The organism is Streptomyces sp. NPDC000229 (genome assembly GCF_040300825.1).
Lineage (GTDB): Bacteria > Actinomycetota > Actinomycetes > Streptomycetales > Streptomycetaceae > Streptomyces.
On the sequence record NZ_JBEPEL010000001.1, the window covers coordinates 1 to 115,343 of the forward strand.

The window sequence follows — 115,343 nt, forward strand, 5'->3', positions numbered from 1 at the left end:
GGAGCGGCCTCCGGCACCTCAGCGGCCTGCGGCTCCTCGGCGACCTGGGGCGCACCCGCCGGGGCGGTCGCCTTACGCGTCGCGCGGCGGCGCGTACGCGCCGGAGCGGGCTCGGGCGCGTCGTTCGGCGCCTCGGCGAGGGAGGCGACGTCGGCCACCTCGGCGGCGGGCGTCTCGACGACGACCTCGCCGACCGGTGCGTCCCCGGCGCTCCCGGTGACCGGCGGACCCGCCGGCCTCGACGCGGCCCGGCGACGGCGGCGCGGCGGCAGCGTGTCGCTCGGAGAGTTGTTCTCTTCGTTGTGGTTACCGGCGGTGGTGCCGGTTTCGTTCGGCTCGAGCATGCGGGCGGTTCTCCCGTCACGCTCCCGGGCGCCGCGTCTGGCGCGGCGCCGCACGGGAGCTGTTATGTCTGGCCCGCCGGTTCCGTACGCGTTGTGCGTACGGCCTGGCGAAAGTCTCCTGTGGGTGTACGCGGCCCGACCCAGGTGGCTCCCGAGTGCCAGGGCTGCGCTACAACGACCGCCCTACGCGGAACCCGCACCTGTCGGCTCCGGGGCGGCGGCGAGTCCGGCGGCCTTGGGTGGGGCGGCCGTGACTGCCTCGCGGTCGGGCGCGAGCGGGTCGGTCACCGTGCCGGACTCCTCGTCGAAGAGCCCCTGCGCCAGCCTGGTCACCGCTGCGGGGACCGGCGGCGCCAGGTCGGCCACAGCTCGGAGACCGGACAGGACGTCGTCGGGTCGCACGGCAGGTGTCACGTGCCGAACAACCAGCCGCAGTATCGCACAGAGGCCCTGCCCGGGCCTATCAGACGGCACAGAGCCGGCCTCCAGGCCTGCCACGGCGGCCCGTGCGTCGAAGGTGCGCATCCCGTTCTTGGTCTTGCGCTGTACCTCGACGGCGTCGGCGGCGAGGAAGGCGGCGACGGCGCGCTCGGCGTCCGCCACGTCCACGCCCTCCAGGCGCAGTTCCCAGACGGAGGCGGTCAGCCGGTCGGCGAGACCCGAGGTGCGGGCCTCGACGGCGTCGGTGATGTCGAGCCCGTCCGGCAGCGACTCGTCGAGCAACTCGCGCAGTTTCCGGGGGTCACGCGGCTCGGTGAGCGCGATCTCCAGGTACTCGGCCTCGGAGCCCGTGCCGGTGGGGGCGGCATTGGCGTACGAGACCTTGGGGTGGGGTGTGAAGCCGGCCGAGTACGCCATGGGCACCTCGGCGCGGCGCAGCGCACGCTCGAACGCGCGCTGGAAGTCGCGGTGGCTGGTGAACCGGAGGCGGCCGCGCTTGGTGTAGCGCAGGCGGATGCGCTGCACTGCCGGTGCGGGCGGCGGGCCTTCGGGCTGTCGCTTGCCCAGTGGTTCTTCTCCTCGGTGCGGGGCGGGCGCGGTGGCGCTCCGCCCACGAAAATTCGGGCGGCTCCCGGGGGGCCCGCCCGGCTCACCCCCGCTGTCGCGGGGAGATCTCGGGTGCGGGCGCCACGCCAGGTGCGGTCTTTGTACTACCCAGACTACGCGCCGGGACGCCGGCCGGTTCCCCAGCCCGCCCCACCGCCGGTCCGCCGACCAGCGCCCGCCACGCGTCCCGGCGGGCCCGGCGGACCGTTTCGGCGGCCGAGGCCAGCGCCGCCCGGGTGGCGCGCCCCGCCTCGACGGCGGCCGTGCGGACCGGGCGCCAGAGGTGCTCGCGCAGGGCGTGACCGACCGGGGTGCACACGTTCCGGTAGCACCACGCCACCGGCCGGCCCACCAGGTTCCGTCCGAGCCACTTCAGCGCGCGCCCCACGGTCCGGGAGACGTACCCGGCGACACGCCACGCCACCACGATCGCGTCCCGGACCTCCCGCCCGGCGACCACGAGCGCCCGCCCCACGGGGGTGAGCACCCACCGGTAGAGCCACAGGGCCGGCGGGACGAGCACCCACCGGCACAGCCACACCAGCGGGACGACGATCCCGTACCGCACGACGGGCACGACGACGTACCGCCACAGCGCCACCCACGGCCACACGAACAGCGCCCTGGCCAGCCAGGCGGCGCCGTGCCCGAGCGGCGTCAGCAGGTACCGGTACAGCCACCGCGCCGGGGCCACCACCAAGGTCTCCACCAGCCACACCAGCGCGTGCCCGAGCGGTGTGAGCACCCACCGGTACAGCCACCCGGCCGGCTTCACGATGCCGTACGTCACCAGGGCCCCGATCAGCCACGCGAGCGCCCTGCCGAGGGGGGCCAGGACGTGCTCGTACAGCCGGATCAGCGGGGTGACGAACAGCACGTACAGCACCCGGCCGAGCGGGCGCAGCACCATCCGGTCGAGCGTCCGGCCGCACACGGCGAGGACGTCCCACACCATCCGTACGGGGACGACGACGAGCAGCACCACGATCCGCACCGGGATCCTGATCGCCGCCGTCAGGCATCCCTCGGGCTCACGCTCACGCTTGTCCACGTCCATGCCCGACATGACGCGAGCGGCCCGGCCTGGGGTTTCTTCCCCGGCCGGGCCGTTGCGCGGACGTTACAGGGGCACTTCACGACGGTTGGCGGCAGCGGCTTCCCGTCCGGCGGCGCACGGGACGCAGCCGGGCGCCGACCCGGCCCGGTCGACGGCCGCCGGAGTCAGTCCCCGGCCGGCCCCCGGAAGTCCACCGAGGTGACGAGGGCGTAGTCGAAGTGGATCGGGTCCCCCTCCTCGTCCATCGGGTACTCGAAGCTGCTCTCGTTCGACAGGACCACCTTGAGGTCGGGAAGGGTGTCCACGCCGTCGTCGTTCTGCTGGACCGTGTGGCCCCGCTTCTCCAGGCGCTCCAGCAGCTCTTCGCTGGGGGTCCGGAAGACGTCGAGCCCGTCGAGGAGGACCGTCACATCCGTGTCCTCGACGCGGAACCGGTACACATGGATGTCGGTCAACGCGCCCTTGGTGAAGCCGAGATTGAACCCCGTCCGGGACTCCCCGTGCTCGCAGAGCACCTGTCCGGGCGTGTCGCCGTAGTCCGGGTCGGACGGGGCGAAGCCCAGTTCGCGTGCGGCCCCGACCGCCTCGTCGGCCGACATGCCCAGCCTGAGCGTGGCAACTCCCACCTCCGGCAACAGCTCCAGAATCATCGCCAACCCTGCCTTTTCCCAAGGAACTTGTGCGTGATGTCGTCGATGTCCATCCTGGTGGCCCAGGCACGGCACCGGTGGCAGCGCCCACACGGCCACGCCCCGTACGACTGGATCATCGCCGGCTGCCCGGCAGGAGCACAGGGTCCGCTCAACTGCCGGCTCCGGGGAGCAAGGGTGTTCAGGAGACGGACGAGGCGCGGACGGGCGGCTACAGCGAGAGGCGTCCGGACTGCGACTGTCCGGACGCCTCTCCTCAGCTGCACCCCTCGACCGCGAGACCATGCCCTGGTCCCGCCGAGGAGTTCGGCGCTGGTGCCGACTACTTCTTGACGGTGAGCGGCAGCAGCTTCTTGCCCGTCGGGCCGATCTGGATGTGAGTGTCCATCTGCGGGCAGACACCGCAGTCGAAGCACGGCGTCCAGCGGCAGTCCTCGACCTCGGTCTCGTCGAGCGCGTCCTGCCAGTCCTCCCAGAGCCAGTCCTTGTCGAGACCGGAGTCCAGGTGGTCCCAGGGCAGGACCTCCTCGTACGTGCGCTCGCGGGTGGTGTACCAGTCGACGTCCACGCCGAACTCGGGCAGCGTCTTCTCCGCGCACGCCATCCAGCGGTCGTAACTGAAGTGCTCGCGCCAGCCGTCGAAGCGCCCGCCGTCCTCGTAGACGGCGCGGATCACGGCGCCCACGCGGCGGTCGCCGCGCGAGAGCAGGCCCTCGACGATGCCGGGCTTGCCGTCGTGGTAGCGGAAGCCGATGGAGCGGCCGTACTTCTTGTCGCCGCGGATCTTGTCGCGGAGCTTCTCCAGGCGGGCGTCGGTCTCCTCGGCGGACAGCTGCGGCGCCCACTGGAAGGGGGTGTGCGGCTTGGGCACGAAGCCGCCGATGGAGACGGTGCAGCGGATGTCGTTCTGGCCGGACACCTTGCGGCCCTCGGCGATGACGTTGGCCGCCATGTCGGCGATCTGGAGCACGTCGTCGTCGGTCTCGGTGGGCAGGCCGCACATGAAGTACAGCTTCACCTGGCGCCAGCCGTTGCCGTACGCCGTGGAGACCGTACGGATCAGGTCCTCCTCGGAGACCATCTTGTTGATGACCTTGCGCATGCGCTCGGAGCCGCCCTCGGGGGCGAAGGTGAGACCGGACCGACGGCCGTTCCTGGTCAGCTCGTTGGCGAGGTCGACGTTGAACGCGTCGACGCGGGTGGAGGGCAGCGACAGGCCGATCTTGTCGTCCTCGTACCGGTCGGCGAGGCCCTTGGCGATGTCGCCGATCTCGGAGTGGTCGGCGGAGGACAGCGACAGCAGGCCGACCTCCTCGAACCCGGTCGCCTTGAGACCCTTCTCGACCATGTCGCCGATGCCGGTGATGCTTCGCTCCCGCACGGGGCGCGTGATCATGCCGGCCTGGCAGAAGCGGCAGCCGCGGGTGCAGCCGCGGAAGATCTCCACGGACATCCGCTCGTGGACGGTCTCGGCGAGCGGGACGAGCGGCTGCTTGGGATAGGGCCACTCGTCGAGGTCCATGACGGTGTGCTTGGACACGCGCCACGGGACGCCCGACTTGTTCGGTACGACGCGGCCGATGCGTCCGTCGGGCAGGTACTCGACGTCGTAGAACGCGGGGATGTACACGGAGCCGGTCTTCGCGAGGCGGAAGAGGACCTCCTCGCGGCCGCCGGGACGGCCCTCCGCCTTCCAGGCACGGATGATCCCGGTCATGTCGAGCACGGCCTGCTCGCCGTCACCGATGATCGCGGCGTCGATGAAGTCGGCGATCGGCTCGGGGTTGAAGGCCGCGTGGCCGCCCGCGAGGACGATCGGGTCGTCGAGCGTGCGGTCCTTCGCCTCCAGCGGGATGCCCGCCAGGTCGAGCGCCGTGAGCATGTTGGTGTAGCCCAGCTCGGTGGAGAAGCTCAGCCCGAAGACGTCGAACGCCTTCACGGGCCGGTGGCTGTCCACGGTGAACTGCGGCACCCCGTGCTCGCGCATCAGCGCTTCGAGGTCGGGCCACACGCTGTACGTACGCTCCGCGAGGACGCCCTCGCGCTCGTTCAGGACCTCGTAGAGGATCATGACGCCCTGGTTGGGGAGCCCGACCTCGTAGGCGTCCGGGTACATGAGCGCCCAGCGCACGTCGCACTCGTCCCAGGGCTTGACGGTGGAGTTCAGCTCACCGCCGACGTACTGAATGGGCTTCTGCACGTGCGGGAGCAGAGCTTCGAGCTGTGGGAAGACCGACTCGGACATCAGAGACCTTCATGAGCTGGCAGGGGGCGACTCTCAAGCGTACCCCGGTGCGTCGGAGGTCAGAGCCGCCGCAGTTTTCCCGGTACCGCCTTCGCCCACACCCGCGGCAGCTCCCTCTCGCGCTCCGCCGCCCGGGCCTCCTCCTGGCCGTACAGCAGGCCCCAGGTGAAGGCGGTCTCGCCCGCCAGGTGGGCCTGGATGGCGAGGTCGCGGAGGGTGTCGCGGGCGACGACGCTGTCCTGGTGGTCGCCGAGGACCTTCTGCACGGCCTTCACCCGCTTGACGAACCGCTTCGCGGGCCTGCCGAGCACGGGCGCGGCGGCCTCGGCGGCGTACCGGGCGCGCTTGGCGGCCTTGCGGGCCTCGTGCAGGGCGACGTCCCGGTCGTGGCCGGCGGGCAGGGCGAGCGCGCGGTCGATGCGGGCGGCGAGCCGCTCGTAGTCCTTGAGGATCGCCCTGGGCAGGACCGCGACGGCGTCCTTTCGGGCGGCGGGCCGGAGCGGGGGGTCGGCGAGCAGGGTGTGGAGGGCGTCCAGGAGGGCGGCGTAGCGCTCACTGTCGAGGACGGCGAGGGTGCGGGCGCGTGATCCGGCGCGGCCGGCACCGGCCCAGGCGCGGAGGCGTCCCCTGACCGGTCCGAGCAGCAGCGTGACGGGCACGGCGTCGATACGGGCGGTGAGCCGTTCGGCGAGGACCTCCTGGTCGCGGTCGACGCCGAGTTCGCGGGCCAGCCACTTCAGTTCCTCGGCGACGGGGCCGGTGGCGGCCGGGTCCAGGATCTTCCGGTAGGTGCGGAAGGCGCTGCGCAGGCGGCGGGTGGCGACGCGCATCCGGTGCACGGAGTCGGGCAGGTCGCGGCGTACGGCGGCGTCGCAGGTGACCAGCGTGTCGGCCTGTTCGCGCAGGTGGGCGAGGACATGGCCGCCGGCGGTGCCGTCCGGCTCGGGGGGCGGCGCCGGCCGCCGGCCGGTGTCCTGGAGCGCCTTGGCGAGTTTGGACGCCGACCGGGCGGGCTTCAGCCCCTTCTTGCGGAGCCGTTTGTGCACGGCGTCGAGGAACGCGGGGTCGCCGCCGTCGGCGAGCTCGATCTCGATCTCGGTCCACTCGGCGGTGGAGCCGTCCCCGCCCGTGAGCCGCTCGGCGCGGACCGTGTCGGTGCTCGCCTCGGCGAGCAGGGCGCCCTTGGCGCCGACGAGGTGGCGCACGTCGCGGCGGGACCGGAGCCGTACCAGCGGAACGAGCGCGGCGCCCCGGGTCCTGGCCCGGACCAGCCCGGCCAGCGAGCGGGGCACGTCGTCCTCCAGCGGGGCGCGGATCTCGTCCCGTACGCCGGGGGCGACCGGCAGTTTCAGGTGCCAGCCGGCGTCGTCGCCCCCGGTGCGGCGGCGCAGGGTGATGGACGCCTCGGCCAGGCGCAGGTCCTCGGTGTCGTAGTAGACGGCGTCCAGCTCGGCGACGCCCTTGTCGACGACGTCACAGACGCCGCGCACTCCGGTGAGGTCCGGCAGTCGGGTGTCGGGGCCGGCTTCGTACTTCCGCTCGATCTCGCGCTTCGTGTCCGCCATCATTCGAATTCAGCTACCCCCGACGGGCCGGTCCATGCGGTCCCTAGGCGGTCAGTGGCCGTTGCACCCTGATCGACTGAAGCAGTCCGATCGCCACCCACACCGCGAACATCGACGATCCTCCGTAGGACACGAACGGCAGCGGGAGACCGGCGACCGGCATGATGCCGAGGGTCATGCCGATGTTCTCGAAGGACTGGAAGGCGAACCAGGCGATGATCCCGGCGGCGACGATCGTGCCGTACAGCTCGGTCGTCTCGCGGGCGATCCGGCAGGCGCGCCAGAGCACCACGCCGAGGAGCGCGATGATCGCGGACCCGCCGATGAAGCCGAGTTCCTCTCCGGCGACGGTGAAGATGAAGTCGGTCTGCTGTTCGGGGACGAACTGTCCGGTGGTCTGGTGGCCGTTGAACAGTCCCGCGCCGTACAGCCCGCCGGAGCCGACGGCGATGCGCGCCTGGTTGGTGTTGTAGCCGGCGCCGGCCGGGTCGAGCTCGGGGTTGGCGAAGGCCGCGAACCGGTTGATCTGGTACTGGTCGAGCAGGCCGAGCGCGGTGACGAGGACCGCGCCGACGATGCCCGCGCCGATCAGCCCGAAGATCCACCGGTTGGACGCGCCGGAGGCGAGCAGCACGCCCAGGACGATGACGACCATGACCATCACGGAGCCGAGGTCGGGCATCAGCATCACGATGGCCATCGGTACGACGGCGAGGACGAGGGACTTGGCGACCGTGCGGTGATCGGGGTGGATCTGGTCGCCCGCGTCGACCTTGGCGGCCAGCAGCACTGCCATGCCCAGGATGATCGTGATCTTCACGAACTCGGAGGGCTGGAGCGAGAACCCGCCGCCGATCACGATCCAGGCGTGCGCACCGTTGATGGTGGCGCCGAGCGGGGTGAGGACGAGCAGCACCAGGACCACGGAGATGCCGTACAGCACCGGCACCGCCCCGCGCAGGGTGCGGTGGCCCAGCCAGATGGTGCCGACCATCAGGGCGAACCCGATGCCGGTGTTGAGGATGTGGCGGAAGAGGAAGGCGTAGGGGTCGCCCTGGGTGAGCTCGGTGCGGTTGCGGGTGGCGGACCACACCAGGAGCGAACCGATGAAGGACAGCGCGATCGCGGAGAACAGCAGCGGCCAGTCGAGCCTGCGCACCATCGAGTCGCGGGCGGTGAGCTTGGACCAGACGCCGCGGTCGGGCGCGTACCGCGAGACGGAGAAGTTGTTGGTTCCGGCCATCGTGGGTCAGTCCCTCCAGACGGGGGGCGGGCCCGCGAGTGGTGGCTCTCCGTCGCCCTGCTCGCTCGGGTCGACCTTCTGGGAGTTCGGGTCGTACGGCTTGACGGGCGGCGCGTCGATGGAGCCGTCGGGCTGGATCTTGGGCAGCGCCGTCTGCGGCCTGGGCAGCAGGGCCCGCTTGAGGTCCTGGTTGCCGGCGTCGTCCAGACCGTAGATGGCGTCGTAGATGTTGCGTACGGCGGGGCCCGAGGCGCCGGAGCCCGTACCACCCTGGGAGATCGTCATGACGATCGTGAAGTCGTCGGTGTAGGTCGCGAACCACGAGGTGGTCTGCTTGCCGTAGACCTGGGCGGTACCGGTCTTCGCCCGCATCGGGATCTTGTCCTGCGGCCAGCCGCCGAACCGCCAGGCGGCGGTTCCGCCGGGTTCGACGACGGAGCGCAGGCCCTTGTCGAGGTCGCTGATGGTCTCGGCGTCGACCGGCAGCCTGCCGTGGGGCCTGGGCTTGATCTCCTCGACCTTCTTGCCGTCGGGACTGATCACGGCCTTGCCGATGGTGGGGTTGTAGAGGGTGCCGCCGTTGCTGATGGCGGCGTAGGCGGTGGCCAACTGGATCGGGGTGATGAGAACGTCGCCCTGGCCGATGGCGAAGTTGATGCTGTCGAAGGCCTTCAGCTGGTTGCCTTCGAGGCAGCTCTCATAGGCGATCTGCTCGACGTAGCTGCCGCCCTTCTTGCCCTGCTTGCACCAGGAGTCCTTGTTGGCCTTCCAGAAGGACTGCTTCCAATGGCGGTCGGGGATGCGGCCCTTGACCTCGTTCGGCAGGTCGATGCCCGTCTCGGAGCCGAAGCCGAAGTCGTGCGCGGTCCGGTAGAACCAGTCGTTGGCGTTCTTCTTCGGCTTGAGGCCGCCGTCGCGCTGCCACTCCTCGTGGCCGAGACGGTAGAAGACGGTGTTGCAGGAGAACTTCAGGGCGTCGCCGAGGGAGATGGGGCCGTGCCCCTTGGACTCGAAGTTCGCGAAGCTCCGCCCGCCGAGGCTGTAGGAGCTGCTGCAGTTGTAGCGGCTGTCGAAGGGGTTGCCCGCCCGCACGGCCGCGCTCGCCGAGACCACCTTGAAGACGGAGCCGGCGGGTGCCTGACCCTGGATGGCCCGGTTGAGCAGCGGGTAGTTGGAGTTCTTGCCGGTGAGCTTGGCGTACTCCGTGCCGGAGATGCCGCCGACCCAGGCGTTGGGGTCGTAGTCGGGCTGGGAGGCCATCGCGACGACCCGGCCGGTCTTGGACTCCAGGACGACGACGGCGCCCGCGTCGGCCTTGTACGGCCGGCCGGTGATCTTGTCCGTCTCCTTGCGGACGGTCTTCATCGCCTGCTGGAGCTCGTACTCGGCGACGGCCTGGACCCGGGCGTCGATGCTGGTGACGACCGTCGAGCCGGGCCTGCCCGGGTCGCTCTCCGCCTCGCCGAGGACCCGGCCCAGGTTGTCGACCTCGTAGCGGGTGACGCCCGCCTTGCCGCGCAGCGCCTTGTCGTACGTGCGTTCCAGGCCGGAGCGTCCGACCTGGTCGGAGCGGAGGAACGGCGAGTCGGTGTCCTTGGCCTTCTCCAGCTCCTCGTCGGTGACGGGCGAGAGGTAGCCGAGCACCTGCGCGGTGCGGGCGCCGCCGGGCGCGGTGTAGCGGCGTACGGCGGTGGGTTCGGCGGTGATGCCGGGGAAGTCCTCGGCGCGTTCCCGGATCTGCAGGGCCTGCTGGGTGGTGGCCTCGTCGGTGACGGGGATCGGCTGGAAGGGCGAGCCGTTCCAGCAGGGCTGGGGGGTCTTGGAGTCGCAGAGGCGGATCTTGTCCATGACGTCCTTGGGCTTCATGCCCAGGACTCCGGCCAGCCGGGTGAGGACGCCCTTGCCGTCGTCCTTCATCTTCAGCAGCTCGGTGCGGGAGGCGGAGACCACGAGGCGGGTCTCGTTGTCGGCGAGGGGGACGCCGCGGGCGTCGAGGATGGCGCCGCGGACGGCGGGCTGGACGACCTGCTGGACGTGGTTGTTCTTCGCCTCGTCGGTGTACTCCTTGCCCTGCCGGATCTGGATGTACCAGAGGCGGCCGCCAAGGGTGAGGAGTAGGGAGAAGACCAGGACCTGGATGACGATGAGCCGGATCTGGACCCGGGGGGTCCGCCCGGTCTCGGGGATGTTGCTCATGACGCGGTTGCCCCCTCGGTCACAGTCGCTTGACGCCCTTGATGCGTCCGGCCCGCGCCGCCCGGTTGCGGGCGGCCCTCATGCGCAGTACGCCGCGCTGTTCGCCGATCCTCAGGCCGGTGCCGTTCGCCATGAAGCCCGAGGCGACGTCGGCGCCACCACTGCCGGCGTCGGCGAGGGGGTCGTTCTCGGCGCGTCTGGCGAGCGCCATGATCAGCGGCACGGTGAAGGGCGCGAGGAGCAGGTCGTAGATCACCGCGGTGATCAGCAGGGAGACCAGGCCGACGTGGCGGGCGGCGGTGTCGCCGACGAGGGCGCCGACGCCCGCGTACAGCAGGGTCGAGCCGACGGCCGCGACGACCACCATGACCATGGGGCCGGTGGCGGAGCGCAGCTGGCCGTTCTCGGGCTTGGCGAGGCCGACGAGGTAGCCGATGACGCACAGGACCAGGGCGTACCGCCCGGCGGCGTGGTCGGCGGGCGGGGCGAGGTCGACGAGGAGCCCGGCACCGAAGCCGATGAGGGCGCCGCTGACGTGCCCGTACACCAGGGCGAGGCCGACGACGACGAGCAGCAGCAGGTCGGGGACGGCGCCGGGGAGCTGGAGGCGGGCCAGGATCGACACCTGGATGACGAGGGCCACGACGACGAGGGTCGTGGAGAGCAGGATCCGGTTGAAACGCATGGTCACTCCCCCTCCGGCGGCCCGCTCGGCGCGCCGCTGGGCGCCCCGGTGGGGGACGGGGTCACCGTGACCGTGACGGTCGGCTCGGGCGTGGGCTTGGGTGGCAGGACGGTGTCGCGGGGGTCGGTGCGCGGGGCCTGGACGACGACGCCCACGATGTCGAGCTTGCTGAAGCCGGCGTACGGGCGGACGAAGATGTTCCGGGTGAGGTTGCCGGTGGAGGGATCCACCCGGATGACCTCGCCGACCGGGACGCCGGGCACGAACGGCTTGTCGGCCTGCGAGCCGAAGGTGACCAGCCGGTCGCCGGGCTTGACCTTCGCCTTGCCGTTGAGGAGCTGCACGGACAGCGGGCGGTCCCCCTGGCCGGTGGCGAAGCCCAGCTCGTCGGACTTCTCCAGGCGGGTGCCGACGGTGAAGTCGGGGTCGCTGGCGAGGAGCACGGTGGCGGTGCCGGGGCCGACGGTGGTGACGCGGCCGACGAGGCCGTCCCCGTTGATGACCGTCATGTCCCGCTTGATGCCGTCGTTGGCACCGGCGTCGATGGTCACCGTCCAGGAGAAGCCCTGGGCGGCCCCTATGGCGATGACCTCGGCCGCCTTGATGCCGTACTGGCCGGCGCCGGCCTTCTTCAGCAGGTTGTCGAGTTCGCGCACGCGGCTGCGGTTGCGGTCGTCGCTGCCGAGTTTCGCCTTGAGCGCGGCGTTCTCCCGCTCCAGCGCCGCGATGCGGTTGTGGCGTTCGCCCGAGTCCCGTACGGCCGCGATGGCGTTGCCGACCGGGTTGACGGCGGACGCGACGCTGTTCTCGACCGGGCCGAAGACAGTGGCGGCTGCCCGTCTGGCGCCGTCGACGGGTGACTCCTCGCCGCCGCGGATATCCACCGTGATCAGCGCGAACGCGATGGCTACCAGCAGCACCAGGAGCAGCCGGCTCTCTCGTGTGTCCCTCACGTGGGGCGGCCGTGCCCTTCCTCGTAGGAAACTCGTAGGAAATTTTTGTGCCGTTATACCAACCGGATCAACCTGATCAACGATCAGCCGTACGGGTCCGGCAGCACCCGTACGGCTGACCTGTGGGCCCCGCTATCTGCGCGGCTGGGCGTCCAGCACCTGCTGGAGCGCCTCGAACTCCTCCACGCACTTGCCGGAGCCGAGTGCCACCGAGTCCAGCGGGTCCTCGGCGATGTGGATCGGCATGCCGGTCTCCCGGCGAAGCCGCTCGTCGAGGCCGCGCAGCAGGGCGCCGCCACCGGTGAGGACGATGCCCCGGTCCATGACGTCGCCGGAGAGCTCCGGCGGGCACTTGTCGAGGGTCGTCTTGACGGCGTCGACGATCGCGTTGACCGGCTCCTCGATGGCCTTGCGGACCTCGGCGGCCGAGATCACCACGGTCTTCGGGAGGCCGGACACCAGGTCCCGCCCCCGGATCTCGGTGTGCTCGTCGGTTTCGAGGTCGTACGCCGAACCGATGGTGATCTTGATCTGTTCGGCGGTCCGCTCACCGAGGAGGAGGCTGTACTCCTTCTTGATGTGCTGGATGATCGCGTTGTCCAGCTCGTCGCCGGCCACCCGGATGGACTGTGCCGTGACGATTCCGCCGAGCGAGATGACGGCGACCTCGGTGGTGCCGCCACCGATGTCGACGACCATGTTGCCGGTGGCCTCGTGGACCGGGAGGCCGGAGCCGATGGCGGCGGCCATGGGCTCCTCGATGATGTGCACCTGACGGGCGCCCGCCTGGGTGGACGCCTCGATGACCGCGCGGCGCTCGACGCCGGTGATGCCGGACGGCACACAGACGACGACCCGCGGGCGGGCGAGGTAGCGGCGCTTGTGGATCTTGAGGATGAAGTAGCGGAGCATGCGCTCCGTGATCTCGAAGTCGGCGATCACGCCGTCCTTCAGCGGCCGGACGGCCACGATGTTGCCGGGCGTCCGGCCGATCATCTTCTTCGCTTCGGAGCCGACCGCCAGGATGCCGCCGGTGTTGGTGTTGATCGCGACGACGGACGGCTCGTTGAGGACGATGCCGCGACCCCTCACGTACACCAGCGTGTTGGCGGTCCCGAGGTCGACAGCCATGTCACGGCCGATGAACGACATTGAGTTCCCCTTGTTTCCCATGAGGATGCGTCGGGCCTTCCCAATTAGAGCGTTGACGGCTTCTCAGGTCGGCGAGGTGGGTGGTGTGGCGAGGAGATTCACATCGTAGACCCGCCTGCGCGGACACGGCGCGGTGGCCCGCCTCTGTATGAGTGATGACGAAGTGTCGGAGCGATGCGTTCCCGGTCGTGGCGTTCATATGCCGAAGGGCGACCGAAATTCCTTCGGTCGCCCCAGGTCATGAGCGCTGTATGGCTGACAGCGAGTCAGGAAATACCCGGGAAGAAAATCTTCAGTTCCCGAATGGCGGACTCCTCGGAGTCCGAAGCGTGAATCAGGTTCTCCCGGACGATGGTGCCGAAATCACCACGGATGGACCCCGGCGCTGCGGCGATCGGGTCGGTCGGTCCGGCCAGTTGGCGTACGCCCTCGATGACCCGCTCGCCCTCGACCACCAGTGCGACGACCGGCCCGGAGGACATGAACGCCACCAGCGGCTCGTAGAACGGCTTGCCCTTGTGCTCGCCGTAGTGCTGCTCCAGCGTGTCCTGGTCCAGGTGGCGCAGCTCCAGCGCGGTGATGGCCCAGCCGGCCTTGCGCTCGATACGGCCGATGATCTCGCCGATCAGGCCGCGGCGTACCGCGTCGGGCTTGAGGAGGACGAGGGTGCGCTGGGTCATCTGTTACGGCTCCTTGCAGGCATACATGTGCGGTGAGCCGAGGCTACAGGGGCCGTACGGCGGCACGGCACCGGGTCCCACGTTGCGCCCCCCGGGGGCCGGAGCCGCCGGGAGGGGCTACTGCGGCTGGGCCGCCCACTTGGCCTTGGCTTCGTCGATCTTGCGGCCGAAGTGGACCGACGCCCACCACAGCCCCGCGAACACCGCGCCCAGGAAGAACATGACCGGCACGATGAAGCCGCTGACGATCAGCGCCACCTGGAGCGCCCAGCCGAGCTGTATCCCACCCGGCCGGGTGATCATGCCGCACAGCAGCACGCTCAGAGCCATCAGGATGCCGCACACCGTCCAGACGGTGCCCATGCTCAGGCTGTCGTCCTTCATGGCCACCAGGCCTGCGAAGCCGATCACGAAAAACTCGCCGATCAGCGTGGACGCGCAGAGCGTACGCATCAGGAAACCTCAGCCCTTCCCCAGCAGCAGCCGGGCCTCGCCGACAGTGATCACCGAACCCGTCACGAGGACGCCCGCGCCCGCGAACTCGTCCTCCTCCTCCGCCAGCGTGATCGCCGCCTCCAGCGCGTCGTCCAGCCGCGGCTCCACCACCACCCGCTCGTCGCCGAAGACCTCGACGGCGACCGCGGCCAGCTCGTCCGCGTCCATCGCGCGGTGGCTGGAGTTCTGGGTGACGACGACCTCCGCGAAGATCGGCTCGAACGCCTCCAGCAGGCCCCGGACGTCCTTGTCGCCGCTCGTCCCGACGACACCGACCAGCCGGGAGAAGCCGAACGCCTCGCTGATGCCCTCGGCCGTGGCCCGCGCGCCCGCCGGGTTGTGCGCGGCGTCCAGCACCACGGTCGGGCTGCGCCGCACCACCTCCAGGCGGCCCGGCGAGACCACCGAGGCGAACGCCCCGCGGATCCGGTCCACGTCCAGCGTCCGCGCCTCCTGGGCGCCCACGCCGAAGAACGCCTCCACGGCCGCCAGCGCCACCGCCGCGTTGTGCGCCTGGTGCGCGCCGTACAGCGGCAGGAAGATCTCCTCGTACTCGCCGCCGAGCCCGCGCAGCGTCAGCAGTTGCCCGCCGACCGCGACCTCGCGCGAGACGACGCCGAACTCCATGCCCTCGCGGGCGACGGTCGCGTCGACCTCGACGGCCTTCTTCAGCATCACCTGCGCCGCGTCCACCGGCTGCTGCGCCAGGATGACGGTGGCGCCCTGCTTGATGATCCCGGACTTCTCGCCGGCGATCTCGGCGTGTGTCGTGCCGAGCCGGTCCGTGTGGTCCAGGTCGATGGGGGTGACGACGGCGACGTCGCCGTCGATCACGTTCGTCGCGTCCCAGCTGCCGCCCATGCCGACCTCGACGACGGCCACGTCCACCGGCGCGTCGGCGAACGCCGCGTACGCCATTCCGGTGAGGACCTCGAAGAAGGACAGCCGGTATTCCTGGGACGTGTCGACCATCTCGACGTACGGCTTGATGTCCTGATACGTCTCGATGAACCGCTCGTGGCTGATCGGCGCACCGTCCAGGCTGATCCGCTCGGTGATCGACTGCACGTGCGGCGAGGTGTACCGCCCGGTGCGCAGGTCGAACGCGCCGAGCAGCGCCTCGATCATCCGGGCCGTGGACGTCTTGCCATTGGTCCCGGTGATGTGGATCGAGGGGTACGCGCGCTGCGGCTCGCCCAGCACGTCCATCAGCGCCGCGATCCGCGTCACCGAAGGCTCCAGCTTGGTCTCGCCCCAGCGGGTGGCCAGCTCCTGCTCCACCACCCGCAGCGCCTTGTCCACCTCCGGGTCGGCGGGGCGCCCGGGGACGGCCTCGTCGGCCTGGGGCGGGCCGGCCTGGGCACGCAGCGTACGGCTGCCGGCCTCGATCACCGCCAGGTCGGGGTCTCGGTCGGTTGCGGCTTCCACGATCTCGTCGAAGTCGTCGCTGTCGCTGTCGCTGGACGGGGGCTGCTCACTCACAGGCCCAGTCTACGGAGCCCCACCGACAGCACCCGGACCGGTGCCGCAACGGCGGGGGCGCGGGGCACACGCCCCGCGCCCCCGCCGTACGGGTCACGCCTCGGGAAGGCTCGCCAGCTGGTTCTGGATCCGGGCGATGTCCTCGTCCGCCTTCGCCAGCCGCGTACGGATCTTCTCCACGACGTTGTCCGGCGCCTTGGCGAGGAACGCCTCGTTGCCGAGCTTCGCCGTCGCCTGGGCCTTCTCCTTCTCGGCCGCCGCCAGGTCCTTCGCGAGGCGCTTGCGCTCCGCCGCCACGTCGATGGTGCCCGACAGGTCGAGCGCGACAGTGGCGCCCGCGACCGGCAGGGAGGCGGTGGCGTGGAAGCCCTCGCCCTCCGGCTGGAGGCGCAGCAGCTGGCGGATGGCGGCCTCGTGCGGCGCCAGCGCCGTGCCGGCCGTGTCCAGGCGGGCCGGGACCTTCTGGCCGTCCTTGAGGCCCTGGTCCTTGCGGAAGCGGCGGACCTCGGTGACGACCCGCTGGACCAGCTCGATCTCGCGCTCGGCGGCCTCGTCACGGAAGCCGGAGTCGGCCGGCCAGTCGGCGATGACGAGCGACTCCTGGCCCGTGAGCGAGGTCCACAGCGTCTCGGTGACGAACGGGGCCACCGGGTGCAGCAGCCGCAGCGTCACGTCGAGGACCTCGCCCAGGACGCGGGCCGAGACCTCGGCGGGCTCGCCGCCGCCGAAGAACGTGGTCTTCGACAGCTCGACGTACCAGTCGAAGACCTCGTCCCACGCGAAGTGGTACAGCGCGTCCGAGAGCTTCGCGAACTGGAAGTCCTCGTAGTACGCGTCGACTTCGGCGACCGTGGCGTTCAGCCGCGACAGGATCCACCGGTCGGTGGCGGACATCCGGGACGGCTCGGGCAGCGGGCCCTGGACCGTCGCGCCGTTCATCAGCGCGAAGCGGGTGGCGTTCCAGATCTTGTTGGTGAAGTTGCGGGACGCCTGGACCCAGTCCTCGCCGATCGGCACGTCGGTGCCGGGGTTGGCGCCGCGGGCCAGGGTGAAGCGGACGGCGTCGGAGCCGTACGCGTCCATCCAGTCCAGCGGGTCGACGACGTTGCCGAAGGACTTCGACATCTTCTTGCCGCGCTCGTCACGGACGAGACCGGTCAGGGCGATGGTCTTGAAGGGGACCTCGCCGTCCATCGCGTACAGGCCGAACATCATCATCCGGGCGACCCAGAAGAAGATGATGTCGTGGCCGGTGAGGAGGACGTCGGTGGAGTAGAACTTCTCCAGGTCCGGCGTCCGCTCCGGCCAGCCGAGCGTGGAGAACGGCCACAGGCCGGAGGAGAACCAGGTGTCCAGGACGTCGGTGTCCTGCGTCCAGCCCTCGCCGGTGGGCGCCTCGTCGTCCGGTCCGACGCAGACCACTTCGCCGTTCGGCCCGTACCAGACGGGGATGCGGTGGCCCCACCACAGCTGGCGCGAGATGCACCAGTCGTGCATGTTGTCGACCCAGTCGAAGTACCGCTTCGACATGTCCTCCGGGTGGATCTTCACCCGGCCGTCACGGACCGCGTCACCGGCGGCCTGGGCGAGCGGGCCGACCTTGACCCACCACTGCATCGACAGGCGCGGCTCGATGGTGGTCTTGCAGCGCGAGCAGTGGCCGACGGAGTGGACGTACGGGCGCTTCTCGGCGACGATCCGGCCCTGCGAGCGCAGCGCGCCGACGACGGCGCTGCGCGCCTCGAACCGGTCCAGGCCCTGGAAGGGGCCGTGGACGGTGATGACACCGCGCTCGTCCATGATGGTCAGGGACTCCAGGCCGTGGCGCTGGCCGATCGCGAAGTCGTTCGGGTCGTGCGCCGGGGTCACCTTGACGGCGCCGGTGCCGAACTCCGGGTCCACGTGGGTGTCCGCGACGACCGGGATCGTCCGGTCGGTCAGCGGCAGCTTGATGCGCTTGCCGACGAGGTGCTTGTACCGCTCGTCGTCCGGGTGGACGGCGACCGCGGTGTCACCGAGCATCGTCTCGGCGCGGGTGGTGGCGACGACGAGCGTCTCGTCGCCCTCGCCGTACTGGATGGAGACGAGCTCGCCGTCGTCCTCCTGGTACTCCACCTCGATGTCCGAGATGGCGGTCAGGCAGCGCGGGCACCAGTTGATGATGCGCTCGGCGCGGTAGATCAGCTCGTCGTCGTACAGCTTCTTGAAGATGGTCTGGACGGCCTTGGACAGGCCCTCGTCCATGGTGAACCGCTCGCGCGACCAGTCGACGCCGTCACCGAGGCGGCGCATCTGGCCGAGGATCTTGCCGCCGTACTCCTCCTTCCACTGCCAGACGCGCTCGACGAAGTCCTCGCGGCCCAGGTCGTGGCGGGACTTGCCCTCTTCGGCGAGCTGCTGCTCGACCTTGTTCTGGGTGGCGATACCGGCGTGGTCCATGCCGGGCAGCCACAGCGCCTCGAAGCCCTGCATCCGCTTGCGGCGGGTGAGGGCGTCCATCAGCGTGTGCTGGAAGGCGTGGCCCAGGTGGAGGCTGCCGGTGACGTTCGGCGGCGGGATGACGATGGTGTACGGGGGCTTCTCGCTCTTCGCGTCGGCCGTGAAGTAACCGCGCTCTACCCAGCGCTCGTACAGCTTCCCCTCTACCTCGGCCGGCGCGTACTGGGTCGGCAGTTCGGGGACGGATGCTGGCTGCTGCTGAGTGTTCTCGGTCACGGGCCACAGTTTAGAGGTGTCACAGGCCCGTACTGAAACGGGAATGTTCCGTAACGGTTGGGCCCCCCGCCGCTCCGCGCCCCATGGCTTTCAGCCAGGATGTGAGGAACGCATAAGCATTCGGAGGGGGAGCCCCTTAATGAGTTACAACCAGCCGGGCCCGTACGGCGGACAGCCCCAGCAGCCCGGACCGTACGGTCAGCCGGGTCCTTACGGCCAGCAGCCGCAGGCGCCCCAGCCCGGCTACGGCTACCCGCAGCAGGCGCCGCAGGGCGTGCCGCAGCAGGGTTACGGCCAGCCGCAGCAGCCCGGCCCCTACGGCCAGCCCCCGCAGCCCCCCTACGGCGCCGGCCCCGGCGCCTACCCCCCGCCCCCGCCGCCGGCCCCCAAGAAGAAGACGGGCCTGATCATCGGCGCGGTCGCGGTGGTCGCGGCGATCGGTGTGGGCGCGTACTTCGTGTTCGGCGGCGGTGGGGGCGCCGACATCGCCGACGACGGCCCGCACAAGCTGGTGACGCCGGAGACGGTGCTCAGCGAGTACAAGAAGGACCCGAGCGACACCAGCAGCTCGTCGAACGACGACGACATCCTCAAGGACGCCGAGAAGTGGGGCATCAAGAACGGCAAGGAGGTCGAGGCGAACTACAAGGCGGGCAGCCCGGACAACCCGCTGTCCGGCAAGTTGCTCACCTTCGGGGGCGTCTACGGTCAGATCGAGGACCCCGAGAAGGTCGTGGACGCGTTCTTCGCCCACATGAAGTCCGAGTCCCAGAAGGAAAGCGATGCGGAGGGTGAGCTCGTCGGCAGCCCGGAGGCGTACACGCCCGCGGGGGCGGAAGGCTCCGTCCTCAAGTGCCAGCAGTTGAAGTCGAAGCCCGAGAGCGGATCGACCTCACCAGGGCCGAAGGAGTTCACCGCCACCATCTGCGTGTGGGCCGACCACAGCACCCTCGGCATGGTGCTGCCCATGGACATGGCCAGCATGCTGTCGGGGAAGGCCGGCACCGCACAGGAGGCGGCGGACGTCACCGGCAAGTTCCGCAAGGAAGTCCGCGTCAAGGCCTGACGCACCGGCACGACAAAGGGCGCCCGGCCGGTTCTCGGAACCGGCCGGGCGCCCTTGTGGTGTGCGTGCCCCGCTACGCCGACTTCTCGTGGCGGCCCGGGTCCTTGACGACCCTCGGGACCAGCGTCGGGTTGACGTTGTTGTGGACGACGTCCTCCGTGATGACCACGCGGGCCACGTCCTTGCGGGACGGGACCTCGTACATCACCGACATCAGGACCTCTTCCATGATGGCGCGCAGGCCGCGCGCGCCCGTGCCGCGGAGGATGGCCTGGTCGGCGATGGCTTCCAGGGCCGGGCGGTCGAAGTCCAGTTCCACGCCGTCGAGTTCGAAGAGGCGCTGGTACTGCTTGACCAGCGCGTTGCGGGGCTCGACGAGGATCTTCAGCAGGGCCTCGCGGTCCAGGTTGTGGACCGAGGTGATGACGGGGAGACGGCCGATGAACTCCGGGATCATCCCGAACTTCACCAGGTCCTCCGGCATGACCTCCTGGAACTGGTCGCTCGCCTCGATCTCGCGCTTGGAGCGGATCGTCGCGCCGAAGCCGATGCCCTTCGCGCCCGCGCGCGACTCGATGATCTTCTCCAGGCCGGCGAAGGCACCGCCCACGATGAACAGCACGTTCGTCGTGTCGATCTGGATGAACTCCTGGTGCGGGTGCTTGCGGCCGCCCTGCGGCGGGACCGAAGCCGTGGTGCCTTCCAGGATTTTGAGGAGGGCCTGCTGGACGCCCTCGCCCGACACATCCCGTGTGATCGACGGGTTTTCGCTCTTACGGGCGACCTTGTCGATCTCGTCGATGTAGATGATGCCCGTCTCGGCCTTCTTGACGTCGTAGTCGGCAGCCTGGATGAGCTTCAGCAGGATGTTCTCGACGTCCTCGCCCACGTACCCGGCCTCCGTGAGCGCCGTCGCGTCGGCGATGGCGAACGGGACGTTGAGCATACGGGCCAGGGTCTGGGCCAGGAGCGTCTTGCCGGAGCCCGTGGGGCCCAGCAACAGGATGTTGGACTTGGCGAGTTCGATCGCGTCGTCCCGGCCCGCGCCGCCGCCGTTCTCGCCGGCCTGGACGCGCTTGTAGTGGTTGTACACCGCGACGGAGAGGGCCTTCTTGGCCGGCTCCTGGCCGACGACGTACCCCTCCAGGAACTCGTAGATCTCGCGCGGCTTGGGGAGTTCCTCCCAGCGGACCTCGCTCGTCTCCGCGAGCTCCTCTTCGATGATCTCGTTGCAGAGGTCGATGCACTCGTCGCAGATGTACACACCGGGGCCTGCGATGAGCTTCTTCACCTGCTTCTGGCTCTTTCCGCAGAACGAGCACTTGAGCAGGTCGCCGCCATCACCGATGCGTGCCACGAGGTGCTTCCCCTTCGCCTGGGAGCGGCTTGGTTCAGCCGGCTCCTGGTGCCTCATATCCGACGGTACCTTGCCGGGCCCCGTGTTCGGGCCCCCCTTGGCACGGTTCACACCGCGCCAAGGGAAGGCGGGGCCGTCAGGCTGCCGCCGCGGCGGTGCTCTTACGGGTGGAGACGATCTGGTCCACCAGGCCGTACGCCAGGGCGTCCTCGGCCGTGAGGATCTTGTCGCGCTCGATGTCGTCGCGGATCTTCTCGATCGGCTGGGTGGAGTGCTTGGCCAGCATCTCCTCCAGCTGCGTACGCATACGCAGGATCTCGTTGGCCGCGATCTCCAGGTCGGAGAGCTGCTCGCGGCCCGTGCCGCCGGACGGCTGGTGGATCAGCACGCGGGCGTTGGGCAGGGCCATCCGCTTGCCGGGGGTGCCGGCGGCCAGCAGGACGGCCGCGGCGGACGCCGCCTGGCCCATGCAGACCGTCTGGATGTCCGGCTTCACGAACTGCATCGTGTCGTAGATGGCCGTCAGCGCGGTGAAGGAGCCACCGGGGCTGTTGATGTAGATGGAGATGTCGCGGTCCGGGTCCATCGACTCCAGGCACAGCAGCTGCGCCATGACGTCGTTCGCGGAGGCGTCGTCGATCTGCACGCCGAGGAAGATCACTCGCTCCTCGAAGAGCTTCGCGTACGGGTCGTACTCGCGCACGCCCTGGGAGGTGCGCTCGACGAAGCGCGGGACGACGTACCGGTTGTCCACCTGCGGGCCGGTGTAGAGGCCGCTCGCGGAGAAGTTGCTCATGTGGGTGTTCACCATCCTGGTGGCGTTCGGCGGGCTGGGGAGGCGAGGGGCGGGCCGGCTCAGGCGCCGGTGCCGCCACCGCCCGGAACGCCCGCGGCGGCAGACATGATGTCGTCGATCAGGCCGTACTCCTTGGCCTCCTCGGCGGTGAACCAGCGGTCGCGGTCACCGTCACGGATGATCGTCTCCACGGTCTGGCCGGAGTGGCGCGCGGTGATCTCGGCCATGCGCTTCTTGGTACGGAGGAGGTACTCGGCCTGGATCTTGATGTCCGAGGCGGTACCGCCGATGCCGGCGGAGCCCTGGTGCATCAGGATGTCGGTGTTCGGCAGTGCGAAACGCTTGCCGGTGGCGCCGCCGGTGAGCAGGAACTGGCCCATGGAGGCCGCCATGCCCATACCGATGGTGACGACGTCGTTCGGGATGTACTGCATGGTGTCGTAGATGGCCATGCCTGCCGTCACCGAGCCACCCGGGCTGTTGATGTACAGGTAGATGTCCTTGTCCGGGTCGGCGGCAAGGAGCAGCATCTGCGAGGTGATCTTGTTCGCGATCTCGTCGTCGACCTGCTGGCCGAGGAAGATGATCCGCTCGCCGAGCAGCCGGTTGTAGACATGGTCGCCGAGGCCACCACCGATGGACGGCTCACCCGCGGCGTAAGGCATCAGATTCGTCACGTATCCACCTGCTCGTCTCTGACGGCTCCGGCCGTCTCAGCGTGTTGCGTACTGGGGGCGGGTACTCCCCTGCCCTCGTATTCATGGACCCTAACGCGCTGGTCGGCGGGCGCCATCCCGGTTCCCGAACTGTTCGCTGGGAGCGCAAGGTAGTTGGGCCGACGAGGGGCCGCGCGGGCCGTCCGGGGCGGGGCGGGGGCGGGCCCGGCCCGTACGGCGACGGGCCCGACCGCACGCGGTGCGGTCGGGCCCGTCGGACCGTTCTTGCCGGGGCCGGGGATCAGGCCTCGGGCTTGTCCTCGGCCTTGTCCTCGGACTCCTCGGAGGAGGCCTCGACCGTCTCGGCGGTCTCGTCCTCGTCGTCGTCCAGCTCGACGGGCTCACCGTTGGTGTCGACGACCTTGGCGGCCTCGACGACGACCGCGAGGGCCTTGCCGCGGGCGACCTCGCCGACGAGCATCGGCACCTGGCCGCCCTCGACGACGGCCTTGGCGAACTGGTCGGGGCTCATGCCGGAGGAGGCCGCACGCCGCATGAGGTGCTCGGTGAGCTCCTCCTGGTTGACGTTGAGCTTCTCCTGGTTGACCAGCTCGTCCAGGATGAACTGGGTCTTGATGCCCTTGACCGCCTGCTCGCGGGTCTCGGCCTCGAACTCCTCGAGGGTCTTGCCCTGGAGCTCCAGGTACTTCTCGATGGTCAGACCCATCTGGCCGAGCTGGTGGTGCTCCAGGTTGTGCTTGCGGGTGTTGACCTCGTCCTCGAGGAGCTTCTCGGGGATCGGCACCTCGGCCAGCTTCAGCAGCTCGTCCAGGACGCGCTCCTGGGCCTGGGTGGCCTGGTCGTACTGCTTCATGTTCTCGAGGCGCTTGCGGCTGTCCGCCTTCAGCTCCTCGAGGGTGTCGAACTCGGACGCCATCTGGGCGAAGTCGTCGTCGAGCTCGGGGAGCTCACGGGCGGCGACCTGGGTGACCTTGACGGTGACCTCGGCCTCCTTGCCCTCGGCGGAGCCGCCCTTCAGCTCGGAGGTGAAGGTGGCCTCGCCACCGGCCTCCAGGCCGGTCACGGCCTCGTCGATGCCGTCGAGGAGCTCACCGGAGCCGATCGTGTACTGCACGCCGCTGGCGACACCGTCCGGCAGGACCTCGCCGTCGACCTTGGCCTCCAGGTCGATCGTCACGACGTCGCCCTCGGCGGCGGCGCGCTCGACCGGGTTGGTGGAGGCGAAGCGGTCGCGCAGCTGCTGCACGGACTTCTCGACGTCCTCGTCGGTGACCTCGACGGCGTCGACGGTGACCTCGATGCCGGAGTAGTCCGGGATCTCGATCGTCGGGCGGATGTCGACCTCGGCGGTGAAGGCCAGCAGCTCGCCGTCCTTCAGCTCGGTGATGTCGACCTCGGGCTGGCCCAGCGGGTTGACGTCGGCCTCGTTGACGGCCTCGGTGTAGAACTTCGGGAGGGCGTCGTTGACGGCCTCCTCCAGCACCGCACCACGGCCGAACCGCTGGTCGATGACACGAGCCGGGATCTTGCCCTTGCGGAAGCCCTTGACCGTGACCTGCTGGTTGATCTTCTTGTACGCCGCGTCGAGGCTGTCCTTGAGCTCCTCGAAGGGCACCTCGACAGTGAGCCGAACCCGGGTCGGGTTCAGGGTCTCCACGGCGCTCTTCACGGTTCGGTCTCCTTGGTGGCTGATTCTTGGATTCTGCCGACGCCGCTTGCGGGCGGTTCCGGCGGATTCGGCCCGGTCAGAGAGACACACGGGCACGCAGCTTGCATAGTAACCGCAAGCGGGATGAGGCCCACAATGTGATCTTGGTTGCGCGCATGATCCGGCGCGTCCGGTGTGGTCGGGGTGGCGGGATTTGAACCCACGGCCTTCCGCTCCCAAAGCGGACGCGCTACCAAGCTGCGCCACACCCCGTCGGTGCGACACGTAGGGTACATGCCCCACGGCGGTGCGTCGGCATCTTTAAGGAGTGTGCGACGACCCGGCCCGACCCGCTACGATGACCATGCGTTCGTGCCGCGGTCCTGTGACCCGCGGTGCGTTGCCTGCGGGCGTAGCTCAATGGTAGAGCCCTAGTCTTCCAAACTAGCTACGCGGGTTCGATTCCCGTCGCCCGCTCCATCCGGTCACGGCCCGGTGGGAGGCTCGGAGAGCTTTCCCCGGGCCGTTGTCGTGTCAGCCCATCTGGGCCTTCACATGGGCGATGATCTCGCGAAACTCCTTGGTCGGCGAGAAGTCCAGGTACTCGCAGTCCTCCAGGGCCTCGGGCGCGTGGCCGGGTTCCCAGTAAAAGGCCTGCCCCGCCTCGTAGACCTCCTCGCCGCCCCGGGTGCGCATCTTCACCCGCCCCTTGAACAGGTAGCCCCAGTGCGGGCACTGGCACAGATCGCCGGGCATGCCCTTGAGGGCGGGCCCCATGTCCATGCCCTTGGGCAGGCGCGCGAACGCGACGGTCATGTCGCCTCCGGCCTCCCGCATCCGCAGCTCCACGCCGTCGCCCTCGATGGCGACGGGGATGTCCTCGCGCGTCATTCCCGTCATGAGTCCTCCTCGACCGACTCCCCTCTTCCAGTCTCGGACCGGCCATGGCCTGCTGCGACCCGGTGGAGGATCAGAAACTGATCTGGTTGATGGTGGCCGCGAGCGAGTTGAGGAAGCGCTGTATCGACGGCGCCATGCCGGACGAGGCGAGGAAGAAACCGAAAAGGACGGCGACTATCGCCGGGCCCGCCTTGAGGGAGCCGCCGCGGATCATCACCACCAGAATGATCGCCAACAGCAGCACCACGGACAGTGAAATGGCCACAACTGATCACACACCCTCGGTCGGTCCACCTTGCCGGCCCCGGGGGTGCACGGCCCGGCGCCCCCCGTTCGCTCCATCGTGCCACCAACCTCCCCACGTGTGAGGCCCGCTGACACATCGTTCACACAAGCACGCGCCGCGGCCGTGGGCGGCCCGGGCGGCGGACGGAAAAGCCGACTACGAATTCAATGTGATCGTTTCGCGCCACACACATATTGGACACAGGAAATTCGCAGCGTGTCCGCCGAGTAATTCTTCGTCAAAGAACGCGTAGCGTTATGCCCTGTTTAAGGGGGATTAATTGGGGCATAGGGTGTGGTTGCGGGTGGTGTCAGATACGAATGACAGGGACTTTCCCCGGGTTTTACGAATTGGCGGAACCGTGGCTAGGGTGCCTCAGATGTTCCAGGCTCCGCATGGAAATCAGCAGACCCTGCTCCCACCGGTCAGGGAGCCCGAGACCACCACGAGCACCCGCGCACGCGGTGCGGACAGACCCGGCCGGGACGCGTTCTTCGACAACGCCAAGTACCTGGCGATCGTGCTCGTCGCCATGGCGCACGCGTGGGAGCCCGTCATGGACGGCAGCCGGGCGACCAGGGCGCTCTACATGTTCGTCTACACCTTCCACATGCCGGCGTTCATCGTGATCTCCGGGTACTTCTCACGGAGCTTCACCGGCCGGCCCGACCAGCTGAAGCGCCTGGTCACCGGGCTCGTCGTGCCGTACGTGGTGTTCGAGGTGGCGTACTCCCTCTACCGGCGGTGGGCCGGCCACACCCCCGAGCAGGCCCTCAGCCTGACCGACCCGATCTACCTCACCTGGTTCCTGATCGCGCTGTTCGCCTGGCGGCTGTCCACACCCCTGTGGCGCACCCTGCGCCACCCGCTGCCCGTCGCCCTGGTCATCGCCGCGCTCGGTGCGCTCACCCCCGGGATCGGCCAGGACCTGGACCTCCAGCGGATCCTCCAGTTCCTGCCGTTCTTCGTGCTGGGCCTGTCGCTGCGGCCCGAACACTTCGAGCTGGTCCGCGGCCGCGCGGTCCGGCTTGCGGCCGTGCCGGTCGCGCTGGGCGCCCTGGCGTTCACGTACTGGATCGCGCCGGACATCCGGATGGGCTGGTTCTACCGCTCCACCAGCGCCGAGGAGCTGGACGCGCCCTGGTGGGCGGGACCGGTCATGACCTTCGCCCTGTTCGGCTGCGCCCTGGTGCTGACCGCGGCGTTCCTCGCCTGGGTGCCGCGCCGGCGGACCTGGTTCACCGTCCTCGGGGCGGGCACCATCTGCGGCTACCTGTTGCACGGGTTCCTGGTGAAGGCCATGGACTACTGGGCGCTCGTCCCCGCGTACGAGTTGGGCACCCCCCTCGGGCGGGTCGTCGTCACGGTGGTGGCCGCCGCCGCGGTGACCGCGATGTGCACCCCACCGGTGCGGCGGGCGCTGCGGTGGGTGACCGAACCGAGGATGGAGTGGGCGTTCCGCCGCGACGCCGCGGAGCTCAAGCGCCGCTGAGGCCGAGCAGGGCCCGGGTCCGCGCGTACTTGGCCGTCAGCCGCGCCCGGGTCGCCTCGTCCAGGACGGCCAGGCGGTCCGGGTCGGCGTTGTGCGCGAGGTCGGCCTCCTTGACCAGGCGGGCGCCCTCCACGGCCAGGACGCGGGAGGTGTACGCCTCCAGGTCCTCGCCCGGCCGCTTGGTCAGTGCCAGCACCATGTCCTTGACGGATCGCGGCAGCTCGGCGTCCCGGAGCCAGTCCTCGGACAGCCTGTCGTCCTCCACGGCGTCGTGCAGCCAGGCCGCGGCCACCTGCTCGTCGCTGCCGCCCCGGACCCGCACCCCCTCGGCCACCGCCCGGAGGTGCTCGGTGTAGGGACGGCCCGCCTTGTCGGTCTGGCCGGCGTGGGCCTCCCGGGCGATCGCCTCGACCTCGACCAGTGTCAGATACGCCATGCCGTCCCCCTACGCGTCACGAGTGATGAGCAGCAGCGCCCGGTCGTCGTTGACGTCCTTGGCGCACGCTTCGATGAGGTGCCAGGCCGCACCCTGGAAGCCGGACGCCACATAGCGGTCGGCCTCGCCGGTGAGCCGGTCGATGCCCTCGGCGATGTCCCGGTCCGCCGCCTCCACCAGGCCGTCGGTGAACAGCATGAGGACGTCACCGGGCCGCAACGAACCCTTGACCGGATGGAACTCGGCGCCGTCGTACACGCCCAGCAGCGGGCCCTCACCGCTCTTCTCCTCCCACCGCCCGCTGCCCGCGTGCAGTTGCAGCGCAGGAAGGTGGCCCGCCGACAGCAACTCGTAGTCGCCCGTGTCGAGATCCAGCACCAGGTGGATCGAGGTGGCGAAGCCCTCGTCCCAGTCCTGGCGCAGCAGGTAGCCGTTGGCCGCCGGGAGGAAGCCGTGCGGCGGCAGAGAGCCGAGCAGCCCGCCGAAGGCGCCGGACAGCAGCAGGGCGCGGGAGCCCGCGTCCATGCCCTTGCCGGACACGTCGGTCAGGACGACCTCCAGGGTGCGCCCGCCGTGCGTGCGAGCCGCGACGACGAAGTCGCCCGAGAAGGACTGGCCGCCCGCCGGGCGCAGCGCCATCTCGTGGTGCCAGCCCTTGGGCAGCCGGGGCAGTGCGCTCTGCACCCGGATGCGTTCACGCAGGTCGAACAGCATCGTGCCGCCGCGCCGCCACGGCACGCCGACCCGGGCCCGGAACTGGGCTATCAGCAGCCCGAACAGCCCGCAGGCGGCCACCACCAGGACCGTGCCGGGCGTGACCCGCGCGGCGCCCTCGGTGTACGGGCCGAGGACGGCGGACTCGACGATCAGGGCGCCGGCGGCCGCCGCGTACAGGGCGAGCAGGCTCGCCGGGCGCAGGAGCAGGCCGCCCGCGACGATGGGCAGGACGAGCGCGGCCGGGGCCGCCCACACGGGAGTGGTGATGGTGAGGAAGGTGATCGCCGGGACGGTGAGCAGCAGGCCCGCCAGGGCGATCCAGTCGGAGCCGTCGCCCCGGAAGTAGTCGACGCCGGATTTGCGCAGCGCGACTTTGACCCGGCGTGCGTTCTTCCGCATCCGGGCCAGGTACGCGTCCACTCGTGCGCTGCGGGCCATTGGCCTGGACCCTATCCACCCGGTGGGGCCCCGTGCAGGGGGACCCCTGTGACATTGTGTTCGAAATTGGGTCGCCCCGGTGCCGGGTGCCTGATACGCATGGCATATGACGACAGAGTTACGGGTGCTCCGCTCGGCCGAATGGGACTGCTGGTTCAGGCAGTTGGACCTGGCGTTCGGAGGTGTGCCGGAGAGCCCCCAGGAGCGGGAACTGTGGGACGCGCTCACCGAGCGCGAGCGGTCGATCGGCGTCTGGGACGGCGACGTGTGCGTCGGTACGGCCGGGGCGTTCACGTTCCGGCTGTCCGTGCCGGGGGGCGCGCTGGTGCCGGCGGCGGGCGTGACGATGGTGAGCGTGGCGTCGACGCACCGGCGGCGCGGGATCCTCACGTCGATGATGCGGCGCCAGCTCGACGACGTGTTCGCCTGGGGCGAGCCGCTGGCCGTGCTGACGGCGTCGGAACCGGCCATCTACGGGCGATTCGGGTACGGCATCGCCACCCGGCAGCTGCGCGCGGAGATCGATACGGATCGGGTGCGGCTGTCCGTACCCGAGGCGACGGATGACGTAGCCCTGCGGCTCGTCCCGCCCACGGAGGCGAGCGGGGCGTGCGAGGCCGTGTACGCGCGGCTGGTCGCCGAGCGGCCGGGGATGCTCGCCCGCCGCCCCGGCTGGGAACGGCTGCCGCTGCTGGACCCGCCGGAATCCCGGGACGGGGCGTCGCCGTTGCAGTGCGTACTGGCCGAGCGGGACGGGGAGACCGTGGGGTTCGCGCTGTACAGCACCAAGCCGGAGTGGGCGGCGTCGGTGCCGAAGGGCACGGTGCGGCTGCGGAGCACGGGCGCGCTGGACCCGGCGGCTTACGCGGCGGTGTGGCGGTTCCTGTGCGGGATCGACCTGATGTCGACGCTCCAGGTCCACAACCGCCCGGTGGACGACCCGTGGCAGCACCTGGTCTCCGACATCCGGCGCTGCGCCGTGCGTGTGCAGGACGGGCTGCACGTACGGCTGGTGGACGTGGGCGCGGCGCTGGAGGCCCGTACGTACCAGGCGCCGGTGGACGTGGTCCTGGAGGTGGACGACGCCTTCTGCCCGTGGAACACGGGGCGTTGGCGGCTGTCCGGCGACCCCAAGGGCGCGGTGTGTTCCCGCACGGGCGACGCCGCGGACCTCGCCCTGTCGGTACGGGAGCTGGGCGCGGCGTACCTGGGCGGGCAGTCACTGGCGTCCCTGGCGGGCGCCGGCCTGGTGCGGGAGCTGCGGCGGGGTGCCCTGGCCGAGGCGTCCTTGGCCTTCGGTTCCCCGGTCGCGCCCTGGCTGCCTCACGGCTTCTGACAGGAGGGGCACCAGAAGAGGTTGCGGGCGGCGAGGCCGGCGGTGCGGATCTCGCCGCGGCAGATGTGGCAGGGCAGGTTGGCCCGGCGGTAGACGTACACCTCGCCGCCGTGGTCGTCCACGCGCGGCGGGCGGCCCATGGCCTCGGGGGTGTGCTCGGGACGGACGGTGTCGATGCGGTTGTTGCGTACGCCCTCGCGCATCAGCAGGACGAGATCGGCCCACATCGCGTCCCACTCGGCCCGGCTGAGGTCCTTGCCCGCGCGGTAGGGGTCGATGCCGTGCCGGAAGAGGACCTCGGCGCGGTAGACGTTGCCGACGCCCGCGATGACCTTCTGGTCCATGAGCAGGGCGGCGATGGTGGTGCGGCTCCTGGAGATCCGCCGCCACGCCTTGTCCGGGTCGTCACCGTTCCTGAGCGGGTCCGGCCCCAGCCGCTCGTGTATCGCCCGTTTCTCCGGCTCGGTGATCAGGGCGCAGGTGGTGGGCCCGCGGAGGTCCATGTACGCCCCGGCGCCGGCGATCCGCAGCCGCACCGTGTCGGTGGGGGGCGGCGCGGGCGCGTCACCGAACCCCACCTTGCCGAAGAGACCGAGGTGGATATGGACCCAGCCGGTGCCCTCGAACCCGAGGAACAGGTGCTTGCCGTGGGCGTCGACATCGTCGAGGACGCCGCCGTCGAGCATCGCGGCGCTGTCGGAGAACTTGCCCTGGGGGCTGGTGACGCGGACGGCGCGGCCCCCGAAGCGGGCGAGATGGTCCTCGGCGAGGCGGTGGATCGTATGCCCTTCGGGCATGGCTGAGCGTCTCCTCGAATGTGTGAGTCCCGCACCCGGCGTACCGCCCGGGGTGTGGCCGTGCAGGGTCGCTCCCGCAGCGGATCGGCGGCGACGCACGGTCACCCGACCGGTGGGGTGCCCCGCCGACCGCGAGGAGGTGAGCCCGGAGGGGCCGCGACCCCACCCACCGGCCGCGCCAGGGGCGCACCGAGCAAGGGCACCGCCCCGTCCCGTTGTGCCCACCCGTCCCGCCCTGCGGCACGACTGCCCACAACGGGACCCACCGGACGTTGCCCACAACGGGACCCGCCGTGCGGGACGTTGCCGACAACGGGGCGGCCGCCCGCCCCTACGGGGTCAGTCCTGCTGGGGGTGGTGGGCCGGGATCGGGGGGAGCTCGCCGGTGGTTTCGTAGGCCGACAGCATCTCGATGCGGCGCGTGTGACGCTCCTCACCCGAGTACGGGGTGTTGAGGAAGGTCTCCACGAACTTCGTGGACTCCTCCACGGAGTGCATCCGGCCGCCGATGGCGACGACGTTCGCGTTGTTGTGCTCGCGGCCGAGCGCGGCCGTCTGCTCGCTCCAGGCGAGCGCCGCCCGGACGCCCTTCACCTTGTTCGCGGCGATCTGCTCGCCGTTGCCGGAGCCGCCGATCACGATGCCCAGGCTGTCCGGGTCCGCGGCGGTCTTCTCGGCCGCGCGGAGGCAGAACGGCGGGTAGTCGTCCTGGGCGTCGTAGATGTGGGGGCCGCAGTCGACGGGCTCGTGGCCGTGGGCCTTGAGCCACTCGACGAGGTGGTTCTTGAGTTCGAAGCCGGCATGGTCGGAGCCGAGGTACACGCGCATGGGTCCGAGTGTGGCACGCACGCCGCCGGGCAGCTGTCAGCGGGGCCCGCGTATCACGATCCGGAATCGGCTCTTTCGGCCTCTCCCCGTCTCGGGTTTCAATGCACGGGCTCGTGACCCGAGTGCACCCCAGACATAAGGATTCGTCCATGACGACGCAGCAGACCCTGCAGAAGGAAGGCGGAGCGACCGGCGAACCCGGTACTCCGCAGTCCTCAGACGGTCTCAAGGCGGGGCTCAAGAACCGCCACCTTTCCATGATCGCGATCGGCGGAGTGATCGGCGCCGGCCTGTTCGTCGGGTCGTCCGGCGGCATCGCCAAGGCCGGTCCCGCCATCCTCGTCTCGTACGCCCTCGTCGGCGCACTGGTCGTCTTCGTGATGCGGATGCTGGGCGAGATGGCGGCCGCGAGCCCGAACTCGGGCTCGTTCTCCGCGTACGCCGACCGCGCGCTCGGCCGCTGGGCGGGCTTCTCGATCGGCTGGCTGTACTGGTTCTTCTGGGTGGTGGTGCTGGCGGTCGAGGCGACCGCGGGCGCGGTGATCCTGGAGGGCTGGATACCGGCCGTGCCGCAGTGGGCCTGGGCGCTCATCGTGATGGTGGTGCTGACCGCCACCAACCTCGCCTCGGTCTCGTCGTACGGCGAGTTCGAGTTCTGGTTCGCGGGCATCAAGGTCGTCGCCATCGGCGCCTTCGTCGTGATCGGTCTGCTGGCCGTGTTCGGCTTCCTGCCGGGCTCCGACAACCCGGGGGCGGGCTTCGCGCACCTCACGGACACCGGCGGCTTCATGCCGAACGGCGCCGGCGCCATCCTCACCGGCGTACTGATGGTCGTCTTCTCCTTCATGGGCAGCGAGATCGTCACGCTCGCCGCCGGTGAGTCCGAGGACCCGCGCCGCGCGGTCACCAAGGCCACCAACAGCGTGATCTGGCGCATCGCCGTCTTCTACCTGGGCTCGATCTTCGTCGTCCTGACCCTGCTGCCGTGGAACGACAAGTCGATCGTCGAGAAGGGCTCGTACGTCGCCGCCCTGGACTCCATCGGCATCCCGCACGCCGGCCAGATCATGAACGTGATCGTGCTGACGGCCGTGCTGTCCTGCCTGAACTCGGGCCTGTACACCGCCTCCCGCATGGCGTTCTCGCTGGGCGAGCGCGGTGACGCGCCGAAGGCCTTCGCCAAGGCCAACGCCAAGGGTGTGCCGACGGCCGCCATCCTGGCCTCGGTCGCCTTCGGCTTCGCCGCCGTCTACTTCAACTACGCGTTCAAGGACACGGTCTTCGACTTCCTGCTGAGCTCGTCCGGCGCGGTCGCCCTGTTCGTCTGGCTGGTCATCTGCTTCACGCAGCTGCGGATGCGCGGGATCCTGCTGCGCGAGGCGCCCGAGAAGGTGACGGTGAAGATGTGGCTCTTCCCGTACCTGACGTGGGCGACCGCCGCGATGATCACCTTCGTGCTCGCCTACATGGTCTACGACAAGGACAACCGCGAGGTGGTCCTGTCCTCGGTCTTCGTCGCGGTCGTCGTCGTGACCATCGGCGTCGTCCTCGACCGGGCTCGCAAGAAGCAGATCAATACCTGACGGATCCTGTCAGGTATCGGCGAAAGGCTCTCCGTACACCACCGAGTGGACGGAGAGCCTTTCCCATGATCACGTATCGCCCCGGCGACGCCGGGTACGACGCCGAGCTCGCCGGCTTCCAGACCGGCTTCGCCCTGCGGCCCGACCTGGTGGTCGCCGCGACCGACGCCGACGACGTGCGCCGGGCCGTCGCGTACGCCGCCGGGCGCGGCCTGCCGGTGGGCGTCCACGCCACCGGGCACGGGCTGCCCGGGGCCGCCGAGGGCGGCGTCCTTGTCTCCACGCGCCGTATGGACGGCGTGACGATCGACCCGGAGGCGCGCACCGCCCGGATCGAGGCGGGCGTCCGCTGGGGCCAGGTCGTCGAAGCGGCCGCGCCGTACGGGCTGGCGCCGCTGAACGGCTCCGCGCCGGGTGTGGGCGCCGTCTCGTACACGCTGGGCGGCGGACTGGGCATCCTGGCGAGGGAGTTCGGGTACGCCGCCGACCACGTACGCGCGGTGGAGGTCGTGACCGCCGACGGCGAGCGGCGTCGCGTCACCGCGCAGTCCGGTGCCGAGTTGTACGGGGCGCTGCTGGGCGGCGGGCACACCCTGGGCGTCGTCACCGCGATGGAGGTCGGCCTGGTGCCGGTGGCGCGGCTGTACGGGGGGTCCCTCGTGTTCGCGGACGGCCTGGTCGACGACGCGGTCCGTACGTATCTGGAGTGGACGCGGACCGTGCCGGTGACGCTGACCTCGGCCCTGAGTGTGATGGTCGTCCCCGACGTGCCGTTCGTGCCCGCCCCTCTGCGGGGCCGGTACACCGCGTCGGTCCGTGTGGCGTACACCGGCGGCGCGGCGGAGGGCGAGCGGCTGGTGGCGCCGCTGCGGGCGGTCGGGGCGGCGGTGGAGGACTCGCTGCGGGAGATGCCGTACACCGAGTCGGCGACGATCCACAGCGACCCGGAGCAGCCGCACGCGTACTACGGGGAGAGCGTGATGGTGCGTGAGCTGCCGGTCGCGGACGCCCGGCGGCTGCTGACGCTGACGGGGCCCCGCTCCCCGGTGTGGACCGTGACGCAGATCCGGCACCTGGGCGGGGCGCTGGCCGAGGACCGGCCGAACGCGGTGCCGCACCGCGACGCGCGCTTCCTGGTGCAGGTGCTGTCGGGCCTGGACGGTACGGACGTGGGAGCCGTCAGGCAGCGGTACGAGGAGGTCTTCGCGGCCCTGGCACACGTGACGACGGGCCGCTCGCTCAACTTCAGCTTCGCCGCGGGCGACCGGGGCGAGGGGCTGTACGACGCGGAAACGGCGAAGAGGCTCGCCCGGGTCAAGGAGCAGTACGACCCGGCGAACCTCTTCTCGCGGAACTACGGAGGCTACGGGAGCTACGGAGTCAGCCCTTCCGGCCGATGACCTTCCACGCCGTGGGCAGCACGCCCATCGCCAGCGCCGCCTTGAGCGCGTCGCCGATCAGGAAGGGCGTCAGGCCCGCGGCCACCGCCTGCGGCAGGGTCATGCCGGTCGCCAGGGCCAGGTAGGGCACGCCGACCGCGTAGATGATCAGCGAGCCGAGCACCATGGCGCCCGCCATGCGCGGGACGGAGCGGTCGGCGCCGCGCCGCGCGAGGGCGCCGACGACGGTGGCGGCGAGCAGCATGCCGAGGATGTAGCCGAAGGAGGGCATCGCGTACCCGGAGGTGGCCTGGGCGAACCACGGCACGCCGGCCATGCCCGCCACCGCGTACAGCGCGAGGGAGAGGAAGCCGAGGCGGGCGCCGAGTGCGGTGCCGACGAGCAGGGCGGCGAAGGTCTGTCCGGAGACGGGGACCGGCGAGCCGGGGACCGGCACGGCGATCTGGGCGGCGATGCCGGTGAGCACGGCACCGCCGGCGACGAGCGCGATGTCGCGGGCGCGGGTCGCCGGAAGCAGATCGGCGAGGACCGCTCCGTGGCGGATGGGGGCGGCGGCAGTGCTCATCGGGGCTCCGGCAGGGTGAAAGGCGTTCAGGACAGGCTGACCGTAGCCCACGGGTGAACGACCGATCACCGTCAGCCGACCACAAAGCGGTTGACCTGGCGTTGGTGGGGTTCACACAAAGAACTGGGACATGCCACGATCGGCGTGACGCTCGTCACTAGGGACGCCGAGTGGACGGTCCCTTTTGCACCAGGAGGGCGTGAGCGGAGAGACTGTGGGGTCCTTCCAAACACCTGAGAGTACGAGCGCCATGCACGACGCCCCGCCCACGCCGCTCGCCCCGGCGCCCGAGCCCCTGTCGCACGGGCTGAAGCAGCGGCACCTGACGATGCTCGGCCTCGGCGGGGTGATCGGCGCCGGGCTGTTCGTCGGCTCGGGCGCCGGCATCGCGGTCGCCGGGCCGGGAATCGTGCTGTCGTATCTGATCGCGGGTGCGCTCGCGATGCTGATCATGCGGATGCTCGGGGAGATGTCGGCGGCGATGCCGGCGTCGGGTGCCTTCTCGGTGCACGCGGAGCGGGCGCTGGGCCGGTGGGCCGGGTTCTCGGTCGGGTGGCTGTACTGGTTCCTGCTGGTGGTCGTGCTCGCGGTGGAGGCGACGGGCGCGGCCCGGATCGCGAACGGCTGGGTGCCGGGCGTTCCGCAGTGGACCTGGGTGCTGATCTTCATGGTGGTGTTCACGGTCGCCAACCTGGCGGCGGTGAAGAACTTCGGTGAGTTCGAGTTCTGGTTCGCCGCGCTGAAGGTCGGCGCGATCGTGCTGTTCCTGCTGCTGGGTGTGGCGGCGATCGCCGGATGGCTGCCGGACACCTCCCCGGTGGGGCTCGCGAACCTGACCGGGCAGGGCGGTTTCCTCCCCAACGGCTGGGACGGGGTCGTGTCCGGGGTGCTGGCGGTGGTGTTCGCGTTCGGCGGGCTGGAGGTGGTGACGATCGCCGCCGCCGAGTCGGAGGACCCGGCCCGCAATGTGGCGCGCGCGGTGCGCAGCGCCGTGTGGCGCATCCTCTTCTTCTACGTCGGTTCGATGCTGGTCATCGTGACGCTGCTGCCCTGGACGTCGATGGAGCCGGGGCAGAGCCCGTACGTGGCGGTGCTGGACGCGGTCGGGGTGCCGGCCGCCGGTCAGATCATGAACGTCGTGGTGTTCGTGGCGCTGCTGTCGGCGCTCAACGCCAACCTGTACGGCTCGTCCCGGATGGTCTTCTCGCTCGCGGAGCGGGGCGAGGCGCCGAAGGGGCTGCTCGCGGTGTCGGGCGGAGGGGTGCCGCGCCGGGCGGTGCTGGCGTCGGTGGCGTTCGGCTTCGTCTCCGTACTCCTCAACCTGAAGTGGCCGGACTCGGTCTTCCTCTACATGCTGAACGCGGTCGGGGCGGTGCTTCTGTTCGTCTGGAGCCTGATCGCGGTGTCGCAGCTGCGGCTGCGGCCTCGTATCGAGCGTGAGGCGCCCGAGAAGCTGACCCTGAAGATGTGGGGCTTCCCGTGGCTGACGTGGGCGGCGCTCGCGTCGATGGCGGCAGTCCTGGTGCTGATGCTGCTGGACGACGGGGCGCGGCCGCAGGTGCTGTGGTCGGCGGCGGCGACCGGGGCGGTGCTGGTGGTGGCGTGGGTAAGGGAGTTGCGCACCCGACCGGTGTGATGGTTGTGTGGGTGATCGTTCACATTGTGTGAGCACAGTGTCCGTATAGCGGGCAGTTGTTCCCTGTGAGCGGTGCGCCCGCCCAGACTGTGCCCCGGCCCGGACTCGTGGGCCGCACACGTACCTCCGTCACCCGTCTCAGCTACGGAACAGGGCACGCCCATGTCTCGGACCACCGCGCCCGCCGAGTCGGCTCCGGTCGACTCGCCGCCTGGCGACGCGCCGCTCACGCACGGCCTCAAGCAACGACACCTGTCGATGATCGCCCTCGGCGGTGTCATCGGCGCCGGACTGTTCGTCGGCTCCGGCCAGGCCATCGCGGCCGCCGGTCCGTCGATCGTCCTGGCGTACGCGCTCTCCGGCGCCCTCGTCATGCTCGTGATGCGCATGCTGGGCGAGATGTCGGCGGCCAACCCGGCCTCCGGCTCGTTCTCGGTGCACGCCGAGCGGGCCATCGGCCCGTGGGCGGGCTTCACGGCGGGCTGGTCCTTCTGGTTCCTGATGTGTGTGGCGGTCGGCCTGGAGGGCATGGGCGCCGCGCAGATCATGGTGGCCTGGTTCCCCGGCACCGCGGAGTGGGTGTGGGTGGCCCTGTTCATGACGCTCTTCTGCGCCACGAACCTGGCGGCCGTGAAGAACTTCGGTGAGTTCGAGTTCTGGTTCGCCGCGCTCAAGGTCGGCGCGATCGTCCTCTTCCTGGGCATCGGCGTCCTGGCCATCGCGGGCGTCCTGCCCGGCACGGACTCCCCCGGCGCCACCCACCTCACCGGCCACGGCGGCTTCATGCCCAACGGCACGGAGGGCCTGATCGTCGGTCTTCTCGCCTCGGTCTTCGCGTACGGCGGCCTGGAGACGGTCACCATCGCCGCCGCCGAGTCCGAGCACCCGGTCCAGGGCGTCGCCAAGGCCGTGCGTACGGCGATGTGGCGGATCGCGATCTTCTACGTCGGCTCGATGGCCGTCGTCGTGACGCTGCTGCCCTGGACCCACGAGTCGGTCGCCAAGAAGGGCCCTTACGTCGCCACCCTGGACTTCCTGGGCATCCCGGCCGCCGGTCAGATCATGAACGTGGTCGTGCTCATCGCCCTGCTCTCCGCGATGAACGCCAACATCTACGGCGCCTCCCGCATGGCCTGCTCGCTGGTGGCCCGCGGCCAGGGCCCGAAGCTGCTCGGCCGGATCTCCGGCGGGGTGCCGCGCATCGCGGTGCTGACCTCGTCGGCGTTCGGCTTCGTGTGCGTCCTGCTCAGCTACTGGCGGCCGGACGACCTCTTCGCCTGGCTGCTCAACATGATCGGCGCGATCATCCTGGTGGTGTGGTTCTTCATCGCCGTGTCCCAGCTGACGCTGCGCCGCCGGCTGGAGCGCGAGGCGCCCGAGAAGCTGGTCGTGAAGATGTGGCTGTACCCGTACCTGACCTGGGTGGCGCTCGCCGGCATGGCGGCGGTCTTCGTCCTGATGGCGCGTGAGCCGGACACCCGCATCCAGCTGTACTACACCGGCGGCCTGACGCTGTGCCTGGCCGCCGTCGGGTTCGCCCGGCAGAAGCTGGTGGCGGCCAAGTCCGCCTGACCGTTCACCGTGAGGAGCCCCCGGCGCGTCGCGCGCCGGGGGCTCCTCCGTTTGCGCGGTCCCGTGCGGTACGGGAGGTGAAAACCGCCCGCACAGGGCGTGAAGTGACCTGGGCGGGCCCCCGGCGCGGGCCTACCGTCCGGGCCCATGAGACGTCGCTCGGTACTCCTCGCGGCGGGCGCCACCGCCGCCGCCACCTCCCTGTCCACCGCTCCGGCCCACGCCACGGCCGCCGCCCCCGGACCACTCGTGATCGGCCACCGGGGCGCGGCCGGATGGCGCCCCGAACACACGGCCGCCTCGTACACGTTCGCCGTCGAGACCGGCGCCGACTGGATCGAGCCGGACCTCGTGCCCACCCGCGACCACCACCTCGTGGTGCGCCACGAGAACGAGATCTCGGGCACCACGGACGTCGCCCGGCGCCCCGAGTTCGCCGGGCGCCGCACCACCAGGACCGTCGACGGGCGGACCGTCACCGGCTGGTTCACCGAGGACTTCACGCTCGCCGAGCTGAAGACCCTGCGGGCGGTCGAGCGCCTGCCGCTCGTACGGAACAGGAACACCGTCTTCGACGGGCGCCAGCAGGTGCTGACCTTCCAGGAGGTCGTCGACCTGGCGCGCCGGCTGTCCCGCCGCCACGGCCGGACCGTCACGGTCTTCCCGGAGACCAAGCACCCGACGTACTTCCGCTCCCTCGGTCTTCCCCTGGAGCCGCTCCTCGCCGACGCGGTGCGCGAGCGCCGGCTGGGGCCGCACGAGTGCGTGATCCAGTCCTTCGAGCCGTCCAGCCTGCTGCGGCTCGCCGAGGAGCGGCTGCGCGTCCCGCTCTGGCAGGCCCTCGGCACCGTCGGCGGCCCGTACGGCCATCCCATGACGTACCGGGACATGATGACCCCGTCGGGACTGCGCACGATCGCCGCGTACGCACAGTGGATCGGCCCCGACAAGTCGTCCCTGGTGCCGCCCTCGACCCTGCTCCAGGACGCGCACGCGGCGGGGCTGAAGGTCGGCGCGTACACCTTCCGCGCCGAGAACCGGTACCTGCCGGCCGAGCTGCGGCGCGGCACCGACCCGGACGCCTTCGGGGACGCCTTCGCCGAGTACGCCCAGCACTTCGCGCTCGGGGTGGACGCCGTGGTGACCGACTTCCCGGACCTGGCGGTGATCGCCAGGGACTCGCGGCCTAGGACGAAGGGCTGATCAACTTCCGAGCTTGCTGCTGTTAGCCTGCACTTGCATATAGTTCGCAATAAGCAGCAGCAGTCGGAGGGCTCGGACATGGCGATCTACACACTTCCTGAACTTCCGTACGACTACGCGGAGCTCGAGCCGGTCATCAACCCGCAGATCATCGAGCTGCACCACGACAAGCACCACGCCGCCTACGTCAAAGGCGCGAACGACACCCTGGAACAGCTGGAAGAGGCCCGTGACAAGGAGCAGTGGGGCTCCATCAACGGCCTGGAGAAGAACCTCGCGTTCCACCTCTCCGGCCACATCCTGCACTCCATCTACTGGCACAACATGACCGGCAAGAAGAACGGCGGCGGTGGCGAGCCGCTGGCGGCGGACGGCGTGGGTGAGCTCGCCGACGCGATCGCCGCGTCGTTCGGCTCCTTCGCCAAGTTCCGGACGCAGCTGTCCAAGGCCGCCGCGACCACCCAGGGCTCGGGTTGGGGCGTCCTGGCGTACGAGCCGGTCAGCGGCCGCCTCATCGTCGAGCAGGTCTACGACCACCAGGGCAACGTCGGTCAGGGCTCGGTGCCGATCCTGGTCTTCGACGCCTGGGAGCACGCCTTCTACCTCCAGTACAAGAACCAGAAGGTGGACTTCATCGAGGCGATGTGGCAGGTCGTCAACTGGCAGGACGTGGCGAAGCGTTACGCCCGGGCCAAGGAGCGGACGCCGCTGATCGCGCCCTGACGACGGTGCCGTGAAACGTCCTGCTCGTGATCGTCTTCTCAACCTTCACCGGGCAGGCGGATGAAGGAAGGCCCCCTGCGAGGACGGGACTCGCGGGGGGCCTTCTGCGCGCGGGGGGTCGCTACAGGTTGCTGAAGTCCGGACCCTGGGTGCGGGTCCGCTTGATCTCGTAGAAGCCGGGGATCGACGCCACCATCAGCGTGCCGTCCCACAGCTTGGCCGCCTCCTCGCCCTGGGGGGCGGGGGTGACGACCGGGCCGAAGAAGGCGATCTGCTCGCCGTCCGGGCCGGGTACCGCGATGACCGGGGTGCCGACCTCCTGGCCGACCTTGCTGATGCCCTCGTGGTGCGAGGCGCGCAGCTCGGTGTCGTAGGTGTCCTTGTCGGCGTACTCGGCGAGGGACACGGGCAGGCCGACGTCCTCCAGCGCCTCGCGGACCGCGGTACGGGTCGGACCCTCCCCCTTGTTGTGGAAACGGGTGCCGAGCGCGGTGTAGAGCTTGCCGACCACCTCGTCGCCGTGCAGCTGCTGGGCGGCGACGACGACCCGGACCGGGCCCCACGCCTGGGTCTCCAGCATCTCGCGGTACTCCGGCGGGACCTGGTCGAGCTTGTCCTCGTTGAGGACGGCGAGGCTCATGACGTGCCAGCGCACGTCGACCGGGCGGACCTTCTCGACCTCCAGCATCCAGCGGGAGGTCATCCACGCCCAGGGACACAGAGGGTCGAACCAGAAGTCGGCGGTGGTCCTGCTCTCGGACATGTCACTCCTCATGGTCTGCACTCGTGATCTGCACTGGTGGTAGCGCCGTGCTCATCCCCGGTCACAACGCGAGGGGCGCCGGGGGCATTCCCGCGTGCTGCCGCGCGTCAGTGGCGCATGGGAGGATCACTCCTGTACCAACGAGCCACAAAGGAGTGCCGCCCGTGCCCGGTGAGAATCTGTCCCGCGACGAGGCCCGTGAGCGGGCGGAGCTGCTGTCCGTCGACGGGTACGAGGTCGCGCTCGACCTGCGGTCGGCCGTCGGGGAGAGCGAGTCGGAGCGGCGTACGTTCCGTTCGGTGACGACCATCCGGTTCCGCCGTGTCGCGCCGGGTACGGCCACGTTCGTGGACCTGATCGCCCCGTCGGTGAACGCGGTGACGCTCAACGGGCGGGAACTGGACCCGGCGGCCGTCTTCGACGGGTCCCGGATCGCGCTGGACGGCCTGGCGGACGAGAACGTGCTGGTGGTGGACGCGCAGTGCGCGTACAGCAGGACCGGCGAGGGGCTCCACCGGTTCGTCGACCCGGAGGACGGCGAGGTCTACCTCTACACGCAGTACGAGCCGGCCGACGCGCGGCGCGTGTTCGCCAACTTCGAGCAGCCCGACCTGAAGGCGCCCTACCGCTTCGAGGTGACGGCCCCCGAGGGCTGGACGGTGTGGAGCAACGGCGCGGAGGAGTCGCGCGAGGGAGGGGTGTGGCGGTTCGCCGAGACCGCGCCCATCTCGACGTACATCACCTGTGTCGTGGCCGGTCCGTACCACCATGTGACGGACACCTACCGGCGCGGGGAGCTGGAGATCCCGCTGGGCGCGATGTGCCGCAGGAGCCTGGCGAAGCATTTCGACGCGGACGACGTCTTCCTGGTCACCAAGCAGGGCTTCGACTTCTTCCACGACAACTTCGCCTACCCGTACCCCTTCGGGAAGTACGACCAGGCTTTCGTGCCCGAGTACAACCTCGGCGCCATGGAGAACCCGGGCATGGTGACCTTCCGCGAGGAGTACATCTACCGGGGCAAGGTGACGCAGGCGGCGTACGAGCGCCGGGCGAACGTCGTCCTGCACGAGATGGCGCACATGTGGTTCGGTGACCTGGTCACCATGAAGTGGTGGGACGACCTGTGGCTGAAGGAGTCCTTCGCGGACTTCATGGGTTCCTTCTCGCTGGCCGAGGCCACCCGCTTCACCAACAGCTGGGTGACCTTCGCCAACAACCGCAAGGCGTGGGCATACCGGGCGGACCAGCTGCCGTCGACGCATCCGATCACGGCCGACATCCGTGACCTGGAGGACGCCAAGCTGAACTTCGACGGGATCACGTACGCCAAGGGCGCGGCGGTGCTCAAGCAGCTGGTGGCGTACGCGGGCCGGGACGCGTTCATGGAGGGCGCCCGCCGGTACTTCCAGCGGCACGCGTACGGGAACACGCGGCTGGACGACCTGCTGTCGGTGCTGGAGGAGACGTCCGGCCGCGACATGAAGGCCTGGTCCCGGTCCTGGCTGGAGACGTCGGGCGTCAACGTCCTGGCGCCGGTCGTCTCCTACGACGCGGACGGCAGGATCTCGGAGCTCGCCGTGCTCCAGGAGGGCGGTGAGCTGCGGCCGCACCGGGTGGCGGTGGGCCTGTACCGGCGCTCGCCGGAGGGCGAGCTGGTGCGGTACGCCCGTGCGGAGGCGGACGTCACCGGTGAGCGGACCGTGGTGGCGGAGCTGGCGGGGGCGGAACGGGCAGAGCTCATTCTTGTCAACGACGAGGACCTCACCTACTGCAAGGTCCGCTTCGACGAGACCTCGCTCGCCACGCTGCGGGCCCACCTGGGCGACCTGAAGGATCCGCTCGCGCGGGCGCTGTGCTGGTCCGCGCTGTGGAACCTGACGCGGGACGCGCTGATGCCGGCACGGGACTTCGTGTCCCTGGTACTGGCCTTCGCGGGGCGGGAGTCCGAGATCGGTGTGCTGCAGATGCTGCACGCGTGGGCGCGCTCCGCGCTGGTCCACTACGCGGCGCCACAGTGGCGCGAGGAGGGCGGCCGGCTGCTGGCCGAGGGCGCCCTCGCCCGGCTGCGGGCGGCGGAGCCCGGCAGTGAGCAGCAGCTGACCTGGGCGCGGTTCTTCGCGGCGACGGCCACGGGGGACGCCGACTTCCAGCTCCTGGAGGCGCTGCTGGCGGGCACGGCGAAGATCAACGGCTTGGAGGTGGACCAGGAGCTGCGCTGGTCGTTCCTGGAGGCGCTGGTCGCGCACGGCCGCGCGGACGAGGCCGCGATCGGGGCGGAGCTGGCGCGCGACGACACGGCGTCCGGCAAGCGCCACCAGGTGCGCTGCCTGGCGGCCCGCCCCTCGGAGGCGGTCAAGGCGCAGGCGTGGGCGCAGGTCGTGGAGTCGGACGTCCTGTCGAACGCGCTGGTGGAGGCCACGATCGCGGGCTTCGGTCAGCCGTCGCAGCGGGCGCTGATCGCTCCGTACGCGCCGAAGTACTTCGCCGCGATCGAGCGGGTGTGGACCGAGCGGTCCATCCAGATCGGCATGGACGTGGTGCGGGGCCTGTTCCCGTCGCTCCAGGACGACCCGTCGACCCTGGAGGCCACCGACGCGTGGCTCGCCGCGCACGAGTCGGCCGCCCCGGCGCTGCGCCGCCTGGTCCTGGAGGCCAGAGACGACCTGGCCCGCGCCCTCCGCGCCCAGGCCTGCGACGCGTCGGCGGGCTGAGGCCGGCGCCCCGGCGCGGGGCGGGGCGGGCCGACCGGCTCCCCGCAGGCGCCGGGGCCGGGGCGTGGGCCCGGGCACCTGTTCCCTGGACGGACACCGGTCCGAGTGGTGGGTCGACGCCCAGGTCGGAAGCGTGATCGGGGCCCCTGATCGGCAGTCGAACGCCCGTACTTTAGGACGGCGTTGTCCCGGATTGTCGACGGACGTGTAACAGCGGTTAGCGGGTGGGCAGTTGGCGGGAAACCCCCGGGCATGACGAACACCCCGCTCTCCCCCCGCCCCCTGTCCCACCTGGCCGCCGACCGGCGGCGCGTGCTGTCCGCCGCGCAGTTGCGGGCACAGGGCGTGTCCGCCGCCGAGGTCGGCGCGCAGTGCCGGGCCGGTGGGCCCTGGCAGCAGTTCCTGCCGGGGGTGTACCTGCTGCACCCCGGTCCGCCCACCAGCGAGGAGCGGCTGCACGCCGCCCTGCTGTACGCCGACCGGCATCCGCAGCCGACCGGGGCGATGGTCACCGGCCTCGCCGCGCTCGCGCTGTACCGGTTCGCGGCGGCCCCGCCGCTGCTGTCGCTGGACCGTATCGACGTGCTGGTCCCGCGCACCCGGCGGCTGCGGTCCACCGGGTGCGTACGGGTGGTGCGTGCGCAGGAGCTGCCGAAGCCGGTGGAGGTCACCGGTGTACCCGTCGCCCCGGTGGCCCGCGCGCTGGCGGACGCCGTGGCGCACATCGGTGACGCCCACACCGTACGCCGGCTGCTGACCGAGGCCGTGCGTGGCGGTCACTGCGAACCGGGGGCGGTGGTACGCGAGTTGAACCGGTCGCGGCTGCTGGCGAGGCCGCACGTCGTGGACGCCGTCGACTCGCTGCTCGCCGAGGGGCGGGCGCTGGCCGAGGACCGGCTGTACGAGATGGTGCGGACGCACGCCCTGCCGGAGCCCCTGTGGAACGTCGATCTCCGGCTGCCGGGCGGCCCGCACCTGGGTGGTGTGGACGCGTACTGGCCGGACCACGCCGTCGCGGTCGAGCTCGACACCCGTTCGCCGCGCCAGGACGACGGCACACTGTGGACGGAGTACACCCGCAAGCGCGAGCACATGGAGCGGCTCGGTATCACCGTCGTCCACATCACGCCCCGGAAGCTGAGGGACGCATCGGAGCAGCAGGCGGTCGTGGTGCGTACGGCGCTGATGGCGGCCGGGGACCGCGCCCCGGCCGCCTATGTGGTCGTCCTGCCCCGGTAGGCCGGCCGCTCAGCGGGTCAGTCGCTCGGCGGGCCGGCCGCTCGGCGGGTCAGCGGCAGAACTCCGCCTCGACGATCGCCTGTGTGTCCCCCGCCCAGTCGCCGTTGACGTTGGACGCCAGCGTGTGGCTCCCGTCCCGGGTGGACACCATGCCCGTTCCGGAGCCGTGGATACCGCCGTTGTGCCCCCAGACCTCCTTGCCGCAGCTCAGTTTCTGCACCATCAGGCCCAGGCCGTAGCGGGTGCCGGGCTCGTCCTGTCCTATCGGGACCGTCGTGGTCATCTCCCTCATCTCCCGGGGCGGCAGCAGCCCGCCCGTCATGAGCGCCCGGACGAAGCGCTGGAGGTCCGCCGAGTTGGAGATCATCTCGCCGGCCGAACCGGCGACGGAGGGGTTCATCTCGGTGACGTCGTGGATCTCGGCGTCCGGCCCGGCGAAGAGCCGTGAGTACGCCCGGCCGCTCGGCTGCGGCATCCTGGCGTCCGTGCCCGGGACGCTGGTGGCGCGCAGCTTCAGGGGCTTCAGGATGCGGCGTTCGACCTCCTTCCCGTACGGCCGGCCGGTGACCTTCTCGATCACCATTCCGGCGAGGAGGTAGTTGGTGTTGGAGTAGTTCCAGTCGGCACCCGGGGCGAAGTCGGGCCGGTGCGTCATCGCGATGGCCACCATCTGGCGCGGGGTCCAGGTGTCGTAGCGGTGCTGGAGGAAGTCGGGGCCGAAGACCTTCTTCTGGAAGCCGGGGTCCGAGGTGATGTCGTAGATCCCGCTGGTGTGGTTCAGCACCTGGCGCAGGGTGATCCTCCGGCCGTCGTGGCCATTGCCGCGCACGACGCCCGGCAGCCACCGCTCCACCGTGTCGTCGAGGTCGAGGCGGCCCTCGGCCTGGAGTTGGAGCAGGACGGTCGCGACGAACGGCTTGGTGACGGAACCGACGCGGTAGCGGTCCTGCGGCAGCCGCGGGCGTCCGGTGGTGCGGTCGGCGACGCCGGCGGTGCCGTTCCAGGTGCCGTGCCGGTCCTGCGCCTGGGCGAGCGCGCCGGGCACGCCGGCCCGGACGAGGGCGTCGAGGGCCGCCTGGGTCTGCCGGTGGTCACCGCCCGTGCGCCCGGTGCGTTCCGTCCGTTCGGCGGCCGTGGCGGGTGCGGTGAAGGCGGTGGCGGCGAGTGCTGCTGCCACCACCACGGCGGGCAGCGACCTGCGTACTGACATGTCGGGGTTCCCCTCTGCGCGTCTGTGGTCACGGAGCAGGACTCCGGCGGGGCGCGGCACAGTTGCCTCGACCGGTCGCGTTGAGCGTGTTTCAGCCGTTGTGCGTGAGGCGTCCGGCATCGGGCCGTTCGCGCCAGAGCCGCAGTCCGACGTCGACCACTCCGACGCGTACGAGGGAGGGGACGTCCTCCAGCGGGTGCCAGGCGGCCAGGTCGGTGGAGCCGCCCACCTCGGGGCGCAGGTCACCGCCGGTGATCCGGCCCTCGTAGAGGATGCGCAGCCGGTGGAAGTCGGTGACACCGCCGAGGCGGCCGGTGTAGCGGCTCCGTTTCGAGTCGACACCGAGGAGAGCGGTCATCTCGGCGCGGTAGCCGGTCTCTTCCTCGACTTCCCGTACGACGGTGTCGAGGGGGTCTTCTCCGTGGTCCATGCCGCCGCCTGGCAGGGTCCATTCCTTGGTGCCGTCGTCGGCGGTCCCCCGGGCCAGCAGTATCCGCTCGTCCCGTACGCACACGGCGTAGGCCGCCACTCTCAACCTCTCCCTCATGCGCCGAGATTAGTGGGGCACGGCCGGGTTCGCCGGTGAGAAAAAGGCTGAACGCCCAGGTATATATGGGGACTTTTCGCCAGGTTCGTTCCCGATGGCGTACAGCCCGCGGTGGCGGATGTACGCCATGACCGTATCCCGGCCTCCGACAACCCTCCACAAAACCCCGTCACTTACGACAGGGTGAGCGGTCATCCGGCACCGAATTCCGGACTGTCTCTTTCACCGACAGGGATGCTGATGACCACCCTCGAACCCCAGGGCCCCATATCAGGGAGCCCGACCCCCGGGCGCAGACGGACGGCTCGCGTGGCCGCCGCCGCAGGCCTGGTGGCCGCGCTCGTCGCGGCCGGCACCGCCCCGGTCTTCGCCGCCGACCCGGCGGACCCCGCGCCGCCCAAGCCGGCCCCCTCGTCCGCCACCGCGGACAAGCTCGGCTCGGCCGACACCGAGCGGCTCGCCGAGGCACAGGCCACGGGCAAGAAGACCCTCACCGTCATGGTGGCCACCGCCCCCGGCCAGACCGAGCAGGTCGCCGCACAGCTCGACGGCGTCCAGGGCGCGACCGTCGGCACGACGTACGACAAGCTCGGCTACGTCCGCGCCACCCTGCCCACCGCGAAGGCCGAGTCCGCGCTCGCCTCGGCCGCGAAGCTGGCCTCCGTCAAGGGCATCGACCTCCAGTACGAGATCAAGCTGGACGACCCGTCGCCCGACGCGGGCCAGTCCGCCGCGCGGGGCGCCGACGCCGCCACCGGGACGACGGCCACCTACCCCGGCCCGGACGCCAGGACCCCGGCGAAGAACCCGTACAACCCGTCCTTCGAGACGGGCGCGGTCGACTTCGTGAAGAAGTACCGCAAGGCCGACGGCCGTGGGGTGACCATCGGCATCCTGGACTCCGGTGTCGACCTGGACCACCCGGCGCTGCAGAAGACCACCACCGGTGAGCGCAAGATCACCGACTGGGTCACCGCCACGCACCCGGTCTCGGACGGCGACGGCACCTGGCGGCGGATGAACGTGGCCGTGGAGGGGCCCACGTTCACCGCCGACGGGCGCACCTTCACCGCCCCGGCCGGCAAGCACGCCTACAGCCGCTTCGCGGAGGCCGTCACGCGCGGCGGCGACATGGCCGGCGACCTCAACCGGGACGGTGACACCACCGACGCGTGGGGCGTGCTGTACGACGCGGCCGCCGGAACCGTCCGGGTCGACCTGAACGACAACGCCGACTTCACCGACGACGTGGCGATGAAGCCGTACAAGGACGGCTTCCAGATCGGCCACTTCGGTACGGACAACCCGGCCACCGAGGTCGTCGAGCGCATCCCGTTCGTGGTCGAGGTCCGCAAGGACGTCGTCCACAACGCGAACGGCGACAAGGCCGACTACGTCAACATCGGCATCGTCAACTCCGACCACGGCTCGCACGTGGCCGGCATCACCGCCGCCAAGGGGCTGTTCGGCGGGAAGATGAACGGTGCCGCGCCCGGCGCCAAGCTCGTGTCCTCGCGCGCCTGCACCTGGTCCGGCGGCTGCACCAACACCGCCCTGACCGAGGGCATGGCCGACCTCGTGATCAACCGCGGTGTGGACATCGTCAACATGTCCATCGGCGGTCTGCCGGCGCTCAACTCCGGTGACAACGCCCGCGCCGAGCTGTACGGCCGGCTCATCGACACCTACGGCGTCCAGCTGGTGATCTCGGCCGGCAACTCCGGGCCCGGCATCAACACCATCGGTGACCCCGGCCTGGCCGACAAGGTCGTCTCGGTCGGCGCGGCCATCTCCAGGGAGACCTGGGCGGCCAATTACGCCTCGCTCGTCGAGAAGAAGTACGCCATGTTCCCCTTCTCCTCGCGCGGCCCGCGTGAGGACGGCGGCTTCACCCCGACGATCTCCGCGCCCGGCTCGGCGGTCAACACCATCCCGCTGTGGATGGCGGGCGCAGGGGTGCCCGAGACCAGCTACAAGCTGCCCGCCGGGTACGGGATGCTCAACGGCACCTCGATGTCCTCGCCGCAGGCGGCGGGCGCGAGCGCGCTGCTGATCTCGGCCGCCAAGCAGAAGAAGATCGAGCTGTCGCCGCTGACCCTGCGCACCGCGCTGACCAGCACCGCCAACCGCATCCCCGGTGTCGCCGCGCACGAGCAGGGCTCCGGCCTCATCGACGTCGTGGACGCCTGGGAGTCGATCGAGGACGGCGCGACCGCGCACGACTACAAGGTCGCCGCTCCGGTCGACACCGCGCTGGACCAGCACCTGACGAAGCCGGGAACCGGTATCTACGACCGTGAGGGCGGCCTGAAGGTCGGCCAGAAGAAGGTGTACGACGTCACCATCACGCGCACGACCGGCCCGGACCGGCCGATCGAGCACGAGCTGGACCTGAAGTACAACGACGGCACCTTCCGCATCCTCGGCGACGACGAGGTGGACCTGCCGCTGAACAAGCCGGTCACCGTCAAGGTGCAGGCCAAGCCGGGCTCCGCGGGCGTGCACAGCGCGATCGTGGAGGCGGACGACGAGGACACCGAGGGCGTCGACAAGCAGATCCTCGCCACCGTGGTCGTCTCGCAGGACCTGGCGAAGGCGCCGTACACCTTCTCGGCGAGCGGCAGCGTCCAGCGCAACAGTCACACGTCCTACTTCGTCACCGTGCCCGAGGGCGCCAAGGCGCTGGAGGTCGCGATCGGCGGGCTGAAGGAGAAGAGCCAGACCCGGTTCATCTCCATCCACCCGTACGGTGTGCCCTCCGAGAGCACCGCGTCCAACGTGTGCTACCCGCACTACAACCCGGCCAACACGTGCCGCCCCGACGCGCGCTCGTACGCCGACCCCACGCCGGGCGTGTGGGAGATCGAGGTCGAGGCGCGCCGTACGTCGCCGGACCTGGACAACCCGTACCAGCTGGATGTGTCCGTGCTGGGCGCCGCCTTCGACCCGGCCGTGCAGACGGTCCCGGAGGCCAAGGCCGGCACGCCGACCGCGGTCGACTGGAAGGTCACCAACACCTTCGCGGCGATCAACGGCAAGCTGAAGGGCGGATCGCTCGGTTCGGCGAAGGTCGCCACGCCGACGATTCTGAACCATGAGTCGCAGACCAGCACGGTGACGGTCGGCGAGGGCGTGGAGCGCCTGGACGTGGTGATCGGCAACCCCTCCGACAAGGGCGCCGACCTGGACCTGACCGTCCTGAAGGACGGCAAGGTCGTCGGCCAGTCGGCGGACGGTGACTCGGAGGAGTCGGTCTCGGTGGCCAAGCCCGCCCCGGGGACGTACACGATCGTCGTGGACGGGTACGCGGTGCCGGCCGGGACGACCACGTACGACTACAAGGACGTGTACTTCTCGTCCGCGCTCGGCACGCTCAAGGTCGACGAGTCGAAGCCGGTCACCCTGGCGAGCGGCGCGTCCGCGCAGGTCGCGGCCGAGGTACTGGTGAACGGCGCGGCCCCCGAGGGCCGGCGGTTCTTCGGCGAGGTGTCGCTGCTGACGGCGCGCGGCACGGCCGCGGGCACGGGCAGCGTCGTGATCGAGAAGGTCACTCCGTAGCTCCGTACGTACGGTGAGTGAGGGCGGGCGTCCGGACCGGGCGCCCGCCCTTTCCGTCGCCTCGCGTGCTGCTTCTCACGTCCCGGACAATGAATTGGACAAGCCGGGCCAGGTGATACGCATCATGGGTGCGGCACCCAGGCCGCCAGGCCCGCAAGCACGTACGGAGGAGTCCCCGTGAAGGTCGGAATCGTCGGAGCCACCGGTCAGGTCGGCACGGTCATGCGCAAGATCCTTGCCGAGCGGAACTTCCCGGTCGACGAGCTGCGGCTGTTCGCCTCCGCCCGGTCGGCGGGCTCCGTCCTGGACGGGGTGACCGTCGAGGACGCCTCCACGGCCGACTACACCGGCCTGGACATCGTGCTCTTCTCCGCCGGTGGCGCCACCTCCCGGGCGCTCGCCGAGAAGGTCGCCTCGCAGGGTGCCGTGGTGATCGACAACTCCTCCGCCTGGCGCCGGGACCCCGAGGTGCCGCTGGTCGTTTCCGAGGTGAACCCCCACGCGATCAAGGACCGCCCCAAGGGGATCATCGCCAACCCGAACTGCACCACCATGGCCGCCATGCCGGTGCTCAAGCCGCTGCACCAGGAGGCGGGCCTGACCGCCCTGGTCGCCACCACCTACCAGGCCGTCTCCGGCTCGGGCCTGGCGGGCGTCGCGGAGCTGGACGGCCAGGTCAAGGCCGTCGCCGACAAGGCCGCCGAGCTCACCCACGACGGTGAGGCCGTGACGTACCCGGAGCCGGGCGTCTACAAGCGCCCGATCGCCTTCAACGTGCTGCCGCTGGCCGGCTCGATCGTCGACGACGGCTCCTTCGAGACGGACGAGGAGCAGAAGCTCCGCCACGAGTCCCGCAAGATCCTGGAGATCCCCGAGCTGAAGGTTTCCGGCACGTGCGTGCGCGTCCCGGTCTTCTCCGGCCACTCCCTCCAGGTCAACGCCCGCTTCGAGCGCCCGATCAGCGTGGAGCGCGCGCACGAGCTGCTGAAGGACGCCGAGGGCGTGGAGCTCTCCGAGATCCCCACCCCGCTCCAGGCGGCCGGCAAGGACGCCTCCTACGTGGGCCGTATCCGGGTGGACGAGACCGTCGAGAACGGCCTCGCGCTGTTCCTGTCCAACGACAACCTCCGCAAGGGCGCGGCGCTGAACGCCGTGCAGATCGCGGAGCTGGTGGCGGAGGAGCTCAAGGGCGCCTGACGCCGGCAGTCACGCGAGGAGGGCGGCCACCCTGAAGGGGGTGGCCGCCCTTCCGACGTCGGAGCACGAGGTGTCGCCGGAGCGGGAACGCCGCTCCGCCGGGGCGCCCTCCGTGGAAGGATGACCGCAAACGTCACACAACGAGGAGATGACCGGGTGCCTGGCACGAACCTGACCCGTGAAGAGGCCCAGCGGCGGGCGGAGCTGCTGACCGTGGACTCGTACGAGATCGACCTCGATCTCAGTGGCGCGCAGGAGGGCGGCACCTACCGGTCCGTGACCACTGTGCGCTTCGATTCCGCCGAGGACGGGGCGGAGACCTTCATCGACCTGGTCGCCCCGGCCGTGCACAAGGCCGTGCTGAACGGTCACGCGCTGGACGTCGCGGCCGTGTTCCGGGACTCGCGGATCACGCTGAAGCACCTGAAGCAGGGCCGCAACGAGCTGACGGTCGTCGCGGACTGCGCGTACACGAACACCGGTGAGGGCCTGCACAAGTTCGTCGACCCGGTCGACGACCAGGCGTACCTCTACACCCAGTTCGAGGTGCCGGACGCGCGGCGCGTGTTCGCCAGCTTCGAGCAGCCGGACCTGAAGGCCACCTTCCAGTTCACCGTGAAGGCGCCGTCCGGCTGGACCGTCATCTCGAACAGCCCGACGCCGGAGCCCAAGGACGACACCTGGGTCTTCGAGCCGACGCCGCGCATGTCGACCTATGTCACGGCGCTGATCGTGGGCCCGTACCACGCGGTGCACAGCACCTATGAGGGCCCGGACGGGCAGGTCGTGCCGCTGGGCATCTACTGCCGTCCGTCGCTCGCCGAGTACCTGGACGCGGACGCGATCTTCGAGGTCACGCGGCAGGGCTTCGACTGGTTCCAGGAGAAGTTCGACTACGCGTACCCCTTCGCCAAGTACGACCAGCTGTTCGTGCCGGAGTTCAACGCGGGCGCGATGGAGAACGCGGGCGCGGTGACCATCCGCGACCAGTACGTGTTCCGGTCGAAGGTGACGGACGCGGCGTACGAGGTGCGTGCCGAGACCATCCTGCACGAGCTGGCGCACATGTGGTTCGGCGACCTGGTCACCATGGAGTGGTGGAACGACCTGTGGCTGAACGAGTCGTTCGCCACGTACACCTCGATCGCCTGCCAGGCCGCCGCGCCCGGCTCGCGCTGGCCGCACTCGTGGACGACGTTCGCCAACTCGATGAAGACCTGGGCGTACCGGCAGGACCAGCTGCCGTCCACGCACCCGATCATGGCCGAGATCAACGACCTGGACGACGTCCTGGTCAACTTCGACGGCATCACCTACGCCAAGGGCGCCTCGGTGCTCAAGCAGCTGGTGGCCTACGTCGGCGAGGACGCCTTCTTCCGGGGCGTGCAGGCGTACTTCAAGCGCCACGCGTTCGGCAACACGCGCCTGTCGGACCTGCTGGGCGCGCTGGAGGAGACCTCCGGGCGTGACCTGAGGACCTGGTCGAAGGCATGGCTGGAAACGGCCGGCATCAACATCCTGCGCCCGGAGATCGAGGTCGACGGGGACGGCGTCGTCACCTCGTTCGCCGTCCGGCAGGAGGCCCCGGCGCTGCCGGCCGGCGCCAAGGGCGAGCCGGTGCTCCGTCCGCACCGGATCGCGATCGGGCTGTACGACCTGGAGGGCGGCAAGCTCGTCCGTACGGACCGGGTGGAGCTGGACGTCACGGCGACCGAGCGGACCGAGGTGTCCCAGCTGGTGGGCAAGCGGCGCCCGGCCGTGGTGCTGCTCAACGACGACGACCTGTCGTACGCGAAGGTCCGCCTGGACGAGGTGTCGCTGGCGAACGTGACCGAGCACCTGGGCGACTTCACCGAGTCGCTGCCGCGCGCGCTGTGCTGGGCGTCGGCCTGGGACATGACCCGGGACGCGGAGCTGGCCACGCACGCGTACCTGGAGCTGGTGCTGTCCGGCATCGCGAAGGAGTCGGACATCGGTGTGGTGCAGTCGCTGCACCGGCAGGTGAAGCTGGCGCTGGACCTGTACGCGGCGCCCGAGCGGCGCGAGGCGGCGCTGGCGCGCTGGACCGAGGCGACGCTGGCGCACCTGCGCACCGCCGAGCCGGGCAGCGACCACCAGCTGGCGTGGGCGCGGGCGTTCGCGGCGACCGCCCGTACGCCGCAGCAGCTGGACCTGCTGACGGGGCTGCTGGAGGGCACGCAGACGATCGAGGGCCTGGTCGTCGACACCGAGCTGCGCTGGGCGTTCGTGGAGCGGCTGGCGGCCACGGGCGTGTACGACGAGGCGGAGATCGCCGCCGAGTACGAGCGGGACAAGACCGCGGCGGGCGAGCGGCACGCGGCGACGGCGCGGGCGGCCCGGCCGACGGAGGAGGCCAAGGCCGAGGCCTGGGCGTCCGTGGTGGAGTCCGACAAGCTGCCGAACGCCGTGCAGGAGGCGGTGATCGGCGGGTTCGTCCAGACCGACCAGCGCGAGCTGCTGGCCCCGTACGCGGAGAAGTACTTCGCGGCGGTCAAGGGTGTGTGGGAGTCCCGCTCGCACGAGATGGCCCAGCAGATCGCGGTCGGCCTGTACCCGGCACTCCAGGTGACGCGGGAGACCCTGGACGCGACGGACGCCTGGCTCGCGAGCGCCGAGCCGAACGCGGCGCTGCGGCGGCTGGTGTCGGAATCGCGGGCGGGCGTCGAGCGCGCGCTGAAGGCGCAGGCGGCGGACGCGTAGGCACCTGTCAGGCACCTTGGGGCGCCCCGGACCCGGTGGGGTCCGGGGCGTCTTCTGTTCGCAACTCCCCTGCCACGTCCACATCATGACCCGTTGTCAAGGCTCACGCACGGGACCGATAAGCTTTCGGGCCGTTGCGTCCTTGTCATTTGATCTTTCGTTTTCGATCGTTTGAGGGTTTTGATGGTTCGACTGGGATCGTCGCCCGGAAGTCCAGGGCCCGCCTCTCCCGCCCTGTGGGCGCTGCCCGCCATGGTGATCGCAGCGGGTACCGCCGTCGCCGTGGCCCTGGTCCCCGCACCGGCCCGCACCCCGGTCGCCTGGCTCGGGGCCGCCGCCTTCGTCGCGGTCGCGCTCGCGTGCGGTGCGGCCGCCCGGCGCGGCCGGGAGCTGGCGCACCTGCGGGTCACGGTGGACGAGCAGCGGACCGCCCTCGCACGGCAGGAGGCGGAGACGGTACGGCTCGCCGACACGCTGCTTCCGGACGTGGTGCGGCGGCTGCGCGAGGGCGAGTTCCCCGAGGACGTCCTCGCCTCGCCGGCGGCCCCCGACGCCTACGGGCCGGGGCTGACGCCGGAGTTCCGAGCCGCCCACCAGGCGGTGCTGCGCTCGGTGCTGGACGCCGTGGTCGCCGAAGAGGACCTGCGCGACTCGGCACAGCGCGCCTTTGTGAACATCGCCCGCCGCGTCCAGGCCATCGTGCACCAACAGGCCCAGGAACTGCGGGAGATGGAGGACCGGCACGGCCAGAGCCCGAGCGTCTTCGGTGACCTGCTGCGGCTCGACCACGGCACCGCGCTCATCGGCCGGCTCGCCGACTCCATCGCCGTGCTCGGCGGGGCGCGGCCGGGCCGCCAGTGGAACAGGGCCGTACCGCTCTACAGCGTGCTGCGCGGCGCGATGTCCCGGATCATCGACTACCAGCGCGTCGAGCTGCACTCGGTCTCCGAGGTCGCCGTCGTCGGCCCCGCCGTCGAGCCCCTCATCCACGCGCTGGCCGAGCTCCTGGACAACGCCACCCGCTACTCGCCCCCGCAGACCAAGGTCCATCTGACCGCGGTGGACGTGAACGCGGGCATCGCCATCGAGATCGAGGACGGCGGTGTGAGCATGAGCGAGGAGGCCCGGAACAGGGCCGAGCGCATGCTGCGCCAGGCACAGCAGGGCATCGACCTCAACGACCTGGGCGAGACTCCGCGCCTGGGGCTCGCCGTGGTGGGCCGGCTGTCGCAGGCGTACGGCTTCCAGGTCTCGCTGCGGTCATCGGCGTACGGGGGTGTCCGCGCCGTCCTCGTCGTACCGCAGGACCTGATCACCACCGCCTCGGCCGCGACGGGCATCGCCCACGGCATCGGCACCTCCTCCGGGCCCCGTGGCGCCCTGGCACCGGCCGCACGGGAGGCGGCCGGGCAGCCCTCCGCCACCTCCGGCGCGTCCGCCGCCTCCGGGCCGTCCCGCCCGGCCACCGCCACCACCGCCGCCTCCGGGCCGTCCCGCCCGGCCACCGGCCCGTCCGACCCCGACGCGCCGGTCGTGACCGAGCGGACGCCCAGCGGCCTGCCGCAGCGGCGCCGCAAGACCCGTGTGACGGCACCAACGCAGCCCGTCGCCTCCGACGGTGCCCCGGAGTTCTCGGGCACCACCACGACCACCCGGACCGCCACGACCGAACCGGAGCCCGCGCCCCAGGTGCAGCCCGGTATGTGGCTGGCCGCCTTCCAGAGCGGCCTGTCCGGGGAACGCCAGACCGGCGCAGACCAGAACCGCGACGCCTCGCCGGCCTCGGCGAGCAAGGGGGAACAGCCATGAGTCAGCAGCGGCCCGACATGGACTGGATGCTCAAGGACCTGGCCGAGAGCGTTCCGCAGACCCGTCATGTCATCGTGCTCTCCGCCGACGGCCTGCGCATGGCGCAGTACGGCGCCGAGACCGACACCGCCGACCGGCTGGCCGCCGCCTGCGCCGGCCTGCAGAGCCTCGCGGGCGCGGTCGCCGCCGAACTCCCGCACAGCGAGGGCCGGATGCGGCTGGTCGTGATCGAGATGGACGGCGGTTTCTTCTACCTGATGGCGGCCGGCGCCGGGGCCTACCTCGCCGTCCTGGCCGACGAGGGCGTCGACGCCGGTCTGATGGGTCAGCGGATGCGTGACCTGGTGGCGCGGATCGGAGAGCACCTCAGCAGCCCGCCCCGCCGCGACGGGCAGCCCGCGTGAGCGACCCGGATCACCGGCGCGGTGACGACACCCACTGGGAGGACGCCAGCCCCGAGCGGCTCTACGTGATCACCGGTGGCCGCAGCGGTTCATTAGAGTCCGCCCCTCTCGACCTGGTCACCCTGATCGTGGCCAGGTCGGGGCCCGGGCCCGGTATGCAGCCGGAGCACGCGGCGATCATGCGGATGTGCCAGGCTCCGCTGTCGGTGGCCGAGATCTCCGCGTACCTCTCCCTGCCGGTGAGCGTGGTGACCGTCCTGGTGGGTGACCTGCTCGCCGCCGGCGACGTGCTGGCCCGGGCGCCCGTCGCCCGCGCCCAACTCCCCGACCTGGCACTGATTGAGGCAGTGATCGATGGACTTCAGAAGCTCTGAGCCACCCGCCGGGCCGTCCCGCGCGGACGTCCTGCCCGCGACGACCACCGCCGCGGTCAAGGTGGTGATCGTGGGCGGCTTCGGGGTGGGCAAGACCACCCTGGTCGGGTCGGTGAGCGAGATCCGGCCGCTGACCACCGAGGAGACGATGACCCAGGCCGGGGTCGGCGTCGACGACACGGCGGGCGTGGAACGCAAGAGCTCCACCACCGTGGCCATGGACTTCGGCCGGATCAGCATCAACGAGGAGCTGGTGCTGTACCTGTTCGGCACGCCCGGCCAGGAACGTTTCTGGTTCCTGTGGCGGGGGCTGTTCGAGGGCGCGCTGGGCGCGGTGGTCCTGGTGGACACCCGCCGGCTGGAGGTCAGCTTCGACGTGATCGGCAGGCTGGAGGAGCGCGGTGTTCCGTTCGTGGTCGCCGTCAACTCCTTCCCCGGCGCGCCCGAGTATCCCCTGGAGGAGCTGCGGGGCGCCCTCGATCTGCCCGAGTCCGTGCCGATCGTCGTGTGCGACGCCCGGCGGCGCGACTCCAGCCGTGACGTCCTGATGACGCTGATGCGCTACCTGCACTCCCTCGCCGTGACCCCGGAGGCCTCGTGACCACTCCACCATCCCCCTCCGGCCCACCGCCGGGCTGCCCCGCGCACCGGCTCTACGGCCCTGAGGCCGAGGCCGACCCGATGGGCCTGTACGAGAAGCTGCGCGCCGAACACGGCAGCGTCGCCCCCGTCCTCGTCCAGGGTGACCTGCCGGCCTGGCTGGTGCTGGGCCATCGGGAGAACCTGGACGTGGCGCGCACGCCGTCGCGGTTCTCGCGCGACTCCCGGCTGTGGCACGCCATGCAGGAGGGCAAGGTACCGGCGGACCACCCGCTGGCGCCGATCGCCGCGTGGCAGCCGGTGTGCAACTTCCAGGACGGTCCGGAGCACAGGCGGCTGCGCAGCGCGGTCACCGAGTCGCTGGAGCGCTTCGACCGGCGGGGTGTGCGCCGCTATGTGAAGCGGTTCGCCGACCAGCTCATCGACGGTTTCGCCGAGACCGGCCGCGCGGATCTCGTCGCGGACTTCGCCGAGCCGCTGCCGATGCTGGTGATGACGCAGCTCGTCGGCGCTCCGGATTCGTACGGTCCACGGCTCGTGGAGGCCGCCCGGGACATGATCAAGGGCACCGAGACGGCCGTGGCCAGCAACGCCTACGTCACGGAGGTGCTGCAGCGACTGCTCGTGCGCAAGCGGGAGGCGCCGGGCCGGGACTTCACCTCGTGGCTGCTGGAGCACTCCTCGTCGCTCTCCGACGACGAGATCGTCGAGCATCTGCGCCTGGTCCTGATCGCGGCGTTCTCCACGACCGCCAACCTGATCGCCAACACCCTGCGGCTGGTGCTCACCGACCGCCGCTTCCGCGCGAACCTCTCCGGCGGCCATATGACGCTGCCCGACGCCCTGGAGCAGGTGCTGTGGGACGAGCCGCCGCTCACCACGATCCTGGGGCGGTGGGCCACCGGGGACACCGTGTTGGGCGGCCGCCAGATCAAGGCCGGTGACATGCTGCTGCTGGGGCTCGCCGCCGCCAACGTCGATCCGGCGATCCGGCCGGACCTCACGGTCCCGGTGCACGGCAACCGTTCGCACCTGGCCTTCAGCGGCGGTCCGCACGAGTGCCCGGGCCAGGACATCGGCCGGGCGATCGCGGACACGGGGATCGACGTCCTGCTGTCCCGGCTCCCCGATGTGGAGCTGGCGGTCGCGGAGAGCGAGCTGCGCTGGGAGTCGTCGCTGATGTCGCGGCAGCTCGTAGCCCTTCCCGTGACGTTCACGCCCCGCGGGTCCACGGTCACGACGACCGTGCCGGTGGACGGGGGCAGCAAGGCCCAGCCGCTGCCCGAAGCTGTGAGTCCGCCCACCGCCACCGTGGAAGAGGGGGCGCCGGCCAGGACTTCCTGGTGGAGCCGTCTGTTCGGCCGGCGCTGAAGCACCCGGAGCGTCAGCCGTCGAGTTGCCGCCACCACCAGGCGATCGCGGGGAGCGGTGGCGGTTCGGGGCTCGGGTCGCTCGGGGTGTCCCGCCAGGTGATGTCGTACGAGGCTCCCTCGGTCGGCAACGTGTTCCGGTTGCGGGGGCTGGCGTAGCGCGGCGCCTGGTTCTGCCACGCGATGCAGCCCGCCACGTAGTGGGCGAGTGAGTCGAGATGGCGGCGAAGCGGTTCGTCCGCGTCCCGGGCGAGCCGCTCGCGCAATCGGACGAAGAGCGTCATCGCCCGGTCCCGCAGGGCGACCGCGGGAGCGAGCGCCTCCCGGGGGGTGCAGCCGTGGTGCTGGGCGACGACGTTGAGCAGGTTCTGCTCCCAGGGCTCCTGGTGGTCCTCCTTGTTGTAGGAGAAAAGGTCGTTGTCGCAGGAGACGATGAACCCGGCGGCATCGGTCAGCGCCTGGACGGGCGCCGAGTACAGGACGTCGGCCGGTACGTGAATACCGTTGGCCGCGTCGCACCAGGTGAGCGTGAAGCGGGTCCCGTTGACGGACATCCGCATCGCGGTGAACTCGTTGAGGGACGGCATGACACCGCGCTCGGCGTTGGCCGTCTGCCAGCCCGCGCCGAACAGCCAGTCGCGTGTCCCTTCGGTGAACCGGCGGAGCTGGAAGGGCGTGAGCATCGCCCTCGTCCGGGTGACGAGGTCGTCCAGGGCCTCGGTGAGCGGGCCCGGGGGCAGCAGTGCCGAGCCCGGGGCCTCGATGGCGCGGACCAGGCGGGCGCTGTGGTCGGCGATGCCGGCGGTCCGGGTGGCGGTGGACCCGGAGTCCTGCCAGTCGTCGACGGCGTTGGCCCAGTAGTTCCACTCGATGAAGAGCAGGACCGGCTCGGTATCGCCGTACGGGATGATCCGGCTGGTGAAGTCGGCGCTGTGGGTGGCCAGGCCCCAGGCGCGCTCGGTGGCGTCCGGGTACAGGCCGTACGCGTCGATCCAGGCGATCGCCCGCTCTTCGAGCTCGGCGGCCTTGGGGTGGATGAGGCCCTTGTCGAACGGGCAGTAGAACGGCGGCAGGCGCCAGCCGATCCGGGAGGGGGGCGCGTCCTTCGCGTACACGGGTGGCATCGTCAGCTGCCCCCGCCCAGGCGGAAGAGCAGCAGCCGGGTCTCCATGGCGTGGTCCCGCCAGATGCGGAACAGTTTGCCGTGGGTGATCGTGGACTCCTGGAGCCGCTCGCGGGACCAGGCCACCGTCCCGGCGGACGGCATCGCGGCCCGTTCGACACGGTCGAGTTCGGCCGTGTTCCAGGCCATGGACTGGACCCAGAACTCGGCGACGCGGTCGGTGACGTCCTCATCCTGTTCGAGCTCGAAGCCGGCCTTCTCTGCGGCGAGGATGTACTCGGAGTAGGTGCCGAGCCGGGTCTTGTAGTAGCCGTCGATGAAGTCGGTCCACTCGGGCCGGCGGATGAAGTGTTCCTGGATCCCGAACCAGCCGCCCGGCTTCAGGGCCTTGGCCACCACCTGGAACAGCCGCTCGCGGTCCATGTAGCCGGAGCTCTCATTGGCATACGCGGCGTCGTACGCGCGCTTGATGGTGAAGTCGTGGATGTCGCCGAGGACCGGGGTGACACGGCCGGCGACGCCGGCCTGGCGGGCGAACTCTTTGATGAGCGGGACGTGTTCGCCGGTGACGGTGATGCCGGTGACCTCGGTGCCGTGCTCCTGCGCCCAGTAGAGCGAGCCGCCGCCGACGCCGCAGCCGATGTCGAGGAGCTTGCCGGGCGGGGTGGCGTACGCGCCCCAGCTGCGGGCCGCGTGGGCGACGATCGCCTCCTGGGACTCGACTATGCGGCGCTTGAGGACGCGCTGGGAGACGGTGGTGTTGGGGGTGGCGCCCGGGGCGAACAGCCCTACGTGGAAGTGGACGCGGGGGCCCGGCCCGTACTTGTGCAGGATGTCCGCGGTCTTACGGCTGTAGTAAAGCGGAACTTGTGTCTCGTCGAAGGCCCGGCCATCAGTGGTCGGCTGAATGGCGAGGTTGCTGTCCATCGGTTCTCCGGTCCTGCGGTATGTGGGGATGTTCGTCGGCCGCCCCACCCTGCCCAAATACGACTGAAAAAAGACCTCAGTCACTCAGGGTTTGAGCATAGTCACGCACGAAAGCGCTACATTCTGGGCGAGTTGCCAAAGAGAACCGGAACAAAAGCGGAACGAGGGGCGCCCTCCCCTGTGGGGCGCCCCTCGTGGTGAGACGTGGTGAAACCCGCCCGGCGTGGACGATCGGTGCGCGGCCGCCCGCCGGGCGGGGGCCGTCAGCCGTTCAGCTCGGCCCAGCGGGCACGCAGGGCGGCGGCACCCTCGTCGGTGAGCGAGCCGTGCAGGCGCATCCGGGCGATGCCGCCGTCGGGGAAGGCGTCGAGCCGGACGTGGGTGGCCACGGCCCGCTCGGGCAGCGTGAACCGGTGCAGGGTGTCGGGCTGGAGCCTGGTGCGCGGGACGATCTCGAACCACTCACCGGCCTCGCCGTCGCGGCCCTGGAGGGCGATCCAGCCGGCGGAGTTGCCCTTGAGGTACGCGGTGTCGATCTCGACGGCCCGGACGGCGCCCTGCGCGGCGAGCCGGAAACGCACCCAGTCGTTGGTGCCACGCACCCGGCGGCGGCGGTTCTCCCAGCCGTCGTCCATCTTGCGGGACGTACCGGGCAGGATGATCTGCGTGGGCGAGGAGTAGAACCTGTCCGACGCGTCCTCGCAGGCACCGCCGTTGAGTACGGAGACGAGGTCGACCGTGCCGAGCAGCTCCAGCCACTCGGGGTCGGGCACGACCTCGCCGTGGACGCGGAGGCGGGCGATGCCGCCGTCGGGGTGCTGGCACAGGCGCAGGTGGGTGAAGCGGCGCTCGGCGCGGATCTCGAAGCCGTTGGCGGCATGGCCGCGTACGGGGGTGGGCGGGACGAGCTCCTCCCACTTCACGTCGCCGGCGAGCAACTGCACGGGGCCGGGCGAGCCCGGGACGGACGCGGCCTGGACGGACACGCGCTGAGGGTAGTTGCCGCGGAAGTGGGCGGTGTCGACCACGATGCCGCGGATGACGCCGGGGGCGCCGAGCCGGACGATCGCCCAGTCGTGGTCCTCGGGCGCCGGGAAGGGCTTCTCGGCGTCGGTGCCGCGTCGGCGGCGGGTCTCCCAGCCGTCCATGATCTTGCCCTTGTGCCCGAAGTGCTCGGGGTCGAACACGGCTCGCTCGCGGACCAGGAGGTTCTCGCGCTCGGCGAAGAACTCGTCGCTGGCCGCGACGACTCCGGCGCCGAGGCGGCGGTCGGCCAGGTCGACCAGCTCGGTGAACGGGAAGTCTCCGGTGCGGTGGTCGGCGTACGGGTCACCGCCGCCGTAGGGCGCGGCGTCGTTGGCGTGCGGGTCCTGGTCGTGGCCGGCGAGGCCGGCGTCGAAGGTCATGCACCGACCCTCCTCCGCCGGAACCGGTCAGGTCCAGCGGAAGTTTCTTCACTCGCGGTTAAGTGCAACTGAAAGGTCTGACGGTCGGGCGATCCGCTCGCCAGGGGCCCCGAGATGAATCGGATAGCTATCCGCTACCGGGGTTATGCTGGAACCATGGACCAGCCGCAGCCGCCGCGCGGCCATCTCCCGCTCGCGGGCGGCCCCGCCGGTGACGGTGCGGAACGCGCGGAGCGCGCAGGACGCGCCGAGCGCGCGGACGCCGCCGACAACCGCCGCAGGATCCTGGAGGCGGCCACCCGGATCATCGCCGAGAAGGGGCCGGACGCGCTGACGATGAACGCGGTCGCCCACGAGACCGGTATCGGCGTGGGCACGGTCTACCGCCGCTTCGGGGACGTCGCCCAGTTGCTGTTCGCGCTCCTCGAGGAGCGGGAGAAGCAGTTCCAGGAGGCGTTCATGACCGGCCCGCCGCCCCTGGGCCCGGACACCCCGCCCCTCCAGCGGCTGCGCGCCTTCCTGCACGCGCTGGCCGACCGCGTCGCCGACCAGCTGGACATGATGGTCGCCGCCGAGACGGCAGCGCCGAGCGCCCGCTACAGCAGCGGGGCGTACGCGACCATGCACACGCACGTCACCGTGCTCGTCACCCGCATCCGGCCGGAGGCCGACGCCTCCCTGCTGGCCCACATGCTGCTCGCCCCGTTCACGCCCAGCCTGATGCACCACCTGACCCGGGACGGCACGCGGACGGTGGACGAGCTCAAGGCCGCCGCCGACCAGCTCCTCCTGGGCCTCGCCCGCCCACGCTGACCGGTCCGGGGCGGCCTACCGCCGCGCCGCCACCTCCCGCAGCGCCGCCACCTCCCGCAGCGCCGCCAGCAGCCGGGACACGGCAGGGGCGGACTCCGCACCACGGCGCACCGCCGCCACGACGTGGCGGCGCGGCTGGTCCGCCTCCAGCACCCGCATCACCACCCCCGAGGCGCGTTCGGCGGCCGCCATGCGCGGCACCAGGGCGATGCCCATCCCCGCCTCCACCATCGCCAGGATCGCCGTCCAGCCGGCGGCCGAGTGCGCCTGTTCCGGGACGAAGCCGGACGCCTCGCACGCCGCCCTGGTGATCTCCGACCAGGGACCGCTCCCCCCGAAGATCCACCGCTCCCCCGACAGGTCGGCCAGCCGCAGCCCGGGCGCGCCCGCCAGCGCGTGCCCTGCCGGAAGGGCGACGTCCAGCGGGTCCGCCAGCAGCGGCACGCGGCTGAACTTGGGGTCCCGGGCGGTCGGCGCGTGCGCCGCGAGCGAGAGCGCCAGGTCCACCTGCCCGGCCGACAGCAGCTCGTACGCCTCGGCGGCCTCGGCCTCGCGCACCCGCACCTCCAGGCCCGGGTGCGCGGCGCGCAGCCGCAGCACGGCCGGCACGACCAGCGCGGGCACGGCGGTGGAGAACGCCCCCACCCGCACCTCCCCGGCCTCTCCCTGGAGGTACCCGGCCAACTCCGCGTCCGCCCGCTCCAGTTGCGCGAAGACCGCCTCGGCGTGCCGCAGCACCAGGTGCGCCGCGTCCGTGAGCCGCACCCTGCGCCCATGCGCCTCCAGCAGCCGCACCCCGAGCTGCTTGGAGAGGTTGGTCAGCTGCTGCGACACGGCCGACGGGGTCATCAGCAGCGCCTCCGCCGTCGCGGTCACCGTCCCCCGGTCCCGGAGCGTGCGGAGGATCTGGAGCTTCTTGATGTCCCACTCGGTCATGTCCCGCAACCTACTTCGCCGCCTCCCGCCGGACACGCCCGTCGCCGGGTTCACCTGCCCCTGGCGGTACCGAGGACCACACCGCCGAGAATCAGCGCCATGCACAGGAAGTGCAGCGGCCCCATCGCCTCGCCGATCAGCGCCCAGGACAGCAGCGCCACGCACACCGGCTGGAGGTAGTACACGACTCCCGCCCGGGCCGCGCCGATCAGCGCGATCGCCTTGTTCCAGGCGAAGAAGGCGACGGCGGAGGAGAAGACGCCGACGTACAGGAGCGGGCCGACCGTGCCGGCCGTGGGCTCGAACCCGCCCTGCGCGGCGAGACTGATCCCGTACGCCGGCAGCAGCATCAGCGCGCCGAGCACGAACGTGGAGAGGAGGAAGGCCGGCCCGCCGAGTCCGGCCGGCCGCCGCTTGAGGAGCGCGCTGTACGAGGCGAAGCAGACCGCCGCGGCCACGATCCACAGGTCACCGGCGGCCATGTCGGGCACCAGGGAGCCCTTGCCCACCAGGAGCAGCACTCCGGTGCAGGCGATGAGCATGCCGGTCACCCGGCGCGGGCCGAGCCGGGCGCCGCCGAGCCGCTCGTACACCGCCATCAGGACCGGGGAGGCGGCCATGACCATGCCCATGGTGCCGGCGGAGGTGGTGAGGCCGGCCTGGTTGACGAGGGTGTTGTAGACGGTGACGCCGAGCAGGGAGGCGAGGGTGATGAACCTCAGGTGACGCCGGATCAGTTTCCGCTGCCGCCAGGTCTCGCGGGCCGCGAAGGGAGCCACGGCGAGGATCGCGACGATCCAGCGCCAGAAGGCGGCCTGGACGGGTGGGACGGAGTCGTGGAGGGCCCGGGAGGCCACGAAGCTGCCCGACCAGACGACCGTCGCGAGGAGCGCGAGGAGGAGGCCGGGACCCGAGGCCCGGACGGCCACCCCTCCCACGGCCTTGTGCTCATCGATACGGGCGCGGTCCAGAACTGCCACGGTTACCCCTCGCCTCTCACCCCACGGAGGGGGATCTCGGTTGCGGGATCTACCGTCGCACCGCCACATTGCTTAGGTCCATCGAAACTTTCTCACTGGTATTTTCAGGACAACTGAACGATTGGCGGGGCGACCACGACCTGACCAGCGTCGCGCCGCCGAACGCGAGCGGTGTGCGAGCGCGCGAAGGCGCTGTCCGGCGGGGGGCATCCCCGGGACAGCGCCTTCGGAAGGAGAAGAGGTCCTCAGACCTTCTTGGACTTGTCGAGCACCATGACCAGGCCCGCGATCACCGCGAAGAGCACGATCGGGGCGGCGACGTACAGGCCGAGGGTCTCGGCCAGGCTCAGGCCGGGACCCGGGTCGTCACCGTCGTCGCGGGTGAGCGCGAGCGCGGGGGACGACATGAGCAGCATCATCAGCGTCGTACCGGCCGCGACGGCGCCGGCGCGCAGGGCGTTCTTCTTGTCCACGGTGCAAACGTAGCGAACGCCTAAAGGCCCCGCGCGTCCGGGGGTGCCGTAGAGGGGCGCAGCACGTCCATCAGGGCGTGCAGGCGGGGCGACACGGCCAGGTCCTCCAGGGTGACGGGGCGGCCCTCGGCGTCGGCGATCGGCAGCCGCCAGTTCGGGTACTGGTCCCAGGTCCCGGGCAGGTTCTGCGGCCGGCGGTCGCCCACCGCGTCCGGGAGCCAGACCCCGGTCATCCGGGCGGGGGTGCGGCGCAGGAAACGGTAGACGGCGCGGATCTCGGCCTCCTCGTCGCGCGGCCCCTCCTCCAGGAGGCCGAGCGCGCGCAGGTACGCCAGCCATTCGGCGACCTCCTCGGTGTCCTCGGCGCGCTCCTCCTCCAGCGGGCGGGCGAGCAGCCCGAGCCGGTGGCGCAGCTCGACGTGGTCGCCGGTGAGGCGGGCGGCGGTGGACGGCAGGTCGTGGGTGGTGGCGGTGGCCACGCAGTCCGCCCGCCAGGTCCCGGGCGCCAGGGGCCGCCGCGTGCCCTCCCAGTCCCGCTCGAACCAGAGCACGGACGTGCCGAGCACCCCGCGCCGCTGGAGGGACTCCCTGACGCCGGGTTCGACCGTGCCGAGGTCCTCGCCGATCACGACGGCGCCCGCGCGGTGGGCCTCCAGGACGAGGACGGCGAGCATGGCGTCGGCGTCGTACCGGACGTACGTCCCCTCCGTGGGCAGCCGGCCCTCGGGCACCCACCAGAGCCGGAACAGGCCCATGACGTGGTCGATGCGCAGGGCGCCCGCGTGCCGCAGCAGGCCGCGCAGCAGGTCCCGGTAGGGGGCGTAGCCAGAGGCGGCCAGCGCGTCGGGGCGCCAGGGCGGCAGGCCCCAGTCCTGGCCGCGCGCGTTGAACGCGTCCGGCGGGGCGCCGACCGACATCCCGGCGGCGAACGCGTCCCCCTGCGCCCACGCGTCGGCGCCGTCCGGGTGGACGCCGACCGCGAGGTCGTGGACGATCCCGACCGGCATGCCCGCGTCCCGGGCGGCCCGCGCGGCGGCACCGAGCTGCTCGTCGGTGAGCCAGGCGAGCCGGCAGTGGAAGTCGACCCGGTCGGCCAGCTCGTCCCGCTCCCGGGCGGTGGCGGCCGAGCGCGGGTCGCGCAGCCCCTCGGGCCACTGCCGCCGATCGGCGCCGTACCGCTCGACCAGGGCGCACCAGGTGGCGTGGTCCAGCAGGGCCTGGCCCTGCGCGGCCCGGAACTCCCGCAGGGCGGCCTGCCGCCCGGGGCCGAGCGGCACGCGCATCAGCAGCTCCAGAGCCTGCCGCTTGAGCACCCACACGGCGTCGCGGTCGATCAGCTCGCCCTTGCGCAGCACCCCTTCGCGCAGCTCCGCCGCGCGGCCGGTGAGCGCGTCCAGCTCGGCGCGCTCCTCGCCGCCGAGGTGTCCGCGGACGTACGCGTACTCGGGGATGTCCTCGATCCGGAGGTGGACCGGGTCGGGGAAGCGCCGCGAGGAGGGGCGGTACGGGGACGGGTCGGTCGGCGTCCCGGGCACGGCCGCGTGCAGGGGGTTGACCTGTACGAACCCGGCTCCGAGGGCGCGGCCCGCCCAGTCGGCCAGCTCGCGGAGGTCGCCGAGGTCGCCCATGCCCCAGGAGCGCGTGGAGAGCAGCGAGTACAGCTGGACGAGGACCCCGTACCCGCGCCCGGGCGGCTGCGGCACGCGCGCGGGGGCGACGACGAGCGCGCTGCGCGCGGTGCGCCCGTCGCGCGCCCGGGCGTCGAGCCGGTGCACGCCCAGCGGCAGCCGGGCCCAGCGGGGCGTGCCGGAGATCTCGTCGCCGTGCTCGGTGGTGATCCGTACCTCGGTGCCGGGCGGGAGCGCCGCGAGCGGGCGCGGCAGCTCGGGCGGCCGCCCGTGGGGCGGTGCGTCCCCCTGCGGGCCGTCCTGCCACAGGACCAGCGTCGGCGGGAGGAGCCGGGCGTCCCTGGCCGCCTCGGTGGCGGCCAGGGACGTGCGCAGCGCCTCGGGCGTGGTGGCGTCGACGTCCAGGGCGGCGAGGACCTCCACCACCGTGGCGTCGGGGACCGGGACGGTGACGCCCGCGGACGGGGAGTACGCGGTGGCGACACCGTGCAGCGCGGCGAGCCGGGCAAGGGTCATTCAGGCTCCTGGTGACTCCGGTCCGCCGGCCGCGCGGTGCGCGGTCGGCTCGCTGGTCAGGGGGGTGAAGTCGGTGAGGGCGGGTTCGCTGGTCAGGGGCGTGGCGCCGGCGAGCGGCGGCTCGCTGGTCAGCGGGGTGCCGACGGCCGGCAGCCCGGTGAGGGGGCAGTACCCCGGGCCGTGGCCGGCGCTCGGCGCGTCGGCGACGGGTGCGGGGCCCGGGACCTGTTTGGAGAGGGCGGAGAGCAGGAGCTGGGCGGAAGCGGCCACGGTGGCCTCCCTGTGAAGGTGACGGTGGGACACAGCAGCCCTACCCAGTGGGCGGCCACACATCCGTGGAACGTGGCGTCGGTCACATGGCGTTCCCATGACGGGAGTTGGACCGCACCCCGCGTCCCGGTAGGCAAATACGACACAACGGCCACGCACATTGACACCTTCGGCGAGTCGGTGGTGGGCTCGAAACCGACCGGTTCGGTCATCGGTCCGGCCACCGGCAAAGCTACTCGCAGAACAACGAAAGACGAGGGGAGACGCGCGTGCAGTTCGGGCGCTTCGGCCGCGGAAAGCGGACCGCCACGGCCGTCGCGGTCGCCGTGATCGGCGGCCTCCTGAGCGGCGCTCCCGGTGCGCAGGCCGCACCCGGCGGCCCCGGCTCCCCCACCGCCACCGTGCCGGAGCGGGAGGGTGCCGCCCTGCCCCCGGTGTGGCCGCGACCGCAGTCCCTCCGGGCGGCCGGCACCGCGATACCGCTCGGCGACGAGGTGACGATCCTCACGGGCGAGGATGCCGACCCGTACGCCGTGGCCGCGCTGGAGGGCGTCCTGCGCGACGCGGGCGTCCTCACCGTGTACGCCGGGCGGGACGGGCGCGGGCCGGTTGTGCTGTTGGGGGGCACCGGCGCGCAGAACGCGCTGCGCGCCCTCCGCGCGCCCGAGCGGGGCGACCTGCCCGCGGGCGGCTACCGCATCGCCACCGGCCGGTACGAGGGCCGTGACACGGTCGCCGTCGACGGCGTCGGCAAGGACGGCCTCTTCCACGCCGTCCAGACCCTGCGCCAGCTCATAGCCGCCGACCGCTCGGTGCCGGGCGTCCTGGTGCGTGACTGGCCCGGAACGGCCGTGCGCGGCCTGACGGAAGGTTTCTACGGCCGCCCCTGGAGTCACGAACAGCGACTCGCCCAGCTCGACTTCATGGGCCGCACCAAGCAGAACCGGTACCTCTACGCCCCCGGTGACGACCCGTACCGCCAGGCCCAGTGGCGCGAGCCCTACCCGGCGGCCCAGCGGACCGAGTTCCGGGAGCTGGCCGAGCGGGCCCGGCGCAACCATGTGACCCTCGCGTGGGCCGTGGCACCCGCCCAGTCGATGTGCCTGGCCTCCCAGGACGACCTGACGGCGCTCAAGCGCAAGGTCGACGCGATGTACGCGCTCGGGGTCCGCGCCTTCCAGGTGCAGTTCCAGGACGCCTCCTACGACGAGTGGCACTGCTCCAGGGACGCGGACACCTTCGGCTCCGGTCCCGCCTCGGCGGCCCGGGCGCACGCGCGCGTGGCGACGGAGCTGGCACGGCACCTGGCCGGGCGGTACCCGGACGCCGAGCCGCTGACGCTGATGCCGACGGAGTTCTACCAGGACGGCGCCACCGAGTACCGCACGGCGCTCGCCGCGGAGCTGGACGACCGGGTGCAGGTGGCGTGGACGGGGGTCGGTGTCGTGCCCCGGACGATCACCGGCCGTGAACTGGCGGGCGCGCGGGACGCGTTCGGGCATCCGCTGGTCACCATGGACAACTATCCGGTCAACGACTACGCGCAGGACCGCATCTTCCTGGGCCCCTACATGGGCCGTGAACCGGCCGTCGCGGCCGGGTCCGCCGCGCTGCTGGCCAACGCGATGGAGCAGGCCGCCGCGTCCCGCATCCCCGTCTTCACCGCCGCCGACTACGCCTGGAACCCCAAGGGCTACCGCCCCGGGGAGTCCTGGCACGCCGCGATCGGCGACCTGGCCGGCGGCGACCCGAAGGCCCGTGAGGCGCTGCACGCCCTCGCCGGCAACGACGCCTCGTCGATCCTCAGCCGCACCGAGTCGGGATACCTCCGTCCGCTGCTGGCCGGATTCTGGCGCACCCGCGCCAGCACGACGGCCGGCGCGGCGGCCCGGGACCGGGCGGCGCGCGAGCTGCGGGCGGCGTTCACCGTGATGCGTCAGGCCCCCGAGCGGCTGACCGGCACGGCGGACGGTGTGCTGGACGACGAGGTGCGGCCGTGGCTGGAGCAGCTGGCGCGGTACGGCCGCGCGGGCGAGGCGGCCGTCGACATGCTCCAGGCGCAGGCGCGCGGTGACGGGGCGGGCGCCTGGCGGGCGTCGCTGGAGCTGGAGCCGCTGCGCCGGGAGCTCGCGGCGAGCCCCGTCACGGTGGGCGAGGGAGTACTGGACCCGTTCCTGTCGCAGGCCGTGAAGGAGGGTGCGCGGTGGACGGGCGCGTCGCGCGACGCGGGCACCGTGGAGCGTGAGAACGGCGCGTACACCGTGCGCCTGGACCGGGCCCGGCCCCTGGACACGGTCACCGCGATGACGGTGCCGGGGGCGCTGCCCGCGAACGGCTCAGCGAACGGCTCCGTCGAGGCGCACGTCCCCGGGCAGGGCTGGCGGCCGCTGGGCGCCCTGTCGGCGAGTGGCTGGACCCAGGCGGCCGCGCGCGGGCTCACCGCCGACGCCGTCCGGATCACCTGGGCCGGGCGCTCCCCCGGCGTCCGGGCCCTGGTCCCCTGGTTCGCGGACGAACCGCAGGCCCGCCTGGAGCTGCCGCACACCGAGACCGACGCGGTGATCGGCGGCGCCCCGCTCCGGGTGAACGCGGTGCTGGCCGCCCAGCGGCCGGGCGAGGTGCACGGCGCCCTGACGGCGAAGGCCCCGAAGGGGCTGAAGGTCACCGTCCCGAAGCAGACGGTCGTCCCCCGCGGCACGGCCGCCACGGTCCCGGTCGACATCACCGTCCCGGCGGACACCCCGGCGGGTGAGTACCGGGTGCCGCTGTCCTTCGCCGGCCAGGAGCGCACGCTGACCGTCCGGGCCTACCCGGCGACGGGCGGCCCGGACCTGGCCCGTACGGCGAGGGCCTCCTCGTCGGGCGACGAGACCGCCGACTTCCCCGCCTCGGCCGCGATCGACGGCGACCCGGAGACCCGCTGGTCGTCCCCGGCCGAGGACGGCGCCTGGTGGCAGCTGGAGCTGGCGCGGCCGGCCCGGCTCGGCCAGGTCGTCCTGCACTGGCAGGACGCGTACGCGGCGAAGTACCGCGTCCAGGTGTCGGCGGACGGCCGCGTCTGGCGGACGGCGGCGACCGTGCGGGACGGGAAGGGGGGCCGCGAGGCGGTCCGGATGGACGCCCCGGGCACCCGCTTCGTCCGTGTCCAGGGTGACGCGCGGGCGACCGAGTACGGCTACTCGCTGTTCGCGGTCGAGGCCTATGCGGTGGCGGCGCCAGCGCCCGGCGGTGCCTCCGGCGAGTGAGGCGAAGTGGGGGTCCCCCCGCCGAAAGGCAGGGGGAGCGGCGGGTGTCGAAAGGGAGAACGCGCGGAGGCTGTGAGGAACGAGCAGCCGAGCACGATCGACCGTCGACACACGCTTCAGCGCCCCGGAGCCGAACCGAGCCCTAGGAAACCCTGTCGATCCGGGCCATCGCGTCGTCCGCGCCGTACGGCTGCAGGTACGGCAGCCAGCGGGGATCCCTGTGTCCGGTCCCGATGATGCGCCAGGCCAGGCCGGTCGGCGGGGCGGGCTGCTGGTGGAGGCGCCAGCCCAGCTCCCGCAGGTGCCGGTCGGCCTTCACGTGGTTGCAGCGGCGGCAGGCCGCCACGACGTTCTCCCAGGCGTGCTGTCCGCCGCGGCTGCGCGGCACGACGTGGTCGACGCTGGTTGCGACGCCACCGCAGTACATGCAACGCCCGCCGTCGCGGGCGAAGAGGGCTTTGCGGGTCAGAGGAACGGGCCCCCTGTAGGGGACCCGTACGAACCGCTTCAGACGGACCACACTGGGTGCGGCGATCGCACGGGTGGCACTGTGCATGAAGGCGCCGGATTCCTCGAGGCAGATGGCCTTGTTCTCCAGAACGAGGACGAGCGCGCGGCGGAGCGGTACGACGCCGAGGGGCTCGTACGACGCGTTGAGGACCAGGACATGCGGCACGGATGCCTCCTATTACGCCGGCGGCGCGTGGCTCGCGCCGGGACGATCTGCTCTCAGTCTCTCCTCATGCCAGGTCGAAGCGCCACCACGTACCGGTAACGGGCCCGAAGTGTTTTCGACCACACCCCGATCATCCCCAGGTGAGACGCAGCTCTCCCTCGAACATGGCAACGAAGCACCCCCGATGCCCCGTTAATGTAATTGGTCCGCTTGTCCATCCTGGAGGTTCCCGCCGTGCTCTGGTCCGCCGTTCCGGCTGCCGACCCCACACCCGCGCCGGTGTCGCTCGACGAAGCCGCCAAGCAGGCCGGTGAAGCCGCCGGCTGGGTGGAACAGAACTGGTCCACCTGGCTGAGCACCGGTCTGCGCATCCTGCTGATCCTGCTCGTGGCCGTGGTGCTGCGGCATCTCGTCCGCCGGGCGCTGACCAAGCTGATAGAGCGCATGAACCGCAGCGCCCAGGCCGTCGAGGGCTCCGCCCTGGGCGGCCTCCTGGTGAACGCCGAGCGGCGCCGGCAGCGCTCCGAGGCCATCGGCTCGGTGCTGCGCTCGGTCGCCTCGTTCCTGATCATGGGCACCGCCAGCCTGATGATCCTCGGTGCCTTCAACGTGAACCTGGCCCCGCTGCTGGCTTCGGCGGGTGTCGCGGGCGTCGCCATCGGTTTCGGCGCCCGGAACCTGGTCACGGACTTCCTCTCCGGCGTTTTCATGATCCTGGAGGACCAGTACGGGGTCGGTGACTCGGTCGACGCGGGCGTCGCCTCCGGCGAGGTCATCGAGGTCGGCCTGCGGGTGACGAAGCTGCGCGGCGACAACGGTGAGATCTGGTACGTCCGCAATGGCGAGATCAAGCGGATCGGCAACCTCAGCCAGGGCTGGTCCACGGCCACGGTCGACGTGACGGTCCGGCCGACCGAGGACCTGGAGCACATCCGCACGGTGATCACGGAGGTCGGCGAGGCCCTGGCCAAGGAGGAGCCCTGGAACGAGCGCCTGTGGGGCCCGGTCGAGGTCCTGGGCCTCAACGAGGTGCTGCTGGACTCCATGACGATCCGGCTCTCCGCCAAGACCATGCCGGGCAAGTCGCTGGGCGTGGAGCGCGAGCTGCGCTGGCGCATCAAGCGGGCCTTCGACGAGGTGGGCATCCGCATCGTGGGCGGCCTCCCGGCGGCGCCGCAGGACGACGCCCCCGCGGACCCGACCGCCGCCATGGCGCCCCCGTCCGCCTTCGCCTCCACCACCTCGCCCCAGTCGGTCGCGGCCACCCCGCTGACGCCTCCGCCGAACCTGACGAAGTAGCCCCTACGCGCCGGCGATCTCCCGCACGGTCGCCATGTCGCTGAAGGGCAGCAGCCGGTCACCGACGATCTGGTGCGGCTCGCTGCCCTTGCCGGCGACCAGGACGACGTCGTCCGGGCCGGCGGCGGACAGGGCGAGGGCGATGGCGCCGCGGCGGTCGGCGCACCGTTCGAACGGCGTGCCGGTCGCCGCCAGGCCCGGCACGATCTGGTCCAGGATCGCCCCGGGGTCCTCGCCCCGGGGGTTGTCCGAGGTGAGGACGCACAGGTCGGAGTGGGTCCCGGCGATCCTGCCCATGTCGGCCCGCTTGGTGGTGTCGCGGTCCCCGCCGCACCCGAAGACGGTGATGACCCGGCCGCGGGCGAAGCCGCGGATGGTGGTCAGCACCTTCTCCAGGGAGTCCGGTGAGTGGGCGTAGTCGACGATCACCGACGTACCGCCGGGCGTCCGGAAGCGTTCGAACCGGCCCGGCACGGGCGGCATCCGGTCGAGCGCGCCGACCAGGCCGCGCAGGTCGTGCCCCAGGGCGTGGCAGGCCGCCACGGTCGCCAGCGCGTTGGACACGGAGAACCGCCCCGGCACCGGGATCTTCGCCGGGTACGCGCGCCCGCCGTGGTGCAGCGTGAATCGCGTGCCGGTGGCGTCCACCACGAGGTCGGTGGCCCGGTAGTCGGCAGCGGTGTCGATGGCGTACGTGGTCACCTCGCCCGGCATCATCGTCATGATCGCGGCGCTGACGGGGTCGTCGGCGTTGACCACCGCGTACCGGCACAGGCCCTGGAACAGGCGCAGCTTGGCGTCCCGGTAGTTCGCCATCGTGCCGTGATCGTCGAGGTGGTCCTGGGTCAGGTTGGTGAAGACGCCCACGTCGATGAAGGTCCGGTCCACCCGGTGCGTCAGCAGGCCCATGGACGTGGCCTCCAGGACCACGCTGCCGACCCCGCGGTCGCGCATGCAGCCCAGCAGGTACTGCAGGTCCGGCGACTCCGGTGTGGACAGGACGGACCGCGGCATCGGGATGAGCTGGTCGCCGATCCGGCTGCCCGCCGTTCCGATGACCCCGACCTTGGCGCCCTCCGAGATGCGCAGCACCGACTCGACCATGTACGACACGGACGTCTTGCCGTTGGTGCCGGTGACCGCCACCATGTCCATCTCGCGCCCCGGCTCGCCGAAGTAGCGGGCCGCGACGGCCGCGCCCGCCGCCCTGGCGTTGGGCACCCGCACCGCGCACACATCGGCGGGCGACGCCCACACCGACTCGGGCAGCTCCGGCGCCGTACCGTCCACGACGACCGCGGCCGCTCCGCGGGCGAGGGCCGGTGCGACGGAGCCGGGACCTCCCTCGCGGTGCCCGGGGACGGCGATGAACAGCGATCCCGGCGTCACCCGGTCGGTGTCGAAGGTCGGTCCCCCGGTGATCCACGTCTTCTCCGGATCACCCCGCAGCACATGGTGCTCCTGCCCGGCCAGCAGTTCGCTCAGCTTCACGGTGATCCCTTCGACGGTGGCTCGGCCCCGTCGTGCGGCTGTCGCCAGGCGGCAGCGCCGGCGGTGCGCCGGAAGCTGCGGTGATGAGGTGAAGCGGCAGACATGTTCCGGCTGGAGCCGGAGGGAACGCTCGGTCTGCGGTGGAAGCCGCGGCGGGAAGGCTGCGGTGGGAAGGCTGCGTGGGAAGCCTGCGCTCGGAGTGTACGTCGGCCCGGCACCGCGGAATTCCGGACGGATCGGCGGACGTCTCTTGACGGGCCCCGGCGTGCGCCCTACTTTCCCCACACAATAGGAAAGTTTCCTAACAGCCTGAGGGCAGGTGCATCCCCTCGTGACCGGAACCTCCGGAACCACACCCGGCACGCCACGCGTGCTGCGGGCCATGAACGACCGGGCGGCGCTCGACCTGCTGCTGGAGCACGGGCCCCTGTCCCGGACCCGGATCGGGAAGCTGACCGGGCTGTCCAAGCCGACCGCCTCGCAGCTCCTGGCCCGGCTGGAGTCGGCCGGGCTGGTCGTGGCGACCGGCGTGACGGAGGGCCGTCCCGGGCCGAACGCGCAGCTGTACGCCGTCAACGCCCGCGCCGCGTACGCCGCCGGGCTCGATGTGAAACCTCGGCGCATCCGCGCGGCCGTCGCCGACGTCACCGGAACGGTGGTCGGGGAGTTCGAGCTGGCGACCCCCAGGAAGGCGGCGGGAGACGTCGTACGGCAGGTCACCGAGGCGCTGGACGGGGCCGTGAAGGCGGCCGGGATCACCAGGGGCGAACTGCACCGGCTGGTGATCGGCACGCCCGGCGCGTTCGACCCGTCGACCGGGCGGCTGCGGTACGCGTCCCACCTGCCGGGCTGGCACTCCCCCACGCTGCTGGACGAGCTGGCGGGCGTCCTGCCGATGCCGGTCGAGTACGAGAACGACGTCAACCTGGTGGCGGTGGCCGAGCAGCGGCTCGGGGCGGCGCGCGGGCACGAGGACTTCGTCCTGCTGTGGAACGAGGAGGGCCTGGGCGCCGCGCTCGTGCTCGGCGGGCGGCTGCACCGCGGGTTCACCGGCGGCGCCGGCGAGGTCGGCTTCCTGCCCGTGCCGGGCGCGCCGCTGGTGCGGCAGGTCACCAAGGCGAACAGCGGCGGCTTCCAGGAGCTGGCCGGCGCGCAGGTGCTGCCCCGGCTGGCCCGCGAGTACGGCATCGAGGACATCCCGCGCGGGGAGCACGCCGAGGTCGGCGCCGAACTCGTCCGCCGGGCGGCGGCCTCCGACGCGGAGCCGTACCGCAGGCTCCTCGACGCCTTCGCGACCGGTCTCGCCACGGGTCTCGCCTCCCTGGTCGCCGTCCTCGACCCGGAGCTGGTGGTGCTGTCCGGCGAGGTGATCGTCGCCGGTGGTGAGCCGCTGCGCGAGCGGGTCCGGGCCGAGCTCGGCGAGCTGGCCGCGTCCCGGCCGCGGCTCGTCGCCGGCGGCGTACAGCGACACCCCGTGCTGCGCGGCGCGCTGGAGAGCGCGCTGGCCGCCACGCGTGACGAAGTCTTCGACACCTCCCGCTGACCACACCCCAGGAGTCACCGCCAATGAACCGCACAGCCCTGGGCGTGCTCGCCTCGGCGGCCGCCATAGCCCTGGTCACCTCCGCATGCACCGGCTCGGCCGGGTCCGGCGCGAGCGACGACCCGAAGGCCGAGGTCACGCTGACGTTCTGGCACGGCTGGTCCGCGCCGGGCGAGGTGAAGGCGGTCGACGCCGCCGTCAAGCGGTTCGAGGCCGCCCACCCCGACATCACGGTGAAGGCCGTCCCCAACATCACCGACGACAAGATCCAGCAGGCACTGCGGGCCGGCGGCTCCAACGCCCCGGACGTCGTGTCGTCGTTCACCACCGACAACGTGGGCAAGTTCTGCTCCTCCGGCGCCTTCGCCGACCTGAAGCCGTTCATCGAGAAGTCGGGGATCGACCTGGAGAAGACGTTCGCGAAGCCGCGCCTGGACTACACCCGGTTCGAGGGCAAGCGCTGCGCGCTGCCGCTGCTGGGCGACGCGTACGGGCTGTACTACAACAAGGACGCCTTCAAGGAGGCGGGGATCGCGGCGCCGCCCAGGACCTGGAGCGAGTTCGACAAGGCCGCCGAGAAGCTGACCGAGCCGAAGGGCGACTCGTACGAGCAGCTCGGCTTCATGCCGAACTTCCACGGGTACGAAAGCACCCCCGGGCACCTCGTCGCCCAGTGGAGCCCGACGTACTTCGACGAGGACGGCAAGTCGAACATCGCCAAGGACCCCGCCTTCGCCGCCATGTTCACCTGGCAGAGGAACCTGATCGAGAAGCTGGGCGGGTTCCGGAAGCTGGAGAGGTACCGCAGCACCTTCGGTGACGAGTGGGGCGCCAAGCACCCCTTCCACACCGGTCAGGTCGCCATGCAGCTCGACGGCGAATGGCGCCTGGGCATGACCACGGACGCCGAGGTGCCCTTCGAGGTCGGCGTCGCGCCGCTGCCGGTCCCCGACGACCAGGCCGCCGACTACGGCAAGGGCTATCTGTCCGGCACCATCGTCGGCATCGCCTCCACCAGCCGGAAGCAGAACGCCGCCTGGGAGCTGGTGAAGTACCTGACCACCGACACCGACGCGGTCGTGGACTTCGCCGGCGAACTGCGCAACGTCCCCGCCACGCACGACGCGCTCGCCTCTCCGAAGCTGAAACTCGACCCGCGCTTCAGGACCTTCCTCGACATCGCCCGTCACCCGAAGTCCAACACCACCCCCGCGTCCGTCAACGGCGGCGCCTACCAGGTGACCCTCCAGGAGTTCGGCTACCTGTACGAGGCCGGCAAGGTCACGGACCTCAAGGCCGGGCTGGAGAAGACGGCCGCGCAGATCGACACGGACATCGAGAAGGCGAAGTGACGGTCCGCACGCTCCGGGCGAAGCGCACCCGTGGCACGCTGCGTACCGTCGCCTTCCTCTCCCCCTGGCTGGTCGGCTGCGGTGTCTTCTTCGCGTACCCGCTGGTCTCGACCGTGTACTTCTCGTTCATGGACTACGACGGGTTCGCGGCGCCCGTCTTCAACGGCCTGGAGAACTGGCGTTACGTCTTCGCCGACTACCCGGCCTTCTGGCCGTCGATGGCCAACACGCTGTGGCTGGTGGTCGTCATGGTCACCTGCCGGGTCGTCTTCGGACTCGGTGTCGGGCTGCTGATCACGAGGATCAAGACGGGGGCGGGGGTCTTCCGGACCCTGTTCTACCTGCCCTACCTGGCCCCTCCGGTCGCCGCCACCCTCGGTTTCGTCTTCCTGCTCAACCCCGGTACGGGCCCGGTCAACGCGATCCTCGCCGACCTGGGCCTGCCGGCCCCCGGCTGGTTCAACGACCCCGCGTGGTCCAAGCCCGCGCTGACCGTGCTCGCGGTGTGGGGCGTCGGCGACCTGATGGTCATCTTCATGGCCGCCCTGCTCGACGTACCGAAGGAGCAGTACGAGGCGGCCGAGCTGGACGGGGCGTCGGCCCGGCAGCGCTTCCGGTACGTCACGCTGCCGAACATCTCCCCGATCGTGCTGTTCGCCGTGGTCACCGGGGTCATCCAGACCATGCAGTACTACACACAGCCCCTGGTCGCCGGGAAGGTCGCCTCCGGGGTCATCGGCAACAGCGGCCAGCAGTTCGAGCCGGGCTACCCCGAGAAGTCGACGCTGACCCTGCCGCAGCTCGTGTACAACCTCGGCTTCCAGCGCTTCGACTACGGATCGGCCTGTGTCATCGCCCTGGTGCTGTTCGCGCTGGCCATGGCCTTCACGGTGCTGCTGATGCGGCGGCGCGGCGGCCTCGTACAGGTGGGTGACTGACCGCCATGACCCACGCGCTCGAAACGCCCCTGAAGGTCACGCCCGCCGCGCGCACGGCCCGCCGCAAGGCGGTGCTGCGCTGGATCGCCGTGCACGCGCTGGGCGTCGCCGCCGCGCTGTTCTTCGTGCTGCCGTTCGTGTTCCTCTTCCTCACCTCGCTCATGAGCGACCAGCAGGCCCTCACCCGCGACCTCACACCCGACACCTGGGAGTGGGGCAACTACGGGCGGGTGTGGAACACCCCCGGCTTCCTCACCTGGTGGAAGAACACCCTGCTGTACGCCGGGTTCGGCACGCTGCTGACGGTCGTGTCGTCGGTCCCCGTCGCGTACGCGCTCGCGAAGTTCCGCTTCCGGGGGCAGCGGCTCGCGCTGATGCTGGTCGTCTCCATGATGATGCTGCCGCCGCAGGTGGTCATCATCCCGATGTACCTGTTCTGGGCCAGGCAGATGGACCTGTCCGGCTCGCTGTGGCCACTGATCATCCCGATGGCGTTCGGTGACGCGTTCTCCGTCTTCCTGCTGCGGCAGTTCCTCCTCACCGTGCCGGGCGAGTACCTGGACGCGGCGAGGGTCGACGGCTGCGGCGAGCTGCGCACACTCCTCCGGGTGGTTTTGCCCATGGCGAAGCCGGGCATCGCGGCCGTCGCGCTGTTCCAGTTCTTCTCCGCATGGAACGACTACTTCGGGCCGCAGATCTACGCTTCCGAGAACCCGGCCGCCTGGACCCTCAGTTACGGCCTGGAGTCCTTCAAGGGCGCACACCACACCGACTGGAACCTGACCATGGCCGCGACCGTGCTGGTCATGGCCCCCGTGATCCTCGTCTTCTTCTTCGCCCAGAAGGCGTTCGTCGAGGGCGTCACACTGACCGGAGTGAAGGGCTAGAAGGGTATGAAGCTGGCTGTTGTGGGGGGCGGCTCCACGTACACCCCCGAGCTGATCGACGGGTTCGCGCGGCTGCGCGACACCCTCCCGATCAGTGAACTGGTTCTCGTCGACCCGGCCGCCGACCGCCTGGGGCCGGTCGGCGGGCTGGCCCGGCGGATCTTCGCCAAGCAGGGACACGACGGGCTCATCACGACCACGTCCGACCTGGACGCCGGTGTCGACGGCGCCGACGCCGTCCTGCTGCAACTGCGCGTCGGCGGACAGGCGGCCCGGCAGCAGGACGAGACGTGGCCGCTGGAGTGCGGCTGCGTCGGGCAGGAGACGACCGGCGCGGGCGGCCTGGCGAAGGCGCTGCGGACGGTGCCGGTCGTGCTCGACATCGCCGAGCGCGTACGCCGGACCAACCCGCGCGCGTGGATCATCGACTTCACCAACCCGGTCGGGATCGTCACCCGGGCCCTGCTCCAGGCAGGGCACCGGGCCGTCGGGCTGTGCAACGTGGCCATCGGCTTCCAGCGGAAGTTCGCGAGGCTGCTGGACGTCGAGCCGGGCGCGGTGCACCTGGACCATGTCGGGCTCAACCACCTCACCTGGGAGCGCGGGGTGCGGCTCGGCGGGCCGGACGGCGAGGACGTACTGCCGAAGCTGCTCGCCGAGCACGGGGACGCCATCGCCGACGACCTCCGGCTGCCGCGTGCCCTGCTCGACCGGTTGGGCGTCGTCCCCTCGTACTACCTGCGGTACTTCTACGCCCATGACGAGGTCGTCCAGGAGCTGCGCACCAAACCGTCGCGGGCGTCCCAGGTCGCGGCGATGGAACGCAAACTGCTGGAGATGTACGGCGACCCCACGCTGGACGAGAAACCGGAACTGCTCGCCGAGCGGGGCGGGGCCTTCTACTCGGAGGCGGCGGTGGACCTGGCGGCGGCGCTGCTGGGCGGGTCCGCCCCGGGGACGCAGGTGGTCAACACGTACAACGCCGGGACGCTGCCGTTCCTGCCGGACGACGCGGTGATCGAGGTCCAGGCCGCCGTGGACGCCTCGGGCGCCTCGCCCGTGGCCGTGCCCGAACTCGATCCGCTGTACGCGGGGCTCGTCGCCCAGGTGACCGCCTACGAGGACCTGGCGCTGGAGGCGGCGCTGCGCGGCGGGCGCGACCGGGTGTTCAGGGCGCTGCTGGCGCACCCGCTGATCGGCCAGTACGCGATGGCCGAGGGGCTGACCGACCGGCTGATCGCCCGCAACCGGGAGCACCTGGCGTGGGCGTAACGGCCGCCGTCCTCGCCATCGACGCGGGCAACAGCAAGTCGGACGTGGCGTTCGTCGGTGAGGACGGATCGGTCCTGGCCTCGGCGCGCGGTCCCGGCTTCCAGCCACAGCGGACGGGGGCCGGGGCGGCGCTCGACGTCCTGGAGTCCACCGTCCACGAGGCGCTGGCGTCCGCGGGCCTGGCCGTCGACGGCGTACGGCATGTGTCGGCGTGTCTGGCCAACGCCGACTTCCCCGCCGAGGAGGCGGAGTTTACGGCCGCCCTGCACGCGCGCGCGTGGGGGCGGACGGTCCAGGTGCGCAACGACACGTTCGCCATCCTGCGGGCGGGCGTCGACGAGCCGCGCGGCGTCGCGGTGGTGTGCGGCGCGGGGATCAACTGCGTGGGCATGCTGCCGGACGGGCGCACCGCGCGCTTCCCCTCGATCGGGCGGATCTCCGGTGACTGGGGCGGGGGTTCCGGGCTCGCGGAGGAGGCCATGTGGTTCGCGGCCCGGGCGGAGGACGGGCGCGGTGAGCCGACGGAGCTGGCCCGGGCCCTGCCCGCGCACTTCGGCCTGGACTCGGTGTACGCGCTGGTCGAGGCCTTGCACCTGGGGCGGATCCCGGCCGAGCGGCGGCACGAGCTGACCCCGGTGCTGTTCGCGGCGAGCGCCGCGGGCGACCCGGTCGCCCGGTCGATGGTGGAGCGCCAGGCGGAGGAGGTCGTCGCTCTGGCGACGGTCGCCCTGGAGCGTCTCGGCCTGCTGGACGAGGAGGTCCCGGTGCTGCTGGGCGGCAGCATCCTGGCGGCCCGGCACCCGCAGCTGAACGGGCGGATCGCCGAACTGCTGGCCGTCAAGGCCCCGAAGGCCGCCCTCCAGGTGGTGACCGAGCCCCCGGTACTGGGCGCGGCGCTGCTGGGCCTCGACCACGCCGGGGCGCCCGCCGAGGCCCACACGCGGCTGCGGGCGCATTACCGGCAGGGTACGAAATAGGGTGCACTGGGTGTGGGGCATGGGCCAGGAGCCGTTCCGGCGGGCCGCCAACACACCCGTCCTGCATGAGGCGTTCGACCTGCTGGTGGGGCCGGGGAGGTGGGTGCCGCGCACGGTCCTCGGCTCGTTCCCGCTGCGGTTCCCGCACGAGGAGGAACCGGACGACGCGGGGTGGCACATCGAGGGCAGCCACCTGCCGGACGGGCCCGCCGCCGAGCCGGGCCACCACGCCAACCACCGCTCGCGGGGCCGAGCGCTGCAAGGTCGTGCACGCCACGGGACGTCCGGGCGATGTGTACCTGTGCCACCCGTTCCTGGTGCACGCCGCGCAGCCGCACCACGGGACGCGGCCGCGGTTCATGGCGCAACCCGCGCTGGAGCCCCGTTGAGACCGTCGGGGACGAGCGGGGCGGGGAACCGGGCGGGGCCGCGCAGCGTATACAGGTGGGGGGTTCGAAGGGTGGTGCGAGCGGGGCTGCGGGCACGATAACAACAAGATCGAGTCAAGCCTGGTGTGAACACCGGCCCCTCCCGCCATACTGCGGTGAGCGACCGAGGGGGAGGTCACGTGACATACGCACCGGATGCGCCGGCCGCGCCGAGCGCGCCACCTGCGCCGGGCGCGCCCGTGGTGCCGCCACCGCCGCCACCGCCACCGGCGGGGCCGCCCGCCGGGCGGGGGGCGTGGGCCGAGGGTGTGGCGCGGCTGCGTGCCGCCGCCACGACCGAGCCCGGCCGGCTGCGGATCCTGGGTGCCGTACTGGCGTCGCTGGTCGTGGCGTTCGGGGCGGTCACCGCGTTCGAGATCTCCGACCGGGCGGCCGCGGCCGACGACGTGGTGAGCCGCAGTCAGCCGCTGAGCGCGGACGCGGCGGACATCTACCGTTCGCTGGCGGACGCCGACACGGCCGCGGCGGGCGGCTTCCTGGCCGGCGCGCAGGAGCCCGCCGCCGTGCGCGAGCGGTACGAGGAGGACATCACCACCGCGTCCCGGCTGATCGTCAAGGCCGCGGCGAACACGAACGGTTCCTCGCGGTCCGCCCAGGACATCGCCACCCTCAATGAGTACCTGCCGCGCTACACGGGGCTGGTGGAGCGCGCCCGCGCGGCCAACCGGCAGGGCCTGCCGCTGGGCGGGGCGTATCTGCGGTACGCCAACCAGCAGATGAGCACCCGGCTGCTGCCCGCCGCCGAGCGGCTGTACGAGGCGGAGACCGCACGGCTCGGCCAGGACGACCGGGACGCCCGGATGTGGCCGTTCCTGTCCCTCGGCACGGGGATCGTGGTCCTCGCCGCCCTCCTGTGGGCGCAGCGCCGCACGTACCTGCGCACGAACCGGGTGTTCAACCACGGCCTGCTGGCCGCCACGGCCGCGTCCACGGTGGTGCTGCTGTGGCTGGCGGTCGGGCACACGGTGGCCCGGGCGGAGCTGAACGAGGCCAAGGCGCACGGCCAGGATTCGCTCAAGGTGCTGAACGAGGCACGGATCAACTCCCTGAAGGCCCGCGCCAACGAGAACCTGACCCTGGTGGCCCGCGGTGCGGTGCTGACCGAGGACGGCAAGAGCGACAAGTACGAGACCGACTACGGCACGGGCATGGGCGGGCTGACCGCCGCGCTGGACGAGGCGGACCGGCTCGCCGACGACATCGCGGGTGACGGACCGGTCTCGGACGCCGCACGGGGGGTGGCCGAGTGGAAGAAGCGGCACAAGGCCGCCCGTGACATGGACAACGGCGGCGACTACAACGGCGCGCTGGCCAAGGTGATCGGCGCCGAGAACTCCACCGGGGAGTCCTTCGACGAAGTGGACGCGGCACTGGAGAAAGCCCTGGACCATGAACAGGGCGAGTTCACCCGGGCCGCCGAGGACGGGCGCGGCGCACTGACCGGCCTGCCGGTCGGGGCGGCCGCCCTGGCCGTGGTGGGCGCGGCCGGGGCCATCATGGGCATCAACCGCCGGCTGTCGGAGTACCGGTGAGGGCGAGGGGAGGCACGATGAAGGACAACGACGACGCGGCGCCGCGGGCGGCCGGCGACACGGACGGACCGCTCGGCGCGTCCACCGCCGATCCGGTACGCCACGCTGCGGCCTCCGGTCCCGACGGCGCATTGGGGGGCGCCCCGGCCCCTCACGAACCCGCCGATCCCGCCGAGCCCGCTGACCCCGACGCGGCCACAGGCGCCGCCCCCGGCACGGGCGCGGGGCACGGCACCGGTACGACCCGCACCGCTGAGTCGGGCGCCGCCCCCGGCACGAACGGCACTGCTGATCCCGGCGCTGCCGCGGGCACCGGCGCCGGCACGGCGGCGGGTCACGGCACGACGGCGGCCCGGCGCGGCCATCCCGACACCGGCACCGGCGCGGGGCGCGGCGTGGCGGCCGCGGCGCACAGTGCCGGGGGCCGGCCCCCGGGCGTGGGACGGCGCGGGTCCGGCCCGGCGGCGCGCCGCGGCTCGGCGCGCCGAGGGGCCGCCGGGCGGTTGCGGGGGTGGGGCGGGGTCGCGGCGATGGCCGTGGCGTGCGGGCTGACCGCCGCGCTGACCCTGGTGCCGCTGTCGCGGAGCGGCCTGGGCTCCGCCCAGGTGTCCGGAGCGGGCAGCGTCCTGCCCGCCAAGGCCGACACGTGCGAGGACCCGGAGGCCTCCCTCCCGCCGTCCGCCGCGGACGGGCCGTCCATCGACGCCATCAAGACACGCGGCAAGCTTGTCGTCGGCGTGGACCAGAACAGTTACCGGTGGGGGTACCGCGACCCGGCGACCGGCAGGCTGGAAGGTTTCGACATCGACCTCGCGCGGGCCATCGCCGAGGACATCCTCGGCAGCCGGGACGCCGTCATCTTCCGCGCCATCCCCACCAACCAGCGGATCGCCGCCCTGGAGAACGGCACCGTCGACCTGGTGGTGCGGACGATGACGATCAACTGCAGCCGCATCAAGCAGGTCGCCTTCTCCACCGCCTACTTCCAGGCCGGGCAGCAGGTCCTGGCACCGGAGAACTCCCCGGTCAAGGGGTACGACTCCTCCCTCAAGGGCAAGCGGGTCTGCTCGGCCGAGGGCTCGACGGCGTACGAGGCGCTGGAGAGGCAGTCGTTCGGCGCCGTCTTCAAGGACGCGCACGACGGCCTGCCGGAGGACGAGGACATCCACACCGTGCCCAACCAGCTGGACTGCCTGGTGCGGCTCCAGATGGGCGAGGTGGACGCGGTCGTGACGGACAACGCGCTGGCCGCCGGCCAGGCGGCGCAGGACCCGGCCGTCACCCTGAAGGGCGAGCCGTTCACGACGGAGTACTACGGCGTCGCCGCCAAGCTCGGCAACGACGACCTGGTGCGGCGGGTCAACCAGGTGCTCGTCGACTACCGCAAGGGACCCTGGATGAAGGCGTACAACACCTGGCTGAGCACCGTCCTGCCCGGCATAACCGGGCCGCCGGCACCGAAGTACCGCATCAACTGACCTGCTGATCCGGCATGTACGAGTGGAGAGGTGATCGATGGGCGTCACGGGACCCCCTGGGCCGGTGATGGACCGGGACGAGGTGGACCGTGCGCTGGCGCGGCTCGGGGCGGAGCACAAGGCGGTCGAGGACTCGCTGCTCGCCCTCCAGGACCACGCGGGCCGCCGGCTCCTCGAAGGCGCCGAGCTGACCGGCACGACCAAGGACCGCTGGGCCACCACCGAGCAGACGATCACCCTGCTGTGGACGTACTTCGACGCGTACACCGCGGCGTTGAACGAGGCCCGTGAGGTGCGCGCCCGGCGCCGGTGGCCCGGCCGCGAGGAGCTGGCCGAGCTGACGGAGCGGCTGCGCGGCGAGAGCGTGACGGTGTCGGGCACGTCGGCCAAGCTGGCCGAGCGGTTCACGCTGGAGCGGCTGGTGGACCGGATGAACGAGCTGTACGCGAGCTCGCTCGACACGGTGGTCACGGCGGACGCGGTGTGGTCCGCGCTGCCCGCGCGGATAGACCTGCTGGCGGCCGAGCTGCACCGCACCCGTTCGCTGGCGCACTCGGTGGGCGTACGGCCCGGGGAGCACCCGGCCGGGGACGACCTGGAGTCCATCACGCACGAGCTCGCCACCCTGCGGGCGCAGGTGGTGACCGACCCGCTGGCGTTCTGGCGCCCCGCGGCGGGCAGTTCGGCGCCCGGTGGCGGGCGGCCCGACACGGACAGGTACGACCGGGCGGCCCGCGCGCTGGAGGACGTGCGCCGCGAGATCGAGGCGGTGCTCCAGGTCCGGCAGGACTCGGAGGCGCGGCTGCTGCGGCTGCGGGACGTCCTCTCGCGCGCCGACCGGACGCTCGCCGAGGCGCGGGCGGCCAGGGGCGAGGTCCTGGCGAAGATCGCCGCCTCCGAGGTGCCGGTGGTGAGCGGTCCGCCGACCGCGCTCCAGGAGCGGCTGGCGACGGCCGCCGAGTACCGCCGCCACGCCCAGTGGCACCGGCTGTCGCCGCTGCTGGAGGCGCTGGAGCGGGAGGCCGAGGACGAACTGCTGCGGGCGCGCGAGCAGTTGACGGCGGTCACCGCGCCGCTGGCCGTCCGGGCGGAGCTGCGCGGGCGGCTCGACGCGTACAAGGCGAAGGTCACCCGGCACGGCATGGCGGAGGATCCGCTGCTGATCGAGCGGTACGACGCGGCACGCCGGATGCTGTGGAGCGCCCCGTGCGACCTGCGGGTCGCCGAGCAGGCGGTGCTGCGCTATCAGCGGGCGGCCGCGGAAGTCCTGTCGGGGCCGGGTCCCGTGGACCGTAGGGGGAGCCAGTGAAGACGTGTCAGCGGCCCGGCTGTGAGGGCTCGTACGAGGACATGGGCGGCGGTGAGCTGTACTGCGACACATGCGGTCTGGCGCCGGTCGTCTCACCGTCGGGGATGGTGTCGTCGCCGCCGACGGGCATCGCGGGCGGCGGGAAGGGGTCCAGCAGCAGCTCCCGGTCGTCGGGGCGCTCTTCCCGGTCGTCGCGGCGGTCGGTATCCGGGCGGCTGTCCCGTTCGGTGTCGGGCGGCACGGGGTCGTCCCGGTCGGTGTCGGTGCGCAGTTCCGGTTCGTCCACCGGACAGTCGGCGCGGGGCAGGCTGGGCGCGGGGCTGGTGTCGATCCCGGCGGTGCCGCGCCCCGATCCCCGGTCGGTGGTGATGGCGAACCCGGAGGTGCCGGAGCGGAAGCGATTCTGCTCGCGGTCCGACTGCGGTGCGCCGGTGGGGCGGGCGCGCGGTGACCGGCCGGGGCGTACGGAGGGGTTCTGCACCAAGTGCGGGCACCCGTACTCGTTCGTGCCGAAGCTGCGCGCGGGGGACGTGGTGCACGGCCAGTACGAGGTGGCCGGGTGCCTGGCGCACGGCGGGCTGGGCTGGATCTATCTCGCCGTGGACCGGGCGGTCTCCGACCGGTGGGTGGTCCTCAAGGGCCTGCTGGACACCGGTGACCAGGACGCGATGGCGGCGGCGATCTCGGAGCGGCGGTTCCTCGCCGAGATCGAGCACTCCAACATCGTCCGCATCTACAACTTCGTGGAGCACCTGGACCAGCGGACGGGCTCCCTCGACGGCTACATCGTCATGGAGTACGTCGGCGGCAAGTCCCTGAAGGACATCGCCAACGAGCGGCGCGGACCGGACGGGCGGCGCGACCCGCTGCCGGTGGAGCAGGCGTGCGCGTACGGCATCGAGGCGCTGGAGGCGCTCGGGCACCTGCACAGCCGGAACCTGCTGTACTGCGACTTCAAGGTCGACAACGCCATCCAGACCGAGGACCAGCTGAAGCTGATCGACATGGGCGCGGTGCGGCGGATGGACGACGACGAGTCGGCCATCTACGGCACGGTCGGCTACCAGGCGCCGGAGGTGGCGGAAGCCGGCCCTTCGGTCGCGTCCGACCTGTACACGGTGGCGCGGACGCTGGCGGTGCTGACGTTCGACTTCCAGGGGTACACGAACGTGTTCGTGGACTCCCTGCCGGACCCGGACAACATCGACGTGTTCCGGACGTACGAGTCGTTCTACCGGCTCCTGGTGCGGGCGACCGACCCGGACCCGGCGCGCCGGTTCGCCTCGGCCCAGGAGATGGCCGAGCAGTTGACGGGCGTGCTGCGGGAAGTGGTGGCCCTCCAGACGGGCCGTCCGCGCCCGGCCCTGTCGACGCTGTTCGGCCCGGAAGTGCGCGTGACGGACACGGAACTGTTCGCCGACGACGACGGTGACGTGTCGGTGCTGGGCGCCCGGGAGGTCCCGAAGGGGCTGGGCCTTCGACGGAGGCCCGCGACGGCGGCCGTCCCCCCGCCGCGTACGGGGTCGGCGGTGGCCGCCCCTGCCGTCACGCCGCTGCTCGCCCCGCTCGACGCCCGTGCCACCGCGCTGGCGCTGCCCGTGCCGCACGTCGACACCGCCGACCCGAACGCCGGGTTCCTCGCCGGGCTGATGGCGGCCGCGCCCGCCGAGCTGATCGCCGCCCTGCACACCGCCCCGGCGAGCTCCCTCGAACTGCGGCTGCGCGAGCTGCGCGCCCGCCTCGAAATGGGCGAAGTGGGCGCGGCGCACCGCGCGTTGGAAACCTTGGAGGCGCAGCATCCGGACGACTGGCGGGTCGTCTGGTACCGCGGGGTCGCGTCCCTGGCGACGGGCGACAACGCGAACGCCGCGCTGTCGTTCGACGCGATCTACGACGCGTTCCCCGGCGAGCCCGCGCCCAAGCTGGCGCTGGGCGTCTGCGCCGAGGTGCTGGGCCAGTTGGACAACGCCGCCGAGTACTACCGCCTGGTGTGGACGACGGACCCGAGCCATGTGAGCGCCGCGTTCGGCCTGGCGAGGGTCCGGTTGGCCGCCGGCGACCGGGCCGGTGCCGTTCATACGCTGGAGTCGGTGCCCGAGGCGTCGATCCACTACACGGCCGCGCGCGTGGCGGCCGTACGGGCCCGGCTGCGGCGCCGCTCCGCGCACGAGCCGTTGATCGGTGACCTGACGGCGGCGGCGAACCAGGTGTCCGCGCTACAGCGGTTCGGGCTGGACGCGGTGCGCCGCGAACAGTTGTCCACAGAGGTGCTGGGCAAGGCGCTGGACTGGGTAATGTCCGGTAGTCCAGGGGCGGGGACCGCACGGACCCCGCTGCTGGGCAGCGAACCGGACGAGCGCGGCCTGCGTCTCGGACTGGAACGCTCCTACCGGGTGCTCGCCCGGCTCGCTCAGCGCGGCGAGGAGAGGATCGACATGGTGGAGCGGGCGAACCGCTTCCGCCCCCGGACATGGGTGTGATTGATGTCGCAGAGGCACCAGCTGTCCGCCTGCCCCAGCTGCGAGGAGCCGCTGGAGTCGGGTGATCTGTTCTGCGGTGCGTGCGGGTACGACCTGTCGGCCGTACCGCCGCCGCCTCAGGACCGTCCGACCATGGTCATGGGCTCGCCCGTGGGCGGTGCCGCGTGGCCCGCGGCCCCGGCCGCCCCCGGGCAGGACCAGGCGGTCGGCGGCCTGCCGGGGGATCAGCCCCGCACGGCCCCTTCGGCGGTACGGTTCGACGCCCGCGCCGCGGACGACGCCGGGGACTTCGAACTCCCGGCGCCCGCACCGGCTCAGGCCCCTGCACCGGCTCCGGCACCGCCACCGGCTCCGAGCGGCGCGCCCGCGCACGCGGCCGGTTCCGGGGCGGCGCCCGCGCCGGAGGCGTACGGAGCGCCGGCACCGGCGGGCCCGCATGCGGCGGGCCACGCACCGGTCGCCGCGCCGGCAGCCGGTGCCGTACCCGCGACCGGGCCGACGGCCCCGCCATGGGCACCACCCGGCACCGCGCCGACAGCCGCTGCCGCGCCGCAGGCCGGGGCGTCCGCCCCGGGAGCCGGTGGAGCGGCGGGACCGGACGGCGGCCCTGGGGCCGAGCCCCTGGTGGGCGGTGTGGGCGCACCCGATCCGCGGGCGGCCGAGCACACGGCGGCTCCACCCGCCGGGACCCGGCTGTGCGTGGCCTGCCGGGCCGGGCACGTGGATCCGGAGGGGTACTGCGAGAACTGCGGGCACGCGCAGCCGCGTGAGCGCGACCACATGGAGGAGGAGCTCGGCGCGGTCGCCGCCGTCAGCGACCGCGGGCTGCGCCACCACCGCAACGAGGACGCGTACGCCGTGTCCTCGACGGCCCTGCCGGACGGCTCGCCGGCCGTGGTCGCGATCGTCTGCGACGGGGTGTCGTCGGCGACCCGCCCCGACGAGGCGTCGGCGGCCGCCGCGGCCGCCGCCAATAAGTCGCTGCTGGAGGCGCTGCCGCGCGGTACGCATCCGCAGGCGGCGATGCACGAGGCGATCGTCGCGGCCTCCGAGGCGGTCAACGCCCTCGCCGACGGCCAGGACGCGGGGGCCATGGAGCACGACCCGCACCGCCACCAGAACGCGCCGGCCTGCACGCTCGTCGGCGCGGTCGTGGCGAGCGGCCTGCTGGTGGTCGGCTGGGTCGGCGACAGCCGCGCCTACTGGGTGCCGGACGACCGCAGCGGCCCGCCCGCACGGCTCACCGAGGACGACTCGTGGGCCGCGCAGATGGTGGCGGCGGGCCTGATGAACGAGGCAGAGGCGTACGCGGACGAGCGCGCCCACGCCATCACCGGCTGGCTGGGAGCCGACGCGTACGAACTGGAGCCGCACACCGCCGCGTTCAAGCCGGACCGTCCCGGTGTCGTCGTGGTGTGCACGGACGGCCTGTGGAACTACGCGGAGGCGGCGGAGGAGATGGCGCGGGTGCTTCCGCCCGACGCGGCCGAACGGCCCCTGCACAGCGCTCAGGTCCTCGTCGGGCACGCGCTCGACGGCGGCGGCCACGACAACGTAACAGTGGCCGTCGTGCCGTTCGCCATGGCGCCCGAAGGGGCAGGATCGGCCTGACCGTTTCGCCCGACGACCAGCCCCCCACTCCGTTCCGTCTGTTGCTGTGGGCGTCAGTCCACGTCCTGAGGAGCCGATCAGATGGCGAACTTCTCCAAGTCGAACGTGCCGCAGTTCTCGGTGGACGTGTACCAGAACGAGTACCTGCCGGAGGGCGGGCGCGAGGTCAACGCGATCGTCACGGTCACCTCGACGGGCGGCGGCACCAGCGGAGGGATGCCGCTGACCGGGGCGGCGGTCTCCCCCTCGTCCATACCGGGGCAGGCGCCGACCGCCGCCGTCGTGATCATGGTCGACTGCTCGGGGTCCATGGAGTACCCGCCGACGAAGATGCGCAACGCGCGGGACGCCACGGCCGCCGCGATCGACACCCTGCGCGACGGCGTCGCCTTCGCGGTGGTCGCCGGCACCCATGTCGCGAGCGAGGTCTATCCGGGCGGCGGCGGGCTGGCCACCGCCGACGCGCGCACCCGGGCCCAGGCGAAGGAGGCGCTGCGCAGGCTGAGCGCGGGCGGCGGCACCGCGATCGGTACGTGGCTGACGCTCGCCGACCGGCTGCTGGCGACCGCCGACGTACCGATCCGGCACGGCATCCTGCTCACCGACGGCCGCAACGAGCACGAGTCGCCGGAGGACCTGCGCGCGGCCCTCGACGCCTGCGCCGGGCGCTTCACCTGCGACGCCCGTGGGGTGGGGACGGACTGGGAGGTCAAGGAGGTCACGGGGATCGCCTCGGCGCTGCTCGGCACGGCCGACATCGTCGCCGATCCGGCGGGCCTGGCCGCGGACTTCACGCGGATGATGGAGCACGCGATGGGCAAGGAGGTCGCCGACGTCGCCCTGCGCCTGTGGACACCGGTCGGGGTGGAGATCGTCTTCGTCAAGCAGGTGGCTCCGACGGTGGAGGAGCTGACGGACCGGCGTACGGAGGCGGGCCCGCGGGCCGGGGACTACCCGACCGGCTCGTGGGGCGACGAGTCCCGCGACTACCACGTGTGCGTCCGGGTGCCGGAGGCCGGCATCGGCCAGGAGATGCTCGCCGCCCGGGTCTCGCTCATCCTGCCCGACCCGGCGGGCGGCACGCCGCAGACCCTGTCGCACGGTCTGGTACGGGCGGTGTGGACCGACGACATGGCGGCCTCCACCTCCATCAACCCCCAGGTCGCGCACTACACGGGCCAGGCCGAACTGGCACAGGTCATCCAACAAGGGCTCGATGCGCGCAAGTCGGGAGATTTCGACGGCGCGACGGCGAAGCTCGGCCGTGCCGTGCAACTGGCGGCCGCCTCCGGCAACGCGGACACCGCGAACCTCCTTTCGAAGGTGGTGGACGTGGTCGACGCGGTGACAGGTACTGTGCGACTGAAGGCGAAGGTCGCGGAAGCGGACGAGATGACCCTCGAGACGCGCTCCACCAAGACCGTTCGCGTAAAGAAATAGGTCACGATCTGCTCGGCCCGCGGGGCCGGACGAGGAGAGGGGGAAGCGCCGACATGCCGACCTGCCCGAACGGACACCAGTCGGGTTCCGACGACTGGTGCGAGGTCTGCGGCCACCGCATGACCGGGGCGGGCGCGCCTGCGGGTGCCGTTCCGCCGCCGCCTCCCCCGCCGCCGCCGGCGTACGGCTACCCCGGCCCGGGCGGCCCGCCTCCCCGGCCCGCCGGCCCCGGTGCACCGGGCGGCTTCCCGGGCGGTGACCCGAACGCCACCGCCCAGGCGGAGCTGTGCCCGCAGTGCCGCACTCCGCGTGAGGCCATGGCGCCGTTCTGCGAGGAGTGCCGGTGGAACTTCCTGACCAACACGGCGACTTCGTACACCCCTGTCGCGCCGCCCCCGGGCCCCGGCAACCAGGGCCGTCCCGGCGGTCCGGGCGGCGGCCCCGGTGGCCCGCCGCCCGGGCTGAACCTGCCGCCCGGCTTCCAGTCGCAGCCGCAGGGGCCGCGCCCACCGGACCCGTTCGAGTACCAGGGCTCCCGCCCGTCGCAGATGAACCGCCCGGCCGAGCCGCTGCCGCCCGAGCCGTCGACGCCCCAGCGTCCGGCGCAGGGCTCCCCGCAGGGTCCGCCGCCGGTGCCCCAGGCGTTCCAGCAGCCGCCCGGCCCGCCGCGGCCGCCGCAGGCGTTCCGGCAGCCGGGTCCGCCGCCCCCGCCGCAGCCGACCGGCGGTGGCGGGGACGACTGGATGCTGCCGCCGCCCTCGCGGCCGCAAGCACCGCAGCCCCAAGCACCGCAGCCGCATGCACCGCAGCCGCACGCCCAGCCCCAGCCGCATCCACAGCCCCCGCAGCCTCACGCGCCCCAGCCTCCGGCGCGCCCCGAGCAGCCCGAAGGCCCGCGCGAATCGGGGCCGCAGACACACCAAGGACCGCAGACGCACCAGGGACCGCAGGGGCCGCAGGCGTCCCACGGCCCCCAGGGATCGCACGTGCCCCAGGCGCCCCAGCCTCCCCAGTACCAGGCGGCGCCCGCCGGCTGGACGGCGGTGGTCGCGCCCGACCGTGAGTACTTCATGGCGATGATGCAGCGCAGCGGCCCCGAGGCCGCGGGCCTCAACCTGCCCGCGTACTCCCCGGAACAGCGCCTGCCGCTCTCCGGCAACCAGGTCAGCATCGGCCGCCGCCGGCACTCCACGGGCGAGGCCCCGGACATCGACCTGTCCGTACCGCCGGAGGACCCGGGCGTCTCGCACCAGCACGCGGTGCTGGTGCAGCAGCCCGACGGCACCTGGGCGGTCGTCGACCAGAACTCCACCAATGGCACCACGCTCAACGGCGCGGAGGACCCGATCCAGCCCTATGTCCCCGTCCCGCTCAAGGACGGCGACCGGGTCCATGTGGGCGCCTGGACGACGATCACCATCCGCCGGGGCCAGGCCTAGCCGGACGCGGTGCCGAGGGGCCAGCTGTAGGGCCCCTCGGGGTCGTCCAGCCAGGCCCACTGGTGCTCGCCGCTGATCGTCACGCCGAACCGTTCCCGCACGGGACGCCGTTCGCGCTGCCACAGCGAGTACGCCTCGTGCGGGTCTAGGCTGCCCGCGGTGAGCGCCAGCAGGAAGCGGAACAGCTCGTTGTCGGTGGCGCGCCGGGGCAGGCCGCCCGTGTGCACCACGGGCGCCGGCGGGGCCCCGCCGCGCAGCGGCACGAAGTACGCGGACGTGTGGAGGAACCGGCCCTCCGCGTGCTCGGCGTCCCGCACCCGCAGCCGGATCAGCCCCGTGGACAGCGGCGCCAGGATGCGGGCGCCCGGCCGGCACTGCGCGAGCCACACGGGCGGTACGGAGGCCACGGCGCAGGTTGCGACGACCGCGTCGTACGGTGCCCGCTGCGGGCAGCCGAGGGCTCCGTCGCCGGTGATCACGGCCGGGTGGTACCCGGCCGCCTCCAGGTGGGCGCGGGCCGCCTCCGTGATGTCCTCGTCCAGGTCGACGGTCGTCACCCGCTCGTCGCCCAGTCGGTGCGCCAGGAGCGCCGCGTTGTACCCGGTCCCGGCGCCGATCTCCAGGACGCTCTCGCCGTCCCGCAGCTCCAGCGCGTGCAGCATTCCGGCCATCAGGGACGGCTGGCTGGCGGACGAGACCAGTTCCCCGTCGCGTACGTGCGTGGCGAGCGGCCGGTCCAGGTAGGTGCCCTCCAGCCACCGCCTCCGCCGGCCGGGATCCGGGTCCCCGCACCACAGCCGCTCGTATCCCCCCATGACCCCCACGTAGAAGTACGGCACGAACAGGTGCCGCGGCACCTCCTCGAACGCCGCCCGCCAGGCCGGGTCCTGGAGGTCCCCTCCGGCGGCGATCTCCCGCACGAGTTCGCGCCGCGCCTCGGCGGCGGCCCCGGCGAACGGATCCTCTCGCTGTGTGCGCATATCTCCACTTTGCTGCCCGTGGGGACCGCTGGCGAGTGGCCCCGGCGGTCCTAGGGCCCGGGTCCTCGGCCGGTCCGTCTGAGACGATGGAGTCGTGAATGAGATCCCGCGCGGCACGCTTCAGGAGCAGACCTTCTACGAGCAGGTCGGCGGCGAGCCCACCTTCCGGCGCCTCGTCCACCGTTTCTACGAAGGGGTCGCCGAGGACCCCCTGCTGCGGCCGATGTACCCGGAGGAGGACCTGGGCCCGGCCCAGGAGCGGCTGGTGCTGTTCCTGATGCAGTACTGGGGCGGCCCGCGCACCTACAGCGACAACCGCGGCCACCCGCGTCTGAGGATGCGCCACGCGCCCTTCACCGTGGACCGGGCGGCGCACGACGCCTGGCTGAAGCACATGCGGGCGGCGGTCGACGAGCTCGGCCTGTCCGAGGAGCACGAACGGACGCTGTGGAACTACCTCACCTACGCCGCCGCGTCGATGGTGAACACGCCCGACTGAGTCCCGCACACGTTCCGTGACCGTCAAGTGACAGAAAAGGTTCCGGCCAACTCCGCCGCAGCAGGTCCCCCTGGGCACCTCGACCCCCTAAGTTCACAGCCGCAACACATCGAACGGGCATCCGCACTGGGCGGGTGCCCCTCGTCTTGTGGAGGTGCAACGTGCGACGGAGGACCATGCGGCTGGGTGCCGTGGCGATCGCGACGGTCTCGGCGCTGCTCGGGGCCGGTACCGCCTTCGGTGACACCTTCTACGTCTACGAGGGCGAGGACTTCGGCTACATCGGCAGGGACCACAAGCACGCCGGGGTCTGCGACCGGGAGTACGACGGCTTCAACGTCTACGTCAACTTCAAGCGGACCACGCCCGACACCGTGGTGCGCATGGAGGAGACGAACGGCTACTGCAAGACCTCCACCACCGGTACGTACTCGATCTACACCCTGCAGACGTGCGAGAACCGCCCGCTGGTGACCGACGCGTGCTCCGGCTGGAAGAGGCACCCCTGACCGCCATGGCTGCACCCACCGTCACGGTCTCCGGTCTGACCTGCGAGCTCGGCGGCCGCACCTTGCTGCGCGACGCCGCCATGACCGCCCACGCCGGCGAGTCCGTCGCCGTCACCGGCCCCAGCGGCAGTGGCAAGTCCACCCTGCTGTCCTGCCTCGCCGGGCTGCACCGCCCCGGGGCCGGCACGATCCGGGTGTGCGGCACCGACACCGCCGCGCTGCGGCCCGCCCAAGCGGCGGCGTGGCGGCTGAAGACCCTCGGCTTCATCTACCAGTTCGGTGAGCTGCTGCCCGAGTTGAGCGCCGTCGAGAACGCCGCGCTGCCGCTGCTGATCGCCGGGAAGGGCCGCCGGGAGGCGTACGGGACGGCCCAGCGGCTGCTGCGCGAGCTGGGCGTCGGGGCGGTGGCGGACTCGCCCGCGGGCGTGCTGTCCGGCGGGGAGCGCCAGCGGGTGGCGGTGGCCCGCGCGCTGTCGACCCGGCCGCCGCTGATCCTCGCCGACGAGCCGACCGGGGCGCTCGACGAGCGCGCCGCGGACGACGTCTGCGCGCTGCTGTTCGGGCTGCCCGTCCAGTACGGCTGCACGCTGGTCGTCGTCACGCACAATCCGGTGGTCGCCTTCTACGCCGACCGGCAACTCGCTCTGAGGGACTGCGTCTTGCACGAGACGACGGACACCACCGACACCACCGCGGCCGGCGCATGAGCCGGGCCCGGCGTATGAGCCGCCCCCGGCGCCGTGGTGCGACCGCGCACCTGTTCGCCATCGGCCGCCGCGCCTCGGCCGGGACGGCCCGGCGGCGTGATCCGCGCCTGACCGTCCAGGTGCTGTGCCTGGTCCTCACCGGGATGGCGGCGGCGCTGCTGGTGTGGAGCGTGCAGACGGTCCACGCGGTGTACGAGGGGCGGGACGCACGCATCTCGGCCCGGGTGCCCGTGGCTGCCTCTCCGGGTGTGCGGCCGGCCGCCTGGTGGAGCCAGAGCGACGACAGCTGGCGGGACCGGGACTTCTCGGTGGTGTCCATCGAGCCCGCCGTCCCGTCCGCGCCGCTGCCGCCCGGCCTGTCCCGCTGGCCGGACCCGGGAGAGGCGTTCGTGTCACCGGCGCTGCTCGACGTCATGCCGCCGGCCGCCACCCGGTACGGCAGGCTCGCCGGCACGGTCTCGGAAGGGGGACTGGCCGACGCGGGAGAGCTCTTCGTGTACGTCCGCCCGCCGGCCGGCGTACGGATCCAGGGGTACGAGACGACGCTGGGGGTCACCGGTTTCGGGACGCAACGGCCTCCCGAGCCGGGGTACTTCCTCAGCCAGTCGTTCGACCGGCCCGAGACCGACCTCTACTGGCTGCTGGCCCCCCAGTTGGGGCTGCCCGTCGCCGTCCTGCTGATCGTCGCCTCACGGCTCGGGGCCCGGCAGCGGGACCGGCGGCTGGCGGTGCTGTACGCGATCGGCGCCGGGCGTTCCGTACGCGCGAGGATCGCGGCCGGTGAGTGCGTCCGCCCGCTGGGGGCAGGGGCCGTGCTCGCGGGCGTACCCCTGGTGGCCCTCACGCTGACCGGCGGCCGGCTGCCGTTGACCGGTTACGAGGTGTCGGCCGCCGACCTGGCGCCTTTGCGGTGGCAGTTCCCGCTCGCCCTGGTCCTGGTGTGGGCCGGTCTGTGTCTGCTGTTCGCCGCGCTGCACCTGCGGGTGCGCCCCGCCGGGTCCGGGCGCCCCCGCGCCGCGCGGCCCCTGCCGTCGGCCTGGCCGGGCGTCCTGTGCGGAATCGGTGCCCTGGCGGTGGTCTCCGGGGCGGCGGCGGGCCAGGCGATGGGTACGCAGCTCTTCGTCCTGGGCACCACGCTGACCCTCGTCGGGCTGCCCCCGCTCCTGGGGCGGGCGGCGGCCCGGGGCTCCGTCCGGCTGGCCGGGCGCGGCACGGGGGACCCGGCGAGGCTGGTCGGCGGGCGCTGGGCTGCCGCGCATCCCGCGGTGATCGCGCGGGCGGGGGCGGCCCTCGTCGTCATGCTGGGGCTGGTGGCCCAGGCCATGGTGATGGTGACGGACCTGACGAACGAGGCCAGGAACGCCACCGTGCTCGGCGAACGTCTGGACGACCGGCTCCTGGAGGTCCGCAGCGCGCCCGCGGACGAGCGGGCACACGCCCGGTTCGTGGCCGCCCTGTCCCCGGGGGACCGGGTGCTGCGCGTGGTGTCGGGCGGCGGTACGCCCGGTACCGGGCCGCCCGTGCTCCGCGGCGACTGCGGCGACCTGGCCGCACTGGGCGCCCTGCGCTCCTGCCCGCGCGGACGGGCCGTGCCGGCGCACGAGGTCTACCGCGAGCGCACGCCCCGTACGGAGGCCCTGCGCTGGATGGGCTTCGGCCTCGTCCATGTCCAGGCGTCCGGTTCCGGGGCACGGTTGCTGAAGGAACAGGGGCCCTTCGTCGTCCTGACGAGTGGACCGGAGGGACGTGAACGTGCCGAGCGGGCCGCCCGGGCGACGCTGCCGCTCCCGCACGTCGGTGTCCCCGGGGACGGCAACGTCATCGGCGGCCAGGCCCGCGCCCGGCAGGCGGACTGGGTGCTGCTCGTGGCGGCCCTCGGGTTCCTGCTGCTCGCCCTCACGGGAGCGGCCGGGCTGCTGCACGCCTTCCTCGACCGGGCCGACGAGCTGCGGCCGCTGGCCGGGTACACCTCGGGCGCGCGGTTCCATCTGCGGGTCGCGTGGTGGGGCATGGGCGTGCCGATGATGTGCGCGCTGGGCTTGGCCGCGCTGTTCGCGGGGCTGCTCGCCGGGGTGAACCTCGGTTTCCTCTCCCCGTCGGGGGGTTCGCCCCTCGGGCTGCTCGGCGGCGGGCTGGCGGTGGCGGTCGCGGTGTGCGCGGCGGCGACCGTGGGGGGCGGCCTGCTGGCGGCCAGGTTCACGCACCGGTGGGTGCCGCGCGGCGACTGAACGATCCGGAACCGTACGGAGGGCGGTGTTCCGGCGCCGGATAACGGTCACGATCCAGTCAAGGTCCGCTCGTAAGCGGTCACTTCGACGTGTGCCCTCTGAAAGCATCCGTAGACGTCCAGGCGTTGGGACGTTCGGAGGTTCAGAGGTTCGGACGGTAGTGGGGGGCTGTGTGACCGGGTTGGTGTTCCTGCGCGTCCGCGCGCACCGGTTGCTCCTGGCCGCCGCCCTCCTCGCCGTGCTGCTGACCACGTCCGTACTCACCGCGCTGGCCGCGTTCTCGGGCTCCGTCGGCGATGCCGCCCTCCGCCACACCCTGCACGGCCGGGCCTCCTCCGCCGCCTCCCTCGTCGTCACCGCCCACGTTCCGCCGGAGCGGCGCGAAGCGGCCGACCAGGCCGCCCGGGAGGGGGCGCGTGAGACGTTCGGCGGGCTGCCGGTGACCGTGCGGCGCCTGGAGCGCTCCGGTTCGTACGCGCTGCCCCGCGCCCTCCAGCCGTCCGCCGCCCGGGCGGGCGAACCCGACCTCACCCACTTCGCGGCCCTCGACCGCTCACGCGTGCACCTGGTCCGAGGTGCCTGGCCGGACAGCGCGCCGGCCGGCCCCGTCCAGGCCGCCCTGCCCGAAGCCGCCGCCCACCGGCTGAAGCTGGAACCCGGGGACGGGCTCACGGTCACCGACCGGCTCGGCGGGAAGCCGGTGACGGTCCGGATCACCGGCCTGTACCGGCCGGCCGACCCCGCCGACCCGTACTGGCAGTTGGACACCCTCGGCGGCCGTGGCGTCCGCACCGTCGTCTTCACCACCTACGGTCCGCTGCTCGCCGACCCGGCCGTGCTCGGCTCCGACCGGCTCAGCACCGACGAGACGTCCTGGCTGGCCTCCGCCGACTTCCGCACGCTCACCACCGACGGGATAGGCGCTCTGCGGGAGGCGGCGACGGCCGGTCCCGCCGCCCTCGCCGCCGACCCGGCCTTCGCGGGCGCCGCGACCGCCCGTACGGCGCTGCCGACCGTCCTCGGGGAGAGCGAGCGGGCACTGCTCGTCGCCCGCTCCACGCTGATGATCGTGGCCCTGCAACTGGTCCTGCTCGCCGCGTACACGCTGCTGCTGGTCGCCCGGCTGCTCGGTACGGAGCGGGCGGGCGAGACCGAACTGCTGCGGGCCCGGGGCGGTTCGGCGCGACGGATCGCCGGGCTCGCGGCGGCCGAGGCGCTGCTGCTGGCCGCGCCCGCCGCGGTGGTCGCGCCGTTGCTGGCCGGGCCGTTGACGCGGCTGATCGCCTCCTGGAGTGCGCTCGACCGGATCGGGCTGCGGCTCGGTGAGGCCCCGGCCGGTCAGGTGTGGCCGGTGGCCGTCGGGGTGGCGGTGGCCTGCGCGGTCGCCGTGGTGGCGCCGGCGCTCGCTGCCGCCGCCGGTCCGGTACGGCTGCTGCGCGGGCGGGCCGGCCGACTGCCGGGGCCGGTGCGGGCGGGGGCGGACATCGGGCTGCTGGTGATCGCGGCGGTGGCGTACTGGCAACTGGACCGCCGGACGGCCGCTTCGGGCAGCGGGGTGCTGAGCGGCGGGCGGGAGGGCGCTCTGAGCATCGATCTGCTGCTGGTGGCGGCACCGGCCCTGGCGCTGCTGGCGGGCACCGTGCTGACGCTGCGGCTGCTGCCGCCCGCCGCCCGGCTGGCGGAACGGCGCGCGGCGGGCGGGCGGGGACTGTCGGTGGCGCTGGCGGGCTGGCAGTTCAGCCGGCGCCCGCTGCGCGGCGCGGGGCCGGTGCTGCTGCTGGTGCCGGCCGTGGCGATGGGCATGCTGGCGATCGGCCAGAGCGCGTCGTGGGACCGTTCGCAGCGCGACCAGGCGGACTTCGCCACGGGCGCCTCGATCCGGGTGCTGGACGACCGGGCCGGTGATCCGGGTCAGGCCGGGGCGTACGCGCGGCTGCCCGGGGTACGGGACGCGGCACCCGCCCACCGGGCGGTCACGGAGTTGCCGGGCGACCGCTCGGCGACCGTGCTGGCGCTGGACACCGCCCGCGCCCGCGAACGGCTGCTGCTGCGCGGGGACCTGGCGGACGGCTCGACCGGCCGGCTGCTCGCCGCGATCGCCCCGCCACACCGGGCGCGGCCCGGTGCCCCGCTGCCGGAGGGCACGGTACGGCTGCGGGTGGACGCCCGGACGGCGGGCGCCGGCGCGCCCGTCGACGTCGCCGTGACGGTGGAGGACCGCCACGGCCTCGCCTACCGGCTGCCCGTCGGCCAGGACGGCACCGCCGACCTCGGCGCGGCCTCCGGCGGACCGGCCGGCCCGGTGACCCTGACCGGCGCGGAGCTGTCCGGACCGCTGCCCCACGGGAAGGGCGAGCGCCACCGGTTCGTGCTGGGGCGGCTGGTGGCCGTCGCGGCGGACGGCACCGAGCGGCCCGTACCGGCATCGTTCGGCGCCTGGCGCGGGCGGCTGACCGACAGCGAGGATCCCGCGCGCCACCGCCCGGTGACGGTCACTTCCTCCGCCCGCACGCCGCTGACACTGGCGTACGGCACGGGGGCCACCGCCGTCGACCCGCGCTTCGACCCGCACCACTTCACGGTCCGCGCGGGCGTGCCGCGTCCGGCGGCCGGGGAAGCGGTGCCCGCGGTCGCGACGGACGCCTTCCTGGACGCCGCCGGGGCGGCGAAGGGGCAGAGCCTCGATGTGACGCTGGCGGGCCGGCAGACGCGGGTGACGATCGTCGACACCGTACGGGCCCTGCCGACGACCACTGCCGAAGGAGGCGGTGGCGCGCTGCTGGTCGACCTGGACGCGGTGAACCGCACCGGCCTCGCCCTCACGCCCACCGAGTGGTGGCTGGCGCCCGTGCCCGGCCGGACCGGCGAGGTGGCGGCGGCGGTGCGCGCCCGGCCCGACAGCGACCGGGTGCGGGTCCTGGTGCGCGAGGAGGCGGCCGACGAGTTGCTGGGCGACCCGCTGGGCGCGGGGCCGCGTTCGGCACTGATGGCGGTGGCGGTCGCCGCGGCGGCCCTGGCCGCGGTGGGGTTCGCGGTGAGCGCGGCCGGGTCGCTGCGGGAACGTGCCGCCGAGTTCGGGGTGTTGCGGGCGTTGGGCGCGCCGCGCCGCCGCCTCGCCCGGCTGGTGGCGGCCGAGCAGGGGCTGCTCGTCGGCATCGCGCTGCTGGTGGGCCTCGCCCTCGGGGCCGTACTGACCCGGGCGGTCGTGCCGCTGGTGGTGCTGACCGGCCGGGCGACGCGGCCCGTGCCGAGCGTCCTGGTCGAGCTGCCGCCGGGCCGGGTCGCCCTGCTGCTCGCCGCCGTGGCGGCGCTGCCCCTGCTGACGGTGGCCGCGATCGCGCTGCGCCGCTACGACCCGGCCGTGGCGCCGCGGCACCAGGCCCCTGCCCAGGGAGGCAACTGACATGCGCCGGACCGCTGTTGTCGCTCCCTGGGTGCGGACCCGGTTGCGGCACTTCCCCGGGGACGCCGTCGCCCTGGGCCTGCTCGTGGCGGTGACGGCGTTCCTCGCCGCCGCGTTCCCGCGCGCCGTCGACGCGTACGAGACCGACGGGCTGCGCCACCGGATCGCCACCGCCGCCCCGCGCGACACCGTCGTCGAACTGACCGTCCCGGCCGACCGGGACACCGAGGACACGGACGTCGGCCCGGAGCCGCTGCGCTCCCTGCACCGGGCGGTCGTCGGGGCGCTCCCCGAGCCGGTACGGGCCGACGCGGGACAGTCGTCGTACGGGATGCGGACCACGAAACCCCTGCCGGCGACCGGCAAGGGGCTCCCGGCGCCCGACGGCCTGCCACCGGAGTTCACCCTCGCCACCCCCTCGGACCTGGACCGGCACGCCTCCGTACGCGCCGGTCGTCTGCCGGCCGGTCCCGCGAAGGCGACCGACGGCGAGGTGGAGGCGGCGGTCACGGCCGAAACCGCGGGGAAGCTCGCGTTGAAGGTCGGCTCGGTGGTGCACCTGCCGCGCGACGGGCGCGGGCCGCTCGCCGTACGGATCACCGGTGTCCTCCAGCCGCGGTCGCCCGAGGGGGCCTACTGGTCGGTCGAGCCGCTGCTGCGGACACCTGTGCTCACCGCCCGGAACTCGACGGGCGCCCCCCGGTTCTTCTGGGACGCCGCGCTGCTCCTGCCGCCCGGCGCCGCGCCCGTGCTGCTGGGCACGGGCGCCGAGCCGCAGGCCTTCTGGCGGATCGCGCCCGCCGCCACGCACCTGACCACCCGGGACGTGCCCGCGCTGACCGGCGCGGTCGCCTCACTGGCGGGCGGCCCCGGCCTGCTGGCGCTACGGGAGACCGTGGGCGGCAGCGCCACGGTGGACACCCGGCTCGGTGAGCTGCTCGCCGACCACGACGCGATGCGGAACGCCATCGCGCCGGTCGTCGCGGTCGCGGCGTACGGGATCGGGGCGGTGGCCGTCGTGGTGGTGGCCATGGCGGGCGGACTGGCCGCCGTGCGCCGACGCGACGAGCTGGCGCTGCTGCGCTCGCGCGGCGGGTCGCTGCGCGGGATCGGCGGGCGGCTGCTGGCGGAGACGGCCGTGGTCGCGGTCCCGGCCGCCGCGCTGGGACTGCTGCTCGCCGTGTGGCTGGTGGGCTCGGGACCGGTCGGGTACGCGTGCGTCGGCGCGGGTGCCGTGGCGCTGGTGGCGTGCGCGGTGCTGCCGCTGCGGGCGGTGTACCCGCTCCGGCGGCCGGGTGCGCGGGGCGGCAGGGAGGACCTGGTCGACACGCGGCCGTCGCGGCGGCGGACGGTCGCCGAACTGACGTTGCTGGTACTCGCCGTGGGCGCGGTGGCGGCGCTCCGGCGGCGGGGCGTCTCCGACCAGGGCGACGCCCTCGCCGGCTCGGCGCCGGTGCTGGTGGGCCTGGTCGCCGCCCTCGTCCTCGTACGGCTGTATCCGCTGCCCCTGCGGTGGCTGGCCCGGCCGGCGCGGAGGCTTCGGGGCGTGGTGGGGCCGCTGTCGCTGGCGCGGGCCGGGCGGTCGCCGGCGGCGGGGACGTTGTCGCTGCTGGCGCTGCTGGTCGCGCTGACGACGGCGGCGTTCGGCGGCTCGGTGCTGGCGGGTGTGGCGGTGGCCCGGGAGGACGCGTCGGTGCTGGCGACGGGCGCGGACGCACGGGTGGCGGGGACGGCGGAGGCGGTGCCGCTGCCGAACGGGCTGGTGCGGGCGGTGCGGGGGGTCGGGGGCGTGCGGGACGCGGTACCGGTCCAGCTGGAGTACGGCGTGCCGCTGGCCGAGCGGCCGGGCGTGCCGGGTTCGATGAGCGTGACGCTGATCGGCGTGGCCCCCCAGGCGTACACGGAACTGGCGCGCCGCACCGGGCTGGGCGCCTTCCCGGCCGGGGAGCTGGCGGACACCGGCCCTTCGGACGGGGGCCGTGTGCCGCTGCTGCCCGCGATCGTCTCACCGTCCGTCGCGGAACTGATCGGCTCGGAGCAGCGGCTGATCCAGTCGCACGCCGGCGACTTCCGCCTCCGGGTGGCGGGGGTGCGGGAGCGGACCCCGGCGGTGCCCGGCGCGGACTTCATCGTCGTGAACGCCGCCCACCTCACCTACCGGGCGGACACGGTGCTGCTGGTGAGCGGTTCCTTCGACGGCGGGGAGCTGCGGTCCGCCGTCCGGTCCGTCGCCGACGGCTTCTCGGTGCTCCTCCGCTCCCAGGCGCGGGCGGCGTTCGTGGCCTCGCCAATGCAGAGCGGTGCCGAGCGGCTGTACGCGGCGGCCGTCGCGGCGGGCGCCGGTTACGCCGTACTCGCGCTGTCGCTGTCGCTGCTGCACAGCGCGCCCGAACGGGCGGCGCTGCTGGCGCGGTTGCGCGCGATGGGGCTGTCGAGGCGGCAGGGGCGGCGGTTGCTGGGCCTGGAGGCGCTGCCGCAGGCGCTGCTCGCGGCGGTCGGCGGGACGTTCGCCGGGTGGGCGGCCATCACGCTGCTGTCACCGGGCGTCGACCTGGCGCGGCTGGCACCGGCGGCGGCGCCGGGGCTCGCCACGCTCGACGGCGCGCCGCTGCGGGCCGACCCGTGGTCGCTGGTGCTCCCGTCGGCGGGGGTGGTGGTGCTGGCGGCGACGGTCGCGGTGGCACAGGCCTGGTGGGTGACCCGCCGGGGCTCGATCGGTGAACTCAGGGCAGGAGACGCACGATGACCGACACCACTCTCGCCGCCTTGGAGGCACGCGTCGAAGCGCGTCGCAGCGGCCCCGCGTACGGGGACGACGCGCTGATCGTCTGCGACCGTCTCGTCCGGATCTTCACCGCCGACGGGGTGGAGGTGCAGGCGCTCCAGGGGCTCGACCTGCTGGTGCGGGAGGGCGAGCTGATGGCACTGGTGGGGGCGTCGGGCAGCGGCAAGTCGACGCTGATGAACATCCTGGCGGGCCTGGACGTCCCGACGGCGGGTGCGGCGAAGGTGGCCGGCCGCGATCTGCTCGCGATGGACGCGAAGGCGCGGCTGCACTACCGGCGGGAGGTGGTCGGCTTCGTCTGGCAGCAGACGGCCCGCAACCTCCTCCCCTATCTGACCGCCGCGCAGAACGTCGCCCTGCCGATGCAGCTCCGTGGCGGCCGTACGAAGCGTGGACGGAGGTCCGAGCGGGCGCTGGAGCTGCTGTCGATGCTGGACGTGGCGGACTGCCGCGACCGGCGCCCGCACCAGATGTCCGGCGGTCAGCAGCAGCGCGTCGCGATCGCCGTCGCCCTCGCCAACTCGCCGTCCGTGCTGCTCGCCGACGAGCCGACGGGCGAGCTGGACTCGGCGACGGGCGAGCAGGTCTTCGCCGCGTTCCGGCGGGCCAACGAGGAACTGGGCACGACCATCGTGATCGTCACGCACGACCAGGCCGTGGCGGGCGAGGTCAGCCGCTCGGTCGCCATCCGCGACGGCCGCACGTCCTCGGAGGTGCTGCGGCACACGGAGGTCGACGCGGAGGGCCAGGAGACGATGGTGGCCCGCGAGTACGCCACCCTGGACCGCGCGGGCCGGCTCCAGCTGCCCGCCGACTACACCGAGGCGCTGGGCATGGAGCACCGGGTGCTGCTGGAACTGGAACCCGACCACATCGCCGTCCGCCCCGACGACGCGCCTCGGCGCCGTCCCTAGGCGACGGGCACGACCGGGCGTGCGCGCCGACCGGGGCCTGACCCGCCGGTGTTCGCGCCGTTCGCACTGACCAGGCCCGTCACGCCGCTGACCACGCCTGACCGGGTCCCTCCGCGGCGACCGCGTCCGACCCCGCCCCTCCACGCCGCCGACCACGCCCGACCCGGCCCGTCCGCGCCGCTCACGTCGGCCCGGCTCCGGTCGCGTCCGCGCACAGGGAGTCGGCCCGCCGGGCGACGGGCCGCGGGCCGTCGCCCGGACGTCACACGGGGCGCGGGGCGCACCGACCCGTGGTCAGACCGCGGTGACGCTCAAGCCGGTCCCGAGGCCCGCCGTGCGGACGGCGATGGACCCGTAGGGGGTGCGCAGCCGCAGCCATGACCCCGCGGCGAGCAGGGCGACCGGCACCTCGTGCGGCGGCAGGAAGCCCAGCGACTGGGCGGCGTGCACGGCGCGCAGCGGCAGGCCCGTCGAGCCGATCGTGCGGGACCAGATCTCACGGCCGAGCCGGTCGCGCTCGGCGCGCGTGCGGCGCTCGGCCGGCAACTCGCCGTCACGCGCCCGGAATTCCGCCACCGCGGCGCCGACCGCGCCGCGCAGCCCGGCGGCGTCCGGGAGGCCCGGCACCTCCTGCCAGCCGCCGCGCGGGGGCAGGACGCCCGCCCAGGGCGGGCCGGTGACGGGTGCGGGCACCATGGCCTTGCCCGCCGACTCCTCGATGCCGTCGAGGAGTTGCCCCGCGGACACGGTGACGTCCAGGGGCGCGTCGTCCAGGAGCGCGGCCGTCCGGATGGCCAGCACCTCGAAGGACGCCGGCCGTCCGAACACGGCCAGGGCGCCGCCACCCGCCTGGAGGCGGACGGCGGCGGCCCGGTCGTAGTGGATCAGCCGGGCCAGGAAGGCCACCAGATCGGCCGCCTCCCTGGCGTCGGCGAAGTGCAGCGGCGGCGTCATGCGGCCGCGGGCTCCCCGTGCATGCCGTCGTCGACGTACTCCTCGAGGAACGACCGCTCCTCCGCCGAGATGCGGCGCGGACGCTGGGCCTCGAGGTCGAACGGCACGACGACCGTCGACGCGCGCACGTACACCTGGTCCGGGTCCTTGATCTCGTACGCGATCGTCAGCGACGCCGCCCCGATCTTCGTGACCCATGACTCGATGGTCACCGGCTCGTGCCGATGGACCAGCGGCCGTACGTAGTCGATCTCGTGCCGGGCCACGACGGACCCCCCGGAGAACGAGGGAGAGCCGTCCCCCGGCGCCAGCCGGAACATGAAGTCGATCCGCGCCTCCTCCAGATAGCGGAGGAAGACGACGTTGTTGACGTGCCCGAAGGCATCCATGTCCGACCAGCGCAGGGGGCAGCGGTAGATATGACGAGCCACAGTCGCTGCCTCAGCCCCGGGTGAGCTTCTTGTACGTGGCGCGGTGCGGCCGGGCCGCGTCCGGGCCGAGGCGCTCGATCTTGTTCTTCTCGTACGACTCGAAGTTGCCCTCGAACCAGAACCACTTGGAGTCGCCCTCGTACGCCAGGATGTGCGTCGCGACCCGGTCCAGGAACCAGCGGTCGTGGGAGACGACCACGGCCGCGCCCGGGAACTCCAGCAGCGCGTTCTCCAGCGACGACAGGGTCTCGACGTCCAGGTCGTTCGTCGGCTCGTCGAGGAGGAGCAGGTTGCCGCCCTGCTTGAGGGTCAGCGCCAGGTTGAGGCGGTTGCGCTCACCGCCGGACAGGACGCCGGCCGGCTTCTGCTGGTCCGGGCCCTTGAAGCCGAAGGCGGAGACGTACGCCCGCGACGGCATCTCGACCTGGCCGACGTTGATGTAGTCGAGTTCGTCGGAGACGACCGCCCACAGCGTCTTCTTCGGGTCGATGTTGGCGCGGCTCTGGTCGACGTAGGAGATCTTGACGGTCTCACCGACCTTGATGGAGCCGGAGTCCGGCTCCTCCAGGCCCTGGATCATCTTGAACAGCGTGGTCTTGCCGGCGCCGTTCGGACCGATGACGCCGACGATGCCGTTGCGCGGGAGGCTGAAGCTCAGGTCGTCGATGAGGACCTTGTCGCCGAAGGCCTTGTTGAGCTTCTCGACCTCGACGACGACGCTGCCCAGGCGCGGGCCCGGCGGGATCTGGATCTCCTCGAAGTCCAGCTTCCGCATCTTGTCGGCCTCGGCGGCCATCTCCTCGTACCGGGCCAGACGGGCCTTGGACTTGGCCTGCCGTCCCTTGGCGTTGGAGCGGACCCACTCCAGCTCTTCCTTGAGCCGCTTGGCGCGCTTGGCGTCCTTCTGGCCCTCGACCTTGAGGCGCGCCTGCTTGGTCTCCAGGTACTTGGAGTAGTTGCCCTCGTAGGGGTAGGCGCGGCCGCGGTCGAGCTCCAGGATCCACTCGGCGACGTTGTCGAGGAAGTACCGGTCGTGGGTGATGGCGACGACGGTGCCGGCGTACTTGGCGAGGTGCTGCTCAAGCCACTGGACGGACTCGGCGTCCAGGTGGTTGGTGGGCTCGTCGAGCAGCAGCAGGTCGGGGGCCTCAAGCAGCAGCTTGCAGAGCGCGACGCGGCGCTTCTCACCACCGGAGAGGTTGGTGACCGGCCAGTCGCCGGGCGGGCAGCCGAGGGCGTCCATGGCCTGCTCGAGCTGGGCGTCGAGATCCCACGCGTTGGCGTGGTCCAGGTCCTCCTGGAGCTTGCCCATCTCTTCCATGAGCGCGTCGGTGTAGTTCGTGGCCATCTCCTCGGCGATGGCGTTGAACCGGTCGAGCTTGCCCTTCACCTCGGCGACGCCGTCCTGGACGTTCTCCAGCACCGTCTTCGACTCGTCCAGCGGCGGTTCCTGCAGCAGGATGCCGACCGTGTAGCCGGGCGACAGGAACGCGTCACCGTTGGACGGCTGCTCCAGACCAGCCATGATCTTGAGCACGGTCGACTTACCGGCGCCGTTCGGGCCGACCACACCGATCTTCGCACCGGGCAGGAAGCTCAGCGTCACGTCATCGAGGATGACCTTGTCGCCGTGCGCCTTGCGCGTCTTGCGCATCGTGTAGATGTACTCAGCCAAGAGAAACCGTCCGGCAGTCCGAGAGTGGGCAGATACACCCCATCTTGCCTGACGTCCACCCCGCGAAGGAAACCAGTAAGGCCCGTGGGCCCTGACCCTGGGCTCCCGCCCGCGCCCCCGTAACGAACCGGCCACGTTCCGCGATCACCGGCCGCGGCCGCTCGCCCCGCGACGGCCGTCCCACTGGCGCCCCCTCACCGTCGGCCGCCGCCCGCTGCCGTCCCGCGCCGGGGGCGCCGTCCCGCTGCGGTCACGCCGTCACTCCTCTGCCGTCCGGCAGCGCCACCCCGCACACCCCGCGCCGGGGGCGCCGTCCCGGTGCCGTCCGCGCGGGCCAGCCACCGTCGGACACCGCCCCGCCGCCCCACCGCCGCCCCGCAAGCGTCACCGTCCCGCAAGCGTCGCCCCCGCGGGCGCCGTCGCCGTCCCGCGGGCCGGCCGTCGCCGGCCCCGGGCCGGGGGCGGCGGGGGGTCTGTCAGTCCTCGGCGCCGGGGCCCTGCTTCTTACGGAGGAGGAAGACGGCGGCGCCGCCGATCACCAGCATCGCCAGGGCTATGCCCGCGATCATGGGCGTGGCGCCGGAGGCTCCCGTTTCGGCGAGGTCCGGCCCGTCGTCCGCCGCGGCCGGGCCGGCCGAGGTGCCGTCGGCCGGAAGAGGGCTGGGCCGGCCGCCCTGCTGGGCGGTCATCGCGACATCCGTGCTGCCTGTGGTCCGGCAGTCGAGGATGCCCTTGAACGTCTTCTGGAAGCCGCCGGGCCCGGTGATGGTGAAGTCGTACGGCTGGTCCTCGACGACCGGGACGGTCACCGTCCGGGACTCGCCCGCCCGGACGGTGTGCCTGAGGCCGATGAGCTCGAAGACGAACGCGGTGTCGCCCTTGTTCGTGGCGGTGACGTCCACGCCGCCCTTGGCGCAGTTCTTCCTGGCCGAGAGCGCCGGGATGGCGCCCGCCGTGGCCCAGGTGGCGGTGGCGGCGGCGGAAACGGTCGACTCGCTGGAGCCGGCCAGGATCTGCGTCTGGCTCTTGGTGACTCCGGCGAAGACCCGGCCGACCGGCACGGACGTCGTGGCCTGCACGGTCAGGGCGGCGGAGCCGTCGGCGGCCTTCGCGGGCACGTCGAAGTACAGCAGGCTGCCGTCGGTCGCCGAGACGACCGGTCCGCCCTTGGCATCGGTGATCCGGATGCCGCTGGCGGCCGCGTCGGCGGGCGGGGTCACCGTGACCCGGTCGGCGTCGGTGCGCACGGTCACCGGGCCGATCCGGGTTCCGGCCGGACCGGAGACGGCGGAGGGCTCCAGGCTGAGCGACGCCTTGGGTTCGGCGATGTTCTCGGCCTCCTTCTCCAGCCAGTCGGCGAGCTTCTCGGCCGCGGGGTCGAGCGCCTGGACCTGCGCGTTGTCCGAGTACCGCCAGATGGCGACCTGGGTGCCGGCTGCCGCGGTCCCGGCGGTCAGCGGCCCGGTGCCGGCGGCGGCCGCCAGCCCCACCAGGTCGTCGACCTGCGGATAGGAGTGCTGGAGGATCCACCGGATCCTGCCCGCGTCCTTGTTCCCGCCGAGCGAGGTCTGGTCCCAGGAGGTCTCCAGGTACCGGGCCTTCTCCTGGGTGGGGTTGTGGAGGTCGACGCAGTACGTCTTCAGGGTCCCGCCCCCGTCGACGGCCATCTCGAACAGACCGGCCGGGATCTCCTGCTTCTCGCCGTCGACGCGGAGCACCGCCTGGTCGAAGGTGGTCAGCCCGTTGAGGGTGGCGGTGGCACCGCCCTGGTGCTGTGGCGCCTCGTCGGCCGCGGCGGAGGACGCCCCGGCTATGAATCCCCCGGCGACCAGACCGGAGGTCACGACCGCGGCGAGGAGACGGACGGGACGCCTCCTCAGCCTCCGTACAGAAAACCCAGCAAACACAGAATTCCCCTCCGGGCGAGACCTTTGCGCGTGTGGCGCGTGGGGGGAGTGCCTCGCCTGCCGACTCAAGTGCCCCGTGAGTACCCGGGAATCCTAGAGAGGCGACCAAGCACAGTCCCCTGTCATACCGTCAGACAACCATTCCGACTCGGAATCGTTATCGCGAAGGCCTTTCAGCGGGCCCGAGTACGCCGAATCTCCACATCACCGCATCGCTCGGTGCTCCACTCCTGACACACCGTCACAAGACCAGCTCCACCGGCCGGTCCACCGCACCGCCTCCTCCGTCGTCACCCGCTCCGCCGTCACCCGCTCCGCCACCGGCCACCTCGCGTTCGGCGTCCGACCGGTCCGCCGGACGGGGCTCCCCCTTCATCACCCTCCTGAACGCGGACGTCCCGCGCGTCAGGTCGTGGCCCACCGCCGACGCGTCGATGTCCACGAACGTCCTGCGCTGGCCGTCCCAGTCCTCCTCCCGCACCCTCAGCCGCCCATGGACGACCAACGGGTCGCCGACCGACACCGACGCGGCCAGGTTGGCGCCCAGCGCCCGCCACGCGCTCACCGTGTAGAAACTCGTATGCCCGTCGACCCAGCCCGCCTTCTCTCGGTCCCAGCGGCGAGCGGTCGCCGCGAACCGGAATTTCGCCACCCCTCCCATCGCGGTGTCGCGGTAATCGACGCTCGTCGCGACATTGCCCACCACGGTCACCATCGTGTCGTTCATGACACCCACCCCTCGCGGTCGTCCTGCTGACTGAGCTCATGCTGGCCCGCCCGCCGAAATCCCGCTCGGCCCTGTGGACAAGCCGCCGTCTGTGCACAACTCCACCACCCGCAAGGAGGACGCCCATCCGGCTGCCGACGCCCCCACCAGGGGTCACACCACCCGCGCCCCCGCGTACCCGGACTCCCCCGCGCCCGTCCGCACGACCGCCCCGCCCGGGCCACCGCCCTCCCCGCGCCCCCGCGCCACATGGGCGTACCGCTCACGCACCTCGCGGTACCGCATCAGCTCCGCGGCGACCGGGTCGAGGACCATCGCCCGCCCGCACCCCGCCGCGGCCTCCCTCAGCCTGCGCTCGGTCTCCTGCCCGTACCGCCGGGCGGGCCCCCGGGCCGCCGCCGCGCACGCCCACTCCACCAGGGGTCCGCCGAGGATGCCGGCCAGCATGATCAGGGCCGGCGGCACCAGCCCCGGCTCCAGTACGCCGATGATCTGGCCCACCAGCCACAGGGCGCCGTAGAACTGGAGCAGCGTCATGGCCGCCTGGGCCAGTACCGCGGCCGGCCACCAGGCGGGCCGGGGCGGCCGCCCGCCCGCCGGCGGCGAACCCACCGACATCGCCAGCTCGTCCAGGGCCTCCGGCAGCCCGCGCGCCCCGCGTACCGCCGCCTCGCGCACCGCCTGCGCCCACGGCACCGGCAGCCCCCGCGCCGCCTCCTCGGCGACGATCCGCACGGCCTGCTCGACGCGCTGGCGTGCCGTCAGCTCGTCCTCCTCCGCCGCCGTGGCCTCCGCCTCGGCGCCCTCCTCCGCGCCCGCCGCCCCCTGCGTACGGAGCCGCTCGTACCAGCGCCACAGCCGCAGCCACGGCGTCCCGCACGCCCGGCCCGCGTTGCGCCGCCACTCGCGTTCCGCCGCCTCGCCGGCCGCCCGTGCGCCGACGGCGACCGCGAGCCGGGCGCCGAAGTCCTCGCGGGAACGCTCGCCCAGCCCGGGGCGCCCGTCCGCCACGTACACCGGACGCAACCGGGCAGCGGCCGCGTCCACGTCCGCCGACAGACGCCGCTCGGCGGCACCACGGCCCTGCACGAACGCCCCGAGCAGTTCCCGCAGCTCCCCCACGCCCTCCCCCGTGAGCGCGGACACCGCGAGGACCGTGGCCCCCGGTTCGCCGTGCTCGCCGAGAGCCATGCCGTCCTCGTCGAGCAGCCGCCGCAGGTCGTCGAGCACCTGGTGGGCGGCGTCGCCCGGCAGCCGGTCGACCTGGTTGAGCACCACGAACGTCACCTCGGCGTGCCCCGCGAGCGGCCGCAAGTACCGCTCGTGCAGGGCCGCGTCCGCGTACTTCTCGGGGTCGACGACCCAGATGACCGCGTCCACCAACGCCAGCACCCGGTCGACCTGCCTGCGGTGCGCGGTGACCGCCGAGTCGTGGTCGGGCAGGTCGATCAGGACCAGGCCCTGCAGCGCCTCGTCGCCGATCCCGCCCGCCAGCGGCCGGCGCCGCAGCCGCCCCGGGATGGCGAGCCGGTCCAGGAGCCCGGCCGCGCCTTCGGACCAGGTGCAGGCGATGGGGTTGGCCGTGGTGGGCCTGCGCAGCCCGGTCTCCGAGACCGGTACGCCCGCCAGCGCGTTGATCAGCGTCGACTTGCCGCTCCCCGTGGCCCCGGCGATCGCGACGACGGTGTGCTTCGACGACAGCCGCTGCCGTGCGGCGGCCTCGTCCAGTACGCGACCGGCCTCGGCGAGGGTGTCGCCGTCCAGCCGGGTCCTGGACAGGCCCACCAGCTCCCGCAGGGCGTCCAGTCGCGTCCGCAGTGTCCCGGCGTACGCCTCACCGATCGGCATGTGCGGCTCGTCCGGCAGGGGCTCACCGTCGCCGGCGGCCTGTTCCTGCACCCGGCGGGCGATCAGCCCGTCGTCCCAGCGTTCGTCAACGGCGCTCACCGCCGTCACCTCTCCTTCTGCAGTCGGGACAGCGCGGCGATGAGCTCGGCCTGTGGTTCGGGGGTCACGTCGAGGGCCCGGAGCGGCTGGAGCCGCCTGGTCCGTTCCTCGTGCAGTACGCGGTCGATGTACGTGGTCACCAGCTCGCCGCCCCGGTCGCGGAGCCGCAGGGCGCCCTGGGCGCCGAGCAGCTCGGCGAGCCGTTCGCCGGCGCTGCGCGCCCTGCGCCCGCCGAGCAGCGCGGCCGCGAGGAGCGCCGCGGCCGTCTCGGCGTCCGGGGCGGAGGCCCGGTCCATCCGCCGTACCTCGTCCTCGGCCAGCTCCTCCAGGACGCGCCGCCAGCGCCGTACGGCCATCCCGATCCGCTCGCCGGTCTCCCGGTCGGGCGAGGGCGGCGCCCCGTCCCCGGTGTCCAGCACGCGGGCGGCCGGTTCACGCCGCCACGACTCCCGTACGTGTTCGTCGGCCGCGGCGACAGCGCACTGGAGCAGGGCGGCGAGGGACTCGGCCAGGGAGTCGAGCAGTTCGGTGGCCGAGCAGTCGCGGGGGTAACCGCGCCAGCGGGTGCGGGCGTCACCGGCGAGTACGGCGCCCCGCCGCAGTTCGCGGCGCACCCGTTCGCCCTCGTGCTCGTACGCCGCCTGGACGGCTCCGGTGAGGCGCACGGCCGCGGCGTACTGCGCGGCGACGGCCCCGGCCAGCTCCGGCATCCGCACCTTCAGCGAGTCGATCACCCCGCCGGCCGTCCGCCCGACGGTCTGCTGCCGGGCCGCGGGGTCCTGGGCGCGGTGCGCGAGCCAGGCGCGCAGCGGGGCGACGGCCGTGTCGGGCAGCAGCCCGCTGCCCCCGCCCGCCGACTCGGGCAGCTCGGGGATGGTGAACCGGGGCACCTCGCCCAGCCCGGCGCGGACGAGGAGCGCCTCGTACTGCCGCGACACCTCGTTGATCACCTGGTGCGGCACCCGGTCGAGGACGGTCACGAGCGTGGCGTCGTACTCCTTGGCGGTCCGCAGCAGGTGCCAGGGCACGGCGTCGGCGTACCGGGAGGCGGTGGTCACCATCACCCAGACGTCGGCGGCGCAGATCAGCTCGGCGGCCAGCTCTCGGCTCTCGACGACGAGCGAGTCGATGTCGGGCGCGTCGAGCAGCGCCAGCCCGCGCGGCACGGTGTCGGCGGTCTCCACCCGCAGGGCCCGCTCCTCGACGCCGTCCTCGTCCTCCCCGTCCTGGGGCGCCCATACGCGGGTGAGCTGCGGCAGCACCCGCATCCCGGCGAACCAGTGGTGATCGTCGGGGTGGCAGACGAGGACGGGCGTCCGGGTCGTGGGCCTGAGCACCCCGGCCTCACTGACCCGCCGCCCGACGAGCGAGTTGACGAGCGTCGACTTCCCCGCCCCGGTGGATCCCCCGACGACCGCGAGCAGCGGAGCTTCGGGCTCCTTCAGCCGGGGCACCAGATAGTCGTCGAGCTGGGCGAGCAACTCGGCCCGCGTCTGCCGCGCCCGTGGCGCACCCGGAAGGGGGAGTGGAAGACGCACGGCGGCGACACGGTCGCGCAGGGCGGAGAGTGCGTCGATGAGCTGAGGCCGTACGTCCAAGGTCACCACATGCGAAGAATGCCCAATTTCATGACCTTTTTGAAGCGTATGGCGCTCTCTGCGCGCCGATCCGACACAAGGGACAGATGGGATGAGTGGGGCGCAGGCATAACGAGTACACAACACCCGAGGCGTGAGACGCGAAAAGCGCTGCGGGAATCGCACCTGCCTGCGATTATCGGTTCGCTTCACCGAACCTCCACATCGTGCCACGCAGGTGAAGCGACCGGGTCAAGGCGATCGGAGCCCTATCCTTGTCCCCGGCAAGGTCACGGACCACCCAGCAGGGGCTCCAGGCCACAAGGCCACCACCGGCCCCCGTAGCTCAGTGGATAGAGCAGGCGCCTTCTAAGCGCTTGGCCGCAGGTTCGAGTCCTGCCGGGGGCGCTTCACCCGTGCGGCCTTCCGCCCTCCCCCTCCGGGAGGGCTTTTTTGCAGGCCAGGCGCCTCACGGAGGTGCCGGCAGGTGGGCCGCGGGCCGTGGACCCGCCCGCCGAGCGGCGATGCGCACTCGTCCGCGGTGAGGACCTTCTTACGAGCCGTGCCCCCGCGCCCGGCGGAAGACGGAGCCTGCCGGGGATCCGCTGCAACGCAGCACCCGCAGTGCCCGCGGCGCCCGACAGGTCGAGTTCGCCCCGGGCTGCCCGGAGGCTGGTGCGGAGAGGGTCAGCGCTGGGTGAGCAGCGGGGTCCAGCGGCCGTCGTAGCGCAGTTCCGCCTTCCGGAAGCCGGTGAGCGGGATCGTCGTCCTGCCGTCCAGGCTGACCAGGAGCAGCTGGTTGCGGAACTCCCCCTCGCCGGGCTCGCATTGCTCGGGGTCGCACCGCCAGGCGACGAGGTGGTTGTCGTCGGCCCACGCGAGCAGCTGCTGGCCGGGGACGAGTGCGGCCCGCCTGCCGGTCTTCGCATCCAGCACCTCGGAGACGATCCGGCCGCCCTCCCCGGCGAACGCACCGGTTACCAGCCTTCCGTCGCGGGACAGGACGGCCCCCGGCGAGGGCAGGGACGCTTCCTGCTTCGGGACCGGCATCTGCTTGCCGTTCACGTCGTGGAAGATGCCGCCCTCCTTGTTGCCCCAGGGCTCCCGCACCAGCTTCCCGTCAAGGCTCCAGCGCACGT

The 115,343-nt window shown here is 72.2% G+C and carries 90 protein-coding genes, 3 tRNA genes and 1 pseudogene (1 of these 94 running past the window's edge); 45 read left to right on the forward strand and 49 right to left on the reverse strand.

The genetic code is table 11. The features are described 5' to 3' along the window. The 15 genes from ABT360_RS00005 to ABT360_RS00075 form a co-directional block, all read right to left on the reverse strand. Positions 1–344: hypothetical protein (locus ABT360_RS00005; RefSeq protein WP_351808267.1), on the reverse strand; the 344-nt coding region annotated here is incomplete at its 3' end. Positions 345–527: 183 nt separating this feature from the next. After that, a complete protein-coding gene (locus ABT360_RS00010) occupies positions 528–1,310 on the reverse strand; it encodes a TIGR03936 family radical SAM-associated protein (protein ID WP_351808269.1) in 783 nt (260 codons plus the stop codon). Positions 1,311–1,434: 124 nt separating this feature from the next. After that, positions 1,435–2,448 (reverse strand): hypothetical protein, encoded by a 1,014-nt coding sequence (locus ABT360_RS00015; protein ID WP_351808271.1) that lies wholly within the window; start codon positions 2,446–2,448, stop codon positions 1,435–1,437. 164 nt (positions 2,449–2,612) lie between these two features. Continuing rightward, entirely contained in the window at positions 2,613–3,098 is a 486-nt protein-coding gene (locus tag ABT360_RS00020; RefSeq protein WP_351808927.1) for a hypothetical protein, read from the reverse strand. Between the two features lie 322 nt (positions 3,099–3,420). Continuing rightward, positions 3,421–5,343 (reverse strand): TIGR03960 family B12-binding radical SAM protein, encoded by a 1,923-nt coding sequence (locus tag ABT360_RS00025; RefSeq protein ID WP_351808273.1) that lies wholly within the window; start codon positions 5,341–5,343, stop codon positions 3,421–3,423. A gap of 59 nt (positions 5,344–5,402) precedes the next feature. Then, entirely contained in the window at positions 5,403–6,908 is a 1,506-nt protein-coding gene (locus ABT360_RS00030) for a CYTH and CHAD domain-containing protein (protein WP_351808275.1), read from the reverse strand. Between the two features lie 43 nt (positions 6,909–6,951). Beyond that, positions 6,952–8,151 (reverse strand): rod shape-determining protein RodA, encoded by a 1,200-nt coding sequence (gene rodA, locus ABT360_RS00035; protein ID WP_351808277.1) that lies wholly within the window; start codon positions 8,149–8,151, stop codon positions 6,952–6,954. A 6-nt stretch (positions 8,152–8,157) separates the two neighbouring features. Next, the gene (gene mrdA, locus ABT360_RS00040) at positions 8,158–10,347 is read right to left on the reverse strand and encodes a penicillin-binding protein 2 (RefSeq protein WP_351808279.1); all 2,190 of its coding nucleotides are present in this window, start codon (positions 10,345–10,347) and stop codon (positions 8,158–8,160) included. Between the two features lie 19 nt (positions 10,348–10,366). Continuing rightward, entirely contained in the window at positions 10,367–11,032 is a 666-nt protein-coding gene (gene mreD, locus ABT360_RS00045; protein WP_351808281.1) for a rod shape-determining protein MreD, read from the reverse strand. Between the two features lie 2 nt (positions 11,033–11,034). After that, the gene (mreC, locus tag ABT360_RS00050; RefSeq protein ID WP_351808283.1) at positions 11,035–11,985 is read right to left on the reverse strand and encodes a rod shape-determining protein MreC; all 951 of its coding nucleotides are present in this window, start codon (positions 11,983–11,985) and stop codon (positions 11,035–11,037) included. Between the two features lie 132 nt (positions 11,986–12,117). Continuing rightward, positions 12,118–13,137 carry a rod shape-determining protein gene (locus ABT360_RS00055; RefSeq protein WP_351808285.1) on the reverse strand — a complete coding sequence of 340 codons (1,020 nt, stop codon included), beginning with the start codon at positions 13,135–13,137 and terminating at the stop codon, positions 12,118–12,120. Positions 13,138–13,403: 266 nt separating this feature from the next. After that, complete coding sequence (gene ndk, locus ABT360_RS00060) at positions 13,404–13,817, reverse strand: nucleoside-diphosphate kinase (RefSeq protein ID WP_064069522.1); 414 nt, start codon at positions 13,815–13,817, stop codon at positions 13,404–13,406. A 117-nt stretch (positions 13,818–13,934) separates the two neighbouring features. Further along, the gene (locus tag ABT360_RS00065) at positions 13,935–14,270 is read right to left on the reverse strand and encodes a DUF4233 domain-containing protein (RefSeq protein WP_351808289.1); all 336 of its coding nucleotides are present in this window, start codon (positions 14,268–14,270) and stop codon (positions 13,935–13,937) included. 9 nt (positions 14,271–14,279) lie between these two features. Further along, positions 14,280–15,794 (reverse strand): bifunctional tetrahydrofolate synthase/dihydrofolate synthase, encoded by a 1,515-nt coding sequence (folC, locus tag ABT360_RS00070; RefSeq protein WP_351808291.1) that lies wholly within the window; start codon positions 15,792–15,794, stop codon positions 14,280–14,282. Between the two features lie 93 nt (positions 15,795–15,887). Further along, positions 15,888–18,509 (reverse strand): valine--tRNA ligase, encoded by a 2,622-nt coding sequence (locus ABT360_RS00075; RefSeq protein ID WP_351808293.1) that lies wholly within the window; start codon positions 18,507–18,509, stop codon positions 15,888–15,890. Positions 18,510–18,648: 139 nt separating this feature from the next. On the opposite strand from ABT360_RS00075, the gene ABT360_RS00080 reads away from it, so the two are divergent. After that, entirely contained in the window at positions 18,649–19,575 is a 927-nt protein-coding gene (locus tag ABT360_RS00080; RefSeq protein ID WP_351808295.1) for a hypothetical protein, read from the forward strand. A gap of 73 nt (positions 19,576–19,648) precedes the next feature. Here the strand turns inward: ABT360_RS00080 and clpX are convergent, their stop codons facing one another. The 5 genes from clpX to ABT360_RS00105 form a co-directional block, all read right to left on the reverse strand. After that, positions 19,649–20,932, reverse strand: a complete 1,284-nt coding sequence (gene clpX / locus ABT360_RS00085) for an ATP-dependent Clp protease ATP-binding subunit ClpX (protein WP_073751205.1) — start codon at positions 20,930–20,932, stop codon at positions 19,649–19,651. Positions 20,933–21,068: 136 nt separating this feature from the next. Then, positions 21,069–21,743 carry an ATP-dependent Clp protease proteolytic subunit gene (locus tag ABT360_RS00090; protein WP_031070475.1) on the reverse strand — a complete coding sequence of 225 codons (675 nt, stop codon included), beginning with the start codon at positions 21,741–21,743 and terminating at the stop codon, positions 21,069–21,071. A gap of 44 nt (positions 21,744–21,787) precedes the next feature. Further along, a complete protein-coding gene (locus tag ABT360_RS00095) occupies positions 21,788–22,393 on the reverse strand; it encodes an ATP-dependent Clp protease proteolytic subunit (protein ID WP_351808930.1) in 606 nt (201 codons plus the stop codon). A 292-nt stretch (positions 22,394–22,685) separates the two neighbouring features. Beyond that, complete coding sequence (tig, locus tag ABT360_RS00100; RefSeq protein ID WP_351808298.1) at positions 22,686–24,074, reverse strand: trigger factor; 1,389 nt, start codon at positions 24,072–24,074, stop codon at positions 22,686–22,688. A 175-nt stretch (positions 24,075–24,249) separates the two neighbouring features. Continuing rightward, positions 24,250–24,326 (reverse strand) — tRNA-Pro (locus ABT360_RS00105). A 133-nt stretch (positions 24,327–24,459) separates the two neighbouring features. Between ABT360_RS00105 and ABT360_RS00110 the strand changes: the two genes are divergently transcribed. Continuing rightward, a tRNA-Gly gene (locus ABT360_RS00110) sits at positions 24,460–24,533 on the forward strand. 54 nt (positions 24,534–24,587) lie between these two features. Here the strand turns inward: ABT360_RS00110 and ABT360_RS00115 are convergent. Both ABT360_RS00115 and ABT360_RS00120 read right to left on the reverse strand, forming a co-directional pair. Continuing rightward, the gene (locus tag ABT360_RS00115) at positions 24,588–24,953 is read right to left on the reverse strand and encodes a hypothetical protein (protein ID WP_351808300.1); all 366 of its coding nucleotides are present in this window, start codon (positions 24,951–24,953) and stop codon (positions 24,588–24,590) included. Positions 24,954–25,023: 70 nt separating this feature from the next. After that, positions 25,024–25,218, reverse strand: a complete 195-nt coding sequence (locus ABT360_RS00120) for a hypothetical protein (RefSeq protein ID WP_351808302.1) — start codon at positions 25,216–25,218, stop codon at positions 25,024–25,026. A gap of 400 nt (positions 25,219–25,618) precedes the next feature. Between ABT360_RS00120 and ABT360_RS00125 the strand changes: the two genes are divergently transcribed. After that, on the forward strand, positions 25,619–26,731 hold the full coding sequence (locus tag ABT360_RS00125; protein WP_351808304.1) for an acyltransferase family protein: 1,113 nt from the start codon (positions 25,619–25,621) through the stop codon (positions 26,729–26,731). Here the strand turns inward: ABT360_RS00125 and ABT360_RS00130 are convergent. Next, positions 26,718–27,167: an HD domain-containing protein gene (locus tag ABT360_RS00130; protein WP_351808306.1), complete on the reverse strand. Its 450-nt coding sequence runs from the start codon at positions 27,165–27,167 to the stop codon at positions 26,718–26,720. The genes ABT360_RS00125 and ABT360_RS00130 overlap by 14 nt on opposite strands. A 9-nt stretch (positions 27,168–27,176) precedes the next feature. Further along, complete coding sequence (locus ABT360_RS00135; protein WP_351808308.1) at positions 27,177–28,322, reverse strand: PP2C family protein-serine/threonine phosphatase; 1,146 nt, start codon at positions 28,320–28,322, stop codon at positions 27,177–27,179. A 106-nt stretch (positions 28,323–28,428) separates the two neighbouring features. Between ABT360_RS00135 and ABT360_RS00140 the strand changes: the two genes are divergently transcribed. Continuing rightward, positions 28,429–29,658, forward strand: coding sequence for a GNAT family N-acetyltransferase (locus tag ABT360_RS00140; protein ID WP_351808310.1), 1,230 nt, complete (start codon positions 28,429–28,431; stop codon positions 29,656–29,658). Here the strand turns inward: ABT360_RS00140 and ABT360_RS00145 are convergent. Together ABT360_RS00145 and ABT360_RS00150 are read right to left on the reverse strand one after the other, a co-directional pair. Continuing rightward, a complete protein-coding gene (locus ABT360_RS00145; RefSeq protein WP_351808312.1) occupies positions 29,646–30,455 on the reverse strand; it encodes an Fpg/Nei family DNA glycosylase in 810 nt (269 codons plus the stop codon). The genes ABT360_RS00140 and ABT360_RS00145 overlap by 13 nt on opposite strands. Positions 30,456–30,794: 339 nt before the next feature. Then, positions 30,795–31,283, reverse strand: a complete 489-nt coding sequence (locus tag ABT360_RS00150; RefSeq protein WP_351808314.1) for a ribose-5-phosphate isomerase — start codon at positions 31,281–31,283, stop codon at positions 30,795–30,797. 149 nt (positions 31,284–31,432) lie between these two features. On the opposite strand from ABT360_RS00150, the gene ABT360_RS00155 reads away from it, so the two are divergent. Both ABT360_RS00155 and ABT360_RS00160 read left to right on the forward strand, forming a co-directional pair. Continuing rightward, entirely contained in the window at positions 31,433–32,866 is a 1,434-nt protein-coding gene (locus ABT360_RS00155) for an amino acid permease (protein WP_351808316.1), read from the forward strand. Between the two features lie 65 nt (positions 32,867–32,931). Then, positions 32,932–34,266: an FAD-binding oxidoreductase gene (locus ABT360_RS00160; protein ID WP_351808318.1), complete on the forward strand. Its 1,335-nt coding sequence runs from the start codon at positions 32,932–32,934 to the stop codon at positions 34,264–34,266. On the opposite strand, the gene ABT360_RS00165 is transcribed toward ABT360_RS00160, so the two are convergent. Beyond that, positions 34,247–34,831, reverse strand: a complete 585-nt coding sequence (locus ABT360_RS00165) for a biotin transporter BioY (RefSeq protein ID WP_351808320.1) — start codon at positions 34,829–34,831, stop codon at positions 34,247–34,249. The genes ABT360_RS00160 and ABT360_RS00165 overlap by 20 nt on opposite strands. 250 nt (positions 34,832–35,081) lie before the next feature. On the opposite strand from ABT360_RS00165, the gene ABT360_RS00170 reads away from it, so the two are divergent. From ABT360_RS00170 to ABT360_RS00185, 4 genes are all read left to right on the forward strand, one after another. Further along, a complete protein-coding gene (locus tag ABT360_RS00170) occupies positions 35,082–36,467 on the forward strand; it encodes an amino acid permease (RefSeq protein ID WP_351808322.1) in 1,386 nt (461 codons plus the stop codon). Between the two features lie 162 nt (positions 36,468–36,629). Then, positions 36,630–38,039 (forward strand): amino acid permease, encoded by a 1,410-nt coding sequence (locus ABT360_RS00175; protein ID WP_351808324.1) that lies wholly within the window; start codon positions 36,630–36,632, stop codon positions 38,037–38,039. Positions 38,040–38,186: 147 nt separating this feature from the next. Beyond that, the gene (locus ABT360_RS00180) at positions 38,187–39,242 is read left to right on the forward strand and encodes a glycerophosphodiester phosphodiesterase family protein (RefSeq protein WP_351808326.1); all 1,056 of its coding nucleotides are present in this window, start codon (positions 38,187–38,189) and stop codon (positions 39,240–39,242) included. A 78-nt stretch (positions 39,243–39,320) separates the two neighbouring features. Further along, a complete protein-coding gene (locus tag ABT360_RS00185; RefSeq protein ID WP_351808328.1) occupies positions 39,321–39,965 on the forward strand; it encodes a superoxide dismutase in 645 nt (214 codons plus the stop codon). 121 nt (positions 39,966–40,086) lie between these two features. Here the strand turns inward: ABT360_RS00185 and ABT360_RS00190 are convergent, their stop codons facing one another. Next, positions 40,087–40,728 carry a mycothiol-dependent nitroreductase Rv2466c family protein gene (locus ABT360_RS00190; RefSeq protein WP_351808330.1) on the reverse strand — a complete coding sequence of 214 codons (642 nt, stop codon included), beginning with the start codon at positions 40,726–40,728 and terminating at the stop codon, positions 40,087–40,089. Between the two features lie 164 nt (positions 40,729–40,892). On the opposite strand from ABT360_RS00190, the gene pepN (ABT360_RS00195) reads away from it, so the two are divergent. Both pepN (ABT360_RS00195) and ABT360_RS00200 read left to right on the forward strand, forming a co-directional pair. Next, positions 40,893–43,442: an aminopeptidase N gene (pepN, locus tag ABT360_RS00195; protein WP_351808332.1), complete on the forward strand. Its 2,550-nt coding sequence runs from the start codon at positions 40,893–40,895 to the stop codon at positions 43,440–43,442. 252 nt (positions 43,443–43,694) lie between these two features. Further along, entirely contained in the window at positions 43,695–44,681 is a 987-nt protein-coding gene (locus ABT360_RS00200; RefSeq protein WP_351808334.1) for a hypothetical protein, read from the forward strand. Positions 44,682–44,730: 49 nt separating this feature from the next. Here the strand turns inward: ABT360_RS00200 and ABT360_RS00205 are convergent, their stop codons facing one another. Further along, complete coding sequence (locus tag ABT360_RS00205; protein ID WP_351808336.1) at positions 44,731–45,891, reverse strand: serine hydrolase domain-containing protein; 1,161 nt, start codon at positions 45,889–45,891, stop codon at positions 44,731–44,733. A gap of 91 nt (positions 45,892–45,982) precedes the next feature. Next, entirely contained in the window at positions 45,983–46,438 is a 456-nt protein-coding gene (locus tag ABT360_RS00210) for an NUDIX hydrolase (RefSeq protein WP_351808338.1), read from the reverse strand. Between the two features lie 240 nt (positions 46,439–46,678). Here ABT360_RS00210 and ABT360_RS00215 point away from each other — a divergent pair, with 240 nt between their 5' ends. The 8 genes from ABT360_RS00215 to ABT360_RS00250 all read left to right on the forward strand — a co-directional run bounded on the left by ABT360_RS00215 (position 46,679) and on the right by ABT360_RS00250 (position 58,472). Further along, positions 46,679–49,996, forward strand: coding sequence for a S8 family serine peptidase (locus ABT360_RS00215; protein ID WP_351808340.1), 3,318 nt, complete (start codon positions 46,679–46,681; stop codon positions 49,994–49,996). 177 nt (positions 49,997–50,173) lie between these two features. Next, positions 50,174–51,193 (forward strand): aspartate-semialdehyde dehydrogenase, encoded by a 1,020-nt coding sequence (locus tag ABT360_RS00220; RefSeq protein WP_351808342.1) that lies wholly within the window; start codon positions 50,174–50,176, stop codon positions 51,191–51,193. Positions 51,194–51,349: 156 nt separating this feature from the next. Then, a complete protein-coding gene (pepN, locus tag ABT360_RS00225; RefSeq protein ID WP_351808344.1) occupies positions 51,350–53,914 on the forward strand; it encodes an aminopeptidase N in 2,565 nt (854 codons plus the stop codon). A gap of 183 nt (positions 53,915–54,097) precedes the next feature. Continuing rightward, the gene (locus ABT360_RS00230) at positions 54,098–55,723 is read left to right on the forward strand and encodes a sensor histidine kinase (RefSeq protein ID WP_351808346.1); all 1,626 of its coding nucleotides are present in this window, start codon (positions 54,098–54,100) and stop codon (positions 55,721–55,723) included. After that, positions 55,720–56,127 (forward strand): roadblock/LC7 domain-containing protein, encoded by a 408-nt coding sequence (locus tag ABT360_RS00235; RefSeq protein WP_073751149.1) that lies wholly within the window; start codon positions 55,720–55,722, stop codon positions 56,125–56,127. Before ABT360_RS00230 ends, ABT360_RS00235 begins: the two co-directional genes overlap by 4 nt. Next, the gene (locus ABT360_RS00240) at positions 56,124–56,501 is read left to right on the forward strand and encodes a DUF742 domain-containing protein (RefSeq protein WP_351808348.1); all 378 of its coding nucleotides are present in this window, start codon (positions 56,124–56,126) and stop codon (positions 56,499–56,501) included. The genes ABT360_RS00235 and ABT360_RS00240 overlap by 4 nt, the downstream gene beginning before the upstream one ends. After that, complete coding sequence (locus ABT360_RS00245) at positions 56,482–57,102, forward strand: GTP-binding protein (RefSeq protein WP_351808350.1); 621 nt, start codon at positions 56,482–56,484, stop codon at positions 57,100–57,102. The genes ABT360_RS00240 and ABT360_RS00245 overlap by 20 nt, the downstream gene beginning before the upstream one ends. Then, positions 57,099–58,472, forward strand: a complete 1,374-nt coding sequence (locus ABT360_RS00250) for a cytochrome P450 (protein ID WP_351808352.1) — start codon at positions 57,099–57,101, stop codon at positions 58,470–58,472. Before ABT360_RS00245 ends, ABT360_RS00250 begins: the two co-directional genes overlap by 4 nt. 13 nt (positions 58,473–58,485) lie before the next feature. Here the strand turns inward: ABT360_RS00250 and ABT360_RS00255 are convergent, their stop codons facing one another. The 3 genes from ABT360_RS00255 to alc form a co-directional block, all read right to left on the reverse strand. Further along, positions 58,486–59,595 (reverse strand): terpene synthase family protein, encoded by a 1,110-nt coding sequence (locus ABT360_RS00255; protein ID WP_351808354.1) that lies wholly within the window; start codon positions 59,593–59,595, stop codon positions 58,486–58,488. A gap of 2 nt (positions 59,596–59,597) precedes the next feature. Further along, complete coding sequence (locus ABT360_RS00260; RefSeq protein ID WP_351808356.1) at positions 59,598–60,521, reverse strand: SAM-dependent methyltransferase; 924 nt, start codon at positions 60,519–60,521, stop codon at positions 59,598–59,600. Between the two features lie 263 nt (positions 60,522–60,784). Next, on the reverse strand, positions 60,785–61,927 hold the full coding sequence (gene alc / locus ABT360_RS00265; protein ID WP_351808358.1) for an allantoicase: 1,143 nt from the start codon (positions 61,925–61,927) through the stop codon (positions 60,785–60,787). 156 nt (positions 61,928–62,083) lie between these two features. Between alc and ABT360_RS00270 the strand changes: the two genes are divergently transcribed. After that, positions 62,084–62,740 carry a TetR/AcrR family transcriptional regulator gene (locus ABT360_RS00270; RefSeq protein WP_351808360.1) on the forward strand — a complete coding sequence of 219 codons (657 nt, stop codon included), beginning with the start codon at positions 62,084–62,086 and terminating at the stop codon, positions 62,738–62,740. Between the two features lie 15 nt (positions 62,741–62,755). Here the strand turns inward: ABT360_RS00270 and ABT360_RS00275 are convergent, their stop codons facing one another. From ABT360_RS00275 to ABT360_RS00295, 5 genes are all read right to left on the reverse strand, one after another. Beyond that, positions 62,756–63,676, reverse strand: coding sequence for a LysR family transcriptional regulator (locus ABT360_RS00275; protein ID WP_351808362.1), 921 nt, complete (start codon positions 63,674–63,676; stop codon positions 62,756–62,758). Between the two features lie 50 nt (positions 63,677–63,726). After that, positions 63,727–64,647 (reverse strand): DMT family transporter, encoded by a 921-nt coding sequence (locus tag ABT360_RS00280; RefSeq protein WP_444852155.1) that lies wholly within the window; start codon positions 64,645–64,647, stop codon positions 63,727–63,729. 254 nt (positions 64,648–64,901) lie between these two features. After that, a complete protein-coding gene (locus ABT360_RS00285; protein ID WP_351808364.1) occupies positions 64,902–65,129 on the reverse strand; it encodes a hypothetical protein in 228 nt (75 codons plus the stop codon). A gap of 20 nt (positions 65,130–65,149) precedes the next feature. Then, complete coding sequence (malQ, locus tag ABT360_RS00290; RefSeq protein WP_351808366.1) at positions 65,150–67,273, reverse strand: 4-alpha-glucanotransferase; 2,124 nt, start codon at positions 67,271–67,273, stop codon at positions 65,150–65,152. Beyond that, positions 67,274–67,543, reverse strand: a complete 270-nt coding sequence (locus ABT360_RS00295) for a hypothetical protein (RefSeq protein ID WP_351808368.1) — start codon at positions 67,541–67,543, stop codon at positions 67,274–67,276. A gap of 269 nt (positions 67,544–67,812) precedes the next feature. Between ABT360_RS00295 and ABT360_RS00300 the strand changes: the two genes are divergently transcribed. Further along, positions 67,813–70,788, forward strand: a complete 2,976-nt coding sequence (locus ABT360_RS00300; protein ID WP_351808370.1) for a beta-N-acetylglucosaminidase domain-containing protein — start codon at positions 67,813–67,815, stop codon at positions 70,786–70,788. A 142-nt stretch (positions 70,789–70,930) separates the two neighbouring features. Here the strand turns inward: ABT360_RS00300 and ABT360_RS00305 are convergent, their stop codons facing one another. Beyond that, entirely contained in the window at positions 70,931–71,464 is a 534-nt protein-coding gene (locus tag ABT360_RS00305) for an HNH endonuclease (RefSeq protein WP_073751115.1), read from the reverse strand. A 234-nt stretch (positions 71,465–71,698) separates the two neighbouring features. Here ABT360_RS00305 and ABT360_RS00310 point away from each other — a divergent pair, with 234 nt between their 5' ends. Continuing rightward, on the forward strand, positions 71,699–72,763 hold the full coding sequence (locus ABT360_RS00310) for a mechanosensitive ion channel family protein (RefSeq protein ID WP_351808936.1): 1,065 nt from the start codon (positions 71,699–71,701) through the stop codon (positions 72,761–72,763). A 3-nt stretch (positions 72,764–72,766) separates the two neighbouring features. Here ABT360_RS00310 and ABT360_RS00315 read toward each other — a convergent pair whose 3' ends face one another. Further along, the gene (locus tag ABT360_RS00315; protein WP_351808372.1) at positions 72,767–74,254 is read right to left on the reverse strand and encodes a UDP-N-acetylmuramoyl-L-alanyl-D-glutamate--2,6-diaminopimelate ligase; all 1,488 of its coding nucleotides are present in this window, start codon (positions 74,252–74,254) and stop codon (positions 72,767–72,769) included. A 382-nt stretch (positions 74,255–74,636) separates the two neighbouring features. Here ABT360_RS00315 and ABT360_RS00320 point away from each other — a divergent pair, with 382 nt between their 5' ends. From ABT360_RS00320 to ABT360_RS00385, 14 genes and pseudogenes are all read left to right on the forward strand, one after another. Beyond that, entirely contained in the window at positions 74,637–75,797 is a 1,161-nt protein-coding gene (locus ABT360_RS00320; protein ID WP_444852156.1) for an ROK family transcriptional regulator, read from the forward strand. A 23-nt stretch (positions 75,798–75,820) separates the two neighbouring features. Then, positions 75,821–77,149, forward strand: coding sequence for an ABC transporter substrate-binding protein (locus ABT360_RS00325; protein ID WP_351808376.1), 1,329 nt, complete (start codon positions 75,821–75,823; stop codon positions 77,147–77,149). Then, the gene (locus tag ABT360_RS00330) at positions 77,146–78,087 is read left to right on the forward strand and encodes a carbohydrate ABC transporter permease (protein WP_351808378.1); all 942 of its coding nucleotides are present in this window, start codon (positions 77,146–77,148) and stop codon (positions 78,085–78,087) included. The genes ABT360_RS00325 and ABT360_RS00330 overlap by 4 nt, the downstream gene beginning before the upstream one ends. A 5-nt stretch (positions 78,088–78,092) precedes the next feature. Then, positions 78,093–78,974 carry a carbohydrate ABC transporter permease gene (locus tag ABT360_RS00335; RefSeq protein ID WP_351808380.1) on the forward strand — a complete coding sequence of 294 codons (882 nt, stop codon included), beginning with the start codon at positions 78,093–78,095 and terminating at the stop codon, positions 78,972–78,974. A gap of 6 nt (positions 78,975–78,980) precedes the next feature. Next, complete coding sequence (locus tag ABT360_RS00340) at positions 78,981–80,246, forward strand: 6-phospho-beta-glucosidase (protein WP_351808382.1); 1,266 nt, start codon at positions 78,981–78,983, stop codon at positions 80,244–80,246. Then, positions 80,237–81,223, forward strand: a complete 987-nt coding sequence (locus ABT360_RS00345; RefSeq protein WP_351808384.1) for an N-acetylglucosamine kinase — start codon at positions 80,237–80,239, stop codon at positions 81,221–81,223. Before ABT360_RS00340 ends, ABT360_RS00345 begins: the two co-directional genes overlap by 10 nt. Then, positions 81,222–81,606, forward strand: a pseudogene (locus ABT360_RS00350) (phytanoyl-CoA dioxygenase family protein); the annotation flags it as partial. The gene ABT360_RS00345 and the pseudogene ABT360_RS00350, both read left to right, overlap by 2 nt. 185 nt (positions 81,607–81,791) lie before the next feature. Further along, entirely contained in the window at positions 81,792–83,204 is a 1,413-nt protein-coding gene (locus tag ABT360_RS00355) for a hypothetical protein (RefSeq protein WP_444852150.1), read from the forward strand. A gap of 437 nt (positions 83,205–83,641) precedes the next feature. Further along, entirely contained in the window at positions 83,642–84,682 is a 1,041-nt protein-coding gene (locus tag ABT360_RS00360; RefSeq protein ID WP_351808941.1) for a glutamate ABC transporter substrate-binding protein, read from the forward strand. 37 nt (positions 84,683–84,719) lie between these two features. After that, on the forward strand, positions 84,720–85,991 hold the full coding sequence (locus ABT360_RS00365; protein WP_351808386.1) for a hypothetical protein: 1,272 nt from the start codon (positions 84,720–84,722) through the stop codon (positions 85,989–85,991). 41 nt (positions 85,992–86,032) lie between these two features. After that, positions 86,033–88,471: a serine/threonine-protein kinase gene (locus ABT360_RS00370; protein ID WP_351808944.1), complete on the forward strand. Its 2,439-nt coding sequence runs from the start codon at positions 86,033–86,035 to the stop codon at positions 88,469–88,471. Positions 88,472–88,474: 3 nt separating this feature from the next. Further along, a complete protein-coding gene (locus ABT360_RS00375) occupies positions 88,475–90,082 on the forward strand; it encodes a PP2C family serine/threonine-protein phosphatase (protein WP_351808388.1) in 1,608 nt (535 codons plus the stop codon). A gap of 81 nt (positions 90,083–90,163) precedes the next feature. Beyond that, positions 90,164–91,522 carry a vWA domain-containing protein gene (locus ABT360_RS00380; RefSeq protein WP_351808390.1) on the forward strand — a complete coding sequence of 453 codons (1,359 nt, stop codon included), beginning with the start codon at positions 90,164–90,166 and terminating at the stop codon, positions 91,520–91,522. 53 nt (positions 91,523–91,575) lie between these two features. Continuing rightward, positions 91,576–92,961 (forward strand): FHA domain-containing protein, encoded by a 1,386-nt coding sequence (locus tag ABT360_RS00385; RefSeq protein ID WP_351808392.1) that lies wholly within the window; start codon positions 91,576–91,578, stop codon positions 92,959–92,961. Here the strand turns inward: ABT360_RS00385 and ABT360_RS00390 are convergent. Beyond that, positions 92,958–93,941, reverse strand: coding sequence for a methyltransferase domain-containing protein (locus tag ABT360_RS00390; protein ID WP_351808394.1), 984 nt, complete (start codon positions 93,939–93,941; stop codon positions 92,958–92,960). The two genes, ABT360_RS00385 and ABT360_RS00390, sit on opposite strands and share 4 nt — an antisense overlap. 94 nt (positions 93,942–94,035) lie before the next feature. Between ABT360_RS00390 and ABT360_RS00395 the strand changes: the two genes are divergently transcribed. From ABT360_RS00395 to ABT360_RS00425, 7 genes are all read left to right on the forward strand, one after another. Further along, entirely contained in the window at positions 94,036–94,440 is a 405-nt protein-coding gene (locus ABT360_RS00395) for a globin (protein ID WP_351808395.1), read from the forward strand. 161 nt (positions 94,441–94,601) lie between these two features. Further along, positions 94,602–94,949 (forward strand): hypothetical protein, encoded by a 348-nt coding sequence (locus tag ABT360_RS00400; RefSeq protein ID WP_351808396.1) that lies wholly within the window; start codon positions 94,602–94,604, stop codon positions 94,947–94,949. Positions 94,950–94,954: 5 nt separating this feature from the next. Continuing rightward, positions 94,955–95,656, forward strand: a complete 702-nt coding sequence (locus ABT360_RS00405) for an ABC transporter ATP-binding protein (RefSeq protein WP_351808397.1) — start codon at positions 94,955–94,957, stop codon at positions 95,654–95,656. A 14-nt stretch (positions 95,657–95,670) separates the two neighbouring features. Continuing rightward, entirely contained in the window at positions 95,671–97,884 is a 2,214-nt protein-coding gene (locus ABT360_RS00410; RefSeq protein WP_351808399.1) for a hypothetical protein, read from the forward strand. Positions 97,885–98,056: 172 nt separating this feature from the next. Continuing rightward, positions 98,057–101,287 (forward strand): ABC transporter permease, encoded by a 3,231-nt coding sequence (locus ABT360_RS00415; protein WP_351808401.1) that lies wholly within the window; start codon positions 98,057–98,059, stop codon positions 101,285–101,287. Position 101,288: 1 nt separating this feature from the next. Next, complete coding sequence (locus ABT360_RS00420) at positions 101,289–104,033, forward strand: FtsX-like permease family protein (protein WP_351808403.1); 2,745 nt, start codon at positions 101,289–101,291, stop codon at positions 104,031–104,033. Continuing rightward, on the forward strand, positions 104,030–104,986 hold the full coding sequence (locus ABT360_RS00425; protein ID WP_351808405.1) for an ABC transporter ATP-binding protein: 957 nt from the start codon (positions 104,030–104,032) through the stop codon (positions 104,984–104,986). Before ABT360_RS00420 ends, ABT360_RS00425 begins: the two co-directional genes overlap by 4 nt. 294 nt (positions 104,987–105,280) lie before the next feature. Here ABT360_RS00425 and ABT360_RS00430 read toward each other — a convergent pair whose 3' ends face one another. The 7 genes from ABT360_RS00430 to ABT360_RS00460 form a co-directional block, all read right to left on the reverse strand. After that, positions 105,281–105,940, reverse strand: a complete 660-nt coding sequence (locus ABT360_RS00430) for a hypothetical protein (RefSeq protein ID WP_351808407.1) — start codon at positions 105,938–105,940, stop codon at positions 105,281–105,283. Next, the gene (locus tag ABT360_RS00435; protein WP_351808409.1) at positions 105,937–106,371 is read right to left on the reverse strand and encodes an acyl-CoA thioesterase; all 435 of its coding nucleotides are present in this window, start codon (positions 106,369–106,371) and stop codon (positions 105,937–105,939) included. Before ABT360_RS00435 ends, ABT360_RS00430 begins: the two co-directional genes overlap by 4 nt. 10 nt (positions 106,372–106,381) lie before the next feature. Continuing rightward, entirely contained in the window at positions 106,382–108,046 is a 1,665-nt protein-coding gene (gene ettA / locus ABT360_RS00440) for an energy-dependent translational throttle protein EttA (protein ID WP_351808411.1), read from the reverse strand. A 476-nt stretch (positions 108,047–108,522) separates the two neighbouring features. Continuing rightward, positions 108,523–109,890 carry a Cys-Gln thioester bond-forming surface protein gene (locus ABT360_RS00445; RefSeq protein ID WP_444852151.1) on the reverse strand — a complete coding sequence of 456 codons (1,368 nt, stop codon included), beginning with the start codon at positions 109,888–109,890 and terminating at the stop codon, positions 108,523–108,525. Between the two features lie 304 nt (positions 109,891–110,194). Then, positions 110,195–110,680 carry a single-stranded DNA-binding protein gene (locus ABT360_RS00450; RefSeq protein WP_351808413.1) on the reverse strand — a complete coding sequence of 162 codons (486 nt, stop codon included), beginning with the start codon at positions 110,678–110,680 and terminating at the stop codon, positions 110,195–110,197. A 153-nt stretch (positions 110,681–110,833) separates the two neighbouring features. Then, the gene (locus ABT360_RS00455; protein ID WP_351808950.1) at positions 110,834–112,528 is read right to left on the reverse strand and encodes a GTPase; all 1,695 of its coding nucleotides are present in this window, start codon (positions 112,526–112,528) and stop codon (positions 110,834–110,836) included. 104 nt (positions 112,529–112,632) lie between these two features. Next, positions 112,633–114,225: a dynamin family protein gene (locus ABT360_RS00460; protein WP_351808953.1), complete on the reverse strand. Its 1,593-nt coding sequence runs from the start codon at positions 114,223–114,225 to the stop codon at positions 112,633–112,635. A 314-nt stretch (positions 114,226–114,539) separates the two neighbouring features. On the opposite strand from ABT360_RS00460, the gene ABT360_RS00465 reads away from it, so the two are divergent. Beyond that, a tRNA-Arg gene (locus tag ABT360_RS00465) sits at positions 114,540–114,612 on the forward strand. Between the two features lie 279 nt (positions 114,613–114,891). Here the strand turns inward: ABT360_RS00465 and ABT360_RS00470 are convergent. Continuing rightward, positions 114,892–115,343: the 3' portion of a hypothetical protein gene (locus ABT360_RS00470; protein WP_351808956.1), read on the reverse strand. The gene runs 1,009 nt beyond the window's last position; 452 of the gene's 1,461 nt are visible here — the last part of the coding sequence; its start codon lies off the right edge, out of view; the stop codon is at positions 114,892–114,894.

What these genes read in the sequence shown, in the direction of transcription:
- ABT360_RS00455 (WP_351808950.1), bottom strand. Translation starts at nt 112,528, where the DNA reads ATGCCGATCGGTGAGGCGTACGCCGGGACACTGCGGACGCGACTGGAC.
- ABT360_RS00245 (WP_351808350.1), top strand. Translation starts at nt 56,482, where the DNA reads ATGGACTTCAGAAGCTCTGAGCCACCCGCCGGGCCGTCCCGCGCGGAC.
- mreD (WP_351808281.1), bottom strand. Translation starts at nt 11,032, where the DNA reads ATGCGTTTCAACCGGATCCTGCTCTCCACGACCCTCGTCGTCGTGGCC.
- ABT360_RS00235 (WP_073751149.1), top strand. Translation starts at nt 55,720, where the DNA reads ATGAGTCAGCAGCGGCCCGACATGGACTGGATGCTCAAGGACCTGGCC.
- ABT360_RS00380 (WP_351808390.1), top strand. Translation starts at nt 90,164, where the DNA reads ATGGCGAACTTCTCCAAGTCGAACGTGCCGCAGTTCTCGGTGGACGTG.
- ABT360_RS00055 (WP_351808285.1), bottom strand. Translation starts at nt 13,137, where the DNA reads ATGTCGTTCATCGGCCGTGACATGGCTGTCGACCTCGGGACCGCCAAC.
- ABT360_RS00270 (WP_351808360.1), top strand. Translation starts at nt 62,084, where the DNA reads ATGGACCAGCCGCAGCCGCCGCGCGGCCATCTCCCGCTCGCGGGCGGC.
- ABT360_RS00335 (WP_351808380.1), top strand. Translation starts at nt 78,093, where the DNA reads ATGACCCACGCGCTCGAAACGCCCCTGAAGGTCACGCCCGCCGCGCGC.
- ABT360_RS00450 (WP_351808413.1), bottom strand. Translation starts at nt 110,680, where the DNA reads ATGAACGACACGATGGTGACCGTGGTGGGCAATGTCGCGACGAGCGTC.
- ABT360_RS00125 (WP_351808304.1), top strand. Translation starts at nt 25,619, where the DNA reads ATGTTCCAGGCTCCGCATGGAAATCAGCAGACCCTGCTCCCACCGGTC.
- ABT360_RS00190 (WP_351808330.1), bottom strand. Translation starts at nt 40,728, where the DNA reads ATGTCCGAGAGCAGGACCACCGCCGACTTCTGGTTCGACCCTCTGTGT.
- ABT360_RS00210 (WP_351808338.1), bottom strand. Translation starts at nt 46,438, where the DNA reads ATGAGGGAGAGGTTGAGAGTGGCGGCCTACGCCGTGTGCGTACGGGAC.
- ABT360_RS00215 (WP_351808340.1), top strand. Translation starts at nt 46,679, where the DNA reads ATGACCACCCTCGAACCCCAGGGCCCCATATCAGGGAGCCCGACCCCC.
- ABT360_RS00320 (WP_444852156.1), top strand. Translation starts at nt 74,637, where the DNA reads ATGAACGACCGGGCGGCGCTCGACCTGCTGCTGGAGCACGGGCCCCTG.
- ABT360_RS00385 (WP_351808392.1), top strand. Translation starts at nt 91,576, where the DNA reads ATGCCGACCTGCCCGAACGGACACCAGTCGGGTTCCGACGACTGGTGC.
- ABT360_RS00340 (WP_351808382.1), top strand. Translation starts at nt 78,981, where the DNA reads ATGAAGCTGGCTGTTGTGGGGGGCGGCTCCACGTACACCCCCGAGCTG.
- ABT360_RS00260 (WP_351808356.1), bottom strand. Translation starts at nt 60,521, where the DNA reads ATGGACAGCAACCTCGCCATTCAGCCGACCACTGATGGCCGGGCCTTC.
- ABT360_RS00200 (WP_351808334.1), top strand. Translation starts at nt 43,695, where the DNA reads ATGACGAACACCCCGCTCTCCCCCCGCCCCCTGTCCCACCTGGCCGCC.
- alc (WP_351808358.1), bottom strand. Translation starts at nt 61,927, where the DNA reads ATGACCTTCGACGCCGGCCTCGCCGGCCACGACCAGGACCCGCACGCC.
- ABT360_RS00375 (WP_351808388.1), top strand. Translation starts at nt 88,475, where the DNA reads ATGTCGCAGAGGCACCAGCTGTCCGCCTGCCCCAGCTGCGAGGAGCCG.
- ABT360_RS00145 (WP_351808312.1), bottom strand. Translation starts at nt 30,455, where the DNA reads ATGCCCGAAGGGCATACGATCCACCGCCTCGCCGAGGACCATCTCGCC.
- ABT360_RS00015 (WP_351808271.1), bottom strand. Translation starts at nt 2,448, where the DNA reads ATGGACGTGGACAAGCGTGAGCGTGAGCCCGAGGGATGCCTGACGGCG.
- ABT360_RS00255 (WP_351808354.1), bottom strand. Translation starts at nt 59,595, where the DNA reads ATGCCACCCGTGTACGCGAAGGACGCGCCCCCCTCCCGGATCGGCTGG.
- ndk (WP_064069522.1), bottom strand. Translation starts at nt 13,817, where the DNA reads ATGACCCAGCGCACCCTCGTCCTCCTCAAGCCCGACGCGGTACGCCGC.
- ABT360_RS00140 (WP_351808310.1), top strand. Translation starts at nt 28,429, where the DNA reads ATGACGACAGAGTTACGGGTGCTCCGCTCGGCCGAATGGGACTGCTGG.
- ABT360_RS00410 (WP_351808399.1), top strand. Translation starts at nt 95,671, where the DNA reads ATGAGCCGCCCCCGGCGCCGTGGTGCGACCGCGCACCTGTTCGCCATC.
- ABT360_RS00230 (WP_351808346.1), top strand. Translation starts at nt 54,098, where the DNA reads ATGGTTCGACTGGGATCGTCGCCCGGAAGTCCAGGGCCCGCCTCTCCC.
- ABT360_RS00420 (WP_351808403.1), top strand. Translation starts at nt 101,289, where the DNA reads ATGCGCCGGACCGCTGTTGTCGCTCCCTGGGTGCGGACCCGGTTGCGG.
- ABT360_RS00165 (WP_351808320.1), bottom strand. Translation starts at nt 34,831, where the DNA reads ATGAGCACTGCCGCCGCCCCCATCCGCCACGGAGCGGTCCTCGCCGAT.
- ABT360_RS00170 (WP_351808322.1), top strand. Translation starts at nt 35,082, where the DNA reads ATGCACGACGCCCCGCCCACGCCGCTCGCCCCGGCGCCCGAGCCCCTG.
- ABT360_RS00405 (WP_351808397.1), top strand. Translation starts at nt 94,955, where the DNA reads ATGGCTGCACCCACCGTCACGGTCTCCGGTCTGACCTGCGAGCTCGGC.
- ABT360_RS00160 (WP_351808318.1), top strand. Translation starts at nt 32,932, where the DNA reads ATGATCACGTATCGCCCCGGCGACGCCGGGTACGACGCCGAGCTCGCC.
- ABT360_RS00365 (WP_351808386.1), top strand. Translation starts at nt 84,720, where the DNA reads ATGGGCGTCACGGGACCCCCTGGGCCGGTGATGGACCGGGACGAGGTG.
- ABT360_RS00090 (WP_031070475.1), bottom strand. Translation starts at nt 21,743, where the DNA reads ATGGTGAACACCCACATGAGCAACTTCTCCGCGAGCGGCCTCTACACC.
- ABT360_RS00135 (WP_351808308.1), bottom strand. Translation starts at nt 28,322, where the DNA reads ATGGCCCGCAGCGCACGAGTGGACGCGTACCTGGCCCGGATGCGGAAG.
- ABT360_RS00155 (WP_351808316.1), top strand. Translation starts at nt 31,433, where the DNA reads ATGACGACGCAGCAGACCCTGCAGAAGGAAGGCGGAGCGACCGGCGAA.
- ABT360_RS00425 (WP_351808405.1), top strand. Translation starts at nt 104,030, where the DNA reads ATGACCGACACCACTCTCGCCGCCTTGGAGGCACGCGTCGAAGCGCGT.
- ABT360_RS00390 (WP_351808394.1), bottom strand. Translation starts at nt 93,941, where the DNA reads ATGCGCACACAGCGAGAGGATCCGTTCGCCGGGGCCGCCGCCGAGGCG.
- ABT360_RS00175 (WP_351808324.1), top strand. Translation starts at nt 36,630, where the DNA reads ATGTCTCGGACCACCGCGCCCGCCGAGTCGGCTCCGGTCGACTCGCCG.
- ABT360_RS00370 (WP_351808944.1), top strand. Translation starts at nt 86,033, where the DNA reads ATGGGCGGCGGTGAGCTGTACTGCGACACATGCGGTCTGGCGCCGGTC.
- mrdA (WP_351808279.1), bottom strand. Translation starts at nt 10,347, where the DNA reads ATGAGCAACATCCCCGAGACCGGGCGGACCCCCCGGGTCCAGATCCGG.
- rodA (WP_351808277.1), bottom strand. Translation starts at nt 8,151, where the DNA reads ATGGCCGGAACCAACAACTTCTCCGTCTCGCGGTACGCGCCCGACCGC.
- malQ (WP_351808366.1), bottom strand. Translation starts at nt 67,273, where the DNA reads ATGACCCTTGCCCGGCTCGCCGCGCTGCACGGTGTCGCCACCGCGTAC.
- ABT360_RS00115 (WP_351808300.1), bottom strand. Translation starts at nt 24,953, where the DNA reads ATGACGGGAATGACGCGCGAGGACATCCCCGTCGCCATCGAGGGCGAC.
- ABT360_RS00065 (WP_351808289.1), bottom strand. Translation starts at nt 14,270, where the DNA reads ATGCGTACGCTCTGCGCGTCCACGCTGATCGGCGAGTTTTTCGTGATC.
- ABT360_RS00030 (WP_351808275.1), bottom strand. Translation starts at nt 6,908, where the DNA reads ATGGCGGACACGAAGCGCGAGATCGAGCGGAAGTACGAAGCCGGCCCC.
- ABT360_RS00150 (WP_351808314.1), bottom strand. Translation starts at nt 31,283, where the DNA reads ATGCGCGTGTACCTCGGCTCCGACCATGCCGGCTTCGAACTCAAGAAC.
- ABT360_RS00025 (WP_351808273.1), bottom strand. Translation starts at nt 5,343, where the DNA reads ATGTCCGAGTCGGTCTTCCCACAGCTCGAAGCTCTGCTCCCGCACGTG.
- ABT360_RS00080 (WP_351808295.1), top strand. Translation starts at nt 18,649, where the DNA reads ATGAGTTACAACCAGCCGGGCCCGTACGGCGGACAGCCCCAGCAGCCC.
- ABT360_RS00095 (WP_351808930.1), bottom strand. Translation starts at nt 22,393, where the DNA reads ATGCCTTACGCCGCGGGTGAGCCGTCCATCGGTGGTGGCCTCGGCGAC.
- ABT360_RS00185 (WP_351808328.1), top strand. Translation starts at nt 39,321, where the DNA reads ATGGCGATCTACACACTTCCTGAACTTCCGTACGACTACGCGGAGCTC.
- ABT360_RS00180 (WP_351808326.1), top strand. Translation starts at nt 38,187, where the DNA reads ATGAGACGTCGCTCGGTACTCCTCGCGGCGGGCGCCACCGCCGCCGCC.
- ABT360_RS00020 (WP_351808927.1), bottom strand. Translation starts at nt 3,098, where the DNA reads ATGATTCTGGAGCTGTTGCCGGAGGTGGGAGTTGCCACGCTCAGGCTG.
- ABT360_RS00325 (WP_351808376.1), top strand. Translation starts at nt 75,821, where the DNA reads ATGAACCGCACAGCCCTGGGCGTGCTCGCCTCGGCGGCCGCCATAGCC.
- ABT360_RS00205 (WP_351808336.1), bottom strand. Translation starts at nt 45,891, where the DNA reads ATGTCAGTACGCAGGTCGCTGCCCGCCGTGGTGGTGGCAGCAGCACTC.
- ABT360_RS00430 (WP_351808407.1), bottom strand. Translation starts at nt 105,940, where the DNA reads ATGACGCCGCCGCTGCACTTCGCCGACGCCAGGGAGGCGGCCGATCTG.
- ABT360_RS00275 (WP_351808362.1), bottom strand. Translation starts at nt 63,676, where the DNA reads ATGACCGAGTGGGACATCAAGAAGCTCCAGATCCTCCGCACGCTCCGG.
- ABT360_RS00130 (WP_351808306.1), bottom strand. Translation starts at nt 27,167, where the DNA reads ATGGCGTATCTGACACTGGTCGAGGTCGAGGCGATCGCCCGGGAGGCC.